Origin of the sequence: Enterobacter sp. Lyrl_3 (assembly GCF_051948675.1) — a bacterium.
GTDB lineage: Bacteria > Pseudomonadota > Gammaproteobacteria > Enterobacterales > Enterobacteriaceae > Enterobacter > Enterobacter cloacae.
Genome location: NZ_JAYJLI010000008.1, coordinates 1 through 115,343, shown reverse-complemented (window position 1 = coordinate 115,343; position 115,343 = coordinate 1). Strand labels below are relative to the sequence as shown.

Annotated in this window: 106 protein-coding genes and 3 tRNA genes (1 of these 109 running past the window's edge); 34 read left to right on the top strand and 75 right to left on the bottom strand. The window is 54.8% G+C overall.

What is annotated here, in order from left to right:
- The 3 genes in view from cysN to cysG are tightly spaced (at most 9 nt apart) and all read right to left on the bottom strand, a layout consistent with a single transcriptional unit that may run on beyond the window.
- Positions 1 to 1,312 carry the 5' portion of a sulfate adenylyltransferase subunit CysN gene (gene cysN, locus VF709_RS15805; RefSeq protein WP_440231887.1) on the bottom strand. 113 nt of this gene lie to the left of the window's left edge, so 1,312 of the gene's 1,425 nt are visible here — the first part of the coding sequence; the start codon lies at positions 1,310 to 1,312; the stop codon falls past the left edge of the window.
- Between the two features lie 9 nt (positions 1,313 to 1,321).
- Positions 1,322 to 2,230, bottom strand: coding sequence for a sulfate adenylyltransferase subunit CysD (gene cysD, locus VF709_RS15800; protein ID WP_008499613.1), 909 nt, complete (start codon positions 2,228 to 2,230; stop codon positions 1,322 to 1,324).
- Between the two features lie 9 nt (positions 2,231 to 2,239).
- Positions 2,240 to 3,589, bottom strand: coding sequence for a siroheme synthase CysG (gene cysG / locus VF709_RS15795; RefSeq protein WP_172645260.1), 1,350 nt, complete (start codon positions 3,587 to 3,589; stop codon positions 2,240 to 2,242).
- Between the two features lie 246 nt (positions 3,590 to 3,835).
- Between cysG and VF709_RS15790 the strand changes: the two genes are divergently transcribed.
- A complete protein-coding gene (locus VF709_RS15790; RefSeq protein WP_013098506.1) occupies positions 3,836 to 4,879 on the top strand; it encodes an aminopeptidase in 1,044 nt (347 codons plus the stop codon).
- Between the two features lie 71 nt (positions 4,880 to 4,950).
- On the opposite strand, the gene cysH is transcribed toward VF709_RS15790, so the two are convergent.
- The 3 genes from cysH to cysJ are packed head-to-tail and all read right to left on the bottom strand — an operon-like array spanning position 4,951 to position 9,218.
- The gene (cysH, locus tag VF709_RS15785) at positions 4,951 to 5,685 is read right to left on the bottom strand and encodes a phosphoadenosine phosphosulfate reductase (RefSeq protein ID WP_038420500.1); all 735 of its coding nucleotides are present in this window, start codon (positions 5,683 to 5,685) and stop codon (positions 4,951 to 4,953) included.
- Positions 5,686 to 5,700: 15 nt separating this feature from the next.
- The gene (cysI, locus tag VF709_RS15780; RefSeq protein WP_038420501.1) at positions 5,701 to 7,413 is read right to left on the bottom strand and encodes an assimilatory sulfite reductase (NADPH) hemoprotein subunit; all 1,713 of its coding nucleotides are present in this window, start codon (positions 7,411 to 7,413) and stop codon (positions 5,701 to 5,703) included.
- Complete coding sequence (gene cysJ, locus VF709_RS15775; protein ID WP_058681959.1) at positions 7,413 to 9,218, bottom strand: NADPH-dependent assimilatory sulfite reductase flavoprotein subunit; 1,806 nt, start codon at positions 9,216 to 9,218, stop codon at positions 7,413 to 7,415. Before cysJ ends, cysI begins: the two co-directional genes overlap by 1 nt.
- Positions 9,219 to 9,524: 306 nt before the next feature.
- Between cysJ and queD the strand changes: the two genes are divergently transcribed.
- Complete coding sequence (queD, locus tag VF709_RS15770; protein WP_010434567.1) at positions 9,525 to 9,887, top strand: 6-carboxytetrahydropterin synthase QueD; 363 nt, start codon at positions 9,525 to 9,527, stop codon at positions 9,885 to 9,887.
- Between the two features lie 88 nt (positions 9,888 to 9,975).
- Here the strand turns inward: queD and queE are convergent, their stop codons facing one another.
- The 3 genes from queE to VF709_RS15755 are packed head-to-tail and all read right to left on the bottom strand — an operon-like array spanning position 9,976 to position 12,968.
- Entirely contained in the window at positions 9,976 to 10,647 is a 672-nt protein-coding gene (gene queE, locus VF709_RS15765) for a 7-carboxy-7-deazaguanine synthase QueE (protein WP_149896907.1), read from the bottom strand.
- A gap of 54 nt (positions 10,648 to 10,701) precedes the next feature.
- Entirely contained in the window at positions 10,702 to 11,409 is a 708-nt protein-coding gene (locus tag VF709_RS15760) for an N-acetylmannosamine-6-phosphate 2-epimerase (RefSeq protein ID WP_149896908.1), read from the bottom strand.
- Complete coding sequence (locus VF709_RS15755; protein ID WP_013098512.1) at positions 11,409 to 12,968, bottom strand: maltose/glucose-specific PTS transporter subunit IIC; 1,560 nt, start codon at positions 12,966 to 12,968, stop codon at positions 11,409 to 11,411. Before VF709_RS15755 ends, VF709_RS15760 begins: the two co-directional genes overlap by 1 nt.
- Before the next feature lie 166 nt (positions 12,969 to 13,134).
- Here VF709_RS15755 and VF709_RS15750 point away from each other — a divergent pair, with 166 nt between their 5' ends.
- Both VF709_RS15750 and VF709_RS15745 read left to right on the top strand, forming a co-directional pair.
- Positions 13,135 to 13,959, top strand: a complete 825-nt coding sequence (locus VF709_RS15750) for a MurR/RpiR family transcriptional regulator (RefSeq protein ID WP_029883910.1) — start codon at positions 13,135 to 13,137, stop codon at positions 13,957 to 13,959.
- A 356-nt stretch (positions 13,960 to 14,315) separates the two neighbouring features.
- Complete coding sequence (locus VF709_RS15745; RefSeq protein ID WP_032618765.1) at positions 14,316 to 15,425, top strand: SDR family oxidoreductase; 1,110 nt, start codon at positions 14,316 to 14,318, stop codon at positions 15,423 to 15,425.
- 52 nt (positions 15,426 to 15,477) lie between these two features.
- Here the strand turns inward: VF709_RS15745 and eno are convergent, their stop codons facing one another.
- From eno to rlmD, 5 genes are all read right to left on the bottom strand, one after another.
- Positions 15,478 to 16,776 carry a phosphopyruvate hydratase gene (gene eno / locus VF709_RS15740; protein WP_013098515.1) on the bottom strand — a complete coding sequence of 433 codons (1,299 nt, stop codon included), beginning with the start codon at positions 16,774 to 16,776 and terminating at the stop codon, positions 15,478 to 15,480.
- Positions 16,777 to 16,857: 81 nt separating this feature from the next.
- Positions 16,858 to 18,495 carry a glutamine hydrolyzing CTP synthase gene (pyrG, locus tag VF709_RS15735; protein ID WP_013098516.1) on the bottom strand — a complete coding sequence of 546 codons (1,638 nt, stop codon included), beginning with the start codon at positions 18,493 to 18,495 and terminating at the stop codon, positions 16,858 to 16,860.
- A 223-nt stretch (positions 18,496 to 18,718) separates the two neighbouring features.
- On the bottom strand, positions 18,719 to 19,510 hold the full coding sequence (gene mazG / locus VF709_RS15730; RefSeq protein WP_058679587.1) for a nucleoside triphosphate pyrophosphohydrolase: 792 nt from the start codon (positions 19,508 to 19,510) through the stop codon (positions 18,719 to 18,721).
- 66 nt (positions 19,511 to 19,576) lie between these two features.
- Entirely contained in the window at positions 19,577 to 21,808 is a 2,232-nt protein-coding gene (gene relA / locus VF709_RS15725; protein ID WP_013098518.1) for a GTP diphosphokinase, read from the bottom strand.
- 51 nt (positions 21,809 to 21,859) lie between these two features.
- Positions 21,860 to 23,158, bottom strand: coding sequence for a 23S rRNA (uracil(1939)-C(5))-methyltransferase RlmD (rlmD, locus tag VF709_RS15720; protein WP_013098519.1), 1,299 nt, complete (start codon positions 23,156 to 23,158; stop codon positions 21,860 to 21,862).
- Positions 23,159 to 23,215: 57 nt separating this feature from the next.
- Between rlmD and barA the strand changes: the two genes are divergently transcribed.
- On the top strand, positions 23,216 to 25,975 hold the full coding sequence (barA, locus tag VF709_RS15715; protein WP_013098520.1) for a two-component sensor histidine kinase BarA: 2,760 nt from the start codon (positions 23,216 to 23,218) through the stop codon (positions 25,973 to 25,975).
- A 70-nt stretch (positions 25,976 to 26,045) separates the two neighbouring features.
- Here the strand turns inward: barA and VF709_RS15710 are convergent, their stop codons facing one another.
- The 8 genes from VF709_RS15710 to syd form a co-directional block, all read right to left on the bottom strand.
- Positions 26,046 to 27,185 (bottom strand): glycerate kinase, encoded by a 1,140-nt coding sequence (locus VF709_RS15710; protein ID WP_040021628.1) that lies wholly within the window; start codon positions 27,183 to 27,185, stop codon positions 26,046 to 26,048.
- Positions 27,186 to 27,262: 77 nt separating this feature from the next.
- Positions 27,263 to 28,600, bottom strand: a complete 1,338-nt coding sequence (gene gudD / locus VF709_RS15705) for a glucarate dehydratase (RefSeq protein ID WP_029882847.1) — start codon at positions 28,598 to 28,600, stop codon at positions 27,263 to 27,265.
- A gap of 15 nt (positions 28,601 to 28,615) precedes the next feature.
- On the bottom strand, positions 28,616 to 29,956 hold the full coding sequence (locus VF709_RS15700) for an enolase C-terminal domain-like protein (RefSeq protein ID WP_149896909.1): 1,341 nt from the start codon (positions 29,954 to 29,956) through the stop codon (positions 28,616 to 28,618).
- Positions 29,956 to 31,311 (bottom strand): galactarate/glucarate/glycerate transporter GudP, encoded by a 1,356-nt coding sequence (gene gudP / locus VF709_RS15695; RefSeq protein ID WP_013098524.1) that lies wholly within the window; start codon positions 31,309 to 31,311, stop codon positions 29,956 to 29,958. Before gudP ends, VF709_RS15700 begins: the two co-directional genes overlap by 1 nt.
- 334 nt (positions 31,312 to 31,645) lie before the next feature.
- A complete protein-coding gene (locus VF709_RS15690) occupies positions 31,646 to 32,092 on the bottom strand; it encodes a flavodoxin (protein ID WP_020689316.1) in 447 nt (148 codons plus the stop codon).
- A 15-nt stretch (positions 32,093 to 32,107) separates the two neighbouring features.
- Positions 32,108 to 32,893: a tRNA pseudouridine(65) synthase TruC gene (gene truC / locus VF709_RS15685; protein ID WP_013098526.1), complete on the bottom strand. Its 786-nt coding sequence runs from the start codon at positions 32,891 to 32,893 to the stop codon at positions 32,108 to 32,110.
- The gene (locus tag VF709_RS15680) at positions 32,890 to 33,219 is read right to left on the bottom strand and encodes a YqcC family protein (RefSeq protein ID WP_013098527.1); all 330 of its coding nucleotides are present in this window, start codon (positions 33,217 to 33,219) and stop codon (positions 32,890 to 32,892) included. Before VF709_RS15680 ends, truC begins: the two co-directional genes overlap by 4 nt.
- Positions 33,220 to 33,849: 630 nt before the next feature.
- Positions 33,850 to 34,395: a SecY-interacting protein gene (gene syd / locus VF709_RS15675; RefSeq protein ID WP_149896910.1), complete on the bottom strand. Its 546-nt coding sequence runs from the start codon at positions 34,393 to 34,395 to the stop codon at positions 33,850 to 33,852.
- A 68-nt stretch (positions 34,396 to 34,463) separates the two neighbouring features.
- On the opposite strand from syd, the gene queF reads away from it, so the two are divergent.
- The 5 genes from queF (at position 34,464) to xni (ending at position 40,895) form a co-directional block, all read left to right on the top strand.
- Positions 34,464 to 35,306, top strand: a complete 843-nt coding sequence (gene queF / locus VF709_RS15670) for an NADPH-dependent 7-cyano-7-deazaguanine reductase QueF (protein WP_149896911.1) — start codon at positions 34,464 to 34,466, stop codon at positions 35,304 to 35,306.
- A gap of 116 nt (positions 35,307 to 35,422) precedes the next feature.
- Positions 35,423 to 36,787: a nucleotide 5'-monophosphate nucleosidase PpnN gene (gene ppnN, locus VF709_RS15665; RefSeq protein WP_013098530.1), complete on the top strand. Its 1,365-nt coding sequence runs from the start codon at positions 35,423 to 35,425 to the stop codon at positions 36,785 to 36,787.
- 511 nt (positions 36,788 to 37,298) lie between these two features.
- A complete protein-coding gene (locus VF709_RS15660) occupies positions 37,299 to 38,594 on the top strand; it encodes an HAAAP family serine/threonine permease (protein WP_013098531.1) in 1,296 nt (431 codons plus the stop codon).
- A 65-nt stretch (positions 38,595 to 38,659) separates the two neighbouring features.
- Positions 38,660 to 40,027: an L-serine ammonia-lyase gene (locus VF709_RS15655; RefSeq protein ID WP_020689323.1), complete on the top strand. Its 1,368-nt coding sequence runs from the start codon at positions 38,660 to 38,662 to the stop codon at positions 40,025 to 40,027.
- A 112-nt stretch (positions 40,028 to 40,139) separates the two neighbouring features.
- On the top strand, positions 40,140 to 40,895 hold the full coding sequence (gene xni / locus VF709_RS15650; protein ID WP_149896912.1) for a flap endonuclease Xni: 756 nt from the start codon (positions 40,140 to 40,142) through the stop codon (positions 40,893 to 40,895).
- 42 nt (positions 40,896 to 40,937) lie between these two features.
- Here the strand turns inward: xni and rlmM are convergent, their stop codons facing one another.
- The 4 genes from rlmM to VF709_RS15630 form a co-directional block, all read right to left on the bottom strand.
- Positions 40,938 to 42,038, bottom strand: a complete 1,101-nt coding sequence (gene rlmM, locus VF709_RS15645) for a 23S rRNA (cytidine(2498)-2'-O)-methyltransferase RlmM (protein ID WP_013098534.1) — start codon at positions 42,036 to 42,038, stop codon at positions 40,938 to 40,940.
- Positions 42,031 to 42,426, bottom strand: a complete 396-nt coding sequence (locus VF709_RS15640; RefSeq protein WP_003862756.1) for a DUF423 domain-containing protein — start codon at positions 42,424 to 42,426, stop codon at positions 42,031 to 42,033. The genes rlmM and VF709_RS15640 overlap by 8 nt, the downstream gene beginning before the upstream one ends.
- A gap of 39 nt (positions 42,427 to 42,465) precedes the next feature.
- Positions 42,466 to 43,383, bottom strand: coding sequence for a glycine cleavage system transcriptional regulator GcvA (gene gcvA / locus VF709_RS15635; protein WP_149896913.1), 918 nt, complete (start codon positions 43,381 to 43,383; stop codon positions 42,466 to 42,468).
- Positions 43,384 to 43,732: 349 nt separating this feature from the next.
- Complete coding sequence (locus tag VF709_RS15630; protein ID WP_008499648.1) at positions 43,733 to 43,960, bottom strand: YgdI/YgdR family lipoprotein; 228 nt, start codon at positions 43,958 to 43,960, stop codon at positions 43,733 to 43,735.
- A gap of 192 nt (positions 43,961 to 44,152) precedes the next feature.
- Here VF709_RS15630 and csdA point away from each other — a divergent pair, with 192 nt between their 5' ends.
- Together csdA and csdE are read left to right on the top strand one after the other, a co-directional pair.
- Positions 44,153 to 45,358: a cysteine desulfurase CsdA gene (csdA, locus tag VF709_RS15625; RefSeq protein ID WP_020689325.1), complete on the top strand. Its 1,206-nt coding sequence runs from the start codon at positions 44,153 to 44,155 to the stop codon at positions 45,356 to 45,358.
- A complete protein-coding gene (csdE, locus tag VF709_RS15620) occupies positions 45,358 to 45,804 on the top strand; it encodes a cysteine desulfurase sulfur acceptor subunit CsdE (protein ID WP_023622033.1) in 447 nt (148 codons plus the stop codon). Before csdA ends, csdE begins: the two co-directional genes overlap by 1 nt.
- On the opposite strand, the gene tcdA is transcribed toward csdE, so the two are convergent.
- Entirely contained in the window at positions 45,795 to 46,601 is an 807-nt protein-coding gene (tcdA, locus tag VF709_RS15615) for a tRNA cyclic N6-threonylcarbamoyladenosine(37) synthase TcdA (RefSeq protein ID WP_014833111.1), read from the bottom strand. The genes csdE and tcdA overlap by 10 nt on opposite strands.
- Positions 46,602 to 46,677: 76 nt before the next feature.
- Positions 46,678 to 47,775, bottom strand: a complete 1,098-nt coding sequence (gene mltA, locus VF709_RS15610; RefSeq protein WP_020689328.1) for a murein transglycosylase A — start codon at positions 47,773 to 47,775, stop codon at positions 46,678 to 46,680.
- A gap of 209 nt (positions 47,776 to 47,984) precedes the next feature.
- Here mltA and VF709_RS15605 point away from each other — a divergent pair.
- From VF709_RS15605 to VF709_RS15595, 3 genes are all read left to right on the top strand, one after another.
- Positions 47,985 to 48,061, top strand: a tRNA-Met gene (locus VF709_RS15605).
- A gap of 34 nt (positions 48,062 to 48,095) precedes the next feature.
- Positions 48,096 to 48,172: transfer RNA gene (locus VF709_RS15600), tRNA-Met, on the top strand.
- Between the two features lie 33 nt (positions 48,173 to 48,205).
- Positions 48,206 to 48,282 (top strand) — tRNA-Met (locus VF709_RS15595).
- An 88-nt stretch (positions 48,283 to 48,370) separates the two neighbouring features.
- Here VF709_RS15595 and amiC read toward each other — a convergent pair.
- On the bottom strand, positions 48,371 to 49,624 hold the full coding sequence (gene amiC / locus VF709_RS15590) for an N-acetylmuramoyl-L-alanine amidase AmiC (protein WP_013098541.1): 1,254 nt from the start codon (positions 49,622 to 49,624) through the stop codon (positions 48,371 to 48,373).
- Between the two features lie 227 nt (positions 49,625 to 49,851).
- Here amiC and argA point away from each other — a divergent pair, with 227 nt between their 5' ends.
- Entirely contained in the window at positions 49,852 to 51,183 is a 1,332-nt protein-coding gene (gene argA / locus VF709_RS15585) for an amino-acid N-acetyltransferase (protein ID WP_149896961.1), read from the top strand.
- A 54-nt stretch (positions 51,184 to 51,237) separates the two neighbouring features.
- Here argA and recD read toward each other — a convergent pair whose 3' ends face one another.
- The 12 genes from recD to rppH form a co-directional block, all read right to left on the bottom strand.
- Positions 51,238 to 53,058 carry an exodeoxyribonuclease V subunit alpha gene (gene recD, locus VF709_RS15580; RefSeq protein ID WP_058679594.1) on the bottom strand — a complete coding sequence of 607 codons (1,821 nt, stop codon included), beginning with the start codon at positions 53,056 to 53,058 and terminating at the stop codon, positions 51,238 to 51,240.
- Complete coding sequence (recB, locus tag VF709_RS15575) at positions 53,055 to 56,597, bottom strand: exodeoxyribonuclease V subunit beta (RefSeq protein ID WP_149896962.1); 3,543 nt, start codon at positions 56,595 to 56,597, stop codon at positions 53,055 to 53,057. The genes recD and recB overlap by 4 nt, the downstream gene beginning before the upstream one ends.
- Positions 56,594 to 59,476 (bottom strand): pitrilysin, encoded by a 2,883-nt coding sequence (gene ptrA / locus VF709_RS15570; RefSeq protein WP_149896963.1) that lies wholly within the window; start codon positions 59,474 to 59,476, stop codon positions 56,594 to 56,596. The genes recB and ptrA overlap by 4 nt, the downstream gene beginning before the upstream one ends.
- A 140-nt stretch (positions 59,477 to 59,616) precedes the next feature.
- The gene (gene recC, locus VF709_RS15565) at positions 59,617 to 62,991 is read right to left on the bottom strand and encodes an exodeoxyribonuclease V subunit gamma (protein ID WP_038420516.1); all 3,375 of its coding nucleotides are present in this window, start codon (positions 62,989 to 62,991) and stop codon (positions 59,617 to 59,619) included.
- Positions 62,992 to 63,003: 12 nt separating this feature from the next.
- The gene (locus VF709_RS15560; protein ID WP_038420517.1) at positions 63,004 to 63,327 is read right to left on the bottom strand and encodes a prepilin-type N-terminal cleavage/methylation domain-containing protein; all 324 of its coding nucleotides are present in this window, start codon (positions 63,325 to 63,327) and stop codon (positions 63,004 to 63,006) included.
- Complete coding sequence (locus VF709_RS15555) at positions 63,312 to 63,713, bottom strand: DUF2509 family protein (protein ID WP_038420518.1); 402 nt, start codon at positions 63,711 to 63,713, stop codon at positions 63,312 to 63,314. Before VF709_RS15555 ends, VF709_RS15560 begins: the two co-directional genes overlap by 16 nt.
- Entirely contained in the window at positions 63,710 to 64,273 is a 564-nt protein-coding gene (locus tag VF709_RS15550) for a prepilin peptidase-dependent protein (RefSeq protein ID WP_038420519.1), read from the bottom strand. Before VF709_RS15550 ends, VF709_RS15555 begins: the two co-directional genes overlap by 4 nt.
- Positions 64,264 to 64,728 (bottom strand): prepilin peptidase-dependent protein, encoded by a 465-nt coding sequence (locus VF709_RS15545; protein WP_023620429.1) that lies wholly within the window; start codon positions 64,726 to 64,728, stop codon positions 64,264 to 64,266. The genes VF709_RS15550 and VF709_RS15545 overlap by 10 nt, the downstream gene beginning before the upstream one ends.
- Before the next feature lie 184 nt (positions 64,729 to 64,912).
- Positions 64,913 to 65,707 carry a thymidylate synthase gene (gene thyA, locus VF709_RS15540; protein WP_013098550.1) on the bottom strand — a complete coding sequence of 265 codons (795 nt, stop codon included), beginning with the start codon at positions 65,705 to 65,707 and terminating at the stop codon, positions 64,913 to 64,915.
- A gap of 6 nt (positions 65,708 to 65,713) precedes the next feature.
- Positions 65,714 to 66,589, bottom strand: coding sequence for a prolipoprotein diacylglyceryl transferase (gene lgt / locus VF709_RS15535; protein WP_013098551.1), 876 nt, complete (start codon positions 66,587 to 66,589; stop codon positions 65,714 to 65,716).
- 347 nt (positions 66,590 to 66,936) lie between these two features.
- A complete protein-coding gene (gene ptsP / locus VF709_RS15530; protein WP_020689338.1) occupies positions 66,937 to 69,183 on the bottom strand; it encodes a phosphoenolpyruvate--protein phosphotransferase in 2,247 nt (748 codons plus the stop codon).
- A gap of 12 nt (positions 69,184 to 69,195) precedes the next feature.
- Positions 69,196 to 69,726, bottom strand: a complete 531-nt coding sequence (rppH, locus tag VF709_RS15525; RefSeq protein WP_013098553.1) for an RNA pyrophosphohydrolase — start codon at positions 69,724 to 69,726, stop codon at positions 69,196 to 69,198.
- Between the two features lie 442 nt (positions 69,727 to 70,168).
- Here rppH and VF709_RS15520 point away from each other — a divergent pair, with 442 nt between their 5' ends.
- The 4 genes from VF709_RS15520 (at position 70,169) to VF709_RS15505 (ending at position 72,622) form a co-directional block, all read left to right on the top strand.
- A complete protein-coding gene (locus tag VF709_RS15520) occupies positions 70,169 to 70,315 on the top strand; it encodes a hypothetical protein (RefSeq protein WP_223232820.1) in 147 nt (48 codons plus the stop codon).
- Between the two features lie 94 nt (positions 70,316 to 70,409).
- Positions 70,410 to 71,102: a DNA mismatch repair endonuclease MutH gene (gene mutH, locus VF709_RS15515; RefSeq protein WP_013098554.1), complete on the top strand. Its 693-nt coding sequence runs from the start codon at positions 70,410 to 70,412 to the stop codon at positions 71,100 to 71,102.
- Positions 71,103 to 71,230: 128 nt separating this feature from the next.
- Complete coding sequence (locus VF709_RS15510; RefSeq protein WP_013098555.1) at positions 71,231 to 71,449, top strand: YgdI/YgdR family lipoprotein; 219 nt, start codon at positions 71,231 to 71,233, stop codon at positions 71,447 to 71,449.
- Positions 71,450 to 71,581: 132 nt separating this feature from the next.
- A complete protein-coding gene (locus VF709_RS15505) occupies positions 71,582 to 72,622 on the top strand; it encodes an NADP(H)-dependent aldo-keto reductase (protein WP_149896964.1) in 1,041 nt (346 codons plus the stop codon).
- A 90-nt stretch (positions 72,623 to 72,712) separates the two neighbouring features.
- Here VF709_RS15505 and lplT read toward each other — a convergent pair whose 3' ends face one another.
- Both lplT and aas read right to left on the bottom strand, forming a co-directional pair.
- On the bottom strand, positions 72,713 to 73,906 hold the full coding sequence (lplT, locus tag VF709_RS15500; protein ID WP_178327626.1) for a lysophospholipid transporter LplT: 1,194 nt from the start codon (positions 73,904 to 73,906) through the stop codon (positions 72,713 to 72,715).
- Positions 73,899 to 76,058: a bifunctional acyl-ACP--phospholipid O-acyltransferase/long-chain-fatty-acid--ACP ligase gene (aas, locus tag VF709_RS15495; RefSeq protein WP_038420521.1), complete on the bottom strand. Its 2,160-nt coding sequence runs from the start codon at positions 76,056 to 76,058 to the stop codon at positions 73,899 to 73,901. Before aas ends, lplT begins: the two co-directional genes overlap by 8 nt.
- Before the next feature lie 422 nt (positions 76,059 to 76,480).
- Between aas and galR the strand changes: the two genes are divergently transcribed.
- Positions 76,481 to 77,497, top strand: coding sequence for an HTH-type transcriptional regulator GalR (gene galR / locus VF709_RS15490; protein WP_013098559.1), 1,017 nt, complete (start codon positions 76,481 to 76,483; stop codon positions 77,495 to 77,497).
- On the opposite strand, the gene VF709_RS15485 is transcribed toward galR, so the two are convergent.
- The 4 genes from VF709_RS15485 to VF709_RS15470 all read right to left on the bottom strand — a co-directional run bounded on the left by VF709_RS15485 (position 77,458) and on the right by VF709_RS15470 (position 81,555).
- Entirely contained in the window at positions 77,458 to 77,934 is a 477-nt protein-coding gene (locus VF709_RS15485) for a GNAT family N-acetyltransferase (protein ID WP_038420522.1), read from the bottom strand. The two genes, galR and VF709_RS15485, sit on opposite strands and share 40 nt — an antisense overlap.
- Positions 77,931 to 78,704: a GntR family transcriptional regulator gene (locus tag VF709_RS15480; RefSeq protein WP_013098561.1), complete on the bottom strand. Its 774-nt coding sequence runs from the start codon at positions 78,702 to 78,704 to the stop codon at positions 77,931 to 77,933. Before VF709_RS15480 ends, VF709_RS15485 begins: the two co-directional genes overlap by 4 nt.
- 90 nt (positions 78,705 to 78,794) lie before the next feature.
- Positions 78,795 to 80,222, bottom strand: coding sequence for a glycoside hydrolase family 1 protein (locus VF709_RS15475; protein ID WP_038420523.1), 1,428 nt, complete (start codon positions 80,220 to 80,222; stop codon positions 78,795 to 78,797).
- A gap of 7 nt (positions 80,223 to 80,229) precedes the next feature.
- Positions 80,230 to 81,555: a PTS sugar transporter subunit IIC gene (locus tag VF709_RS15470; RefSeq protein WP_149896966.1), complete on the bottom strand. Its 1,326-nt coding sequence runs from the start codon at positions 81,553 to 81,555 to the stop codon at positions 80,230 to 80,232.
- 300 nt (positions 81,556 to 81,855) lie between these two features.
- Here VF709_RS15470 and VF709_RS15465 point away from each other — a divergent pair, with 300 nt between their 5' ends.
- Entirely contained in the window at positions 81,856 to 82,893 is a 1,038-nt protein-coding gene (locus VF709_RS15465) for a LacI family DNA-binding transcriptional regulator (protein ID WP_023620433.1), read from the top strand.
- Here the strand turns inward: VF709_RS15465 and lysA are convergent.
- Positions 82,863 to 84,125, bottom strand: coding sequence for a diaminopimelate decarboxylase (lysA, locus tag VF709_RS15460; protein ID WP_149896967.1), 1,263 nt, complete (start codon positions 84,123 to 84,125; stop codon positions 82,863 to 82,865). The genes VF709_RS15465 and lysA overlap by 31 nt on opposite strands.
- Before the next feature lie 122 nt (positions 84,126 to 84,247).
- Between lysA and VF709_RS15455 the strand changes: the two genes are divergently transcribed.
- Positions 84,248 to 85,174, top strand: coding sequence for a LysR family transcriptional regulator (locus VF709_RS15455; protein ID WP_149896968.1), 927 nt, complete (start codon positions 84,248 to 84,250; stop codon positions 85,172 to 85,174).
- Here the strand turns inward: VF709_RS15455 and VF709_RS15450 are convergent.
- Positions 85,169 to 85,861, bottom strand: a complete 693-nt coding sequence (locus VF709_RS15450) for an aspartate/glutamate racemase (protein WP_013098567.1) — start codon at positions 85,859 to 85,861, stop codon at positions 85,169 to 85,171. The genes VF709_RS15455 and VF709_RS15450 overlap by 6 nt on opposite strands.
- 135 nt (positions 85,862 to 85,996) lie before the next feature.
- Here VF709_RS15450 and VF709_RS15445 point away from each other — a divergent pair, with 135 nt between their 5' ends.
- Complete coding sequence (locus VF709_RS15445) at positions 85,997 to 86,320, top strand: cupin domain-containing protein (RefSeq protein WP_013098568.1); 324 nt, start codon at positions 85,997 to 85,999, stop codon at positions 86,318 to 86,320.
- A gap of 40 nt (positions 86,321 to 86,360) precedes the next feature.
- Here the strand turns inward: VF709_RS15445 and wzz(fepE) are convergent, their stop codons facing one another.
- Positions 86,361 to 87,485 carry an LPS O-antigen length regulator Wzz(fepE) gene (gene wzz(fepE) / locus VF709_RS15440; RefSeq protein ID WP_013098569.1) on the bottom strand — a complete coding sequence of 375 codons (1,125 nt, stop codon included), beginning with the start codon at positions 87,483 to 87,485 and terminating at the stop codon, positions 86,361 to 86,363.
- 408 nt (positions 87,486 to 87,893) lie between these two features.
- Here wzz(fepE) and VF709_RS15435 point away from each other — a divergent pair, with 408 nt between their 5' ends.
- From VF709_RS15435 to VF709_RS15420, 4 genes are read left to right on the top strand one after another with little or no spacing between them, the layout of a single operon-like run.
- On the top strand, positions 87,894 to 88,784 hold the full coding sequence (locus VF709_RS15435) for a carbohydrate ABC transporter permease (protein WP_013098570.1): 891 nt from the start codon (positions 87,894 to 87,896) through the stop codon (positions 88,782 to 88,784).
- Positions 88,777 to 89,679, top strand: a complete 903-nt coding sequence (locus VF709_RS15430; RefSeq protein ID WP_023620436.1) for a carbohydrate ABC transporter permease — start codon at positions 88,777 to 88,779, stop codon at positions 89,677 to 89,679. Before VF709_RS15435 ends, VF709_RS15430 begins: the two co-directional genes overlap by 8 nt.
- 12 nt (positions 89,680 to 89,691) lie before the next feature.
- Complete coding sequence (locus VF709_RS15425; RefSeq protein ID WP_058679598.1) at positions 89,692 to 90,816, top strand: ABC transporter ATP-binding protein; 1,125 nt, start codon at positions 89,692 to 89,694, stop codon at positions 90,814 to 90,816.
- A gap of 13 nt (positions 90,817 to 90,829) precedes the next feature.
- Positions 90,830 to 92,116 (top strand): ABC transporter substrate-binding protein, encoded by a 1,287-nt coding sequence (locus tag VF709_RS15420; RefSeq protein WP_029883169.1) that lies wholly within the window; start codon positions 90,830 to 90,832, stop codon positions 92,114 to 92,116.
- A gap of 69 nt (positions 92,117 to 92,185) precedes the next feature.
- Here the strand turns inward: VF709_RS15420 and araE are convergent, their stop codons facing one another.
- The 3 genes from araE to kduI form a co-directional block, all read right to left on the bottom strand.
- Positions 92,186 to 93,619, bottom strand: a complete 1,434-nt coding sequence (gene araE, locus VF709_RS15415; RefSeq protein WP_286012102.1) for an arabinose-proton symporter AraE — start codon at positions 93,617 to 93,619, stop codon at positions 92,186 to 92,188.
- 294 nt (positions 93,620 to 93,913) lie between these two features.
- Positions 93,914 to 94,675, bottom strand: coding sequence for a 2-dehydro-3-deoxy-D-gluconate 5-dehydrogenase KduD (gene kduD, locus VF709_RS15410; RefSeq protein WP_013098575.1), 762 nt, complete (start codon positions 94,673 to 94,675; stop codon positions 93,914 to 93,916).
- Between the two features lie 63 nt (positions 94,676 to 94,738).
- Positions 94,739 to 95,575 carry a 5-dehydro-4-deoxy-D-glucuronate isomerase gene (kduI, locus tag VF709_RS15405; protein ID WP_149896969.1) on the bottom strand — a complete coding sequence of 279 codons (837 nt, stop codon included), beginning with the start codon at positions 95,573 to 95,575 and terminating at the stop codon, positions 94,739 to 94,741.
- A gap of 300 nt (positions 95,576 to 95,875) precedes the next feature.
- On the opposite strand from kduI, the gene VF709_RS15400 reads away from it, so the two are divergent.
- Positions 95,876 to 97,051 (top strand): oligogalacturonate lyase family protein, encoded by a 1,176-nt coding sequence (locus VF709_RS15400; RefSeq protein WP_149896970.1) that lies wholly within the window; start codon positions 95,876 to 95,878, stop codon positions 97,049 to 97,051.
- 107 nt (positions 97,052 to 97,158) lie between these two features.
- Here the strand turns inward: VF709_RS15400 and VF709_RS15395 are convergent, their stop codons facing one another.
- The 3 genes from VF709_RS15395 to VF709_RS15385 all read right to left on the bottom strand — a co-directional run bounded on the left by VF709_RS15395 (position 97,159) and on the right by VF709_RS15385 (position 100,224).
- A complete protein-coding gene (locus VF709_RS15395) occupies positions 97,159 to 97,842 on the bottom strand; it encodes a porin (RefSeq protein WP_020687115.1) in 684 nt (227 codons plus the stop codon).
- 243 nt (positions 97,843 to 98,085) lie between these two features.
- Positions 98,086 to 99,264, bottom strand: coding sequence for an acetyl-CoA C-acetyltransferase (locus VF709_RS15390; RefSeq protein WP_023620438.1), 1,179 nt, complete (start codon positions 99,262 to 99,264; stop codon positions 98,086 to 98,088).
- A gap of 93 nt (positions 99,265 to 99,357) precedes the next feature.
- A complete protein-coding gene (locus VF709_RS15385) occupies positions 99,358 to 100,224 on the bottom strand; it encodes a LysR family transcriptional regulator (RefSeq protein ID WP_013098580.1) in 867 nt (288 codons plus the stop codon).
- 105 nt (positions 100,225 to 100,329) lie between these two features.
- Between VF709_RS15385 and VF709_RS15380 the strand changes: the two genes are divergently transcribed.
- Positions 100,330 to 100,791 (top strand): multidrug/biocide efflux PACE transporter, encoded by a 462-nt coding sequence (locus VF709_RS15380; RefSeq protein WP_020687112.1) that lies wholly within the window; start codon positions 100,330 to 100,332, stop codon positions 100,789 to 100,791.
- Positions 100,792 to 100,911: 120 nt separating this feature from the next.
- Entirely contained in the window at positions 100,912 to 102,141 is a 1,230-nt protein-coding gene (locus tag VF709_RS15375) for an amino acid permease (RefSeq protein WP_023620440.1), read from the top strand.
- A 39-nt stretch (positions 102,142 to 102,180) separates the two neighbouring features.
- Here the strand turns inward: VF709_RS15375 and VF709_RS15370 are convergent, their stop codons facing one another.
- Entirely contained in the window at positions 102,181 to 102,633 is a 453-nt protein-coding gene (locus VF709_RS15370) for an Lrp/AsnC family transcriptional regulator (RefSeq protein WP_102751613.1), read from the bottom strand.
- Between the two features lie 114 nt (positions 102,634 to 102,747).
- On the opposite strand from VF709_RS15370, the gene VF709_RS15365 reads away from it, so the two are divergent.
- Positions 102,748 to 103,359, top strand: a complete 612-nt coding sequence (locus VF709_RS15365) for a LysE family translocator (RefSeq protein ID WP_020687110.1) — start codon at positions 102,748 to 102,750, stop codon at positions 103,357 to 103,359.
- 26 nt (positions 103,360 to 103,385) lie between these two features.
- Here VF709_RS15365 and VF709_RS15360 read toward each other — a convergent pair whose 3' ends face one another.
- Together VF709_RS15360 and yjdI are read right to left on the bottom strand one after the other, a co-directional pair.
- Complete coding sequence (locus VF709_RS15360; RefSeq protein ID WP_013098585.1) at positions 103,386 to 103,658, bottom strand: GNAT family N-acetyltransferase; 273 nt, start codon at positions 103,656 to 103,658, stop codon at positions 103,386 to 103,388.
- A gap of 10 nt (positions 103,659 to 103,668) precedes the next feature.
- Positions 103,669 to 103,899, bottom strand: a complete 231-nt coding sequence (gene yjdI, locus VF709_RS15355) for a 4Fe-4S mono-cluster protein YjdI (protein WP_013098586.1) — start codon at positions 103,897 to 103,899, stop codon at positions 103,669 to 103,671.
- Between the two features lie 245 nt (positions 103,900 to 104,144).
- On the opposite strand from yjdI, the gene VF709_RS15350 reads away from it, so the two are divergent.
- Positions 104,145 to 104,543: a hypothetical protein gene (locus VF709_RS15350; protein WP_013098587.1), complete on the top strand. Its 399-nt coding sequence runs from the start codon at positions 104,145 to 104,147 to the stop codon at positions 104,541 to 104,543.
- A gap of 58 nt (positions 104,544 to 104,601) precedes the next feature.
- Here VF709_RS15350 and VF709_RS15345 read toward each other — a convergent pair whose 3' ends face one another.
- Complete coding sequence (locus tag VF709_RS15345) at positions 104,602 to 105,216, bottom strand: outer membrane beta-barrel protein (protein ID WP_013098588.1); 615 nt, start codon at positions 105,214 to 105,216, stop codon at positions 104,602 to 104,604.
- Positions 105,217 to 105,309: 93 nt separating this feature from the next.
- Positions 105,310 to 105,939, bottom strand: a complete 630-nt coding sequence (locus tag VF709_RS15340; RefSeq protein ID WP_013098589.1) for a helix-turn-helix domain-containing protein — start codon at positions 105,937 to 105,939, stop codon at positions 105,310 to 105,312.
- A 533-nt stretch (positions 105,940 to 106,472) separates the two neighbouring features.
- Here VF709_RS15340 and VF709_RS15335 point away from each other — a divergent pair.
- Entirely contained in the window at positions 106,473 to 107,285 is an 813-nt protein-coding gene (locus tag VF709_RS15335; RefSeq protein ID WP_223232819.1) for a LecA/PA-IL family lectin, read from the top strand.
- Between the two features lie 525 nt (positions 107,286 to 107,810).
- On the opposite strand, the gene VF709_RS15330 is transcribed toward VF709_RS15335, so the two are convergent.
- From VF709_RS15330 to VF709_RS15265, 14 genes are all read right to left on the bottom strand, one after another.
- On the bottom strand, positions 107,811 to 108,161 hold the full coding sequence (locus VF709_RS15330; protein WP_114519400.1) for a putative T6SS immunity periplasmic lipoprotein: 351 nt from the start codon (positions 108,159 to 108,161) through the stop codon (positions 107,811 to 107,813).
- A gap of 2 nt (positions 108,162 to 108,163) precedes the next feature.
- Positions 108,164 to 108,706 (bottom strand): hypothetical protein, encoded by a 543-nt coding sequence (locus VF709_RS15325; RefSeq protein WP_040021677.1) that lies wholly within the window; start codon positions 108,704 to 108,706, stop codon positions 108,164 to 108,166.
- Between the two features lie 869 nt (positions 108,707 to 109,575).
- Positions 109,576 to 110,418: a DUF4942 domain-containing protein gene (locus VF709_RS15320; RefSeq protein ID WP_440231901.1), complete on the bottom strand. Its 843-nt coding sequence runs from the start codon at positions 110,416 to 110,418 to the stop codon at positions 109,576 to 109,578.
- An 80-nt stretch (positions 110,419 to 110,498) separates the two neighbouring features.
- Positions 110,499 to 110,702 carry a hypothetical protein gene (locus VF709_RS15315; RefSeq protein WP_440231871.1) on the bottom strand — a complete coding sequence of 68 codons (204 nt, stop codon included), beginning with the start codon at positions 110,700 to 110,702 and terminating at the stop codon, positions 110,499 to 110,501.
- Between the two features lie 29 nt (positions 110,703 to 110,731).
- Positions 110,732 to 111,223: a DUF5983 family protein gene (locus VF709_RS15310; RefSeq protein WP_335265862.1), complete on the bottom strand. Its 492-nt coding sequence runs from the start codon at positions 111,221 to 111,223 to the stop codon at positions 110,732 to 110,734.
- A complete protein-coding gene (locus tag VF709_RS15305) occupies positions 111,220 to 111,597 on the bottom strand; it encodes a TA system toxin CbtA family protein (RefSeq protein ID WP_335265860.1) in 378 nt (125 codons plus the stop codon). The genes VF709_RS15310 and VF709_RS15305 overlap by 4 nt, the downstream gene beginning before the upstream one ends.
- A gap of 99 nt (positions 111,598 to 111,696) precedes the next feature.
- A complete protein-coding gene (locus tag VF709_RS15300; RefSeq protein WP_335265858.1) occupies positions 111,697 to 112,071 on the bottom strand; it encodes a TA system toxin CbtA family protein in 375 nt (124 codons plus the stop codon).
- Positions 112,072 to 112,129: 58 nt separating this feature from the next.
- Positions 112,130 to 112,360 (bottom strand): hypothetical protein, encoded by a 231-nt coding sequence (locus VF709_RS15295; protein ID WP_335265857.1) that lies wholly within the window; start codon positions 112,358 to 112,360, stop codon positions 112,130 to 112,132.
- Positions 112,361 to 112,365: 5 nt separating this feature from the next.
- Positions 112,366 to 112,734 carry a type IV toxin-antitoxin system YeeU family antitoxin gene (locus VF709_RS15290; protein ID WP_440231870.1) on the bottom strand — a complete coding sequence of 123 codons (369 nt, stop codon included), beginning with the start codon at positions 112,732 to 112,734 and terminating at the stop codon, positions 112,366 to 112,368.
- Positions 112,735 to 112,757: 23 nt separating this feature from the next.
- The gene (locus tag VF709_RS15285) at positions 112,758 to 112,979 is read right to left on the bottom strand and encodes a DUF987 domain-containing protein (RefSeq protein ID WP_335265855.1); all 222 of its coding nucleotides are present in this window, start codon (positions 112,977 to 112,979) and stop codon (positions 112,758 to 112,760) included.
- 14 nt (positions 112,980 to 112,993) lie between these two features.
- A complete protein-coding gene (radC, locus tag VF709_RS15280) occupies positions 112,994 to 113,473 on the bottom strand; it encodes a RadC family protein (protein ID WP_335265854.1) in 480 nt (159 codons plus the stop codon).
- A gap of 11 nt (positions 113,474 to 113,484) precedes the next feature.
- Positions 113,485 to 113,964, bottom strand: coding sequence for an antirestriction protein (locus VF709_RS15275; protein WP_335265853.1), 480 nt, complete (start codon positions 113,962 to 113,964; stop codon positions 113,485 to 113,487).
- An 81-nt stretch (positions 113,965 to 114,045) separates the two neighbouring features.
- Entirely contained in the window at positions 114,046 to 114,867 is an 822-nt protein-coding gene (locus tag VF709_RS15270; protein ID WP_335265852.1) for a DUF932 domain-containing protein, read from the bottom strand.
- A gap of 193 nt (positions 114,868 to 115,060) precedes the next feature.
- Positions 115,061 to 115,294, bottom strand: coding sequence for a DUF905 domain-containing protein (locus tag VF709_RS15265; RefSeq protein ID WP_262772063.1), 234 nt, complete (start codon positions 115,292 to 115,294; stop codon positions 115,061 to 115,063).
- Positions 115,295 to 115,343 lie beyond the last annotated feature (49 nt).

Below are 115,343 nucleotides of genomic sequence, written 5' to 3'. Positions count from 1 at the left end.
TAGGCTCGCGGACCATGCCTGCACCAACGGTAACGTTGGTCAGGCGATCGATAAAGATAAGTCCACCCGTTACCGGATTTTGCTGGTATTTGTCCAGCACCAGCGGCTCGTCAAAGGTGAGATCCACCAGGCCAATACCGTTCAGCGGCAGTTCGCTCACTTCACGCTGGGTCAGATTGTTGATGTCCACCTGGAACTGGATACCGTCCACGCGGGCGCGGGTTTTCTTACCGGCAATTTTGATGTCGTAGCTTTGGCCTGCGGTCAGCGGCTGTTCAGCCATCCACACCACATCCACGGCAGCACCCTGCACCGCCGCCAGCGTTTCCTGCGCATCCACCAGCAGATCGCCGCGGCTGATATCAATCTCATCTTTCAGCACCAGCGTCACTGCTTCACCGGCAGCCGCTTCCTGCAGATCGCCATCAAAGGTGACGATACGGGCAATGGACGACTCCACACCCGACGGCAGCACTTTGACGCGCTGCCCCACCGTGACGGTGCCCGAGGCGAGGGTGCCGGAGAAGCCGCGAAAATCGAGGTTCGGGCGGTTCACATACTGCACCGGGAAGCGCATTGGCTGGGTATCCACCACGCGCTGAATTTCAACCGTCTCCAGCACTTCCAGCAGCGTCGGGCCGCTGTACCACGGCATGTTGGCGCTCTGGGAGGCAACGTTATCCCCTTCCAGCGCCGAGAGCGGCACAAAGCGAATATCAAGGTTACCCGGCAACTGTTCAGCAAAGGTCAGGTAGCTCTGGCGGATCTCCTCGAAGGTCTCTTCGCTGAAGTTCACCAGATCCATTTTATTCACCGCCACCACCAGGTGTTTGATCCCCAGCAGCGTGGAGATGAAGCTGTGACGACGGGTTTGATCCAGCACGCCTTTACGGGCGTCGATCAGCAGGATCGCCAGCTCACAGGTTGATGCACCGGTGGCCATGTTGCGGGTGTACTGCTCATGCCCCGGCGTGTCGGCAATAATAAATTTGCGTTTCTCGGTGGAGAAATAGCGGTACGCAACATCAATAGTGATGCCCTGCTCGCGCTCCGCCTGCAGGCCGTCCACCAAAAGCGCCAGGTCGAGCTTTTCGCCCTGAGTACCATGACGTTTGCTGTCGTTATGCAGGGAAGAGAGCTGGTCTTCATAGATCTGACGCGTGTCGTGCAGCAGGCGACCAATCAGCGTGCTTTTACCGTCATCAACGCTACCGCAGGTCAGAAAGCGCAGCAGGCTCTTGTGTTGTTGCGCGTGCAGGTATGCTTCTACGCCGCCTTCGTTGGCAATTTGTTGGGCAATCGTGGTGTTCATGGCGGCTCCTTAGAAATAACCCTGACGTTTCTTCAGCTCCATCGAGCCTGCCTGGTCGCGGTCAATGACGCGCCCCTGTCGCTCGCTGGTGGTCGATACCAGCATCTCTTCGATGATTTCTGGCAGCGTTTGCGCGTTGGACTCCACCGCGCCGGTCAGCGGCCAGCAACCAAGAGTACGGAAACGCACCATCTGTTTTTTGATCACTTCGCCCGGCTGTAAATCAATGCGATCGTCGTCGATCATCATCAGCATGCCGTCGCGCTCCAGCACCGGGCGCTCAGCCGCCAGGTAAAGCGGAACGATCTCGATATTTTCCAGATAGATGTACTGCCAGATATCCAGCTCGGTCCAGTTGGAGAGCGGGAAGACGCGAATGCTTTCGCCTTTGTTGATCTGGCCGTTGTAGTTGTGCCACAGCTCAGGACGCTGGTTTTTCGGATCCCAGCGGTGGAAGCGGTCACGGAAGGAGTAAATACGCTCTTTGGCGCGGGATTTCTCCTCGTCACGGCGCGCACCACCGAAAGCGGCGTCAAAACCGTACTTGTTCAGCGCCTGCTTCAGCCCTTCGGTTTTCATGATGTCGGTGTGTTTGGCGCTGCCGTGAACAAACGGGTTAATGCCCATCGCCACCCCTTCCGGGTTTTTATGCACCAGCAGCTCACAGCCATAGGCTTTGGCGGTACGGTCGCGGAACTCATACATCTCACGGAATTTCCAGCCGGTATCCACGTGCAGCAGCGGGAACGGCAGCGTACCCGGATAAAACGCTTTACGCGCCAGATGCAGCATCACGCTGGAATCTTTGCCGATGGAGTACATCATCACCGGGTTAGAGAACTCGGCGGCCACTTCGCGGATAATATGGATACTTTCCGCTTCAAGCTGTCGCAGGTGAGTAAGTCGTTTTTGGTCCATAACCGTTCCTTAAGCCAGATTCACCACAGAGGAGCCAAACCCCTCTGAGTCTGTTGTATGTTGAAACCAGGCGAGCGTGCTGTGCAGCTGTACCACTTCGCCCACCACAATAAGCGCGGGCATCGGGGCGTCTTTCGCCAGGACTGCAAGGTCTTGTAGCGTACCGGTCACCACACGCTGATCGACGCGGGTACCGCGAGAAATCACGGCCACCGGCGTTGTCGCCTCGCGACCGTGCTGAATAAGTTGTTCACTGATGTCCGCCGCCTTCATGGTGCCCATATAGATGGCCAGCGTCTGTCGGCTCTGGGCGAGATGCGACCAGTCAAACGGCGTACTGTCGGCCTTATAATGACCAGTCACAAAGGTCACGCTCTGGGCGTAATCGCGGTGCGTAAGCGGAATACCTGCGTAGGCCGTTACCGCGGAGGCCGCCGTAATCCCCGGCACCACCTGGAACGGCACGCCCGCTTCGGCTGCCGCCTGCAGTTCTTCGCCACCGCGACCAAAGATGAACGGATCGCCCCCTTTAAGGCGCACCACGGTTTTGCCTGCTTTCGCTGCGGCAACCAGCATCTGATTGGTGTCGTGCTGCGGTACCGAGTGCTCGCCTGCGCGTTTACCCACGCAGATTTGCTCGGCATCGCGACGAATTAGCTCGCGCACACCGTCGGTGACCAGATGGTCATAGAACACCACGTCCGCGTCCTGCAGCACCTGCAGTCCGCGTAAGGTCAGTAACCCGGCATCACCCGGACCTGCCCCCACCAGAATGATCTCCCCGCCCGTGCAGCCCGGGTTATCCAGCTCGTCTTCGAGGATTTTTTGCGCAGCCGTTTCATTACCGGCGTGCATCAGGCTGGCAAAGCGGCCACGGAATACCCGCTCCCAGAAGCGACGGCGTTCCGTTACGCTGGTCAGGCGGGTTTTCAGATGGTTGCGCCAGTAGCTCGCTTTCTCTGCCATACGTCCGAGACTGGTTGGTAACAGCGCTTCAATCTTTTCCCGCAGCACGCGCGCCAGCACCGGTGCGGTACCGCCGGAGGAGATCGCCACCAGCAGCGGCGAGCGGTCGACAATCGACGGGAAGATAAACGAGCACAAAGGCTGGTCGTCGACCACGTTCACCAGGCGGTAACGCGCCTGAGCGGCGTCGGAAACGCGTCGGTTGAGTTCGCGATCCTCCGTCGCTGCAATCACCAGCACCACGCTGTCGATTTGTGACTCGTCGAACTCCGCTTCTGCGACAACCCGCACCTGCGCGCCTGCGCGCTGCAGAAACGCGATTTTGCGATCGGCAATTTCACCCGTACCCACAACCAGTACCGGTTTTTCTTTAATCGCAGCAAAAAGGGGCAGATAGTCCACAAGCAACAACTCACTAACAACGAGGAATAGAGGGACTATAGGGGGCGGCTTAGACCGAATGAAATTACGAATTGGAATGAGTAGTTACTCAATGGAATAACGCGATGAAAAAGCAAATATCAAAAAGTGCTTAACACGCGAAATTTCGGGCATTTAAGAGCAATTCAAATTGTGTATGGCCGATCACAGTTTCATACTAAGCGGGTTATAATTTTGCTCTGTTTTTAAGGACTCACTATGTTTTCCGCAATGCGCCACCGATACGTTGCCCTGGCGCTCGGCGTTTGCTTTATCCTTCCGGCTCAGGCAAAAAATCAACCGTATGGTGAAATCGCCAATATGCAGGCGCGGCATATTGCCACCGTTTTTCCCGGACGCATGACCGGCTCCCCTGCGGAAATGCTTTCCGCTGACTATCTTCGCCAGCAGTTTGCCGATATGGGCTACCAGAGCGATATCCGGTCGTTTCACAGCCGCTATATCTACACCTCACGAAATAAAACAAAAAACTGGCATAACGTGACCGGCAGTACCGTTATTGCGGCACATGAAGGTAGCGCGGCTGAGCAGATCATTATTATGGCGCACCTGGACACTTACGCGCCCATGAGCGACGCCGATACCGATAACAATCTGGGCGGGCTGACGCTGCAAGGGCTGGACGATAACGCGGCGGGTCTGGGCGTGATGCTTGAACTGGCCGAGCGAATGAAAAACATTCCGACAAAATACGGTATTCGCTTTGTGGCAACCAGCGGCGAAGAGGAAGGCAAACTCGGCGCGGAGAATTTCCTTAAGCGCATGAGCGCTGAGGAGAAGAAAAATACGCTGCTGGTGATTAACCTCGATAATTTAATCGTTGGCGATAAGCTCTATTTTAATAGCGGACAGAGTACGCCGGGTACCGTGCGTAAACTGACCCGTGACCGGGCACTGGCGATTGCGCGCAGCCATGGCGTGTATGCCACGACCAATCCTGGCGGCAATCCGGCTTATCCGCGCGGAACGGGCTGCTGTAACGACGGTGAAGTGTTCGATAAAGCGGGCATCCCGGTGCTGTACGTCGAAGCCACCAACTGGGCGTTAGGCAAGAAAGATGGCTATCAGCAGCGGGCTAAAACGAAAGCCTTCCCGGACGGGACGAGCTGGCATAACGTGATGCTGGATAATCAGCAGCATATTGATAGCGCACTGCCGCAGCGCATTGAGCACCGTAGCCGCGATGTGGTGAAAGTAATGCTGCCGCTGGTGAAGGAGCTGGCGAAAGCGGGGAAAGCCTGAGGTTTTTGAACGCTGTGCGGCCTGATGCCCTCACCCCAACCCTCTCCCACCGGGAGAGGGAGGAAAGATCATTACCCTTCGTGTAACCCGCACTCGCGCTTCAGCCCAAAGAATCGCGTCTCTTCTTCCGCCATTCCCGGCTCCCATTTGCGCGTGGTGTGGGTATCCCCCACGGACAGGTAGCCCTGATCCCACAGCGGATGGTATTTCAGCCCGTGTTTTTGCAGGTACTGGTACACCGTACGGTTATCCCAGTCGATGATCGGCAGCACTTTAAACACGCCGCGCTGCACCGCCAGCACCGGCAGCGTGGCTCGGCTGCCGGACTGCTCGCGGCGAAGACCGGCAAACCAGGTCTGCGCGTTCAGCTCTTTCAGCGCACGGTTCATCGGCTCGACCTTGTTGATCTCATTGTATTTCTCAATGCCCTCAACGCCCTGCTCCCAGAGTTTGCCGTAGCGCGCCTCCTGCCAGGCCGCGCTCTGCTCCGCGCGGTACACTTTCAGGTTCAGCTTAAGCTTGTCCGTCAGCTCATCGATAAACTGGTAGGTTTCCGGGAACAGATAGCCGGTATCGGTGAGGATCACCGGAATATCCGGGCGGATCTGATTCACCAGATGCAAACTGACCGCCGCCTGAATGCCAAAGCTTGACGACAGCACGTAGTTACCCGGCAGGTTTTCCAGCGCCCACACCACGCGCCCTTCGGCGTCCAGCTTTTCCAGTTGGGCGTTGGTTTCTGCGAGTGCCAGAATGCGTTCGACTTTTGGCAATGCGTTAAGCGCGTTTAGATCGAGTACGGACATAATTACCTCTCGTGGTTACTCCCAGAAATCCCTTGCGGGATCGAGCACCGGGCGAATAATGCCCGCACGCACCGTAAAGTCGCCGAAGCCTTCACCCGCTTCGCGCTCTTTCGCCCAGCGCCCGACAAGCTCATTGATGGAATCGAGAATTTCTGGCTCAGTGATATTCTCGCGGAACATACGCGGAATACGCGTGCCGATACGGTTACCGCCCAGGTGCAGGTTATAGCGACCCGGCGCTTTCCCCACCAGCCCAAGCTCGGCCAGCATCGCGCGGCCACAGCCGTTCGGACAGCCGGTAACGCGCATAACAATATGCTCGTCCGGAATACCGTGTTTTTCCAGAATCGCTTCCACTTTGTCCGTAAATGACGGCAGGAAACGTTCCGCTTCCGCCATCGCCAGCGGACAGGTCGGGAACGACACGCAGGCCATCGAGTTTTCGCGCTGCGGTTTGACCGCATTCATCAACCCATGGTCACGCGCCAGCGCCTCAATTTTCGCCTTTTCACTTTCCGGCACACCCGCAATAATCAGATTCTGGTTGGCGGTAATGCGGAACTCACCTTTGTGGATCTTCGCGATTTCCAGCAGGCCGGTTTTCAGCGGACGGCCCGGGTAATCCAGAATACGGCCGTTTTCGATAAACAGCGTCAGGTGCCATTTATTGTCGATGCCTTTTACCCAGCCGATGCGATCGCCGCGACCGGTGAATTCGTAAGGGCGGATCGGCTCAAATTTGATCCCCGCACGACGCTCCACTTCCTCTTTGAACGTCTCAACGCCCACGCGCTCCAGGGTGTATTTGGTTTTCGCATTTTTACGGTCGGTACGGTTACCCCAGTCGCGCTGGGTGGTGACCACCGCTTCCGCCACGGCCAGCGTATGCTCCAGCGGCAGGAAGCCGAACTCGCTCGCAGTGCGGGCATAGGTTTTCTTGTTACCGTGTTCAATGGACAGACCGCCGCCCACCAGCAGGTTAAAGCCCACCAGCTTGCCGTTTTCGGCAATTGCCACAAAGTTCATGTCGTTGGCGTGCAGATCGATGTCGTTCTGCGGCGGGATCACCACCGTGGTTTTGAACTTACGCGGCAGATAGGTCTGACCGAGGATCGGTTCTTCATCGGTGGTCGCAACTTTTTCCTGATCGAGCCAAATCTCCGCATAGGCGCGGGTACGCGGCAGCAGGTGCTCGGAGATCTTCTTCGCCCACTCATAGGCTTCAGCGTGCAGCTCGGACTCATACGGGTTCGAGGTGCAGAGCACGTTACGGTTCATGTCGTTGGCCGTCGCCAGCGCGTCCAGTCCGACGGAGTGCAGCATCTGGTGTACCGGCTTCACGTTCTTCTTCAGAATGCCGTGGAACTGGAAGGTCTGACGGTTGGTCAGACGAATGCTGCCGTAAATGGTGTTTTCACCGGCAAATTTATCAATCGCCTGCCACTGTGTCGTGGTGATCACTCCGCCCGGCAGACGGCAGCGCAACAGCATCGCGTGACGCGGCTCCAGCTTCTGTTCAGCACGCTCGGCGCGAATGTCGCGGTCGTCCTGTTGATACATGCCGTGGAAACGGATCAGCAGGAAGTTGTCGCCTTTGAAACCGCCGGTGAGACCGTCATTCAGATCTTCAGCAATGGTGCCACGCAGATAGTTGCTTTCCAGCTTCATGCGCTCGGCGTCTGACAGTTTACCTTCGACCACGAGGGGTCCTGGATGTTTTTCGCTCATTAGTAGACATCTCGCTGATAACGGCGCTCAACGCGCAGCTCACTTAAAAATTCATCCGCCGCTTCGGCATCCATACCGCCGAATTCGGCAATCACTTCCAGCAGTGCCTGCTCAACGTCTTTCGCCATGCGATTGGCGTCACCGCAGACATAAATGTGGGCACCGTCATTGATCCAGCGCCACAGCTCTGCGCCCTGTTCGCGCAGTTTGTCTTGTACGTATACTTTTTCTTTCTGATCGCGCGACCAGGCCAGATCGATACGGGTCAGCACCCCTTCTTTCACGTAGCGCTGCCACTCAACCTGATAGAGGAAATCTTCGGTAAAGTGCGGGTTGCCGAAGAACAGCCAGTTTTTACCCGGTGCCTCGTCCGCCGCACGCTGCTGCATAAAGGCACGGAACGGCGCAATGCCGGTACCAGGGCCAATCATGATTACCGGCGTTTCCGGGTTCGCCGGCAGACGGAAGTTGTCGTTGTGCTCGATAAAGACGCGCACTTCGCCCTCTTCCTCCACGCGATCGGCCAGGAAGCTGGAGGCACCGCCCGCGCGGGCACGGCCTTCGATGTCGTACCGCACCACGCCCACGGTGATGTGCACTTCGCTCTCGACTTCAGCCTGCGATGAGGCAATGGAGTACAGACGCGGCGTAAGCGGACGCAGCAGGCCGATCAGCGCCTCGGCATCCAGCTGTGCCGGAGAGAAACGCACCATATCGACAATCGGTGTGGTCGCCGCGTAATGCTGCAGCTTTGCCTTATCGCCCACTAACGGCAGCAGCGATTCGCTGCGCGTTAAGGTGGCATAGTTCTCAACGATATTGGCGGTATTTACCGTCAGCTCGAAGTGCCACTGCAGCGCTTCAGAGAGGGGCTGCGTTTTGCCTTCGACGGTGACAGGCTCGTCGCCTTTCAGCCACAGCAGTTCGACCAGCTCCTTGACCAGCGCTGGATCGTTTTGATACCAGACCCCCAGCGCATCGCCAGGCTGATAGCGCAGACCCGAGTCGCCCAGATCGATTTCGATATGGCGCACATCTTTTTCAGAGTCGCGACCGGTAATTTTTTGATTAACCGACAGGCTTGCCGACAGCGGCGCCTCTTTGGTGTACGGGCTGGTGTGAATGTCGTTGACCACGCCGGTCGCGGTGATCGCAGCCTGGGCTGGTGTCTCTTTCGGTACGCGTGCTTTCAGCACGTCAACAATGCGCGCACGCCACTCTGCAGCGGCAGCCTGGTATTCCACATCTGCATCAACGCGGTCCAGCAGGCGCTCTGCGCCCAGCTCCGCCAGCTTGCTGTCAAAATCTTTGCCGGACTGGCAGAAGAATTCATAAGAGGTATCGCCCAGGCCGAACACGGCAAACGCAGTGCCATCGAGTCTGGGCGCTTTTTTCGAGAACAGGAATTTATGCAGCGCGACCGCCTCTTCAGCGGGTTCACCCTCGCCCTGCGTTGAGGCCACAACCACCAGCAGTTTTTCTGACGCGATCTGTTTGAATTTATAATCCCCGGCGTTCACCAGGTTCACGTTCAGTTTGGCGGCCAGCAGGTCGTCACGCAGCGCTTCTGCCACGCGGCGGGCATTGCCCGTCTGCGAAGCGGAGATAAGCGTAATGGCAGGAATTTCTACCGCCGTTGCCGGAGCCGCAGCCACAGCGCCAGGCTGCTGGTTGAGCATTCCCCAGAAATAGCCAGAGACCCAGGCAAGCTGGGTGGGAGAAAAATCAGAGGTGGCAGCCTGAAGGCGCGCCAGTTGCTCCGGGTTCAGGGGAAGCAAATTTGAAGGTGGGGCCTGTGTTGTCATGCGTCGTTATGTTCCAGTAGCCAAGCGGACTTTAAGCGAATAAATCCAAACTGAAGATAAGGTTAACGGCGAGGATAATAACAATTAAAGAAGGGATGGAAATAATAAATAACCAAATGGACTAACCTGTTTTAGTTATCGTTCTTAACGGTAAAAGCGATAAACTAACCGACTGTAAAATAAGGATATAAATCACAAAGCGACGGCTTTTTTGCTGTAATGAAGGTAAAGGCCGTTTTAGTTAATGCTAAAAATTGTGCTTTCCGGTACTATGCGGCGGTTTTTTCCGCATTACTGAGAGCGATCATGTCCACCACACTGTTTAAAGATTTCACCTTCGAAGCCGCCCACCACCTTCCGCATGTTCCTGAAGGACATAAATGCGGCCGTCTGCACGGGCATTCGTTTATGGTGCGTCTTGAGATCACCGGTGAAGTTGATCCGCATACCGGTTGGATCATGGACTTTGCTGAGCTGAAGGCGGCATTTAAGCCGACTTACGATCGTCTGGATCACTATTACCTGAACGATATCCCGGGCCTTGAAAACCCGACCAGCGAAGTGCTGGCAAAATGGATTTGGGATCAGATGAAACCGCTGGTGCCGCTGCTGAGCGCAGTGATGATCAAAGAGACCTGTACGGCAGGCTGCGTGTATCGCGGCGAGTGATGCTTGCCGGGGGTCGGCTTCGCCTTACCCGGCCAACAAAAGCCTGGAACCGTAGGCCCGGTAAGCGCTAGCGCCACCGGGCTTTTTTTTAGGCAATATTCAGGTATTTGTGCGTCTGCATCGACAGGCGCCAGTTACGCGCGATACAGGTTTCAATGCACAGGCGCGTGGCGTCTTCTTTCTGACTGATAGGCTGCAGCGCAATCACGCGCTGTTTTTCGTCCGTCAGCGTCGCCAGCAGTTCATCCAGCGCTTCGATATCACGTACTCGCCCTACCGGGTGTTTAATCTCATCAGCACGTTCCAGCGCCTGAGACAGTACGTCGTACCCGCCGCGCATGTTTACTTTAGGCGATACCGTTACCCAGGTGGTGTGGAAGCAGCGCACTTCATGCGTGCCGCTGGTTTCAATCTGGCAACTGTAACCGTTCTTTTCGAGCAGTTCGGTCAGCGGCGTCAGATCGTGAATGCAGGGTTCGCCCCCGGTAATGACCACATGGCGCGCCGTCCAGCCCTGGCGGCCTATAATGGCCAGCAGATCTTCTGCGCTGCCAGCACCCCACTTATCGCTCTCTTTGGTTTTCGCCAGAACGCTAAACAGCGACACTTCCCGATCTGCGAGTTTATCCCACGTATGTTTGGTATCACACCAGGCACAGCCAACCGGGCATCCCTGTAAACGAATAAAAATTGCGGGAACGCCGGTAAAGTAACCCTCGCCTTGCAGGGTCTGGAACATCTCGTTAATCGGGTACTGCATAGTCATCTCAGTTAAGGGGATAAACGATAAGTATCGCAGATCCCCGTGAGATGGTCATGTTCGATCGGTGCTTTGCGCGTCAATTGCCGCCATAAAGCGTTCCGTAATCTGCTGCGGGCGGGTGATTGCCCCGCCCACCACCACCATATGCGCCCCCAGCGCAAGACATCTGGCGGCGCGTTCCGGGGTGTCCACGTTACCTTCGGCCACCACCGGTACCGTGACGGCTGCCAGTACCGCTTTCAGAAACTGACAGTCATCATCGGGTAAGGCGTGGCCGACGGTCTGCGCGGTATAGCCGTAAAGCGTGGTCCCGACACAATCAAACCCCAGCGCCTGCGCCATCACGGCCTCATCAACAGTGGCTATATCAGCCATAAGCAGCACCGAGGGGTAACGGGTACGAATGCGCGTAACCAGCGTTGCCAGAGATTCCCCACCAGGCCGCGCCCTGTCGGTCGCATCAAGCGCAATGATCGCCGGGGAGACGGTCATCAGTTCATCCACCTCTTTCATCGTCGCGGTGATAAACACCTCGCTGTCGGGATACTCCCGCTTGATGATGCCAATAACCGGCAGCGTAACCTGCTCTTTGATCGCCTCAATATCCACCACGCTGTTGGCACGGATGGCCGCGGCCCCTCCCTGACGCGCCGCCAGCGCCATCCGCGACATAATAAACGGGCTATGCAACGGTTCGTTCTCAAGCGCCTGACAGGAGACGACCAGTTTTCCCTTCAGGGTATCCAGTACAGTTTTCATTACGATAAGATCTCTTCCACTTCGTTTTTGATAATCGTGACATGCGGACCATAAATGACCTGAACGCCATTTCCGCGCACAATCACGCCGCGCGCACCGGTGGCTTTCAGCGCCGCGTCATTCACTTTGCTGCCGTCTTTAACCGTGACGCGAAGACGCGTGGCGCAGCAGTCCACCTCTTCCAGATTGTCTTTTCCGCCCAGTCCGGCGATCACCGCACTTGCGCGTTCGCTCTGGACTAAAGTCACGTCATTGGCCACCGCCTCCTTTTCCCGACCCGGCGTGGCAAAATCAAAGCGATTAATCAGATAGCGGAACGTGAAGTAATAGAGGAAGAACCACGGTACGCCCACCAGCGGCACTAACATCCAGTGGGTTTTGGCCTCCCCCTGCAAAATGCCGAACAGCACAAAGTCGATAAAACCGCCGGAGAAGGTCTGCCCAATGGTGATGTGTAAAATATGCGCGAGCATAAACGCCAGCCCGTCAAAAAATGCGTGAATGACGTACAGCACCGGCGCGATAAACAGGAAGGAGAACTCGATGGGCTCGGTGATCCCCGTCAGGAAGGAGGTTAGTGCCGCTGAAAGCAACAACCCCGCGACGCGTTTTTTGTTCTCCGGTTTAGCCGTGTGATACATCGCAAGGCAGGCCCCGAGCAAACCAAACATCATCGTGATAAAGCGCCCGGACATAAAGCGCGACGTCCCTTCATAAAACTGGCGCGTCGTGGGATCGGCCAGCTGAGCGAAGAAGATCCGCTGCGTACCTTCAACCAGTTGCCCGTTGACAATCTCGCTGCCGCCAAGCGCGGTGGTCCAGAATGGGAGGTAGAAGATGTGGTGTAAACCGAACGGGCCCAGCATGCGCAAAATGAAGCCATACAGCAGTGTTCCCAGATAACCGGTCGCATCCACCAGCCCGCCCAGACCAAAGATCAGCTTCTGGAAATGTGGCCAGACTACGGTCATTAAGGCTCCGACCAGGATCGCAGCCAGTGAGCTGATAATCGGCACAAAGCGTGACCCGCCAAAGAATCCCAGAAATTGTGGCAGCGCGATCTTATTAAACCGATGATGCAGCGCGCAGGTCACAAGACCAATGACCACCCCACCAAATACGCCGGTCTCCAGCGTCTGGATCCCCAGCGTCATGCCTTGCCCGACCGCCCCGGGATTCTCGTGCGCCAGTTTTCCGGTGAGGATCAGCAGTGCGTTAATGGTGGCATTCATGACCAGAAACGCGAGTAACGCCGCCAGCCCTGCCGTACCTTTATCATTTTTTGCCAGCCCGACGGCGACCCCAACGGCAAACAGCACCGACAGATTCGCGAACACAATCGAACCGGCGCTGCTCATGATGGTGAAAATAGCCTGTAACCAGTCCACATCTAAAAACGGATATGCCGTAAGCGTATTGGGATTCGATAACGCGCCGCCTATCCCCAGCAGCAGACCCGCCGCAGGCAGTACGGCGATGGGCAACATAAAGGATTTGCCAAAGCGCTGCGCTTTTTCAAACCATCCGCCGGACGAAGCACCACTGAACATTTGCATCATTTTTTCATCCCCTTAGTTAACGATGAAAATTTTTACCATAATTATATTTAATAGTGAAAATTACCATCAAAAACCAGGAGGACGATCATACTTTTTCGAAATGACTGGCATCCCTGCCCCGCTTTCCGCCACACTAGGACGCAGAGAAACGCATTAAGGATCTAGCATGTCAGACCATGAAAACCTGCTGCTGAAGCTGCGCCAGGAGGCTTCCGGGTACAGCCCCACGCAAAAAAAACTGGGAGAGTTTGTTCTCAACGATCCGGCCCGGGTGCTCTACCTGACGATCACCGAACTGGCACGGGAGAGCCACACCAGTGAAGCCAGCGTGACGCGTCTTTGCCGGACGCTCGGCTGCAAAGGCTATAACGAATTCAAGATGGCACTGGCGCTGGATATTCAGCAGGGTCAGCCCGCACGCGTAGCCGGGGACGAAATTGATAACGTCGTCGATGAGTCTGTTCAGGCGCTGCAGGATACCGCCAGACTGCTCGACAGAGCACTGCTGGAAAAGGCCGCTCAGGCACTGCATCAGGCGCAAGCCGTACAAATATATGGGGTGGCTGCCAGCGCGATCCTCGGTGAGTATTTACATTACAAACTGTTGCGACTCGGCAAACCTGCACAACTTTTTAGCGATATGCATCGTGCGGCCATGAATGCAGCAACGCTTTCAGAAGGGACGCTGGTGGTGGCCATTTCCAGTTCCGGTTCAACGCGGGATTTGCTCCACGTCGTAAAACTTGCACGCAAACGCGGCGTTAAGGTGTTATCCCTTAGCAATACGCCCCGCAGCCCGCTGGCTTCGCTTAGCGATATGCAGCTGGTCGCCGCAAAACCGGAAGGACCACTCAGCGCAGGCGCGCTCAATGCTAAAGTTGGCGTAATGTTACTGGTTGAATTGCTTACAACTTCCCTGATTGCGATTGATGGCCATTACGGTGAGGTTAGCCAGCAAACCGCGAGCGCAACGCTGCCTTTATTACTCTAAAACCCTTTGCAGGCTAAATAAAATAGCCTGCATGGCGTGATGTCGATGCCATTTAAGTGCTGATACGGTTATTTCCTGCGCGGCATAATGGTGTAACAAATTATTTTATTTATTACATATTCAATGAGTGTTAAAAGCAATAAAAGCGCACAAATAATAGAACAAAATCAGCATTTTAAAATTATTTGATTTATAAATTGAATTTTTCTCACTCCGCTAGTGTCCAATATTTCCACCTGAATTCCTTACCTTAAAATAAGCTTAAGACGCCGTCAGCTTTGCCATTTTTCTATTTAAATGCCGTTTACTTTTCCCTGCCTACAATCCGCCTCATCAATCATTATGAGACGGTATAGATTAATATGTTATTTATTACAGGCGTGACTGGTTTTCTGGGCGGTGCAGTACTTGAAAAAATACTGACCAGCAATAGTTCAGTAAAATTACTGCTGCTTGCGCGCGCCAGTGACCCGCAACAAGGGCTGGAACGCGTGCGGGACAACATGCGTAAATTCAAGGTTTCAGAGGAGACGCTGGCCGCGTTGAGTGAGGAGAATATCCTTATCGGCGATCTCAGCCAGCCGGAGGGATTCCTGAACGACCCGCGTCTGGAACAGGTGACGCATGTTCTTAACTGCGCGGCCGTCGCGTCATTTGGTAACAATCCGCTGATCTGGAAAGTGAATGTGGAAGGGACGCTGGCGCTCGCCAGACGCATGAATCAGGTTGTCGGTTTACAGCGCTTTCTGCATGTGGGAACAGCCATGTCGTGCACGCCGGAGCAGGATTCGCTGGTCGCCGAAAGCGCGGAGTTCAGAGAAAACGCCGAGCATCTGGTGGAATATACGTATTCGAAATCCACCATTGAACAACTGATGCGCCAGCACTGTCCCAACCTGCCGCTGCTCATCGCCCGTCCGTCCATCGTGGTCGGCCATACCCGTCATGGCTGTACGCCGTCGAGCAGTATTTTCTGGGTCTTCAGCATGGGGCTAATGCTGCAAAAATTCATGTGCTCAATGGAAGACAAAATAGATGTCGTCCCGGTGGATTACTGCGCCGATGCGCTGCTGATGCTGCTTAACAGCACTGCGCAGCCGGGAGAAGTGGTACATATTTCTGCCGGAGAAGAGAACAGCGTGCGCTTTGCGGATATTGATAATGCGATGGCACAGGCGCTGGAGAAAGCCCCGGTCGGTGATAAGTATGCCCAGGTAAGTTACGAAACGCTGGTCAGAATGCGCCGTGAGCTGAAGGATATTTTTGGCCCCTGCAACGAACGGCTGATGCTGAGAGCAATGCGCTTATACGGGGCCTTTGCCACGCTGAACGTACGTTTCAGCAACGACAAGCTGCTCAGTATGGGCATGCCTAAACCGCCGCGTTTTACGGACTATATTGCCCGCTGCGTACAAACTACCCGGGGGTTGAGCATCCCGGAGCAAATGGCGGTTGATTTCAAATAACCAAAAAAATGCCAGTCTTTCGACTGGCATTTTCATTTTAAGGCTTAAGCAATTATGCCTGGCCTTTGATCTCTTTACGACCGTTGTATGGTGCTTTTTCGCCCAGAGCTTCTTCGATACGAATCAGCTGGTTGTATTTAGCAACACGGTCAGAACGGCTCATAGAACCGGTTTTGATCTGGCCTGCAGCGGTACCAACAGCCAGGTCAGCGATGGTAGCGTCTTCAGTTTCGCCAGAACGGTGAGAGATAACAGCGGTGTAGCCAGCGTCTTTCGCCATTTTGATCGCAGCCAGAGTTTCGGTCAGAGAACCGATCTGGTTGAATTTGATCAGGATGGAGTTAACGATGCCTTTCTCGATGCCTTCTTTCAGGATCTTGGTGTTGGTTACGAACAGATCGTCACCAACCAGCTGGATTTTGTCGCCCAGTACTTTAGTCTGGTATGCGAAACCATCCCAGTCAGACTCGTCCAGACCGTCTTCGATAGAAACGATTGGGTACTGTTTGGTCAGGTCTTCCAGGAAGTGAGTGAACTCTTCAGAGGTGAACGCTTTGTTGCCTTCGCCAGCCAGAACGTATTTACCGTCTTTGTAGAATTCAGATGCTGCGCAGTCCATCGCCAGAGTGATGTCTTTGCCCAGCTCATAGCCAGCGGCTTTTACTGCTTCAGCGATAACAGCCAGTGCTTCTGCGTTAGAACCCAGGTTTGGCGCGTAGCCACCTTCGTCACCCACAGCCGTGTTCATACCTTTTGCTTTCAGAACTTTAGCCAGGTTGTGGAACACTTCAGAACCCATACGTACTGCTTCTTTCAGGGTTTTCGCGCCAACTGGCTGAATCATGAATTCCTGAATATCAACGTTGTTGTCTGCGTGCTCACCACCGTTGATGATATTCATCATTGGTACAGGCATGGAGTATTTGCCTGGGGTGCCGTTCAGTTCAGCGATATGCTCGAACAGTGGCATACCTTTCGCTGCCGCAGCGGCTTTGGCGTTCGCCAGGGAAACCGCCAGGATTGCGTTCGCACCGAAGTTAGATTTGTTTTCAGTACCGTCCAGATCGATCATGATCTTGTCGATGCCAGCCTGGTCTTTAGCGTCTTTGCCAATGATTGCCTGAGCAATAGGACCGTTTACAGCGCCAACAGCTTTCAGTACGCCTTTGCCCATGAAACGGGATTTGTCGCCATCGCGCAGTTCCAGCGCTTCGCGGGAACCAGTAGAAGCACCTGATGGAGCAGCTGCCATACCGACGAAACCACCTTCCAGATGAACTTCGGCTTCAACGGTCGGGTTACCACGGGAGTCGATGATTTCACGACCGATGACTTTAACGATTTTGGACATTAGATTTTCCTCAGTACAAGTTAAACTAAAACTCCAGACAAACAACGCGTACCGGGGGTACGCGTTGCCGTTCTAACTTTTTTACTTCGCCTGACGCTTCTGATACTCGCTGGCGGCTTTCACGAAACCTGCAAACAGCGGATGCCCGTCACGTGGCGTTGAAGTAAATTCCGGGTGGAATTGGCAGGCGACAAACCACGGGTGGTTTGGCACTTCGATGATCTCGACTAATTGATCATCCCCGGAGCGGCCCGCAACACGCAGACCCGCAGCTTCAATTTGTTTCAACAACATGTTGTTGACTTCATAGCGGTGACGATGACGCTCGGTGATGACCGGTTCGCCATACAGCTTACGAACCACGCTATCGTCAGACAACTGGCAGGCCTGTGCGCCAAGACGCATAGTGCCACCCAGATCGCTCTTCTCGGTACGGACTTCGACGTTACCGTCTTCGTCGCGCCATTCAGTGATAAGCGCCACTACAGGGTACTTACAGTCTGGCACAAATTCCGTAGAGTTCGCGTTTTCCATTCCCGCTACGTTGCGCGCAAATTCGATCAGCGCAACCTGCATACCCAGGCAGATGCCGAGGTATGGAATATTGTTTTCACGCGCATAGCGTGCAGTGGCGATCTTGCCTTCTACACCACGGTAGCCGAAGCCGCCAGGGATGAGAATCGCATCCAGATCTTTCAGAATTTCGACGCCACGTGTTTCAACATCCTGCGAATCAATCAGCTTGATGTTCACGGAGACGCGGTTCTTCAGACCACCGTGTTTCAGCGCTTCGATAACGGACTTATAGGCATCCGGCAGTTCGATGTACTTGCCGACCATACCGATAGTCACTTCACCAGCCGGATTGGCTTCTTCATAAATAACCTGTTCCCATTCAGACAGGTTAGCTTCCGGACAGTTCAAGCTGAATCGTTTACAAATATAATCGTCCAGGCCCTGTGATTTCAACAGGCCCGGGATTTTATAAATGGAATCGACATCTTTCATTGAAATAACGGCTTTTTCAGGCACGTTACAGAACAATGCAATTTTCGCACGTTCGTTCGCCGGAACCGCGCGATCGGAGCGGCAAACCAGAATGTCAGGCTGAATACCAATGGAGAGCAGCTCTTTCACGGAGTGCTGAGTCGGTTTGGTTTTCACTTCACCTGCGGCTGCCATGTAAGGCACCAGCGTCAGGTGCATGAACAGCGCGTGTTCACGACCGATATCAACCGCCAGCTGGCGAATCGCTTCCAGGAACGGCAGGGATTCGATATCCCCCACGGTACCGCCGATTTCAACCAGCACCACGTCGTGGCCTTCGCCACCCGCAATGATGCGTTCTTTGATAGCGTTAGTGATGTGCGGGATAACCTGAACGGTTGCACCCAGATAATCACCACGGCGCTCTTTACGCAGAACGTCGGAGTAGATACGACCAGTCGTGAAGTTATTACGACGGGTCATTTTGGTGCGAATGAAACGCTCGTAGTGGCCAAGATCCAGATCGGTTTCAGCGCCGTCTTCAGTAACGAACACTTCCCCGTGTTGGATTGGGCTCATGGTGCCAGGATCGACGTTGATGTACGGATCCAGTTTCATCATGGTCACATTGAGGCCACGGGCTTCAAGAATGGCTGCGAGGGAGGCTGCGGCAATGCCTTTACCCAGAGAGGATACGACCCCGCCGGTCACAAAAATATAGTTCGTTGTCATGCTGAACCTGAGAAGTTAGGGTGAAACGATGGAATAACCAGGACGGGAAAGTAGTATACCCGAACACGGCGAGCGCCACAAACTTTCATTCTCCGTCTCCATTCCAGGCCATGACAAACATAAGGAGTGAGAAAATAGCCCCTTTTGGGTAAATGTTTTTGACGCAAATCAAGCGCTTGTCATTTAAAAAATCACACAAATTGCGCTTGATCGCAAAATTCCGTTAGAGATCAGATTCCTGGCGTTTTACTTCCTGCCAGACTTCTTCCATCACATCGAGGTCAATTCCGGTCATTTCCAGGCCGCGCGAGGCCACAATGCGCTCGACTTCGCGAAAGCGTCGTTCGAACTTAAGGTTGGCTTTTTGCAGGGCCGTTTCCGCTTTTACACCCAGGTGGCGCGAAAGGTTGACGGTGGCAAACAGCAGATCGCCCATCTCTTCTTCAAGCTTTGCTTCATCCACCACGGCCTGCTGCGCTTCGTGCATCACTTCGTCGATTTCTTCATGGACTTTGTCCAGTACCGGGCCAAGCGAGTGCCAGTCAAACCCTACTGCCGAGCAGCGTTTTTGGATCTTATGGGCACGCATCAGGGCGGGCAGACTCAGCGGGATGTCATCCAGCGCGGAGTGTTGGGATTTTTCAGCCCTTTCGGCGCTTTTAATCTGCTCCCAGCGCGCCAGCACTTCCGCGCTGTTGCCCGCCGTGGCATCGCCAAAGATATGCGGATGGCGGCGCTCAAGCTTGTCGCTAATGGCGGCGCAGATATCGTTAAAATTAAAACGTCCCTCTTCCTGCGCCATCTGCGCATAGAACACCACCTGGAACAGCAGGTCACCGAGTTCGCCGCGCAGGTCGTCAAAGTCCTCACGTGAAATGGCGTCCAGTACTTCATAGGTCTCTTCGAGGGTGTACGGGGCGATAGTCGCGAAAGTCTGCTCTTTATCCCACGGGCAGCCGTTTTCCGGGTCGCGCAGGCGTTTCATGATGCCGAGCAGGCGGTCGATTTGAGTCATAGTACTGTCCTGATGAAAAAATGCCGGGTGGCGGCGTTGCCTTACCCGGCTTACAGAAGAGGATGTTTAACCGCCGTGGAGACGACGCGCGTCAATCACATCCGGGACCTGGTTCAGTTTGCCAAGCACGCGGCCCAGCACCTGCAGGTTGTAGATTTCGATGGTCATATCGATGGTGGCAAGCTGCTCGCGGGTATCGCTGCGGCTGGCAACGCCCAGCACGTTGACCTTCTCATTGGCAAGAATGGTCGTAATGTCGCGCAGCAGACCGCTGCGGTCGTTGGCGGTGACGCGCACCACCAGCGAGTAGCCGGCAGAGTAGCTTTCACCCCAGACGGCTTCAACGATGCGTTCCGGCGCATGCGACTGCAGCTCAGCAAGCTGGTCACAGTCTGAGCGGTGAATCGAAATCCCACGCCCCTGGGTGATAAAGCCGACGATGTCGTCCCCCGGGATAGGCTGGCAGCAGCGGGCGATGTGGTGCATCAGATTGCCGACGCCTTCCACCACCACGCGGCCATTGTCTTTGCTGCGCTGCTGCGGTGCGTAGGTTTTCTGCTGCAGCTGTTTCAGCGCCGCCGCATCCTGCTCTGCCGCACTTGGCTTGTTGAACTGCGCCTGCAGGAAATTCACCATCTGGTTGAGACGAATATCGCCGCCGCCAATGGCCGCTAACAGCTCATCGAGCTCATTAAAGTTGTAACGCGGCAGCAGGAACTTCTCCGCCTCTTTCAGGCTGATGCCTATATGCTCCAGCTCGTCATCCAGGATCTGGCGACCGGCAAGGATGTTCTTGTCACGATCCTGTTTACGGAACCAGGCGTGAATTTTGGAGCGTCCGCGGCTGGTGGTGACATACCCCAGGTTCGGGTTCAGCCAGTCACGGCTCGGGTTTGGCTGCTTCTGGGTGATGATTTCAATCTGATCGCCCATCTGCAGCTGGTAGGTAAACGGCACAATGCGCCCGCCGATTTTCGCACCAATGCAGCGGTGCCCGACATCGCTGTGGATGTGATAGGCAAAGTCGAGCGGCGTTGACCCGGCAGGCAGGTCGACAACGTCCCCTTTCGGCGTAAAGACGTACACCCGGTCGTCGAAGACCTGGCTGCGCACTTCGTCGAGCATCTCGCCGGAGTCGGCCATCTCTTCCTGCCACGCAATCAACTTACGCAGCCAGGCAATGCGGTCTTCGTGACCGGTGCGCGCTCCGCCCGAGGTGCCCTCTTTGTATTTCCAGTGCGCGGCGACACCCAGCTCGGCGTCTTCGTGCATCTGTTTGGTACGGATCTGAATTTCAACCGTTTTACCGCCGGGGCCCAGCACCACGGTATGAATAGACTGGTAGCCGTTAGGTTTCGGGTTGGCGACATAGTCATCGAACTCATCCGGCAGATGGCGGAAGTGCGTGTGCACGATCCCCAGTGCGGCGTAGCAGTCCTGCAGACGCTCCGCCACAATACGCACGGCACGCACGTCGAACAGCTCGTCAAAGGCGAGGTGTTTCTTCTGCATTTTGCGCCAGATGCTGTAGATATGCTTTGGCCGACCGTACACTTCGGCACGGACGTTCTCTTCCTTCATCGACTGGCGCAACCCGCTGACAAATTCTTCAATATAGTGTTCGCGGTCGATACGGCGTTCATGCAGCAGTTTCGCAATGCGCTTATATTCCGCCGGGTGCAGATAACGGAAGCAGTAGTCTTCCAGCTCCCATTTGAGCTGACCAATGCCTAAGCGGTTCGCCAGCGGCGCATAAATGTTTGTACACTCTTTGGCGGCGAGTACGCGCTCATCTTCCGGCGCGTCCTTCACTTCACGCAGGTGGGCGATACGCTCAGCAAGCTTGATGACCACGCAGCGGAAATCATCCACCATGGCCAGCAGCATCCGGCGAACGTTATCGACCTGTTCAGAGGAGACGGAATCGGTGTGCGCGGCTTTGAGCTGACGAATGGCCGCCATATCGCGGACACCGTGGATCAGCGCCACGACCGATTTTCCGACGCTTTCACGCAGCACGTCTTCCGTGACGACATCCGCATCGGCAAGCGGGAACAGAAGCGCGGCCTGCAGCGTTTCGATATCCATATTGAGCATGGATAAGATTTCGACCATCTCCACGCCGCGCCACAGCAGCAGCTCGGCGTCCGGATGCCCCAGCGTGGTGCGCTGACAATAGGCCCAGGTTTCGGTTAAGCGTTCACACGACTGCTGGCTGGAAATTCCCAGACTTGCGATCCATTTTTGAGGGTCAAACTCACCAGCTTTATTAAGATGTGCACTTCTTACCGCAACCATCGTCCTCTCCTTTAGGGACCAGGGCCTGTCGAAGTCGACAAGCCAAACTAATTAGATGTGCTCGAACAACACCATTGATTCCAGATGCCCAGTGTGCGGGAACATGTCCAGCATTGCCAGACGCTGAATCTGGTAACCCGCGCTGAGTAATGCCTCGCTATCCCGGGCAAGCGTTGCCGGGTTACAGGAAACGTAGACCACGCGTTTCGGGGCGAGTTTAATTATATGCTGCATCACGCCCGGTGCGCCTGCCCGTGCCGGGTCGAGCAGGATTTTGTCAAAGCCCTGTTTTGCCCAGGGCTGCTGCGTGACATCTTCCTCCAGATTTTGATGAAAGAATGTCACATTTTGCAAGCCGTTCTGTTGCGCATTCTCCTGGCCTTTCGCCACCAGCGCGTCGACGCCTTCTACCCCCACAACACTCGCCGCTTTACGGGCCAGCGGCAGCGTGAAATTGCCCATGCCGCAGAAGAGATCAAGCACGCGGTCGGTCGGCTGGACATCCAGCCACGTCAGCGCGGTTTCGATCATCTGCTGATTAACACCGTCATTAACCTGGATGAAATCCCGCGGACTGAACGTTAAGCGTAGTCCGTTTGACGCATACCAGGGCGCGTCACCTGTAACCTGCTCCAGTATCTCGCTTTGTGGGGCGAGAAAAAGCGCCAGCTCGTGGGAATGCGAAAAGCGTTCCAGTTTTTCGCGGTCTTTTTTGGACAGCGGCGCGGTATGGCGCAGCACCATCAGCGGACCATTGTTTGCCAGGACCAGTTCCACATGCCCGAGGTGGCGAACACTGTCCAGCCCGGACAGGCATGCGTGCACGTCCGGGAGCAATGCCTCAAGACGGGGCACCAAAATGGGGCACTGCCTGATATCGACGATATCGCTGGAGCCCGCTTTGCGAAACCCCATCTCCAGCCGCTCGTTTTTGGGCTGATAGCTTAGGCTCAGCCGCGCGCGACGACGATAGCCCCAGGGTTGGTCGGCAATGATGTCGTCAACGTCATGCCTGAGCAGGCGTGCCAGGGCATTACTCTTACTTTTTTGCTGTAAAACTACGCTGGCATGTTGTTGCTGGCAGCCTCCGCAGACGCCAAAATGCGGGCAGCGTGGCTCTGTGCGCTCCGGGCTGGTGGTCAGACGGCGCTTCACCTTCCCGCGTGCGTACTGGCGTTTATCTTCCGTCAGCGTAATTTCTGCTCGTTCTGTGGGCAGTAAACCTGTTATAAACAGTGTCTTACCATTGTGATGCGCGACGCCCTGACCAAAAGGGTCAAGGTCCGTGGCTTCGACAGTGATGATCTGACGCGTCGTCACGCGTCGCTTTGCAGAGTAGAATTGCGCCATCGCCGGGAATTTTCTCAAATATACATAATTATCTTAATTGTCCCATAACGGAACGCCATGACCAACTACAGCCTGCGCGCGCGCATGATGATTTTGATCCTCGCCCCCACCGTTCTCATCGGTTTGCTGCTGAGCATCTTCTTCGTTGTGCACCGCTATAACGACCTGCAGCGACAGCTGGAAGATGCCGGAGCCAGCATCATCGAACCCCTGGCCGTGTCCAGCGAATACGGGATGAACCTGCAAAACCGCGAATCGATTGGTCAGTTAATCAGTGTGCTGCATCGCCGCCACTCGGATATTGTGCGTGCGATCTCCGTCTATGACGAGCATAACCGGCTGTTCGTCACCTCTAATTTTCATCTTGATCCGGCAGCGTTAAAAATTCCCGACGGTTCGCCCTTCCCGCGCCATCTCACGGTGATGCGACGGGGCGATATTATGATCCTGCGCACACCGATTATTTCGGAAAGTTATTCCCCCGATGAGTCCGCGCAATCCGACGCCAAGTCCAGCAGCAATATGCTCGGATATGTGGCGCTGGAGCTGGACCTCAAGTCGGTGCGACTGCAGCAGTACAAAGAGATTTTTATCTCCGGCGTGATGATGCTGTTCTGTATCGGCATTGCACTTATCTTTGGCTGGCGACTGATGCGCGATGTGACCGGGCCCATCCGCAATATGGTCAACACCGTTGACCGCATTCGCCGTGGCCAGCTCGATAGCCGCGTGGAAGGGTTTATGCTGGGCGAACTGGACATGCTGAAAAACGGCATCAACTCGATGGCGATGTCGCTGGCGGCCTATCACGAAGAGATGCAGCATAACGTGGATCAGGCTACTTCGGATCTGCGCGAAACGCTGGAACAGATGGAGATCCAGAACGTCGAGCTGGATCTGGCGAAAAAGCGTGCCCAGGAGGCTGCCCGCATTAAATCGGAGTTCCTTGCCAATATGTCACACGAGCTGCGTACGCCGCTCAATGGCGTGATTGGCTTTACCCGCCTGACCCTGAAGAGCGAGCTTAACCCCACCCAGCGCGATCACCTGCACACCATTGAACGTTCGGCCAACAATCTGCTGGCGATCATTAATGACGTGCTGGACTTCTCCAAACTGGAGGCGGGCAAGCTGATTCTGGAGAGCATTCCGTTCCCGCTGCGCAGTACGCTTGATGAGGTGGTTACGCTGCTGGCGCATTCGTCGCACGACAAAGGGCTTGAGCTGACGCTGAACATTAAAAACGACGTGCCGGATAACGTCATCGGCGATCCGCTGCGCCTGCAGCAGGTCATTACCAATCTTGTCGGTAATGCCATCAAATTTACCGAAAGCGGCAACATCGACATTCTGGTGGAAAAACGTGCCATCAGTAATAACAAAGTACAGATTGAAGTTCAGATCCGCGATACCGGCATTGGCATTCCCGAACGGGATCAATCCCGTCTGTTCCAGGCGTTTCGTCAGGCGGATGCGAGTATTTCACGGCGTCACGGTGGTACGGGCCTGGGGCTGGTTATCACGCAAAAACTGGTTAAAGAGATGGGCGGCGATATCTCTTTCCACAGCCAGCCAAACCGGGGGTCGACGTTCTGGTTCCATATTAACCTGGATCTTAACCCGAACGTGCTGACTGACGGCCCGGTGACGGATTGCCTGAAAGGCAAGCGCCTCGCTTACGTGGAGCCGAACGCCGCCGCTGCCCAGTGCACGCTGGACATCTTAAGCACCACGCCGCTGGAGGTGGTCTACAGCCCGACCTTCTCTGCGCTTACCGTTGAGCATTACGACATCCTGCTGATGGGGATCCCGGTCACCTTCACCGGGGAGCTCACCATGCAGCAGGAACGGCTGGCGAAAGCCGCGTCGATGACCGACTACCTGCTGCTGGCGCTGCCGTGCCATGCGCAAATCAATGCCGAAGAGTTGAAAAACGACGGGGCGGCCGCCTGTCTGCTTAAACCGCTCACCGCCACACGCTTGTTGCCTGCTCTGACGGCCTACTGCCGCCTGAATGAGCATGCCGTGGCACTGATTAATGACGAGCAGAGGCTGCCGATGAGCGTGATGGCGGTGGATGATAACCCGGCAAACCTGAAGCTGATTGGCGTGCTGCTTGAGGATCAGGTTCAGCATGTTGAGCTCTGCACCAGCGGTGCTGAGGCGGTTGAACTGGCCAAACAGATGCAGTTCGATTTGATTCTGATGGATATTCAAATGCCGGGTATGGATGGCATTCGCGCCTGCGAGCTCATCCGCCAGCTACCTCATCAACAGCAAACGCCGGTCATTGCCGTGACCGCACATGCGATGGCCGGACAGAAAGAGAAGCTGCTCGGCGCCGGAATGAACGATTATCTGGCGAAACCTATCGACGAAGAGAAACTGCATAACCTGCTGCTGCGCTATAAGCCGGGGCATATCGGCGGTACGTATACCTTATCAGCAGAACCAGTTGAGATTAGCGTGAATCAGAACGCCACTTTTGACTGGCAGCTTGCGTTACGCCAGGCGGCGGGGAAACCTGATTTAGCCCGCGAGATGCTACAGATGCTGGTCGCGTTTCTGCCGGAAATTCGCAATAAGGTAGAAGAACAGCTGGTGGGCGAAAACCCGGAGGAGCTGCTGCAGGCTATCCACAAGCTGCACGGTAGCTGTGGTTACAGCGGCGTGCCCCGCCTGAAAAACCTCTGCCAGCTGCTGGAGCAGCAGCTACGCGCAGGGACACCAGAATCTGAACTGGAACCGGAGTTCCTTGAGCTGCTGGATGAGATGGATAACGTGACGCGGGAAGCGATGAAGGTGTTAGGAAATTGAGGTAAATGCCCGGTGGCGCGACGCTTACCGGGCCTACACCCTCACCCCTCTCCCACTGGGTAAGGGAGAACTACATCCCCTGCCCGAGTTTCAGTACCGCCGCGATATTTCTTGCGGCCATCCTGACGTTCTCGCTGGCATTTTCCAGCGCATCTTCCAGCGAGCAGATGGTGTAAATCACGCTAAACACCGCATCGATGCCGTGATCGTGCACGACGCCAACGTCCGCCGTCAGACTGCCTGCAATCCCGATAACCGGCTTGTTGAAGCGTTTGGCTACCTTCGCCACCCCAACCGGCACTTTGCCGTGGATCGTCTGGCTGTCGATGCGACCTTCACCCGTTATCACCAAATCCGCATCGGCAATCTGGTCAGCCAGATGTAGCGCATCGGTGACGATCTCAATGCCCTGGCGCAGTTGCGCACCGCAGAAGGCGTACAGCGCCGCCCCCATTCCACCTGCCGCACCGCCGCCCGCCAGGTTGAGCACATCCATATCAAGATCCCGGGCAATGATCCGCGCATAGTGCGCAAGCGCATTGTCCAGAGTAATGATCATCTCAGGTGTGGCCCCCTTTTGCGGGCCAAAAACCGCTGATGCGCCCAGCTTACCGGTAAGCGGATTCGTCACATCGCAGGCCACTTCTATGCGGCACTCGGCCAGACGTTTGTCCAGCCCGCTCAGGTCGATACGGGCAAGTTTGCCCAACTCGCCTCCGCCCTGCCCCAGCGGCTGTTCACGGTCGTCCAGCAGCCTGGCCCCCAGCGCCTGCACCATTCCTGCACCGCCATCATTGGTGGCGCTGCCCCCGATGCCGATGATGATATGCTTAACGCCCGCATCCAGCGCGTGACGGATAAGTTCACCCGTGCCCCAGGAGGTCGTTTTCAGAGGATCGCGCTGCGAAGGTGCAACCAGCTCAAGACCACTGGCCGCCGCCATTTCGATAAAGGCGCTCTTCTCGTCGCCGGATATCCCGTAAAACCCTTCCACGCGATGGCCCAGAGGGCCGGTCACCGGAACATGCACAATGCGTCCCTGCGTTGCCGCGATCATCGCTTCGACGGTGCCTTCACCGCCGTCCGCGACCGGCAGTTTGACGTAAACCGCCTCAGGAAAGATCTCGCGAAAACCCTGCTCTATCGCTGTCGCAACCTCAAGCGCACTCAAACTTTCCTTATACGAGTCCGGTGCGATAACAATTTTCATAAGCCATCCTTACGCATAGTCGTTACGTTAAGCATACACCACGTAAAGAACCGCCCATGGGAGCGGTCCCAATGCGTTTATCGTACCATGCACGGACGTTTATTGTCGAATGTCCACTCTGGGATCAGATACTGCATCGCCATCGCGTCATCGCGCGCACCCAGCCCATGTTTCTGGTACAGCTCATGGGCTTTCATCACCTGATCCATATCCAGTTCCACGCCCAGACCCGGTGTGGACGGGACCTGCACCATCCCCCCTTTGATTTCAAACGGCGCTTTCGTCAGGCGCTGATTGCCTTCCTGCCAGATCCAGTGGGTGTCGATCGCGGTAATCGTGCCCGGCGCGGCAGCGGCCACGTGGGTGAACATCGCCAGCGAGATATCGAAGTGGTTATTGGAGTGCGAGCCCCAGGTCAGACCGAACTCATGGCACATCTGCGCCACGCGTACCGAGCCCTGCATCGTCCAGAAATGCGGGTCCGCCAGCGGAATATCGACAGACTGCAGGGACAAGGTGTGCCCCATCTGACGCCAGTCGGTGGCGATCATGTTGGTCGCGGTAGGTAAACCCGTGGCGCGGCGGAACTCCGCCATCACTTCACGGCCAGAGAAACCTTGTTCTGCCCCGCACGGATCCTCCGCGTAGGCCAGCACGCCTTTCAGCTGCTTGCCGATGGCGATCGCTTCATCAAGCGACCAGGCCCCGTTCGGATCCAGCGTGACGCGCGCCTGCGGGAATCGTTTAGCCAGGGCTGAGATAGCTTCGGCCTCTTCTTCTCCGGCCAGCACGCCGCCCTTCAGTTTGAAATCATTAAAACCATATTTTTCGTACGCGGCCTCCGCCAGGCGCACCACCGCATCCGGCGTCATCGCTTCATCGTGGCGGAGTCGGTACCAGTCACATTGCTCGTCCGGCTGGCTCTGGTATGGCAACGGCGTCAGGTTGCGGTCGCCAACAAAGAACAGATAGCCCAACATCTCCACTTCGCTGCGTTGCTGCCCCTCACCCAGCAGGGAAGCAACGTTAACCCCCAGGTGTTGACCTAACAGATCCAGCATGGCGGCTTCGATACCGGTCACCACGTGGATGGTGGTGCGCAGATCAAACGTTTGCAGCCCACGGCCACCCGCATCGCGATCGGCAAAGGTATTCCGCACGGTATTTAAGACGTTTTTATATTCGCCCAGCGTTTTTCCCACCACCAGCGGGATGGCGTCTTCAAGCGTTTTGCGGATCTTCTCACCGCCCGGGATTTCCCCCACGCCGGTATGCCCGGCGTTATCTTTAATAATGACAATATTGCGGGTGAAAAACGGCGCATGTGCGCCGCTCAGGTTCATCAGCATGCTGTCATGGCCGGCAACCGGAATGATCTGCATGGAAGTAACAACAGGGGTGGTAAAAGTGCTCATGGTGCAATCCTTTTATCAGTGACGTCCAAAAACTGGGCGCTTACGGTCAAATGTCCAGCCAGGGATCAGGTACTGCATCGGCCCGGCGTCATTACGCGCGCCGCCCGGCAGTTTTTTATACGCTTCATGCGCCTTGTGGACCTGATCCCAGTCAATCTCCACGCCCAATCCCGGCGCATCCGGTACCGCGATGGTGCCGTTTTTAATTTCCAGCGGATTTTTCGTCAGACGGGCCTCACCCTCCTGCCATATCCAGTGTGTGTCGATAGCGGTTGGGTGACCCGGTGCCGCCGCGCCAACGTGGGTAAACATCGCCAGCGAAATATCGAAATGGTTATTGGAGTGACAACCCCAGGTGAGCCCCCAGTCATCACACAGCTGCGCCACACGCACGGCGCCTGAAAGCGTCCAGAAGTGCGGGTCCGCCAGCGGAATATCGATCGCATTCAGCATGACCGCATGGCCCATTTCACGCCAGTTGGTGGCGATCATGTTCGTAGCGACCGGTAGCCCGGTGGCACGTCGGAATTCCGCCATCACCTCGCGACCCGAGAAGCCTTGTTCAGCCCCAACCGGATCTTCCGCGTAGGTCAGGACATCCCCCAGCCCTTTGCACAGGGCGATAGCCTCATCCAGCAGCCAGGCACCGTTAGGGTCAACGGTAATGCGGGCATCCGGAAAACGTTTCTTGAGCGCACGCGCGGTTTCAATCTCCTGCTCGCCGGGTAATACCCCGCCTTTGAGTTTGAAGTCTTTAAAACCGTAGCGGTCCTGTGCCGCCTCGGCCAGCCGAACCACCGCGTCACTGGAGAGCGCCTCCTGGTGACGCAGGTGATACCACTCATGGTGGCCCGGCGAGTGCGCCAGATAAGGCAGATCGGTTTTTTGCCGATCGCCAACATAAAACAGATAGCCGAGTACCGTCACCGCGTCACGCTGTTTGCCCGGCCCCAGCAGTTCACAGACCGGAACGTTCAGCGCCTTACCGAGCAAATCGAGCAGGGCGGCCTCCAGCGCGGCGACAGCATTGACGCGCAGCTCAAACGTCCAGGCGCCTTTGCCGAAGGTGTCAAAGTCCGCCGACTGGTTGCCTTTGTGAACACGCTGGACCACTTTATTCAGACGGGCGACCTCCTGGCCGACCACCTGCGGAATGGCGTCTGACAGCGTCTGGAAAATTACCTCACCGCCCGGCGCTTCCCCAACGCCGGTGTTCCCTGAGCTGTCGGTCAGCACCACGATATTGCGGGTAAACCAGGCGTTATGCGCGCCGCCAATATTAAGCAGCATGCTGTCCTGGCCGGCCACCGGGATGACCTTCATGTCGGTAATAACCGGGCTCGATTGTGTTGTCATCAGCCACGCTCCGCTACAGGTTTGAGTTCAATGCGTTTGATATCACCCACCAGCACCAGATAGCTCAGGACCGCCACCAGGGCGTGCACACCCACATAAATCAGCGCACCGTTGAATGAGCCCGTGGTCCCGACGATGTAGCCAATGGCAATCGGGGTGACAATCCCGGAGATGTTGCCGAACATGTTAAACAGACCGCCGCTCAGGCCGCTGATCTCTTTTGGCGCGGTATCCGCCATCACTGCCCAGCCCAGCGCACCAATCCCTTTCCCGAAGAAAGCCATCGCCATAAAGCCGATGATCATCCACTCTGCGCTGACGTAGTTACAGAACACCATGGTCATTGAAAGCAACATGCCGAGCACAATTGGCGTTTTACGGGCGATGTTCAGCGAACCGGTACGACGCATCAGCCAGTCGGAAATCACCCCACCCAGTACGCCCCCCACAAAGCCGCAGATAGCCGGTACGGAGGCGACAAAGCCTGCTTTCAGAATCGACATACCGCGTGCCTGCACCAGATAGACCGGGAACCAGGTGATAAAGAAGTAGGTTAAGGCGTTAATGCAGTACTGCCCCAGGTAGATGCCAATCATCATACGCGAACCGACAAGCTGCTTGATCTGCGCCCATTTCTGGCTCAACGGAACTTTTGCTTTTTGGCTTTTCTGATCCATGTTGATCAGCGCCCCGCCTTCCGCAATGTACTCCAGCTCTTTCTTGTTCACGCCCGGATGTTGGTTCGGCTCGTGGATCACTTTCAGCCAGATAAAGCTGATGACGATCCCCAATCCGCCCATGAAGAAGAAGACATGTGACCAGCCCACTTCATGCGTCAGCCAGCCCATGATTGGCGCAAAGATCACCGTCGCGAAATACTGGGCAGAGTTAAAAATCGCCACCGCCGTTCCCCTCTCCTGCGCCGGGAACCAGGCGGCCACGATGCGGCTATTACCCGGGAAGGATGGCGCTTCTGCTAATCCCACCAGGAAGCGGAGAGTAAAGAGCGCGACGATAATACCGAAGCCGCTGAAGATATCGACGAAGCCCTGCAACAGGGTAAACATCGACCAGATAAAGATGGACCAGAAGTAGACGCGCTTGGATCCAAAACGATCGAGCAGCCAGCCACCCGGGATCTGTCCAATAACATAGGCCCATGAAAATGCGGAGAAAACATACCCCATGCCAACCGGATCAAGCCCAATGTCTTTTGCCATTTCAGAGCCGGCAATCGACAGCGTGGCGCGGTCACCATAGTTAAAGGACGTGACGATAAACAGCATCACCACTATCCAGTAGCGAGCGTTAGTGCGCTTCTCCGCACTGCTCGCCGCGTGGCTTAATGTACTCATTGTTGCACTCCTGAAACATAGCTTTCGCCTGGTTCACTCTGTACAGCACCGGTAGGGTAATCAGAATGAGATTTGTGTTTGTCGTTTTGGTACGGCCTGAAGCCGTTTTATTGTGACCGGGAAAGTATATGAAGGAGTGACACGTTCTCTCACCGTGCAAAAACACAACATTAAGGGGCATGAGAAAGGTTGTTTGTGGCAAAAGCCTAAAAGAATGGAAGATGGTTCACGGAATTGGCGTTTGGTGCGGAAGTTATCGCCGGGTGACGGCAACGCCTGACCCGGCCAGGAAAACCCACATGCCCGCGCAAGCGAAGCGCCGCCGGGCAGGATATTATTTAAGCAGTGTGGCCCAGTTCTCAACCCACGGGTTTGATTCGCTTTCGGGTTCCGGGTGTTCTCCGGCGTCAATCAGCAGCATGTCGCCCACTCGCTGGGCGCTCTGTTCCTGCAGGAGTGCGTCGAACTGCTTGCCGCCGCCGCAGAAATTGGCGTAAGAGCTGTCGCCCAGGGCGATGATGCCGTAGTGAACGTCCGGCTGGTAGCCAATATCTTTAATGCCCTGGAAAAGCGGCACGATGCTGTCCGGCAGATCGCCCTGCCCGGTGGTGGAGGTGACCACCAGAATGTATTTATCTTTATACTTTTCCCAGTCTGCCAGCTCCGGATCTTCATAAACCTTGGCTTTATGACCCTGGCTTGTGAGTATCGCTTCCGCCTCTTCCGCAACCAGCAGCGAGTTGCCGTACATTGTGCCGACAAAAATGCCTACTTCAGCCATGATATGTTTCCTAAATTATTGCGCTTGCCGTTCATCCTGAACGTTGCCCGGTACAAACTCAACCCTTTCATTTTTGGGGAGTTGCCCCAGCCAGCCAAACTGTGACAGCGCCTGCATCCAGACATCATCGAGACCCGCATGGATCGTCAGAGGTTTGCCGGTAAACGGATGCGTCAGGCTCAGTTCGCTTGCGTGCAGCATCAGACGATCGCAACCAAAATGTTCAGCCGCACTGCGGTTCTGGCGCAGATCGCCATGCTTGCTGTCACCGATAATCGGATGTCGCAAATGCTTCAGGTGTCGGCGGAGCTGGTGTTTACGCCCGGTTTTGGGCAAAAGCTCAACCAGGCTGTAGCGAGTGGTGGGAAATTTGCTGGTTGCCACCGGCATTTCAGTCGTCGCCATACCGCGATACTCGGTTACCGCAGGTTGCGGACCTTTGTCATCACGGGCAAATTTATCGGCGATTTTGTCCAGCTCTTCCACCAGAGGATAGTCAAGCGTCGCGGCTTCTGTCAGCCAGCCACGCACGATCGCGTGGTAGCGTTTCTGGATCTGATGCTGCTCAAACTGCTGCGCCAGCAGACGACCCGCTTCGCTGGACAGTCCCATTAGCAATACACCGGAGGTGGGTCTGTCCAGGCGATGGGCGGTAAACACATGCTGACCAATCTGGTCGCGCACGGTCTGCATCACAACCACCTTCTCGTCACGATCCAGCCAACTGCGGTGCACCAGCCATCCCGACGGTTTGTTCACTGCCACCAGCCACTCATCCTGATAGAGGATCTCAAGCGTCATGCGTCATCACCAGCAAACAGCGCATCCAGCTTTTCCAGCTCAGCCAGCATGACAGCACGCGCCGGGTGGGTGGCCTCCAGCGCCATTTCATAGTAAGGCGAGACCGCAAACGCCTGCGGCAGCGGATGACCACCCTCCAGCAGCGCATGCATACGGGGAATTAACACCCACTGGAGCCACTCAAACGGTGCCAGCGTATCCAGGCAGAACGGCTGGGTACTTGCGAACGCCTCTGGCTGCGGCGCGGTCTCCTGCCACAGCTGATGTTGGCGCAAAAGAGCTTCGATGGCGTGCAACCGGGCACGAACGCTATCGTGTTGCGTCATAGTAACCTCAACTGAAAAAATGAACGGCGCGCAGCATAGCATTGCAGGCAGCAGAAATAAAAAAAGGGAGCACTGTAAAAACAGTGCTCCCGGTTCGTTTCGCAGCATTCCAGCTACAATTTATGCTCCCTGCTCTTCCGTGACAACTTTTCCTGAAGCCCGAAGGCCTGTTCATCCGTAAACTGTTTGCATCCTGCACACATCGTCCTGATGTGTCTGTTTCATCCTGAAACGTCCTGGCCATCCTGACCCACCGATCATCCTGAGCGGCTCTCGTTCTCCTTCCTGGAGGTGTCCCTTACGCGTCCTGCGTGATCCTTTGCTTCATCCTGAAGCCTTCCTGCAGCGCCATCCTGACGTGTCCTGTGTGAGAAGCGCCATCATCCTGATGTTCGTTTCTCGTGTCGGCGTCCTGTCGACAGAGATAGAATCCGCTATTCCGCTTCGTCTTACAACCCACCCTGTAAGCGTTGTCAGCCTCCGAAAAGCGGGTTTGCTGCATCAGAATTTTATTAATCCTTTGATAATTATCATAATATTTTTCTTAATTACGTAAGGTAATACTGATCGTTGCGGCGATCTCTCACAAACCGTGTAAGAGATCTCTCACACGCGCTGTAGCATGATGGATTACAGAAGCGGCTCAAGTCGGGTAAGGAAATCCGCAAGTGAGGGGGCGAGCGTCTCGCGATTGCGGGTGCCGATTGTCTCTTTGATTACTTCACCAGACAGGTTGCAGACGGAAATAACATCCAGTTCACTGTCCAGCGTGGCAATAAAAAGTGTCGGAGAAAGCTTAAGGCGTTTTTGCGTGACCAGATGACCAATCAGGTTTTCCTGAACACGCTGCAGATCGTCTTCGCTCCAGGTCTGCAACAGCGTCAGCGTTACCTCACCAAAGCGGGCAGGCATATCCCCTGCAAACTGCGTGGTGTAGAACGCGTGAACCGCTGGTTGTACCACAATGTCCATTGCCCGTTCAACCGCATTTACATTCTCCTCGACAGACCAGGGCTGCGGCTGCCAGATAACGTAGTCGTCCACCGAAGAGATAATGCAGGGCGAAGGCACACCATAGAGATCAGCACTTTGCGGCCAGGTGCCCCGGATGTCATGCCATGCGTCGCAGTAACGGGTCGTGAAGGTCTTAAGGGCATTTGCAGTTTCGATATCCACCGATTTCTCTCTTCTGGTAAGACAGGATAAACTCAGCCCTAAGTGTACCTGTAAAGTGACTATGAAACATGTCTTACGAAAATCATCAGGCGTTAAGTGGCTTAACGCTGGGTAAATCGACCGATTACCGCGACACCTACGATGCCAGCCTGCTGCAGGGCGTTCCGCGCAGCCTTAACCGCGATCCTTTAGGGCTGCGTGCAGACGCGCTGCCGTTTGTCGGCGGTGATATCTGGACGCTGTATGAGCTCTCCTGGCTGAATGCTCGCGGTCTGCCGCAGGTGGCGGTAGGCCAGGTTGAGCTGGATCATGCCAGCCTCAACCTGGTGGAATCCAAAAGCTTCAAGCTGTATCTCAACAGTTTTAATCAGACCAAATTCACCAGCCTGGAAGAGGTTCAGCACACGCTGGAGCGTGATTTACGCGCCTGTGCCCAGGGCAACGTGACCGTTGCGCTGTATCGCCTGAATGAACTGGAAGGGCAACCTATCGCCCATTTTAACGGCACCTGCATCGACGATCAGGATATCGAGGTGGATAACTACGAGTTCAGCGCCGGGTACCTGGAAAATGCGGCAAGCGGGAAGATTGTGGAAGAGACGCTGGTCAGCCATCTGCTGAAGTCCAACTGCCTGATCACCCACCAGCCGGACTGGGGTTCTGTGCAAATCCAGTATCGCGGCCCCAAAATTGACCGGGAAAAGCTGCTGCGCTATCTGGTGTCGTTCCGCCATCACAACGAATTCCACGAGCAGTGCGTGGAGCGCATCTTCAGCGATATTCAGCGCTTCTGTCAGCCAGAAACGCTGAGCGTGTACGCGCGCTACACCCGTCGTGGCGGGCTGGACATTAACCCGTGGCGCACCAATACCGATTTTGTACCTGCAACGGGCCGACTGGTGCGTCAGTAATATAAATATTTTCACAATATGCGCGGGTAATGCAGCGCTTTAGGTTGTGAAACGTCACGCGGCAGGGCTATTGTAATCAGCAGGGAATGACGATAATCGTCCCATAAGGAGCTCACTTGATTACACATATTAGCCCGCTTGGCTCAATGGATATGTTGTCGCAGCTGGAAGTGGACATGCTTAAACGCACGGCCAGCAGCGATCTTTATCAACTGTTTCGTAACTGTTCACTTGCCGTACTGAACTCCGGAAGCCTGACAGACAACAGTAAAGAACTGTTATCCCGCTTCGAAAGCTTTGATATCAACGTGCTGCGCCGCGAGCGCGGCGTGAAACTTGAAGTGATCAACCCGCCGGAAGAGGCCTTCGTCGACGGGCGGATTATTCGTTCCCTGCAGGCCAACCTGTTTGCCGTGCTGCGTGACATCCTGTTTGTTAACGGGCAGATCCACAACGCGGGCCGCTTCCAGCATCTTGACCTGGAAAGCTCGGTTCATATCACCAACCTGGTGTTTTCTATTCTGCGTAACGCCCGTGCCCTGCACGTTGGCGAAGCACCGAATATGGTCGTCTGCTGGGGCGGTCACTCCATTAACGAAACCGAATACCTGTACGCCCGTCGGGTGGGTACCCAGCTCGGTCTGCGTGAGCTGAATATCTGCACCGGCTGTGGCCCAGGCGCGATGGAAGCGCCAATGAAAGGTGCCGCCGTGGGTCATGCCCAGCAGCGTTATAAAGAGGGGCGCTTTATCGGCATGACCGAGCCGTCGATCATCGCCGCTGAGCCACCTAACCCGCTGGTCAACGAGCTGATTATCATGCCGGATATCGAAAAGCGTCTGGAAGCGTTTGTCCGTATCGCTCACGGCATCATCATCTTCCCGGGCGGCGTGGGTACGGCAGAGGAGCTGCTCTATCTGCTGGGGATCCTGATGAACCCGGCCAACAAAGATCAGGTTCTGCCGCTGATCCTGACCGGGCCGAAAGAGAGTGCCGACTACTTCCGCGTGCTGGACGAGTTTATCGTGCATACGCTGGGTGAAGCCGCGCGTCGTCACTATCGCATTATCATTGACGATGCGGCAGAAGTGGCGCGTCAGATGAAAAAAGCGATGCCGCTGGTGAAAGAGAACCGTCGTGATACCGGTGATGCCTACAGCTTTAACTGGTCAATCCGTATTGCGCCGGATCTGCAGATCCCGTTCGAGCCTTCGCATGAGAATATGGCGAACCTGAAACTCTATCCTGACCAGCCGGTAGAAGTGCTGGCCGCCGACCTGCGACGCGCCTTCTCGGGCATTGTGGCGGGTAACGTGAAAGAGGTGGGGATCCGCGCCATTGAGCAGTTTGGCCCGTATAAGATCCACGGTGACCCGGAGATGATGCGCCGCATGGACGACATGCTGCAAGGCTTTGTCGCCCAACACCGTATGAAGCTGCCGGGCTCGGCTTATATTCCTTGCTACGAAATCTGCACATAACACGTTAATCGTTCTTCTGAGGGCTGGGGCGCGTTCTGTCGTTACCCGGCCTTTTTTTCGCATCAATTCATAGTCATTGCTTATAGAATTTATAAACTGCACGCCTACGCAAACGATTACCTGAATTTTAAAACCATAAATTATCAGCTTTAAAGCAAATTACTCATCAGAAAATCCTAAAACCCACCATCTTTACAGCGCAAGACACCTATCTTCGGGGGCGCTCTTTCCGGACATATGTTGTTAATGATAGCCTTCGCGCCCGTAAATTCTCTTTGATGTTTTTTTAACAGAGAAATGGTCTAAATATACCCACATCATGAGTGGATTATTGCATTTGGGATCGCGATCACTGATACATTCATAAGTAGAATGTATCTTTCCGCCCGCCAATAGTTACGGGTGAAAATTATTAAAAAACCGTCACTGAACGAATTTCATATTACCGTCAGGCATTTTTTCATCGGATTTGACTACAAACCTGACAATTTGCTTCCTCCAGGAGATACAGATGGAAACCACTCAAACCAGCACCGTTGCTTCGATTGAATCCCGAAGTGGTTGGCGCAAAACGGATACCATGTGGATGCTTGGCCTTTACGGCACAGCAATCGGCGCTGGTGTACTGTTCCTTCCTATCAACGCAGGCGTCGGCGGTCTGATCCCGCTGATCATTATGGCCATCATCGCGTTCCCGATGACCTTCTTCGCACACCGCGGTCTGACCCGCTTCGTTCTGTCCGGTAAAAACCCGGGCGAAGACATCACTGAAGTGGTTGAAGAGCATTTCGGCGTTGGCGCAGGGAAACTGATTACCCTGCTCTACTTCTTCGCCATTTACCCGATTCTGCTGGTTTACAGCGTGGCGATCACCAACACCGTTGAAAGCTTCATGACGCACCAGCTGCAGATGACGCCGCCACCGCGTGCCATTCTGTCCCTGATCCTGATCGTCGGTATGATGACCATCGTGCGCTTCGGCGAGCAGATGATCGTTAAAGCGATGAGCGTCCTGGTGTTCCCGTTTGTTGCCGCACTGATGGTGCTGGCCTGCTACCTGATCCCACAGTGGAACGGTGCGGCGCTGGAAACCCTCTCCCTGAGCAGCGCATCTGCAACCGGTAACGGCCTGATGATGACCCTGTGGCTGGCGATTCCGGTAATGGTCTTCTCCTTCAACCACTCCCCGATCATCTCTTCCTTCGCCGTGGCGAAGCGTGAAGAGTACGGCGCAGGCGCAGAGAAGAAGTGCTCCAGCATCCTGGCACGTGCACACATCATGATGGTGCTGACCGTAATGTTCTTCGTCTTCAGCTGCGTACTGAGCCTCTCCCCGGCGGACCTGGCAGCAGCGAAAGAGCAGAACATCTCCATTCTGTCTTACCTGGCGAACCACTTTAACGCACCGATTATTGCGTGGATGGCACCGATCATCGCCATTATCGCCATCACCAAATCCTTCCTCGGCCACTACCTGGGCGCACGTGAAGGTTTTAACGGTATGGTGATCAAATCTCTGCGCGGTAAAGGCAAGAGCATTGAAATCAGCAAGCTGAACAAAATCACTGCACTGTTCATGCTGCTTACCACCTGGGCCGTTGCTACGCTGAACCCAAGCATTCTGGGCATGATTGAAACCCTGGGCGGTCCGGTTATCGCGATGATTCTGTTCCTGATGCCGATGTACGCAATTCAGAAAGTCCCTGCTATGCGTAAGTACAGCGGTCATGTGAGCAACATCTTTGTGGTTATCATGGGGCTTATCGCTATCTCTGCGATCTTCTACTCCCTGTACACCATGTTCTGATTATCACCCGCGCCGTCCCCGGACGGCGCACTCCTTCCTCTCTGACTGAAAGCAATGGACGCATCATGATTAGCGTATTCGATATCTTCAAAATCGGTATTGGTCCTTCCAGCTCTCACACTGTCGGACCAATGAAAGCCGGTAAGCAGTTCACGGATGACTTGATTGCACGCGGCATCTTGCACGACATCACCCGCGTGGTTGTCGATGTGTACGGCTCGCTTTCCCTGACCGGAAAAGGCCACCATACCGATATCGCCATTATCATGGGCCTGGCGGGAAACCTGCCGGATACCGTTGATATTGATGCGATCCCTGGCTTCATCCAGGACGTAAACACCCACGGTCGCCTGCTGCTGGCAAACGGCGAACACGAAGTGGAATTCCCGGTTGACCATTGCATGAATTTCCATGCGGACAACCTGTCGCTGCACGAAAACGGCATGCGCATTACCGCGCTGGCCGGCGACACTGCGGTTTACAGCCAGACCTATTACTCTATCGGCGGCGGGTTTATCGTCGACGAAGACCACTTTGGTCAAACCAGCACCTCATCTGTCGACGTGCCGTATCCGTACAAAACTGCGGCCGATCTCCAGCGTCACTGTCAGGAGACGGGGCTTTCCCTCTCCGGTCTGATGATGAAAAACGAGCTGGCCCTGCACAGCAAAGCGGAGCTGGAACAGCACTTTGCTAACGTCTGGGAGGTGATGCGCGGCGGGATTGAACGCGGGATCACCACCGAAGGCGTTCTGCCCGGTAAGCTTCGCGTACCGCGTCGTGCGGCCGCGCTGCGCCGTATGCTGGTGAGCACCGACAAAACGACCACCGACCCAATGGCCGTCGTAGACTGGATCAACATGTTCGCCCTGGCGGTGAACGAAGAGAACGCCGCAGGGGGCCGCGTGGTCACGGCGCCAACCAACGGCGCCTGCGGTATCGTTCCGGCCGTACTGGCGTACTACGACAAGTTTATCCGTGAAGTGAACGCCAACTCGCTGGCGCGCTACCTGCTGGTCGCCAGTGCGATTGGTTCTCTGTATAAGATGAACGCCTCCATTTCCGGCGCGGAAGTGGGCTGTCAGGGTGAAGTGGGCGTGGCCTGTTCCATGGCCGCTGCGGGTCTGGCAGAGCTGTTAGGCGCAAGCCCGGCGCAGGTTTGCATCGCCGCCGAAATCGGCATGGAGCATAACCTGGGGCTGACCTGTGACCCGGTTGCCGGACAGGTTCAGGTGCCGTGTATCGAACGTAACGCGATCGCCTCCGTGAAGGCAGTGAACGCCGCACGAATGGCGCTGCGCCGCACCAGCGAGCCACGCGTCTGCCTCGATAAGGTTATCGAAACCATGTACGAAACCGGTAAAGATATGAACGCCAAATACCGTGAAACCTCTCGCGGTGGTCTGGCAATGAAGATCGTGACCTGCGATTAAGCCTCTCAGGAAGCCTCGTTTTGCGAGGCTTCTTCCTGTTTTCCCCGCCGCGCATAGTTTCATACCGCTGACAGTGTTACCCTTCCTTCATGAGATAGAAGGGAGATTATCTGTGGCTGTTCATTTGCTTATCGTCGACGCGCTCAACCTGATTCGCCGGATCCATGCAGTGCAAGGCACGCCCTGTAAGGACACCTGTCTGCACGCGCTGGAGCAACTTATTCGCCACAGCGAACCGACGCATGTCGTGGCCGTATTTGATGACGAGGCGCGTAATTCCGGCTGGCGACATCAGCGTTTGCCGGACTATAAAGCCGGACGCGCCCCCATGCCGGACGATTTGCATGCAGAAATGCCGATGATTCGCTCGGCATTCGAAAAGCGCGGCGTGCCCTGCTGGGGCGCCCAGGGCAATGAAGCGGACGATCTCGCGGCGACGCTTGCGGTCAAAGTGGCCAGCGCCGGGCATCAGGCAACCATTGTGTCGACGGATAAAGGCTACTGCCAGCTGCTCTCACCCACTATCCGCATTCGTGACTACTTCCAGAAACGCTGGCTCGACGCCCCGTTTATTGCCAGTGAATTTGGCGTCTCGCCTGAGCAACTTCCTGACTACTGGGGGCTGGCGGGGATCAGCAGCTCTAAAGTGCCGGGCGTTACCGGTATTGGGCCTAAAAGCGCCGCACAGCTGCTGACGGATTTTCAGAACCTGGAAGGGATCTACGCCCGGCTCAATGAAGTTCCGGAAAAATGGCGTAAGAAGCTGGAGGCCCATAAAGAAATGGCCTTTATCTGCCGGGATGTGGCGACGTTACAGACGGATTTACAGCTGGACGGGAATTTGCAGCAGTTGAGGTTAGAGCGTTAAGCGTCCCCTCTCCCCGTTGAGGAGAGGGTTAGGGTGAGGGGCCTATCGCTCGTCGCGACGCCCGCCCACGGCCGCCCACCAGCGACGAATATGCACCGTCACCTCTTCGCGATCGTGATACAGCTGACGCGCCTGGATCTCCACGTTAATGCCGTGTTCATCCAGTTGCTGCTGAATATAGGCAAGGTTCTGAGAGACCTCCTCATAGCGCTTTTTCATTGGCAGCTTGAGGTTAAAAATCGTCTCACGGCACCAGCCGTTCACCAGCCAGGAGGCCATCAGTGCCGCCACTTTCGCTGGTTTTTCCACCATATCGCATACCATCCAGGAGATGTTATTGCGGGTTGGACGATAGCGGAAACCGTCTTCCCGCAGCCAGGTGACCTGCCCGGTGTCCATCAGGCTTTGCGCCATCGGGCCGTTATCAACAGACGACACCCACATGTTGCGTTTCACCAGCTGATAGGTCCAGCCACCGGGACACGCACCGAGATCGACCGCGTACATGCCGTTGGCCAGACGCTCATCCCACTCATCCGCCGGAATAAAGACGTGAAACGCCTCCTCCAGCTTCAGGGTTGAACGGCTCGGCGCATCAGCCGGGAACTTCAGGCGTGGGATCCCCATAAAGAACGGAGAGTTGTTGTTGGTATAAGAGTAACCGGCGTAGCAGCAGCCCGGGGCAATAAAGAAGATATGCACGACCGGACGTTTTGGCGTTTCGTAGTTTGTCAGCACGCCGGCATCACGCAGCGCCGCGCGCAGCGGTACGGTGAACTTACGGCAGAACTTCATCAGCTCTTTGCTTTCGTTGGTGTCGGCCACTTCAACGCGCAAATCGCCCCCCTTCTCGACCACGCCCTGCAGCATGCCCACAATCGGGGTGATGCGATCTTCTGGCGGGAGATCTTTCAGCAGCTCACCCGCGACGAACATCTGGCGCGCAAAGATCAGTGAACTGAACGGCAGCTCGCGTGCCAGCTTATCCGCATCATCAGGCTGGTAGCATTCGAACACCACATAGCCCGCATTATCCTTAACGCGCGCAAAACCGAAGACTTCTCGCTTCGCCGCTTTATCCGTAATTTCCGCGGCGCACTCTTTCTCAAACCCCGGGCGACAATATAAAACAACCTTATTCATGAACAACGCCCTTGCGTTTCAGACGGATAGCTCCGATAAACATTAATACCCACCCTGCCAGGAAGCTGACGCCGCCGACAGGTGTAACAAACGCCCACAGGCGCAAATGCGAGAGCGCAAGGCAGTAAAGGCTGCCGCTGAACAGCACCGTACCCAGCGCCAGGAAAACGCTGCTCCAGTAAAACCAGATGCTGATGCGGCGCTGCATCGCTACCGCCAGCCCAAAAATAGCCAGCGTATGGAACGCCTGGTATTCAAGGCCGGTCTGGATCCAGCCCATCTCCACCACGCCCAAAGACTTGCTTAAGACATGTGCGCCAAACGCGCCCAGTGCAACAAAAATAAAGCCACTCACCGCGGCAAAAATCAGCATGAATCGGCTGGTCATGTTTCAGTCCTAAAGTAATGCGTGCCCGGCACACAAAAGTTATTGTTCATACCTGAAGCGGAATTTTTCTTGCTCGCTCGCCGCTTTCGCCAGTATCCACTGCCGGAAAGCGGCTATTTTACCCAGTTCTGCCTGACTGTCATGACAAACCAGATAAAACGCATTCTTGCTGACCAGTACATCATTAAAAGGGCAAACCAGACGGCCGGCCTCAATTTCGGACTGCGCCATGACGTTGTTCGCCAACGCAATGCCCTGTCCGTGAATGGCAGCCTGTAGCACCATCGCACTGTGGCTAAAGATGGGGCCCTGCTGCACGTTTATATGATTAAGACCTAATTGACGGGTATAAGTTTGCCAGTCGCGGCGAGAAGCATCGTGTAACAGCGTATGTTGTGCCAGATCGGTGGGCGTTTTTAACGCTTTATCGCCCGTCAAAAGCAGCGGTGAACAGACTGGCAGCAGATATTCTGCGTATAATTTCTCGACACGCAAGCCCGGCCAGTTACCACGCCCATAAAAAATGGCAACGTCCACATCGTCCGCCAGTTTGTCTTCCTGACGATCCACCGCCTGAATCCTGACATCAATTCCCGGATAAGCTGAGTTAAAGCTTGAGAGTCTGGGCACCAGCCACTGAATGGCAAAACTGGGCAATAAACTGACTGTCAGTGCGCCTTTTGCACTCCTGGCCTGCAGCTTGCGCGTGGCTTCCGTGAGCTGGGAAAAAATCTCTTTAATATCCTGAAAATAGCTCTGCCCCTCTTCCGTCAGCAACAGCGAACGGTTGCGTCGGCGAAACAGCTTGAGGCCCAGAAAATCCTCCAGGGACTTGATTTGGTGACTTACTGCGGCCTGTGTCACAAAAAGCTCATCTGCTGCGCGGGTGAAGCTTAGATGACGTGCTGCTGCATCAAAAACACGTAATGCATTTAGGGGTGGCAATCGCTTGGACATGGTTATCTGGCTTAGATGTTAACGAGATTTAACAAACAGGAAACAACGTTTAACCTATTAGTTTTTTTTATCTGAGCCATTATAATTTGTCCGTTGAGGAACTACCAGCAAATACCTATAGTGGCGGCACTTCCTGAGCCGGAACGAGAAGCTTTTTTTGGAATGCGTGTTCTGAAGAGCTTTTGGCTTACGGTTGTGATGTTGTGTTGTTGTGTTTGCAATTGGTCTGCGATTCAGACCACGGTAGCAACGCTACCAATTTTTCACTTCCTGTACATTTACCCTGTCTGTCCATAGTGATTAATGTAGCACCGCCAATTTGCGGTGCTTTTTTTTGCTTAGCGATCTGTTAATGCTCGATCTCTTTCATTTCTTTCACGTCCGTGCGGTTGATCTGCTGCTTGTTCCCGTTAGCATCTTTGTATGAAATCATCCCGGTATCGTTATCGGTTGTCGGTTTCCCTTCCGAAACAATGGAACGACCATCGTTAGTGTGCATGACGTAGTTGTTACCAGAACAGGCGCTCAGGGCAAAAGTAAACGCACAGGCAGAAATGATTGCAGCTGTCTTATTCATGATTCTTCTCCTTTAGCAATTAATGCTATTCAAACCTCGATTTATAACAGGCTAAAACATCCGCCTAACACTATTTAGCATAACCTGCTTTTTCAGGGGCGTTGGGATAAGCAGACAATTCTGATAGATATCAACCTCCTTGCCCTGCCGCTGAAATTGCGCGACGATCTCAGTAATGCAATGAGGAATTCCATGAACGCTTTCAGCCCCGCGCAGTTTCGCGCACAGTTTCCGGCGCTGGCCGATGCCGGTATTTATCTCGATAGCGCTGCCACAGCCTTAAAGCCGCAGGCGGTTATTGAGGCAACGCAGCAGTTTTATAGTCTGAGCGCAGGCAATGTGCATCGTAGCCAGTTTGCCGAGGCCCAGCGCTTAACCGCACGCTACGAAGCGGCACGCGATCAGGTTGCTCGTCTGCTCAATGCCGAAAGCGGGAAAAATATCGTCTGGACGCGGGGTACCACCGAAGCCATAAACATGGTGGCCCAGTGTTATGCCCGCCCACTGCTTCAGCCCGGAGACGAGATCATTGTCAGTGAAGCGGAACATCACGCCAACCTGGTCCCATGGCTGATGGTGGCAGAGCAAACAGGGGCACGGGTGGTAAAGCTCCCGCTGGGGACAGATTACCTGCCGGATGTAGCACAGTTACCGGAGCTGATTACACCGCGCAGCCGCATTCTGGCGCTTGGACAGATGTCCAACGTCACCGGTGGCTGCCCGGATTTGGCGCAGGCTATCCGCATCGCGCATGCCAACGGCATTATAGTGATGGTTGACGGCGCGCAGGGCGTGGTCCATTTCCCGGCCGATGTGCAAAAACTGGATATCGATTTTTATGCCTTCTCAGGGCATAAGCTCTACGGACCAACCGGTATCGGGGCGCTGTACGGTAAGCCTGAGCTGCTGGCACAAATGACGCCGTGGCTCGGTGGCGGCAAGATGATCGCGGAAGTCTCTTTCGAGGGCTTTAAAACCCAGGACGTCCCTTACCGTCTGGAAGCGGGTACGCCAAACGTGGCGGGCGTCATTGGCCTGAGCGCCGCGCTCGAATGGCTCGCCGAAACGGACATTGTCCAGGCGGAAAGCTGGAGCCGGGGTCTGGCGACGCTGGCTGAAGAGGAGCTTAAAAAACGCCCTGGCTTCCGTTCGTTCCGCGTGCAGGATTCAAGCCTGTTAGCCTTTGATTTTGCGGGCGTACACCATAGCGACATGGTGACCCTGCTGGCAGGATATGGCATTGCGCTGCGTGCCGGGCAGCACTGTGCCCAGCCGCTGCTGGCAGCGCTTGGCGTGAGTGGTACACTGCGCGCCTCGTTTGCACCTTACAATACCCAAAGCGATGTCGACGCGCTGATTTCCGCGGTTGACCGCGCCCTTGAACTCCTGGTGGATTAATGACTAGCTCAGCTTTAGCCGGACATCCGTTTGGCACAGTGATCACAGAAGAAACGTTAAAACAGACCTTCGCGCCGCTCACACAATGGGAAGATAAATATCGTCAACTGATCCTGCTGGGTAAGCAGCTTCCGGCCCTTTCTGACGATCTCAAAGCGCAGGCAAAAGAGATCGCGGGCTGTGAAAACCGCGTCTGGCTTGGGTTCAGCGTATCCGGTGAGAAACTGCATTTCTTTGGCGACAGCGAAGGACGTATCGTTCGCGGTCTGCTGGCGGTGCTGTTAACCGCCATCGAAGGGAAAAGCGCGGCGACGCTACTGGCGCACTCACCGCTGGCTCTGTTCGATGAGTTAGGGCTGCGCGCGCAGCTAAGCGCCTCGCGCGGTCAGGGCCTGGTCGCCCTTAGCGAAGCGGTGCAGGACGCCGCCCGTCAGGCTCAGGCCTGACGTTCCGCCTTCGCCATCATCTTTTTCAGTGCGTGAGACACCGCCACAAAGCCAAAAGAGGCGGTCACCATAGTGGCCGCGCCAAATCCTGAGGCGCAATCCATCCTTTTTGGCCCTTCCGCCGTGCTTTTCATTGCACACACCGAGCCGTCCGCCTGCGGATACACCAGCGCTTCGGTCGAGAAAACACAGTCGACGCCCAGCTTGCCCTTGCTGTTTTTCACCACGTTAAAATCGCTTTTCAGACGTTCACGCAGCTTGGCCGCCAGCGGATCCTGAATGGTTTTGGCCAGATCGGCCACCTGGATCTGTGTGGGATCAATTTGTCCGCCTGCGCCACCGGTGGTCACCAGTGGCACCTTGTAACGACGACAGTACGCAATAAGCGCCGCTTTTGGACGCACGCTATCGATCGCGTCAATTACGTAGCTGTAGCCTTTACTCATATAGTCTGCGACATTATCCGCCGTCACAAAATCATCGATCACCGTGACCCGACATTCCGGGTTGATCAGGCGGATACGCTCTGCCATGACCTCAGATTTTGCCAGGCCGACGTTGTCACGCAGGGCATGGATTTGACGGTTGGTATTGGTGACGCACACGTCATCCATATCAATCAGCGTGATTGCGCCAATACCGGTTCTGGCCAGCGCTTCTGCCGCCCACGAGCCCACACCACCAATGCCCACGACGCAGACATGCGCATCCGCAAACAGCTGCAGGGCTTTTTCACCATAGAGACGTGCCGTACCGCCAAAACGCTGGCGCCAGGCGTCGCTGATTACCACAGACATAAAACCTCAGATGTAAAAAGGGTGAGGTTTTTCCTCACCCTGAACAGTAATCCGTATTCCGCTCAGAATACCACAATCAGCCGCTGAATACGTTTCCGGTGCCAGGCGCTGTCTTCAGTACCCATACGCGGCCATAGTGGTTATACCAGCCCGCCCGGTGACCGGCATCCGGACCAATTCCCTGATAAATATCGAAGTGCTGGCCTTTAATCGCGCCACCAACGTCCAGTGCCACCATCAGACGTAGCTCGTACTGGCCGTTAAATTTACCGTTATTATCCAGCAGCGGCACTTCTGCCAGCAGCGTGGTGCCCGCAGGAATGATGGAACGATCCGATGCTACCGACGCACGGCCAATCAGCGGCACGGCGCTCGCCCCTTTCACCGGCGCAAAGTTTTGCGGTTTGAAGAAGACGAACGACGGGTTCTGCTCCAGCAGCTCGCGTACCTCGGCTTCACTGTGTTTTTCGCCCCACTCGCGGATCGCCTGCATCGACATATCTTCTTTTTTCACTTCGCCACGGTCGATCAGCACTTTACCAATGCTGCGATAGGCATGGCCGTTTTTACCAGCGTAGCTAAAGAAGTTCAGCGGAGAACCGTCACCAAAATCGATGTAGCCGCTGCCCTGAACGTCCATGATGAAGTTATCCATCAGGGAGTTACTGTAAGCCAGGACGTAGTTTTCGCTAAGCGCACCGGCGTAGATCTCTGCGCGGGACGGCAGGCGACCACGTTTTGGCGGCATACGATAAATAGGATACTGGAATTCGCCCTGACGCGTATGTCGCGCCTGGATAACCGGGGTATAATAGCCGGTAAACTGCACGTTGCCGTAGTTGTCCGCCCCTTCCATCTGCCAGGCGTCGATACCAAACTGGCGCATATTGCGCGTATCGCCGCCCGCGCGCAGCCAGTCCTGCACCGCGTTATAGACGCTACTCTGGGCACCATACAGGCGCGGCGACGCATTGCGGATCTGGTAAACCTGCTCGGAGAAATCACCGGCGTTGATCGGTGCGCCGACAGCATCCGGCTGGTTAACTAAAGAGAAAGGCTGGGATAACTTCCCGTCTTTATACTGTTGACCGCGATCGGTCGGTTTAGAAGAACAGGCCGCAAGAATGGCTACCATTGCGCCCGTGATCAGATACTTTGCCCAACGTCCTTTCATTATATCTCGTCTTTAAGTTGCCCATTTCCGCGTGATGAAGATAACAAACCCACTGTTCTAATGAAACGGAATCACATGCCCTTTGGCAAATTCTGAGCAAAAAATAGTCCAAAGGTTTCAATGTCGTTCAATTTACATACAAAATTAATGAATTATGTGAAAAAGGGGTTGCATCACAAACCTAACCGAGTATAGTGCGCTTCCACGGACGCGGGGTGGAGCAGCCTGGTAGCTCGTCGGGCTCATAACCCGAAGGTCGTCGGTTCAAATCCGGCCCCCGCAACCAATTAAAATTTGATGAAGTATAAGCAGTACGGTGACGCGGGGTGGAGCAGCCTGGTAGCTCGTCGGGCTCATAACCCGAAGGTCGTCGGTTCAAATCCGGCCCCCGCAACCAATCAAATTTGATGAAGTAAAAGCAGTACGGTGCCGCGGGGTGGAGCAGCCTGGTAGCTCGTCGGGCTCATAACCCGAAGGTCGTCGGTTCAAATCCGGCCCCCGCAACCAATACTTCTAAAAACAATAAACACCCTTAAGGGTGTTTTTTTGTATCTGTCGTTTGTGAATTTGCCGGGGGTTAACCCGGCGTTCAGCATTATCCACGTCGTGCCAGCGTCGCCCCGTCAGAGAAATACGCCCGGATCCCTGCCAGAATCGACTCAGCCACTTCCTGCTGGAATTTGGCCGTCTTGAGCTTACGCTCCTCTTCCACGTTACTGATAAACGCCGTTTCAACCAGGATAGACGGAATATCCGGTGCCTTCAGCACCGCAAACCCGGCCTGCTCGACGCTGTTTTTGTGCAGCTTATTGACCCGCCCCAGCTTGCCCAGTACCGCTTTACCAAACTTCAGGCTATCGGTAATGGTCAGCGATTGCACCATGTCGAACATGGTGTGATCGACGTAGCGGTCTCCGCTTTTGCTCACACCACCGATGAGATCCGAGGCGTTCTGCGTGTCCGCGAGGTAACGCGCCGCGGTACTGGTTGCCCCTTTGGTTGAGAGCGCAAATACTGACGATCCACTCGGCTGACGGCTGGTAAAAGCATCAGCATGGATAGAGACGAAGAGATCCGCCCGCTGCTTCTGGGCTTTTGCCACGCGGACTTTCAACGGAATAAAGACGTCTTCATTACGCGTCATGTAGGCGCGCATGTTGCCCTCTCTATCGATTAACGCCTTCAGACGGCGGGCAATCTGCAACACCACATCTTTTTCCCGCGTCCGGTATTTGCCTACCGCACCCGAGTCTTCTCCGCCGTGGCCAGGATCGAGCATGATCACAATCGGGCGATCGCGCCCTGCTTTTCCGGGCTGCGGACCACTTTGCGCAGGCGGAACCTGTTTCTCCAGATTGCCCTGGTTGTAGTCTTCCAGTAACGCCAGGAGCGGATCCTGAATGTCCGTTGCATTCGCCGGATAGAGATCCATCACCAGACGCTCTTTGAACGATGCCACAGGCGCAAGGGCGAACAGCTGCGGTTTCACGTTCTGCTTGAGTTCAAACACCATGCGCACGGTTTGCGGATCAAACTGCCCAACGCGCGCCGATTTGATAAACGGATCGTCACCACGGATCTGCGCCGCCATCCCCTTCAGAACGGAGTTCAGGTTAACGCCTTCGAGATCCACCACCACACGCTCAGGGTTGCTCAGGGCAAATTGCTTATATTTCAGCACCCGATTGGATTCCACCGTCACACGCGTATAGGTTGACGACGGCCAGACGCGCACCGCCACCACCTGACTTGTGGCGGCAAGACCCACCTGGCTGACGCTGAGCAGCCACATCGCCCCTGCCCCTTTTAACAAACGGCGGCGGCTTATTGCTGAATTGGATCCCGACATGCTTCTCCCGAGCAAGAAATCTGATTGACAGACAAAACATCAAAATTGACCGAAAACTTTAACGAATGACGCATAAACTGTCATCTATAAAAGGGTAAACAATCATACGTTAACGCACGGATTACTTATTATTTTCTGTGGGTCGCAGAAAATTTAGGCTTGCACATGCGGCCACAATCGAATAAAAATACACAAATTACGAATAAACATTCATTAAGGGTTGTGCCATGGTGAAGGAACGTAGAACCGAACTGGTCCAGGGATTCCGCCATTCTGTTCCCTATATCAACGCCCATCGGGGAAAAACGTTTGTCATCATGCTCGGCGGCGAAGCCATTGAGCATGAAAACTTTTCCAGCATCGTCAATGACATTGGCCTGCTGCACAGCCTCGGCATCCTCCTGGTGGTGGTGTATGGTGCGCGTCCGCAGATCGATGCGAACCTGGCCGCACACCATCACGAGCCGATTTATCACAAGCATACCCGCGTTACGGATGCCAAAACCCTTGAGCTGGTGAAACAGGCAGCGGGTCTGCTGCAGCTTGATATCACCGCGCGTCTGTCCATGAGCCTGAACAACACGCCGCTTCAGGGGGCGCATATCAACGTCGTCAGCGGTAACTTCATCATCGCTCAGCCTCTTGGCGTGGACGACGGGGTAGACTATTGCCACAGCGGACGCATTCGTCGTATTGATGAGGAAGCCATTCATCGTCAACTGGACAGCGGTGCCATTGTGCTGATGGGGCCGGTGGCCGTTTCCGTAACCGGCGAGAGCTTTAACCTCACTTCAGAAGAGATTGCCACCCAGCTGGCGATCAAACTGAAGGCGGAGAAAATGATTGGGTTTTGCTCCTCTCAGGGCGTCGTGAACGAAGAAGGGGTGATCGTGCCAGAGCTCTTCCCGAATGAGGCCCAGGCCCGCGTGGAAGCGCTGGAAGCCGAGGGAGATTACTACTCTGGTACCGTCCGGTTCCTGCGCGGTGCTGTGAAAGCCTGCCGCAGCGGCGTGCGTCGCAGCCACCTGATCAGCTATCAGGAAGACGGTGCTCTTCTGCAGGAGCTGTTCTCCCGCGACGGTATCGGCACCCAGATTGTAATGGAGAGTGCGGAGCAGATCCGCCGCGCCACCATTAACGATATCGGCGGTATTCTGGAGTTAATTCGCCCACTGGAGCAGCAAGGGATCCTGGTACGCCGTTCCCGCGAACAGCTGGAAATGGAGATCGATAAATTTACGATTATCCAGCGCGATAATCTGACCATCGCCTGCGCCGCGCTCTATCCGTTCCCGGAGGAGAAGATCGGCGAAATGGCCTGCGTTGCCGTCCATCCAGACTACCGCAGCTCTTCACGCGGCGAGATGCTGCTTGAGCGCGTGGCGGCTCAGGCGCGCCAGATGGGCCTGAGCAAGCTGTTCGTTTTGACCACGCGCAGTATTCACTGGTTCCAGGAGCGCGGATTTACGCCTGTGGATATTGATTTGCTGCCTGAAAGTAAAAAAGAGATGTACAACTATCAACGCCGCTCAAAGGTGCTGATGGCCGACCTGGGATAACAGATCCTTCGCCGGGTGGCGTTGCGCCGACCCGGCCTCTCTTTCTCACCTCGTTCAGAGGGACTCAAATATCGCGCTCAGGCCGCTTCGCCGTTCTGTACGGGTGGCAATCGCCTGCACCAGCACACGCTCGTCGGTATAGAGCGACAAGCGCTGACGCGCGCGGGTGATGGCGGTGTAGATGAGCTCGCGGGTAATCACGGGTGAAAGCTGGGTGGGCAGGATCAACGCCGCATGGTTGAACTCCGAGCCCTGGGACTTGTGTACCGTCATCGCCCATGCTGTTTCATGTTCAGGCAAGCGACTGGGCTGCACAGACTTCACGCTTCCGTCCGGCATCAGGAACCAGACGCGTAGACCCTGTCCACGGTCAAGCGCAATGCCAATATCGCCGTTAAACAACCCCAGCGCGCTATCGTTACGGGAGATCATCACTGGCCGACCTTCGTACCAGCGTGAATGCGGCGTGCGGGTGATTTTGCGCTTTTGCGCAAGCAGTTGCTCAAGCCTGTCGTTGAGGCCGCTGACGCCAAAAGGCCCCTCTCTCAGCGCACACAGCAGCTGATATTCGCCAAACGCGGCAATGACCTGCGCAGGCGTATGTTGCTGCTGCACGCTCGTCAGGAAGTGCTGATAGCCCAGCAGGGCATCATCCAGCATCGCCTGATACTCTTCCCCGGTTTGCAGCGATTTCTTCTCAATATCACTGAAGCTGCCGTCAAAAACGGCACTGGTCGCATGCCGATCCCCTCTGTTCACGGCCGCCGCCAGTTGGCCAATGCCGGAATCACTCCCGAACCGGTAGCTTTTTTGCAGCAAACAGAGGCTGTCTCGCAGCGCCGCCGCGAGAGACTGACTTTCGGCTGCGAGCGAACATCCGGTGAGGCGGGCTAACTCCTCAGCACGTTCCGCGGTATACCCAAGACTCGCATAGGTGCAGATATCGCCCAGTACGGCCCCGGCTTCCACCGAGGCAAGCTGGTCACGATCGCCCAGGAAAATTACGCGCGCGTGGGGAGGTAAGGCGTCAATCAGCCGCGACATCATCGTCAGGTCGATCATCGACGCTTCATCCACCACCAGCACGTCAAGATGCAGCGGGTTTCCGGCGTGGTAACGCAGGCGCTGGCTGCCCGGCTGGGCGCCCAGTAGCCGGTGCAGGGTGCTGGCTTCATTGGGGAAAAGCGCAAGCTGTTCCTGCGTGAGCGGCAGTTTTTGCAGCGCGCCACCTAACGACTCCGTCAGCCTGGCCGCCGCTTTGCCGGTGGGCGCCGCCAGGCGAATACGGCATTTTTGCTCACCCGACAGCTGAATCAGCGCGGCAAGCAGTTTTGCCACGGTGGTGGTTTTACCCGTGCCCGGTCCGCCCGAGATCACCGAGATCCGCCGCGTTAAGGCGACGGCCGCCGCCACTTTCTGCCAGTCTGTCGCCTCATCTGAGGTAAACAGGGCATCCAGCGTTTGCCGGAGCCGCGCTTCTTCACAGGGAAGCGGCGCATTTGTCTCGCTGAAAAAGCGCGCTACCGTCAGTTCATTACGCCACAGCCGGTTAAGGTACAACCGGTCGCCGATGAGGATCATGGGCGTCTGGGTATCGGCTCTGCTGACAGCAGGAGAGCTTAGCAAAACGCTCTGCCAGTCTACCGACTCGCCCAGCAGGGCAAAACAGGACTGAAGAGCCGAAGGCATTTTCTCATCAATGGTCAGGCGCGAAAGCGGCAGGCAGACATGCCCTTCCCCCGCGTCGTTGCTCAGGATAGCGGCAGCCAGCATTACGGCCGGCTGCTCGCCAGCCACCATGATGGCGAACTGCACATCAAGATGGCGCAGTAAACGCTGTTCTACGGCTTCCAGCAGTAATTCCTGCATCGTCATGCCAACTCCTCCGTGCCTGCGGCAAATAAACTGTCCATTTTCTCAATCAGTGCCGCGTCCGGGCGCGTACTAAAAATACCAGACTGCGGATCGTCGGCATCCACCCCGCGCAGGAAGAGGTAAATCACCCCGCCAAAATGGTCTTCGTAGCGGTAATTTGCAATGCGATGACGCAGATAGCGATGCAGCGCAAGGGTATACAGCTGGTACTGCAGATCGTAACGATGCATCTGCATGGCAGAGGCCATCGCCTGTTGGGTATAGGCTTCGCTGTTTTCACCCAACCAGTTCGATTTGTAATCCAACAGGTAGTAACGCCCTTCATGGCGGAACACCAGATCGATAAAGCCCTTCAGCATCCCCTGAACCTGACGGAAGTTAAGTGGCGGGCAACCGGCGGATAGCGGGTCGTGCTCGCGGATCAGCGCATCCAGTGCCTCGGCTCTTAGCGGGCTGGCGATGGGGAGATAAAACTCCATCTCCACCTGCTTATCTCTGGCGGTCAGCTGGCTGAGCGAAATACCCTGTGCCGTGAGCGGGGCGTGAAGGATAGCGGTGATCCATTCGCTGAGCACCGGCTGCCATTGCGCGTCGTAGCCGCCGCTTTGCAACATTTTCAGCACCCACTCCTCAGAGACAGGTTGCGTGAAATCCAGCTCTTCAAACAGGCTGTGTAAAAACGTGCCCGGTGACGCGCCGCGCGGAAATTGATGAGGGGTCAGCACCGGTTCATCCGGCACACTGCCGGTACCTGCGGCATCCACGTCAAGCTTAGGCATCAGATCCTGCGCAATGCTCTGCCCGTGCTGCTGTAAACCGGAATAGCTGGTCACGCGCCAGTCGTCTGCAACGGTTCGCGTAATCTGCCGGGCCTGCAGGTCGGTTGTCTGCTGTTCTGGCAGCTGCCAGCGACTGTTATCGGGTTGCGACGGGATATGCAGGGCAATATGTTCCCCGCACAGTGTTTCAATACACTGACGCAGCCCGGCAGCATCTTTTGGCTCACCAAGCTGAATCAGCCTTCCCAGCGCGCTCAGATGAAAATCGGTCTCGCCTGCCTTTTCGCCACGGCGGCGGAATAGCGGAGCGATACCCAGACTGCAGTGCCAGACCGAGCGGGTCAGGGCCACATAGAGCAAGCGTAAATCTTCCGCCAGGCGCTCGGCCTCGGCCAGTTCTACGCTGGACTCTGCTTTGCTGAGATCGAGCACCGCTTCGAACGACTCGCGATCGTGATAAAAAGCCTGATCCTGCACCCGATAATTGGCGATAAAAGGCAGCCAGACCAGCGGATACTCCAGGCCTTTCGACTTGTGAATGGTGACGATTTGCACCAGGTGCTTATCACTCTCAAGACGCATCTGCTGGCTCGACGAGTTACTGTTCGGATCGGCAATTTGCTGCGCCAGCCAGCGCACCAGGGCATGCTCGCTCTCCAGCTGCGTGCCCGCCTCCTGCAACAGTTCGCTGATATGCAAAATATCGGTCAGACGGCGCTCGCCGCCCACTGTGGCGAGCATATTCTCGGCAATGTGACGCTGCCTCATCAGTTCACGCAGCATCGCCATCACGCCGCGTTTTTGCCAGCGCTCGCGGTACTGCACAAACTCTTCGACCACCGCATCCCAGGCGGCTTCGTCGCAATTTAGCGCATCAATATCGCGCGCGTTCAGTCCCAGCATGCTGCTTGCCAGCGCGCTGCGAAGGGTGCTTTCCCGCTCCGGCGCCATCACGGCCTGCAGCAGCCACAGCATCTCCTGCGCTTCCAGCGTTTCAAAGACGCTATCGCGGTTAGAGAGATACACGGACGGGATGTTCAGTGACGTCAGGGCATCACGGATAAGCGCCGCCTCCTGACGGCTGCGCACCAGCACCGTAATATCGGATGCTTTTACCGGGGCTGATGTGTCCCCCTTCCACAGCAACGCCTCACCGCGCGTACCTGCGCTGAGCCAGTCCCGGATCTGCGCGGCGCAGTGCTGAGCCATGGCATGTTGATAGTCCGTAACACCGCACCCCTCGCCGTCCAGCAGCCAGAAATTCATGGCGGGCTGGTTCACGCCGTTGAATTCAAAGCGCAACGAAGCATTTCTGGCGGCGAACTTTACCGGCTGGAAGGGAATCTCCCTGAACATAAACGCCGAATCCATGCGGCTGAAGAGCGCATTGACGCTCTCCACCATCCCCGGCGAGGAGCGCCAGTTGGTGTCCAGGGTGTAGTGCGCTTCAACCTCGCTGCGGGCTTTCATGTAAGTGAAAATATCCGCGCCACGGAAGGCATAAATGGCCTGTTTGGGATCGCCAATGAGCAACAGTGCCGTGTTAGGCTGCTGTCGCCAGATGCGGCGGAAAATGCGGTACTGCTGGGGATCGGTATCCTGAAATTCGTCAATCATCGCCACCGGAAAGCGCGTGCGGATGGCGGCGGCAAGCGCCTCGCCATTTTCACTGCACAACGCCGCGTCCAGGCGACTTAGCATATCGTCAAAGCCCAGCTCACCCCGGCGGCGTTTCTCACGCGACACCGCTTCACGGATCTCCGCCATGGCGCGGGTGATCATCAGGTCGTTAAGGGTTAATGGCTCTGCCAGCAGGGTTTCGATCTCAACAAACAGCGGGTGCTCCGGAACAATGCCATCGGCTTTGGTTCGCTCAATCAGAAAACGCCGGGAAAATTTTTCCAGCGCATCCGGGAGCTGGTAACCGCGCGTCTCTTCCTGCGCCCAGGCAGTGATCTTGTCGATCCATTTCCCCTGATTACCACGGTTAAACTTGCGCCTGTCGATCCCGGAGTTTTCGATAATGGCGTCGATCTCGCCGACAGACTCAATCCATTTTTGCTTAACGGCTGCAATCTTCGCGACGATTTTTTCATGGCGCGAGGCCAGCGTTTCATCCGCAGGCGGTGGAGATTTAATGACCGGGGCCTCCCCCTGCAGATAGCGCTCAATGGCGCGCAGAAGCTCCTCAGGGCCTTTCCACAACGCATGTACCGCTTCGGCGATCTCCCGCTGTAACGGGTAGCAGTGGCGACGCCAGAAATCAGCACAGGCCTGGTAGCGAAGCTCAGACTCATCTTCAATAAGCTGCAGTTCAAACAGCATGCCGGATTCAAACGCATTCAGGCTCAGCATGCGCTGGCAAAAACCGTGGATGGTGAAGACAGAGGCCTCGTCCATTTGCCGTTCAGCCAGAAGCAGCCACTGTGCGGCCTGCTGTTTATCGGCAATCTCTGCCAGCAGGCTCGCGTAGAGAGGGTTATCCGTGCTTTCGCGCAGACAGGCGATACGCAGTTCATGAATATTGGCACGGATACGGCCGCGCAGCTCAGCGGTGGCGGCCTCGGTGAAGGTCACCACCAGCAGCTCCTCCACGCTTAACGGACGCGGAAAAGCGGCCTGGCCGCCAAGCCCCAGCAACAGACGCAGATAAAGCGCGGCAATGGTGAAGGTTTTTCCCGTTCCCGCTGAGGCTTCAATCAATCGTTCACCCTGCAGAGGTAAACGTAAGGGATCAAGGGACTCAGCGGTGTCGGTCATTCTTTCTTACTCCAGGGCATAGATTGCTGCAGGGCGCTGACGCTCTTCCAGATTTTCCAGCCTTTCGGGTTAACGTAGTCCGTTTTTCCGTTCTGGCTACCAGAAACCTGAGACAGAATGGCTATTCCCTGCGGTTTAACCACCGCCTGATGGAAGAAGTCGGCAACCTTCTGAGGCGTCAGCTGTTTTATCTCGGCCACTACTTTATCACGCGAATCAAATTTCAGATTACCGCGATCGAAATCTTTGCTCAGTTGGGATGCTTCTTCACCCAGCGTCTGAGGCGGCTGCATCACCTGCGCGATGACGGCCTGCTGGATTTGGGCAAACTCATCCGGCTTCATGGCTCGCAGTTTAGCTTCCGCTTGCGGGAAGAAAGCCTGGTAACGCTGCCAGAGATAAGCGGGCTGTTTATCGCTGCTCTGCAGCAGGAAACCCAGCCCCCACTGGCGGCCAACGTTCATGGAGAAGGCAAAGACCGCGTAGCCAAGCTGCTCTTCTGTGCGCAGCTGATTGTAGAACCACGGCTGTATAATTTGTCCCAGAACGGCACTCTGCGCAGAGCTGGCAAATTCATCATAGCCCGTAGGAACAAACACGGCGGCCAGCGCGGAATCCGTGCTGTTACCTGCTTTTTCAAAAATCACATTCTGTTTTTTCTCAACCAGCACGTCCTGGTTACGGCACCACTCGTCGCCTTTTGAACCGAGCTGCTGACGTACGTTCTCCGCCAGCGTTTTGGCCTGGTCCTCGCTCATGTTGCCGACGATAAGAAACTCCGGACGTGTGTTAGTTTTCAGCGCGTCGCGGTAGGCCAACACCTCTTTTAATGTGATGGATGGCAGCAGCGCCCGGCGATCTTCACGCTGGAAATAAGGGATTTGCGACAGCATCTGCGCCGGCATAATCGCCTGATCGTACGCCTTGCCTTTCTCAGCGGAATCCATCATCTGCGCATACCAGGACTTCGCCTGCTCAAACTGCTCTTCCGTTGGCGTGTAGCTGAAATAGCCCTCCAGCAACGCCTGGAACAGCTGAGGCAGACGCTGGGTATAGCCGTTTGCATTGACCATCAGTCCGTTATTGGCGTTGGTAGAGAAGCTGATTCCACCCACCGCGGCCTGGTTGCTGAGCTGGTCAAGCGCGATACCGGCCAGATAGTCATTGAGCGCAAACATCACCTGATTTTTGGCGCTATCCATCGCTTTCGGGTTGCGAAGAACAACGCTGACATCGGCTTTTGGCTCGCTGGCGAAGTAGTGGCTTGGGGTATACACCACGCGCAACGTCGGCTCATCAACAATAAGCTGCGGGTGTGGGTACGCTTTCGCGGTTTTAATCAGGGAGAAATCATCCGGGATGTAGGGATTCAGTTCCGGCAGCTTCAACGCGATCTCGCTGGCCTTTTTCTGCCAGTTTGCGAACGTTTGCTCACTGATTTTATCCACCTGGTAAGGGGCATTCACGAAATAGGCCGTTTTGTTATGCGGCTCGTTCGGGCTGATGTACCAGATACGGGCATTCTGTGGGGTCATCATTGCCAGGCGCGCTTTTATCGCCTCAGCGTCGTACTGGTCGGCAATGTTGACCGCGTCCAGGGTATGTTCAACCGGCACGCGGATCATGGTATCCGCCAGCCACTCAACATAGTCCATGTCGCGGGTAATGGACGGATAGCGGAAATCGAGATCCAGCACGTGTGCCAGTTCGTCAAAGTAGCGTTTATCGACGCCTTTATCGCGCAGCAACGAGAGATAGCTGAAGATAGCCGCGACCACCTCATCACGGTGCGCCAGCCCTTTGTCGGTCAGGGTGGCGGAAATCGCCAGCACACCGCTGTTGCCGTTAACCACTGGATCGGAGTCGGCACGGATCCCTTCCACCAGCCCCTGCTTTTGCAGCCAGTCAGAAAGCGTTCCCGGGCTACGGTTACCAATAAGATAGGTGACCAGTTCATCCGTTTTACTGCGGAACTGTGCGGTGTTGTTATCAATGCGGAACTCAACGCGTAACACCTTGCGCGGCAGTGCGGGCACGTAGTGGATCACGATCCCTTTCTGCGCGTCGGTGACAACCGGTACGTTTATCTGCGGCAGGTCGATGTTTTTATTTGGTACCCGTCCAAAGGTCTGCGCCGCCATGGCAGCCAGTTCTGGCAACGGTTTGTTGCTGTAGATAACCGCTTTCATCAGGTTTGCGGAGTAGTATTTGTCGCGAAACGCGTGCAGTGCATCAAGCACCGGGCTGTTTGGTTTGTCACTCAGCGTCTCGAGGTTCCCCCCGGAAAAACGGGATCCAGGGTGCGCCGGGTTGATGGTTTCGGCGCTCACCTGCGCCATGCGCATACCGTCTCGCGTGCGGGCCAGGGTCAATTCAGCATTGACGGCATTACGTTCACGGTCAGCGTATTTTTTATCCAGCAGCGGTGCGGCAATGGCATCGGCGAGACGATCCACCGCCCCTTCCAGCGCATCATTTTCGACTTCCAGATAAAACGCCGTCCGATACGGTGCCGTACTGGCGTTGTGGCTGCCGCCATGCATTTTCAGAAATTCGGAGAGGCTATCCGGCTGGGGGTATTTTTTGGACCCCATCAGCGTCATATGTTCCAGATAGTGCGCAAGACCCGGGTGCGCTTCGGGATCTTCCAGCGACCCAACGGGTACCACAAGCGCCGAGAGGGATTTCACCGCCTGCGGATCGGAAACCAGCAGCACGGTCATCCCGTTATCAAGGCGGACAGCCTGATACTGACGGGTATCTTTTTCGCTCTTCCGGATAGTTTCCTGAACGGGTTGCCAACCGGAGTCTGCCTGAGTGACGGGAGCCCAAAGGGCGACAAACAAAACAAACGCTTTGAACAAGGTGCTGCCTGGCATTAACGACCTCTTTATCACGGCTACATCATTAACAAACTTCGTGCTGGACACGCCAGCATCTCTTTCTTTCTGTACATCAGTCCGTGATAGCAGGTGCATCATAAATGAACACCCATTGCTGCGCAATTTTTATACAGCGCTCAGGACTGATTAAATTTGAACAACGGTAACAGGTAACGTTGTGCCTCTTCCGTGATGGTCTCAAAGTATTCTGGCTCAAGCGTTCGCCATAACCGTTGATACCAGACATCATCGCCTTCACCACGGACCATCATGTTACCTTCCCAGGCCTGAACAAATTTACTCCGCGCTTTCTGCAGTGAAGCGTCATCCGTTAACATCGCATCATTCTGCGCGTCATAACAGGCTTTTATCCACGCCCCGCCACTTTCAGGCAGTAACAGCAGCGGCTTGTTCATCCCCTGACGGTAACCTTCAATGTACAAGGACAAGTAATGTAATGCCTGCTCCGGCTCCATTGGCGGGAAACGCCACTCGCCCTCCTTGCGTACAAACATCCGGCTTTCACCCTGGTTACCGCCAGCACTGTAGACAAGATGTTCGAGCCAGAGTTGCAAACCCTGCGAAACGCTCAGCATGGAAGGCCGCCAGCGCAGCAGCCCGTCCGGTTGAACCTGCGTCAGCCAGCCCGTCAGCTGGATACCGTTGCAGTTGAGGTCGATTTCGAGGCTTGTTCCCGGCTGTCGGCATTCGATAACACGCTCGGCAAGCGCCTTCATCTCTGTGCACTGCGCCTCCCAGACGATCTCCCCAAACGCACCATACGGTAATTGCCCCGCAGCGCGATAGCGGCGGAACAGTTTGTCAGCATCTTCCTGCTCCACCAGCGCATTCAGCAGCTGGAGGTTTAACTGATAACGTTCCAGCCCTTCCAGCGTAAACGGTTCTGCGTCAGGAATTTCGCTCTCTTCCGAGCGGAAATTTACCTGCAACCGCTGCTGGAAGAAGGCGCGTACCGGATGCGCCCAAAACCGCTGCAGCTGTTCGAAGGTCAGGGTTTCAATGGGCCGCGCGTCGAGCTCCTGAATGAAATCGCTGTGCGCCCTCCCCTCTTTCTTCGCCGCGGGCAGCCACTCCTGGGCATAGCTCTGCAATTCGCTGGCGACGTAGTTCATCGGGTCAAACGGCATACGGCTGTGACAACAGATGATATGCGCTTTCACCCGCTGGTCGCTCTCATCGCAGTTACGTTCTTCATCCCCCGGCAGGTAGTGGCTCTGTCCGATATAGTCCACCAGTTCCTGCACCAGAACAGAGGGAAAACGCTCGCTGTTGTCCTGAATCGACCGACCGATATAACTGATGTAAAGCTTGTTCTGCGCGGAAATAAGCGCCTCAAGGAAGAGGTAGCGGTCATCATCACGACGGCTACGGTCGCCCCGCTTTGGTGCCGGGCTCATGAGATCAAAGCCCAGCGGCGGCAGGGCTCGCGGATAAACACCGTCATTCATACCAAGCAGACACACCACTTTGAAGGGAATGGAACGCATGGGCATCAGCGTGCAGATATTGATCGGCCCGGCAAGGAAGCGCTGGCTGATACGCTCCTGATCGAGGCGCAGGGTCAATTCGTCCCGCAGAAGCGAAAGCGGGATCGCTTCGTTATAGTGGGAGTTCACCCCCTCATCGACTATCGCCTGCCACTGTGTTTCAATCAGCGCCATTGCGGCTTCCGTGTCACTGTCCGGCAGGAAGAAATCATTGAGCAGTTCCCGGCAAACCGGCAGCCACTCCTCCAGCGGACGCGGCTGCATTAGCGCACGTCGCCAGCGGTTAAGCTGCATCAGCAGTGAGGCTAAATGCCCGACAAGCTCCGCGATGAGCCCGCTGGACTCATCATAAGGCAGGACCTCGTTCCACTCGCCCTGGCTGCTTTCCATGGCATACCCCAGCAGCATACGCGTCAGACCAAACTGCCAGGTGTGCTGTCCGGTAGGGGGAAGCTCAAACTCCTGTACGTTGTCGTCATCGATCCCCCAACGTACGCCAGACTCGTTTACCCACTGACGAAGGTAGCGCAACCCCTCTTCGTTAATGTTGAAACGAGCGGCCAGCACGGGGACATCGAGCAATGCCAGGACATCTTCGGAAATGAAGCGGCTGTCGGGCAGTGACAGCAGGGTAACGAATGCCTGCAAGGCCGGGTGAGACTGGCGAGCCCGACGGTCAGAGATGGCATAAGGCAGGTAGCGCTCTCCCGTCGCACTGCCGAAAACGGCCTGAATAAAGGGGCTGTAGCTGTCGATATCCGCCACCATCACCACGATATCACGCGGTGTCAGGTCAGGATCGTCCTGCAGCATGGCGAGCAACTGATCGTGCAGGACTTCGACTTCACGCTGCGCACTGTGGCAAACATGCACCGTGATACTGCGATCGTCGGGATCCAGTCTCCGTTTCGTGTCGCTGCGTTCAAATTCTTCGGCCGTCACGCCCATCACCGCGCGATTTTCCAGATCCAGAATATCGGACTGGATATTGTGCAGCAGGCTGTCCGGCGTGATTTCAACAAACGCATCCACGTCGCCTTCGCCTGACGAGGTGATATCAGAGAGCATATGAATATAGTCCCGGCCCAGCTTGCCCCAAGAGGCAAGCAGCGGGTTTGGCAGGTTCTGAATGCCCTGCTCATCAAAAAGCTGCGCGGCAGAGGCACAGTCTTTAAACAAGGGCACCGTGCGTTCTTCAAAGAGACGTCGCCGCTGGCGCGTCACAAGCCGCGAAAGCCACCGGTCATCCTGAATGTCGCCCCAGTAATGGCGGCAGGGGTTAGTAAAGAGAATATGGATGTCGGTGTGTTTTCCGAGCGCTTTCAGCGCATCCAGATAGACGGGTGGCAAGGCGGAAATACCGCAGATAAATACGCGGGAGGGCAGCCGGGCCGGTCGGTCAGTGCTATTTTCCAGTATGGAGATGAACCGTTGGTAGAGGTTCGCACGGTGCCACTTGGGTTGACCCAGCTTTTCGGTATGCGCCACCAGCGCTTTCCACAGCGGCGCCTGCCAGACCTGCGCCTCCGGCAGACCTTCCACCAGCTCACCCACCTCCCAGCGAGTCAGCCATTCCGGACGATACACTAAATACTGGTCATAGAGATCCGCGGTACGTGATGCCAGCTGGAACAGCTTGCGTTTGTCGGTATCGTCATGCAGGTAGTGGCGCAGCATGGCAAACTCATCATGCGTGAGCATATCTGGCAAAAGCGCCATCAGCTTCCAGCTCATGCTCTGTTTGTTAAACGCGCTCTGCTCCGGGATGTCAGGCAACACGCGGACAAACATCTCCCAGATAAAGCTCGCGGGAAGCGGAAAATCGATATTCGCCGCGATGCCAAATTTACGGGAAAGCGACATCTGCAGCCATTGTGCCATACCGGTGCTCTGCACCAGCACCATTTCAGGCTCAAACGGATCGTCGAGCCGCTCGCGCTCAACGATAAATTCCATCAGCGCTTCCAGCACATCCAGACGATTTGAGTGGTAGACCCTTAACATAGACGCTCCCGACTACTGGCTAACCGGGCAATGCAGACGCGTCATCTCACCGCGTCGACCCAGAGGAGAAATAAGTGTAACCGTGATGCTGACACATCCAGACTGCGTTGTCTGCATCCGGTTTATCTGCCAGCCTGCTGGCAGAGCACCAGCATCCATCTGCGACTGCGTCCAGGCGATGTGCCAGAGCTGACGATACTGGCTAAACAGGGCAAAGCGGGAAGCCAGCGCCCGGTGATAGCCGGACAGCGCCGTTACGATCGCCACCAGCAGCAGCATCGCCAGCAACACATCGACCATGCTGAACCCCTTTTCATTCTTTACGGCAACCGACATAACGCACGCTCCTTTAGCGGGCAAAAATCACTCCAGCCATGAGGTAAAAAGCGTATGTGCCCGTTGACAATCTCCCCGCCACGCCAGAGCAACAGCTCTCCATCTCCAGCGATGAGTAACACCTGCGACTCATTCAGTACACGCATACAAACACGTTGCGTTTGTCTCTGTTTGCACTGTACATCAGGCTGCAACGACCAGTGCTGAACGCGCCCCCACTCCAGCGCAGACTGCGTGACTGCCTGCTGCTGGATGGCGCGGCTCTCGTCGCCAACCAGCATGGTAAATGTTATGAGTTGCTGGTTAAGGCCGGTCAGGATCAGTGTGCCTAACACCAGTAACAGCAGAACCAGCGTCAGTGAGGCAATCCCATGCTGGCGGCTCACAAGTTAAACCCCGTAACGCCATAGCGAGCCTGGTAAGGGGCAGTGTGCTTATCATTCACCCCGCTGGCGGACAGCTCGAGATATAACGCTGGCGCAAATCCCGGATGCTCATGTTTACGTACCACAAATGTGTGGATCATAAGCCGGGCTGGGTCGGTAAGCTTCTCCCATCCTTTTCCTTCACACCCCGTCGCGCCACGCAGGGTTTCCAGCGCGCCTGATTCCAGACGAAACCCCGTACTTTCGTTATCCGATGCTGAGGTGTCCCAGGTGCCGTTACTGTTTGCATCCCACCGGACAATCACACAGCGTCCCTCCCTGCCGATGGTCAGGCTCTGCCCCTGACAATTACCCGCGCAATACCCCGCGCGCTGTAACTGCTTGCCAATCGCGAACAGGCGTTGCCAGATCTCTTCTTCACGCTCCTGCGCCCTGGATTGCAGCAAAACTGCCCGTTGCAGCTCCGGTAAAAAACGCGACGTGCTGAGTAACAGAATGCTGCTGATCGCCATTGCAACCAGCACCTCTGTAAGTGAGAAGCCGTGCTGGTTCATCGGCATGCATTTTCCCCTGTAACAGTGCACATCCTGATACGCCCTCCGTTTGAGACGACAATCATCCATTCTCCTGCCCTGCTCTGTACCCGTATCCGCCCTGCCCACGCCGTGTCCCTTAATCCGTAGAATCCTAATGAAGGCGTAACCTCCCTTAGCACGACGTCAGGCCACAACGGTCTGAGCACATACGGGCTATTGTTCTCACAGCCCTGCACTGCAGAGCTCATCAAACAGGCGCCTCTGTCGTCCTGCTGAAGCGTGATCAGGTGGTCACGGTTGTGACGATTGGCATCGTTTCGCAGAAACACCAGATAGTCGCGGACCTGACAGGCGACCTGCCACAACCTCTGCCGCTGTTGCCAGTTGTCCCAGCCGGCGAGCCCTGTCGCGCTGAGGATAATAACCAGCGAAATGGCAACCAGAGTTTCGATAAGCGTAAAGCCGTGCTCTTTTTTCATGCCGGGAGTGTGGCGAAACGCCGTGAACATGACGAGCCGCAATTCGGGGTTTTACGAGGCGTTATCCAGAGAATGTTATCCGTTGCAGCGCGTTGCACGCCGACTGGATAACGCCTCGGGGAACAGAGTACAGACGAAAAAAAACCGGCGCGTAAATGCGCCGGTTATGTAACGATTTGCTGTATCAGATTGCGACAGGCGCTTTGATGCCCGGATGCGGGTCGTATCCCTCAATCTCGAAGTCGTCAAAGCGGTAATCGAAGATCGATTCCGGTTTACGTTTGATAATCAGCTTCGGCAGTGCACGCGGCTCACGGGTCAGTTGGAGATGCGTCTGTTCCATGTGGTTGCTGTACAGGTGCGTATCCCCACCGGTCCAGACAAAATCGCCCACTTCCAGATCGCACTGCTGGGCCATCATATGTACTAACAGCGCATAGCTGGCGATGTTAAACGGCAGGCCGAGGAAGACATCGCAAGAGCGCTGGTAAAGCTGGCAGGAGAGTTTGCCATCAGCCACATAGAACTGGAAGAACGCATGGCACGGTGCCAGCGCCATTTTATCCAGCTCACCCACGTTCCAGGCAGAAACGATAATACGGCGCGAGTCCGGGTCGTTTTTCAGCTGGTTCATCACGGTGGTGATCTGGTCAATATGGCGGCCATCAGGCGTTGGCCACGCACGCCACTGCTTGCCGTACACCGGGCCCAGATTGCCGTTTTCATCTGCCCATTCATCCCAGATGGAGACGTTGTTTTCGTGCAGATAGGCAACGTTGGTATCGCCTTGCAGGAACCAGAGCAGTTCATGAATGATCGAGCGCAGGTGGCAGCGCTTTGTCGTCACCAGGGGGAAGCCTTCTTGCAGGTTGAAGCGCATCTGGTGGCCAAAAATGGAGAGCGTCCCGGTTCCGGTACGGTCATTTTTCGGCGTGCCCTCGTCGAGCACTTTTTTCATCAATTCAAGATACTGTTTCATGGTTCCTCAGGAAAGTTGTTGCTGTGGACGACGACGATACGCCCAAATCATCATAATGGCACCCGCGACGATCATCGGAATGGAGAGGATTTGCCCCATGCTGATGTACTGTACCCACTCGCCGGTGAACTGCGCATCCGGCTGGCGGAAGAACTCAACGATGATACGGAACGCACCGTAGCCAATCAGGAACAGGCCGGAGACAGCCCCCATCGGGCGCGGTTTGCGGATAAACAGATTCAGGATGATAAACAGCACCACGCCTTCCAGCGCCAGTTCATAGAGCTGAGACATGTGACGCGGCAGAACGCCGTACGTATCAAAAATGGATTGCCATTCAGGATGAGACGGCAGCAGCGCCAGGTCTTCTGCGCGCGAGCCCGGGAACAGCATAGTAAAGGAAACGCTCGGGTCGACACGTCCCCACAGCTCGCCGTTAATGAAGTTGCCCAGACGACCAGCCCCCAGACCAAAGGGAATCAATGGCGCGATAAAATCCGATACCTGGAAGAAGTTGCGTTTGGTGCGTTTGGCAAAAATCACCATCACCAGAATCACACCAATCAGGCCGCCATGGAAGGACATCCCCCCGTCCCAGACGCGGAACAGATAGAGCGGATCGTTGAGGAATACCGGGAGGTTATAGAACAGGACATAGCCAATACGCCCACCAAGGAACACACCGAGGAAGCCCGCGTAAAGCAGGTTTTCGACTTCGTTTTTGGTCCAGCCGCTGCCAGGACGACTGGCGCGACGGCCAGCCAGCCACATAGCAAAAATGAAGCCCACCAGGTACATCAGACCGTACCAGTGAAGCGAAACGGGTCCTACTGAGAAAATGACCGGATCAAATTCCGGAAAATGCAGATAACCACTGTTCATCTGTCACCACAAGATGTTGTTATTCCGCTGAAAGTGGACAGCGGTAGAGATGCGCCCCGGCGGTCAGCAGAGGCTCCAAAGTTGCGAATCATAGCACAAGGCGGACGCGGAGGATGCGCCAGAGATGTAAAAGATGTGTATAGAGGATGGTGTGGGATGTTGCCCTCTTCCACGGGGCTGAGGGATCCCCACAGAAAAAGTGCGCACGTACGGCTTCCTCTCCTCCTGGGAGAGGGCTGGGGTGAGGGGGAACATACAGCGCTGGTGGTCATTCTGAGAGCAGCGTTATTGCTTCTGTTTATGAATCATTGTGGCCCCCTCAGCCTACAGGTAGAGAGATAAAAACTTCAGCGGCCACCGCGGATCAGGCCGCCCATGCCACGTCGCTCCATAAACGCGGCGACCTGATGACGCACTTCTGTTGCCAGCTGTGCTTCAAGACTGCGCTCGGCCAGCTCGCGGGCATCCTCGATGTCAATATGGCGCAGCAGGTACTTCACACGTGCGACAGCGCGGCCGTTCATCGACAGATGGCGATACCCCAGGCCGATGAGGATCGCAACGCACATTGAATCCCCGGCCATTTCGCCACACAGCCGCAAATCGATACCGTATTGTTCCGCTTCGCGGGCAATCATCGCCAGCGCCCTAATGATAGCCGGATGCAGGCTGTCATAAATACTGGCAACACGCGTGTTGTTACGATCGACAGCCAGAATATACTGCGTCAGATCGTTGGTCCCGACAGAGATAAAGTCGACCCGGTTCGCCAGCTGCGGCAGCATGAAGACCATGGAAGGCACTTCGAGCATCACCCCGATCCGCGGTTTGGGGATCGCGTAACCGATCATCTCTTCGACTTCACGGCCTGCACGTTCGATCAACCGTCGCGCTTCGTCGATCTCATCAATGCTGGTGACCATAGGCAGTAAAATGCTGAGGTTCCCGGTCGCCGCATTCGCGCGCAGCATGGCGCGCACCTGGATCAGGAAGATCTCAGGCTGATCCAGCGTAATGCGGATCCCACGCCAGCCCAGGCACGGGTTTTCTTCACTGATTGGCATATACGGCAGCTGTTTATCCGCCCCAACGTCCAGGGTACGCAGGGTAACCGGCTTGTCGTTAAACATCTGCAACATGCCCTGATACTGTGCGACCTGCTCCTCTTCTGAGGGAAAGCCGCTTTGCAGCATGAACGGGATTTCAGTGCGATATAAGCCGATGCCATCAATGCGGCTGCCGAGCTTCTCTTCATGCTCGGGGCTTAACCCTGCGTTGAGCATAACTTTGATGCGCTCGCCGCTTTTGAGCTGTGCAGGCAGGTCGACGTCATCTTCCGCCAGCTTGCTTAATTCATTCTCTTCACTGATAAGGCGCTGGTATTCCTGGAGCAGGACCGGCTCAGGATCGACCAGGAGCTCACCGCGATAGCCATCCACCACCAGCGTGCGTCGGTGCAGCACCGAGGGCTGAATATCGGCCCCCATAACGGTGGGGATACCCAGGGCACGAACCATAATAGCCGCATGGGAGTTAGCTGCGCCATCGCGCACCACCACACCTGCTAGCCTGTCCTGCGGCAGCTCCGCCAGCGTGGTCGCGGACAGTTCATCGGCAACCAGCACAAAGCGTTTTGGCCAGGCATTCGGCCCCTGGATCGTGTCATCAAGGTGGAACAGCAGACGCTGACCGAGTGTACGTAAATCTCCCGCACGCTCTTTCAGGTAACCGTCTGTCAGTGCGGCAAATTGCTCAGCAAATTTTTCGATGACCTTTTTAACGGCCCATTCCGCTACGGCACCTTTATCAACCTCGGCAAAAAGCTCACGGCGCAGACGTGCATCGGAGAGCAGGTGGGAATAGAGGTCAAAAATGGCCGCCGTCTCTTTTTGCGCCCCGGCGGCAAAGCGTTTGCTGTAACGCCGAAATTCGTTGGCTGCCTCTTCCAGCGCCGCGGTGAGGCGCTCGCGCTCAAGCGCTTCATCCAGCGTTGAGGCTTCGTACACCTGTTCCATCAGCGGCAGGGTGGCGTCCATCCAGCCTTCAGCAATCGCCACGCCAGGCGAGGCCGGCAGCGCACGAATACGCGTGTGGCGGTACTGCCCAAACAGGGCGGCAAGCTGAGACTGAGAGAGGATCGCAGCCATCTGCGTGGCTAGCGTCACGAGGAAAGACTCTTCGCTTTCGTCATACTGACGCAGTTCGCGCTGCTGAACGACCAGTACGCCAAGCAGTTGACGACGCTGGATGATCGGTACGCCCAGGAAGGCGCGGAAACGCTCTTCTTTTACGGAGGGAATGTATTTAAAGCTGGGGTGCTTTTGCGCGTCGGCAAGGTTGATGGGTTCAGCCAGTCGCCCCACCAGGCCTACGATACCTTCATCAAAGGCGAGCGTAACGGTACGACCACGTGGTTTTTTTAAACCACGGGTCGCCATCAGGTAGTAGCAACGTCGGTCATGATCGGCCAGATACACCGAACAGACTTCAGTTTCCATCGCAAGACAGATGTCAGTGACCAGAATATTCAGCGCCTCGTTCAGACGAGGCGCACTGGCCACTTTCTCGACTATTTCTCGCAAGCGGGTGAGCATGATTTGCGTAGCTTAACCTCTTTTACGTCGCCAGGCAGGTGCGCTCTGCGGCTTAGGCGGGATCTCCTGAAGCTGCATGACAACACTTGCGAACTCTTTCATCACCCTACGGTAAACATCGCGTTTAAATGACACGACCTGACGAACAGGATACCAGTAACTCACCCAGCGCCAGCCATCAAACTCCGGCGTACTGCTGGTTTGCATATTGATATCTGAATCGTTGCCCACCAATTGCAACAGAAACCACTTCTGTTTCTGGCCGATACAAACCGGCTTTGTGTCCCAACGCACCAAACGTTTCGGTAACTTGTAACGCAACCAGTTGCGGGTCGAAGCCAGGATGCGAACATCTTTTCGGCTTAAACCGACCTCTTCAAACAGCTCCCGGTACATCGCTTGTTCTGGGGACTCCCCTGGGTTGATCCCGCCTTGCGGAAACTGCCAGGAGTGCTGACCATATCGCCGGGCCCACATCACCTGGCCCTGACGATTACAAATTACTATTCCTACGTTCGGGCGGTAGCCATCGTCATCAATCACCGGACTACCCCAAACTAAATCTGATATATGAATGATTGTTTCACACTACAGGGAGGCGGTAAACCACTCTCTTACAGGCCTGCAACCTAATAACATTTGAATAACTCACAAATATGCGCAGAGTTATAAACAGATTAGCGGCAACAAGGGCAATTTTATTCACCTTTTCTGTGGATATAGTTGTGAAGAAGTGTGGAATTACCGATGAACAACCTGACGAGCCCCTCGCTACACCGTGTCACCCGCTGAAAACATTCCTATAATTTTCATTTAATTAGCTCTGTTTTTAGCGCCCCAGGAAGGAATTACGTGACGATCATCACACCTGGGATCGTTATGCTGATGAAAGATCGAACAGCGTCGGTTTTATCCACAGATTGTGCCAATAAGTTAGGCACAATTTGTGTGAAAATTCGATTTTCGTCGCACGTCAAGGCTGTAAATTGAAACAGTAGTCAGGGTTATTCCCAGTTATCCCACTTTTCTGTGGATAACATGGTGTAAGATCCTGTTTATTGTCAGTGACCAGAATTGGACAACCCGTTTTTCGTTTCATAAAGAACGGTCTGGCATGACTAAAAAAACCTAAAAATCATGCACATGGCATATTCGTACAGAAAAAGTTAAACTCTATCCACAGGGGATAGTTTCTTAGTTTATTTTTTAATCAAAAGGTTGCCGTCATGCTTGCGCTCTCACCCATGCTTTCTCCGCCAACAAGCGAAGCCCAGCTGCTTGGGCAGGCCCAGCGTCTGGCGGGCTTTTCGCTTGGCGAACTGGCAGCGATGGCAGGGTTGCCGATCCCAAAGGATCTGAAACGGGATAAGGGCTGGATCGGCATGTTGCTTGAGCTGTGGCTGGGGGCAAGTGCGGGGAGTAAACCCGAGCAGGATTTTGCGGCTCTGGGCGTTGAGCTAAAAACCATTCCCATAGACCGTCTGGGAAAGCCCCTTGAAACCACCTTTGTCTGCGTGGCGCCGTTAACCGGGAATACCGGCGTGACGTGGGAAACCAGCCATGTTCGCCATAAACTCAAGCGCGTACTCTGGGTTCCGGTTGAGGGTGAACGCCAGATCCCGCTGGCTGAACGCCGGGTAGGCGCACCGCTGCTCTGGAGTCCCGATGAAGATGAAGAGCGGCAGCTAAGGCTGGACTGGGAAGAGCTGATGGATATGATCGTCCTTGGGCAGGTAGAGCGCATCACGGCCCGACACGGAGAAGTTTTACAGTTGCGTCCGAAAGCGGCCAACAGCAAAGCCCTCACCGAGGCTATTGGCGCCAAGGGCGAACCGATACTCACGTTGCCGCGCGGCTTTTATCTCAAAAAGAACTTCACAGGTGCGCTGCTGGCTCGCCATTTCTTACTGAAAACATAGTTTTTTACTCATTTTGCGAACTATCAAACATAATCGACGGGGATTTAAGATTTTCCCCCTTTCTCCTTTCGATATATCAGGTTAATACTACACTATGATTTGATACGAGCCAGGTGAGGACGATAACGATGAAAAAATGGGCAGTGTTGATTTCAGCAGTGGGTTTAGCGTTTGCGGTATCGGGCTGTAGCAGCGATTACGTTATGGCGACGAAAGATGGCCGGATGATCCTGACCGACGGTAAACCTGAAGTCGACGATGATACTGGCCTGGTCAGCTACCATGACCAGCAGGGTAATAAAATGCAGATCAATCGCGACGAAGTTTCGCAGATTATCGAGCGATAAACAGATAAAGGTCAGTGGCTTGCTGGCCTTTTTGATTTTTTTCTTCCCCTTTTGCTTCCCCTCTGCCATGTTTATATTCCTTTGTCGGGAGGTTCCTGACGTGGTCTGTATTTCTAATGAAGGAAGCCGGCTATGCATTATCACCGTATCCCCCACAGCGCTCTGGAAATAAGCCAACTGGGGTTGGGCACGATGACATTTGGTGAACAAAACAGCGAAGCCGATGCCCATGCACAACTCGATTATGCCGTCAGCCAGGGCATTAACCTGATTGATGTTGCAGAGATGTACCCTGTACCGCCTCGTCCGGAAACGCAGGGGCTTACCGAAACCTACGTCGGCAACTGGCTCGCCAAACGCGGGAATCGCGAAAAGCTGGTTGTTGCGTCAAAAGTCAGCGGCCCCGCACGCAACAACGATGCCGGGATCCGTCCAAACCAGATCCTCGATCGCAAAAATATCCGCGCCGCGCTGGATGCCAGCCTGAAGCGCCTGCAAACCGACTATCTCGATCTCTATCAGGTTCACTGGCCGCAGCGCCCCACCAACTGCTTTGGAAAGCTGGGCTATAGCTGGAATGCGAGCGCCCCGGCCGTTACGCTACTGGAAACGCTGGAAGCCCTGGCCGAATGCCAGCGAGCGGGAAAAATCCGCTACATCGGTGTCTCTAACGAAACGGCCTTTGGCGTGATGCGCTATCTGCACCTGGCGGACAAACATGACCTGCCCCGCATCGTCACCATCCAGAACCCATACAGCCTGCTCAACCGCAGCTATGAAGTGGGTCTGGCCGAAGTGACACAATACGAAGAGGTGGAATTGCTCGCCTATTCATGTCTGGGCTTTGGTACGTTGACAGGGAAATACCTTAACGGCGCGAAACCTGCCGGAGCGCGTAACACCTTGTTCAGCCGCTTTACCCGATACAGCGGTGAGCAGACACAAAAAGCCGTGGCGGCCTATGTGGATATCGCGAAACGTCACGGCCTTGATCCGGCTCAGATGGCCCTGGCCTTCGTGCGTCGTCAGCCGTTTGTTGCCAGCACTCTGCTGGGCGCAACGACCATGGAACAGCTGAAAACGAATATCGAGAGTTTCCATCTGAATCTGAGCGAAGAGGTATTAGCAGAGATTGAAGCGGTGCATCAGGTATACACCTACCCGGCACCGTAATAAAAGCAAACGGCAACCTGGTTGCCGTTTTTAATGTTTGCCCCCTCTCCCATGGGAGAGGGCCGTGGTGAGGGCGTCAGGCCGCTCTTATCAACGGCGACGCTGCCAGATCCATAATCCGGCAATCGCCAGCGCAAACAGCGCGCCGAATCCTACGCCAATCCCCACCACCGGCACACCGACTTTAACGGCCAGCGAATAGAGCCCCAGCATTAACAGCATCGCCAGGTTTTCACCGAGGTTTTGCACCGCAATGGCATTTCCTGCGCCGACGGTCTGCTTGCCGCGCTCCTGCAACAGCGCATTGAGCGGCACAACGAAAAAGCCCCCCAGAATACCAATCAGGACAAGCAGCGCGTAGGCGGGTAGCAAGGCGTGCTGCAGCGAGAAGATAAGCACCACCACGCCAATCAGGATCCCCGCAGGCATGCAGCGTGCAACGGTCTCAAGCGTCACCAGCTTCGCCGCCGCGCCAGCCCCAACGACAATCCCAATCGCCACCATTGCGTTAAGATAAGTCGGTGTCGCATTGTCAGTAATCCCCAGCGCCACCGGCACCCACAGCACCAGCAGAAAACGCAGCGTGACGCCTGCGCCCCAGAACATGCTGGTGCCCATCAGGGAGAAGCGCGTTTCACCGTTACGCCACAGTACGCGGCAGGCGTTGAAGAAACTGCCTGTCATAGGCGTAAAGCGCCAGGATTGCCCCGGGCGAGCCACCGGCAATTTTGGAATAAACAGGTTGGCTATCACCGCCCCGCCATACACCACGGCACACACGCTCAGCGCCGCCAGCACATGCCAGTCCGCCAGCACGCCCCCTGCGACAGAGCCGAGCAGGATCGCCGCAATGGTAGAGGACTCCATCAGCCCGTTGGCTTTTACCAGCTTATCGCCGGTCGTGAGTTCCCCCAGGATGCCATACTTCGCCGGGGAGTACGCCGCTGCGCCAATGCCCACCAGCGTGTAGCCGATAAACGGGTTGATACCAAAACAAATACTGGCGGCGCCCAGCAGTTTAAGGCCGTTCGCAAACATCATCACCCGGCCTTTCGGGAAGCTGTCCGCCACCTGTCCGACAAACGGAGCGAAAATAATGTAAGCACCCACAAACACCATCTGCAGGATGGGCTGGCTCCAGTCTGGATAAAACTCGGCCTTCAGCAATGCCAGGGTGGCAAACAGTAACGCATTGTCACCGAAGGCAGAGAGAAACTGGGCGGCAATGACCGCCATCATGCCCTTCGACCAGAGGGAAGTGTTAGTGTGTACTGACTCACGCATTTTGCTGTTCCGCCTCGTCAACCATGCCCTTCAGGGTCACGAAATCAGGCTTCCCGCTGCCCAGCACCGGAAGCTGCTTCAGGTAACGAATATCGCGCGGTACCGCCAGCTCAGGAATGCCATGTTCACGCGCATGCTGTAGCAACCGGTCGCGTTTCAGTTCGCTGTCGGTGGTGAACAACACCAGCGCTTCGCCTTTGCTGGCATCGCTCTTCACAACCGTAGCATGCAGCTTGTCAGCGGATACCGCTGTCGCCAGTTGCTCAACCATCTCCAGCGAGACCATCTCACCCGCAATTTTGGCGAAGCGTTTAGCCCGGCCCTGGATCTGCACGAAGCCCTGTTCATCGAAACGGACAATATCTCCGGTGTCATACCAGCCCGTCTCACTCTCGCCATTGACGTTTTCCGCCGTCGGCACTTCCAGCACGCCCGGATTTTCCACTCGCAGATAACCGTTCATCACGTTTGGCCCCTTGAGTTGCAGACGGCCACCGTCCTCAATGCCAGGTACCGCCAGCAGACGCGCATCCATTCCCGGCAGAATACGGCCCACCGTCCCCGGCTTCGCCGCCATCGGCACGTTGATCGAGACCACCGGCGCGCATTCGGTAACGCCATAACCTTCAAGAATGCGCAGACCAAACTTGTCCTGCCAAATCTGGCGCGTGCTCTCCTGCAGTTTTTCCGCCCCGGCCACCACATAGCGCACGCGGTAAAAGTCATACGGATTGGCAAAGCGCGCGTAATTACCGAGGAAGGTTGAGGTGCCAAACAGCACGGTGCAGTTACGGTCATACACCAGCTCCGGCACAATGCGATAATGGAGCGGGCTTGGGTAAAGGAACACTTCGGCACCGGTCAACAGCGGGGTAAAAAGCCCCACCGTCAGGCCAAAGGAGTGGAACAACGGCAGCGCCGACATGAACCGGTCATTGGCGGTAAAGTCAGCAATACTTTTAATCTGCTCCACGTTTGCCAGAATGCTCTTGTGACTGTGAACCACCCCTTTCGGGTTCCCCTCTGAGCCAGAGGTAAAGAGGATAATGGCGTCATCTTCCGGCTGCTGTTTGACCTGGGCCAGACGCGGCATCAGCAGGTGAGCGAAAATCCACAGCTTGTCACCCGTCGTCACGTCTGCTTTCAGATCTTCCAGGAAGACCCAGCGTACCTGCGTCAGCTGCTCCGGCAGGTGCCACAGCTTGCCTTTGTCGAGGAACTGGCGCGAGGTGAAAACGGTATTGATTTGAGCCGCGGTGATGGCGCTGGTCAGCCCTTTTACGCCCGCCGTGTAGTTCATCATCGCCGGGATACGGCCCCGGGAAACCGCGCCAAAAATCACCGCCGCGCTGATCCCGGCGTTAGGCAGCATCAGGCCAATCTTCTCGCCTTTCTGGCTGTATTTCTCAAGTATACGTCCCACGAACAGGGTTTTGGTCAGCAGCTTGCGATAGGTGTCCGGGGTGAAGTTAATGTCTTCAATGCAGTTTTTCTTCGCGCCATAGCGGTACTGCGCCGACAGCAGAGATTCATAGAGCGTTTCGCGCGGGCGGACGGCCATCCGCGCTTCCATCATGATCTGGTGCAGCATTTCACCGGCGATTTTACGGCGGTCACGCGCACGCGGCGCGTCGGGCATCGGTAATGAGGTTGGCGGCAGAATATGCAGGGTAATTTTCGGGAACAGGCGCTGCTTCACTAACCCTTTCAGACGGCTGAAATGGGTGAGCTCCGCCCCTTCAATACGCAGTGGCACAACGGTCGCTTTTGACTTCGCCGCCACAAACCCTGCCCCGTCGTAGATTTTCATCAGCGAGCCGGTGACCGAGATCCGCCCTTCCGGGAAAATCACCACCGGACGTCCCTGCTCAACCAGACGTACCAGATGTTTAATCATCATCGGTTTTGTCGGGTCGAGCGGCACAAAATCAATCAGCGGGGTGAGCCAGCGCATGTACCACTGCTGACTAATAGAGGTATAGACCGCAAACACCGGGCGCACAGGCAGAAACAGCGCCAGCAGGATGCCGTCGATAAAGGAAACATGGTTTGGTGTGATAAGTACACGCTCGCCGCGGAGCGCCGTTGCATCGCCCGTTAAACGGACGCGAAAGAGGATACGGAACAGTGTGCGAAAGAACCCAAAAAGCATCTCAACTCCCTTTGCCAGCCAGTGTGAAGGGTAAGTAAATGGTGGCAGATTACACGAGAAGTGGTACAGGAGCGACAGCAAAAATAGAGGCGAAAAAAAACCTGCGCATCCGCGCAGGTTGGTGCAAGAGATGAGTACGAAACCGTACTAAGAAATCTCACCAATCAATACCTCTGGGATCTCAACTTTATCAATGTCGTCTTCTTTCCCGCTATCGGACAATCGCAACAGCCTGAGGCAAAGTGTAACTAAAGGTTCAGATTGACATTATTCCGACATGTCTGGCCGTGTAACGATTACACCGCCGGGGTTGTGCTGCGTCACGTTTGTGGAGAGGGACAGCGCGCCCCCCTTGAATGCACGGCGCTTTTCCGCAACACTTATTGGCGTGTAAACGCTTACCCCCACTAAGAAGGTAATGAATGGCGACAATAAAGGATGTGGCCCGTCTGGCAGGTGTTTCCGTCGCGACCGTGTCGCGCGTGATCAACGACTCCCCAAAAGCCAGTGACGCATCACGCCAGGCGGTGCAAAACGCCATGGAATCTCTGAACTACCATCCTAATGCTAACGCCCGTGCGCTCGCTCAACAGTCAACCGAAACCATCGGGCTGGTTGTGGGTGATGTCTCTGACCCCTTTTTCGGCGCCATGGTGAAAGCGGTTGAGCAGGTTTCTTATCAGACCGGGAATTTTTTGCTGATCGGCAATGGCTATCACAATGAACAAAAAGAACGCCAGGCTATCGAGCAACTGATCCGCCACCGCTGCGCGGCGCTGGTTGTCCATGCCAAAATGATCCCCGACGCCGAACTCATTCATCTGATGAAGCAGATCCCCGGCATGGTGATCATCAACCGGATTATTCCCGGGTTTGAGAAACGCTGCGTGGCGCTCGACGACCGCTACGGTGCCTGGCTTGCCACCCGCCATCTGATTCAACAGGGTCACACCCGCATTGGTTATCTCTGCTCAAACCACCCCATTTCCGATGCAGAAGATCGCCTGCAGGGGTATTACGATGCCCTGCGCGAAAACGGTCTGCCGTGCAATGACCGGCTGGTGGCTTACGGTGAACCCGACGAGAGCGGCGGCGAACAGGCAATGACAGAGCTGTTAGGACGTGGAAGGAACTTCACCGCTGTCGCCAGCTATAACGACTCAATGGCAGCCGGAGCTATGGGGGTGTTAAATGACAACGGGATTGAGGTGCCGGGAGAAATTTCCCTTATTGGCTTCGATGATGTGCTGGTCTCCCGCTACGTGCGCCCTCGCCTGACCACCGTCCGCTACCCCATTATCACCATGGCCACGCAGGCGGCCGAGCTGGCGTTAGCACTCGCCGAGCAGCGTCAGCCACCGGAAATCACCCACCTGTTTAGTCCAACGTTAGTGCGCCGTCACTCTGTTGGGGCACCCGCCGAAGCCCCGGACGAATAGCGATAGAGATGTACCGTTTTATCCGGGTACTCCAGCGCATCGCCGATATACTGCCAGCCGTAACGTTCGTAGAAGTCACGGCAGACAGACCAGAGATGCAACGTGTCATACCCGGCCTGTGCGGCATAGTGGATAACATGCTTTTGCAGCAGCCCCGCCAGCCCCTTGCCTCGCGCCGCGTCATCCACGTACAGGGCTGCCAGCCAGGGGCAAAGATCCTGTCGGGTGATCAGATCGCAGCGCCAGAGCCCCACGGTGCCCACAAGCTGTTCGTTCTCTATGGCAATAAAGGTCAGCGGTAATGCGCCCGGCGTCTGACTGTGCTCAACAATACTGTGGAAAAACGCCCGGGGCAGGCCGTCGCCAAAGGCCTGCCAGATCCAGTCGGTCACCTGCTCCGCATACTGCGGTGCGGCGTAGAGCGGCAGAATAGTCATACCAGCTTCCCCTGGAAAATAGGCACAGATTCAAAGAGATAGCCGTCAAAATCCGGCGCGTCTTCGTCTGAGAGTTCAAGTAAGCTTTTTTTCACGTTTTCCAGATGCTGGAACATTGCCTGCCAGGCGCCCATGACGTCACGGCGGCGCAGCGCGGCCAGGATGGTTTGCCGGTCACCCAGCCATTTCAGGCGGTACGCGCGGCTGGCGATGTGGCCATTAAACTGCTGCCACAGCGGACTGCTGTCCATGTGATGCCAGATACTCTCCACCGTCGCCAGCAGCATCTGATTTTGCGTCGCGCCCGCCAGGACCAGATGGAACATCTTATTGTTGTCCTGACTATTATCGTCGGCGGCAATCGCGCGTTGCTCCTGCTCGATAATACGGCGCAGATTGTCGATGTCTGCACGGGTCGCCATTTTGGCGGCAAACGCGGCAATATTGCTTTCGAGGAGCTGACGGGCCTGTAAAATCTCAAACGGCCCCACGTCGCTATTGAGAAAACGCTCTTCTTCGTTTTCATGCTCTTCGGGGATGCGCATCACATAAACACCGGAGCCCTGGCGAATATCCACCGTGCCCTGCAACTCCAGCATCAGTAAGGCCTCGCGCACGATGGTGCGGCTTACGCCGTACTTCTCGGCAATATTGCGCTCAGGAGGAAGACGCGAACCAACGGGATAGTGCCCCTGGATAATCTGCGCCCGTAAATCCTCGCCAATTTCCTGGTACTGTTTTTTTTCCGGCAGGATGACAGCCTTATCCACGTTTTCACCTGTTTTTTCAGTTAATGCGCAGACCGGGCGTCCTCCCGGCCAGTTTGTGCGCTATTTTACCAGAACCGGCATGCTTTTCGCCTACTTCCATTCATCATCAACCTGAAGCGTGAGCCTCCGCGTATCGCGTAGCTGCCGGAACCAGGAGGCTGATTTTTTTGCTCGTCTGGCACGCTGGTTATCCAGATCGATCTCAATCAACCCGTAGCGGTTTTTAAACGCGTTCATCGGCGAGACGTTGTCGGTAAATGCCCACAGCATATAGCCATGGCAGTTCGCCCCCTCCTCCCTCGCCAGCAGCGTGTAGTAGAGGTGTTCGCTGATGAAATCGATGCGGTAAGTGTCGTCGATAATCCCATCGCGATTGCGAAATTGCGCTTCGTTTTCCACTCCCATTCCGCTTTCCGCCACGAACCAGTCGATATTGCGATAGTCTTTTTTAATCCGCATCGCCATGTCGTAAATAATGCGCGGGTAGATCTCCCAGCCGCGGGAGCGGTTCATGCGCCGCCCCGGCAGTTCAAACGGCTCGTAGTAGTATGCCGGGTGGAATGGCGTGTCCGGATGCCAGGCGCGGGAAGGTGCCTTCACACGGTGCGGGTAGTAGAGGTTAATCCCCAGTTCGTCGACGGTGTTATCCGCAATCAGCGCCAGTTCGTTCGCGGTGTACTCCCACTCAACCTGATGCTGCTCCAGCAGGGTAAAAAGCTCTGCGGGATAGCGCCCGTGCACCAGGGGGTCGAGGAAGAGACGGTTGTAGAACAGGTCATACATCTCAGCGGCCCGCAGGTCATGCGGGCCGCGGGAGCGGGGATAGGTCACCTCCGGGTTGAGAATACAGCCCACAGAACCGCGATAGCCTTTCTCGCGAAACAGCTTCACCACCTTTGCCGTCGCCAGCACCTTATGGTGATTCCACTGCATCCACGTGCTGGTGTTCTGCTCATATGGCCAACGCAGCGCGTCCAGATAGACGCGGGTCTGGACGACAATCGGCTCGTTGAAGGTAAACCAGCGGGTCACTTTACCGTGGTAGCGTGCAAAGACCTTTTCCGCATAGCGGACAAACAGCTCAACCACATGCTTTGACGCCCAGCCGCCGTAGGTATCCAGCAGCACGCCCGGCAGTTCGTAATGTTCGAGGCAGATCATCGGCTCAATGCCCTGACGGTGCATCTCATCGAACAGCGCGTCGTAGTAGGCAGCGTACTCTTCATCCACCGTCGCGTTTTCGTAGTCGGTTAAAAAGCGTGACCAGTTGATCGAGGTGCGGTAGTGCGTCAGCCCCGCCTGCTTCATCAGGGCCACATCCTCGCGAAAACGGTTGATAAAATCGGTCGCCACCGCCGGGCCATAGCCGTTGTGCCAGACGTGACGGTCATTCTTGTACCAGAGATCGATCCATGAATCCTGCCCCGGCTTTTTACCGCTCCAGCCTTCGGTCTGCCAGGCCGATGCGGCCGCGCCGAGAATAAAATCCTGCGGTATGGCTATCTGTTTTGTGCTCATCGCATCCTCACGGGTTGTCAGTGGCCTGCTGCAGCGCGGCCTGCTCTGCGCGGCGTGAAGCGATTTTCACAAACGGCAGATAGATAATCGCCGCCGTCACAATGCAGATTAGCTGGGTGATCACCGCCCCCATCGAACCTGCCGTAGAGAGCCATGCGTTGATCAGCGGCGGCGTCGTCCACGGCACCATCACCACCGCTTTACCGGCAAACCCGGTCACGGTGGCGAAGTAGCCGATGGAGCCCGTCACCAGTGGAGTGATAATGAAGGGAATGGCGAGGATCGGGTTAAGCATGATTGGCATACCGAAGATCACCGGCTCGTTGATATTAAAAATCCCCGGGCCGATGGAAAGCTTGGCGATCTCTTTCATCTCCTTGCGTTTGGTGGCAATCATCACCGCGATCAGCAGGCCGATAGTCAGGCCCGAACCGCCGATGCTCATATATACATCCCAGAACGGCATGGTGATGATGTTCGGCACCTCTTTACCCTGCTCAAACGCACTCATGTTGACGGTGATCGCCCCCAGCAGCAGCGGCTCGCGGATCGGCTTGATCATCTGGTTGCCGTGGATACCAATCACCCAGAAAAGCTGTGCAACGAACATCAGCAGCAGGATCCCAGGCAGACTTTGCACCACCCGCTCCAGCGGCTGTTGCACCACCTGATACACCGCGTCGTAGAGATACATCCCGGTGATCTGATGAAACACAAACCCCAGCGTGGCAATGGCAGTGGTGGTAATAATCGCCGGGATCAGCGCGGAGAACGACGCGGCCACGTTAGGCGGCACGGTGTCCGGCATTCGGATCTTCAGCCCCGGGCGGTTCTCCAGCCAGCAGTAGATTTCAACGGACAGAATGGCGATAAACATGCCGAGGAACAGGCTGCGGGTATCTGAGAACTGGCGCAACAGCACATCTTTAACCACGTGCATTTCGCCATCCACCAGCATCTCCACGGTGGTGGGCGTCACGCAAATAAAGCAGATCACCGCCAGCAGCCCCGGGAAAAGGGATTTGATACCGTTGATGCGCCCCAGCTCAATGCCAATCAGGAATACCGCGCCAATGTTGAGGAAGTTCAGCGTGGCGTAATTCAGCGCGCTGGTGATCGGCTTTAGCGCGGCGAGGAACGACAGCGACGAGAAGCTCGCCAGGCCGTTTTTCGGATCCAGCACCATATTGGAGATCAGCACAGAGAACGCCCCAACGATGATGACCGGCATTAATGTAATGAAGGCTGACTTGATCGCCATGATATAGCGATAACTGTTGAATTTAGTGGCGAAACTGCCCAGAGCGTCGATCAGTTTTTCCTGCAATGCCATAGGGTATTACCTCAGTAAAAGGGCTTTTATTGAATAAGGTGTACAGCCGGATACTATTGGCATACCAAAAATAGCTTTATGAGGGTAATGGTTCTGTGATTAAGCTCTCAACACCACCAGCGGTATTCCAGATCGTGATTTATGACCATTTTGGTATACCAATTGCAGCAATTTCTTCGGTTATGTTGGATCGTTACTGAAAAGCGTGATCGTGATGGGCGTTTTGCCCTTCCCGCGTCGCTTATGCGCCGGATGGTCTGTGTTAAACTGCAGATCGTTACGTGGAATCAGGAATGTCTAATGGCAACAATGCTGGATGTCTCACTGCGCGCAGGTGTATCAAAAGCCACGGTATCGCGCGTGCTGAACGGCACAGGTCAGGTCAAAGAGAGCACGCGTCAGCAGGTGTTCGCGGCAATGGAAGAGCTGGGGTATCGCCCGAATTTTCTCGCACGTTCGCTGGCTAACCAGACCAGCAACAGCATTGGTCTGGTGGTCTCGACCTTCGATGGCTTTTACTTTGGCCGCCTCCTTCAGCAGGCCTCCCGGCAGACCGAAACGCACGGGAAGCAGCTGATCGTCACCGATGGTCATGACGCGCCGGAACAGGAAGAACAGGCGGTACAGATGCTGGCCGATCGCAAGTGTGACGCCATTGTGCTCTACACGCGCTACATGAGCGAAAAAGCGATCATGAAGTTGATCCACTCCGTGCAAACCCCGCTGGTGGTCATCAACCGGGAAGTCAGCCAGGCTCCCGATCGCTGCGTCTTCTTCGAACAGCAGGATGCCGCCTTTAAGGCCGTGGATTACCTGATAAACCAGGGCCACCGGGAGATCGCCTGTATTACCGTCCCTATCCACACCCCTACCGGTAAAGCCCGCCTGATGGGCTACCGTAAAGCGCTGGAAAAGCACGGCATTCGTCTGGATGAGCGGCGGATTAAGTACGGCGATGCGGGCATGACGCGGGGGTATGAACTGTGCAGGGAGTTGATTGCCGACGGTGTGCCGTTTAGCGCCCTGTTTGCCTGTAACGATGATATGGCGCTGGGAGCCTCCAAAGCCTTGCACCAGGCAGGGCTGAAGATCCCGCAGGATATTTCACTGTTTGGCTTTGACGATGCGCCCAGCGCAAAATGGCTGGAGCCTGCGCTCTCATCGGTCTATCTGCCGATAGATAATATGATTGTCACGGCCATCGACCAGGCGATCCGGCTGGCAAAAAACCAGCCGGTAGAAGCGATCCCGCCGTTTACCGGTACGCTGGTACTACGCGACTCGGTAACCACGGGGCCATATTTTACTCAGACGAGTTCCAGCGCCAGCAGCTCCTGAATGGTCTGGCGGCGACGGATCAGCCGCGCCTTGCCGTTATCAAACAGCACTTCCGGCAGCAGCGGGCGGCTATTGTAGTTAGAAGACATCGACGCCCCATAAGCGCCGGTATCGTGCAGCACCAGATAATCCCCGGGTTTCACCTCCGGCAGCGCGCGGGTTTCTACTTTACCCCCTTCCTGCTGGGTAAAGACATCGCCCGATTCACACAGCGGGCCTGCGACAACCGTATTAATACGTGGGGCGTCGGTTAAATCGCGGCCATCGGCGGCGAGCGCTGAAATATGGTGGTAGCTGCCATACATGGACGGACGCATCAGGTCATTAAAGCCCGCATCAATCAGCACGAAGTGGCGCGATCCCATCTCTTTCACGCTACGCACCTGAGCAACCAGCACGCCAGATTCCGCCACCAGGAAACGACCCGGTTCAATTTCGAGCTTCACCGGATGCCCCACATGCGCGGCAACTTTGTCGCGGGCGGCGCTCCACAGGCCGTAATAGTGATCGGTATCGATCGCCTCTTCCCCTTCACGATAAGGAATCGAGAGGCCACCACCGGCGGAAATCGCCTCCAGATCCTGCCCAAAGTCGATAACCTGACGCACCATCGCGCCGCACACCTGTTCCAGGTGACCGTAATCCACGCCCGAACCAATGTGCATATGAATGCCCACCAGCTTCAGGTTGTAACGCTGTAATACCTCCAGGGCGGCGGGCATATCGGCATACCAGATGCCGTGTTTACTGTTTTCACCGCCAGTGTTGGTTTTCTGGCTGTGACCATGGCCAAAACCGGGGTTCACACGTAGCCAGACGCAGTGGCCGGGGGAAACCTGTCCAAGCTGTTCCAGCATATCCACAGACCCGGCATTAACCGGGATCTGCAGTTCATGCACGCGGGCAAGCGTCGCGTCGTCGATCAGATCCGCAGTAAAGACAATTGCGTCAGGATCGGTTTTAGGATCGAAGCCAGCCGCCAGCGCGCGCTCGATTTCCCCCAGCGACACGGAGTCAACCTTCACGCCCTGCTCGCGCATCAGGCGCAGGATATGGATATTGGAGCACGCCTTCTGGGCAAAACGCACCACGTCAAACTGATGCAGCGCAGCAATCTTCTCGCGAACGATTTGCGCATCGTAGACCCATACCGGGCAGCCAAACTCGGCAGGCAGGCGCAGCAGGTTATCGGCATTTAAATCGGTGTCAGTCTGGTTAAGCGGGCGTGGCATGGTCTTCTCCGGGTGGTCATCTTTTTTATGATTACGCCACAGCAGAAAGAGAATAAAAAATATCGTTTTATCGCGAGTCTATGCAAAAATGATATGGACAGTCCTTCGCTTTCAGGTGCCCTATGCCCGCCGTCAACTTACGCCATATTGAGATTTTTCACGCCGTGATGACCGCCGGCAACCTCACCGAAGCCGCGCAGATGCTGCGCACCTCGCAGCCTACGGTAAGCCGCGAGCTGGCACGGTTCGAGAAAGTGCTGGGACTGAAACTGTTTGAACGCACCCGGGGCCGGCTGCACCCAACGGTACAAGGGCTGCGTCTGTTCGAGGAAGTGCAGCGCTCGTGGTATGGGCTGGACAGAATTGTCAGTGCGGCGGAAAGCCTGCGCGAGTTTCGTCAGGGCGAACTGTCGATTGTCTGCCTGCCCGTCTTTTCACAATCCTTTTTACCGACGCTGCTGCAGCCTTTTCTGGCCCGCTATCCGGAGGTCAGTCTCACTATCGTGCCGCAGGAATCTCCGCTGCTGGAAGAGTGGCTTTCAGCGCAGCGTCACGACCTGGGGTTAACCGAAACCCTCACCACCCCTGCAGGTACGGAGCGCACGGAACTGCTCACGCTGGATGAGGTTTGCGTGCTTCCTGCCGGGCACCGGCTTGCCAGTAAAGCAATGCTGACCCCCGCTGATTTCCACGGGGAAAATTACATTAGCCTGTCGCAGACCGACAGCTATCGACAACTGCTGGACACGCTGTTTGCCGAACATCAGGTAAAACGCCGGATGGTGGTGGAAACGCACAGCGCGGCCTCAATATGCGCGATGGTACGTGCCGGGGTAGGCGTAGCCGTGGTTAACCCGCTTACGGCACTGGACTATGCCGGGAGCGAGATTGTGATTCGCCCGTTTAGCCTCTCCGTCCCGTTTACCGTCAGCCTGATCCGCCCCCTGCATCGCCCGGCGTCGGCACTGGTAGATGCCTTTACCGGGCATTTGATTGAGCATGCGCGTGAGGTGGCGCTTCGCTTACCTGCTCTGCAAAATCCGTTATGACAGCATAAACTCCACCGCATCAGCGGCGTGAATGGCGGCAGTGTCGAATACCGGGATCGGGCTTCGCTCAGCCGGTACCAGCAGGCCGATCTCGGTACAGCCGAAGATCACCCCTTCTGCCCCCTGCCGGGCAAGTTGTTCAATCACGCTGACGTAATACGCCCGGGAAGACTCACTGAAGGTGCCGAGGCAAAGCTCATCAAAAATAATCTGATTAATGCGCGCCCGGTCGGCGTCATCCGGGATCAGGCTTTCGATACCGAACTCACTGCTCAACCGGCCACGGTAAAAATCCTGCTCCATGGTGTAGCGCGTTCCCAGCAGCGCCACGCGACGCATCCCCGCCGCGCCAATCGCGCGCCCGGTCGCATCCGCAATATGCAAAAACGGCAGCGGGCAACGCGCTTCAATGTGCGAAGCGACTTTATGCATCGTGTTGGTACAGAGCAAAATCCCTTCGGCACCGGCACGCTGAAGCCCGAGTGCCGCCTGCGCCAGTATCTCTCCGGCTTTGTCCCATTCACCGCTCGACTGGCACGCTTCAATCTCATGGAAGTCCACGCTGTGCAGCAGCAGACTGGCAGAATGCAGTCCCCCGAGGCGCTGCTTCACCCCTTCATTAATTAAACGATAGTAGGGAATGGTCGATTCCCAGCTCATGCCACCCAGCAGGCCGATTGTTTTCATTATCCCTCCTTCTTTGTTTATCTCAGTGAAGCAAACTTGTGATCGCGTTTCCAGTTCTTTGTCGCGCCGTTTCTTTTTAAAAGAAGGTGATATAAATTAAATGAAACAATATTTCATTTTATGACGAGGGAAAGCATGTTTATTTTCCACAACGAGACCACGCTTGACGATCTGGGTAACGGCGTAACCCGTCGGATCCTGGCCCATAGCGGTAAGATGATGGCGGTTGAAGTGAATTTCGCCCAGGGCGCGATTGGCCCGATGCATAGCCATCCGCATGAACAGCTAACCTATGTGCTGTCCGGTGAGTTCGAATTCACCATTGGTGAAGAGAAGCATATCGTCAGGGCCGGCGATACGCTCTACAAAGCGCCACACGTCATGCACGGCTGCGTGTGTCTTCAACCCGGCACCCTGCTGGATACCTTTACCCCCGTACGGGAAGATTTTCTACAATAAAAAAGGGCGCTGATTTCAGCGCCCTTTTTCTCTGCGTCAGTTATTCCGCTACCGGCTCTGGCAGCGGGTTACGGCTAAGCATTGCTTCACGAAGCAATACGCTACCGCAGGCGAACAGCCCACCCAGAATCCCCGCCAGCATGACAATCAGCGCTTTCCCCGGGCCATCTTTTTTCACCGGCATGGAAGGCGAAAGCTGATATTTGAAGGGTTCCAGTTTAACGTCTTCAACGGAGAGTTTTTTCAGCTGCGCCAGATAATATTCACGGTTCTGGAAGTCTGCATTCAGCTCAGACACATCCTTAAGATTTTTCTCGATCTGCAATTTCTGCGCGATACCGTCAGCGCCGAGGGCAACGGAGTAATCCGGATCGTCTTTTACGGCCTGTCCGTTGCTGTAGACAGGTTTCTTAATGCCCGCCGCGTTAGCCACTTCCAGCGAATAGTTAAGACGCTGCAGATTGGTGTTGTGAATATTGGTCAGACGCACCCGATCCAGGTCCAGCTGCTGCTCTACCACCTTCGTTTTGAGGGCGAGCTGGTTACGGATATTCAGCATGATCTCTTGCTCGACAATCGCGGCAATATACTTGATATACCCTTCCAGAACGGTTTGCGCATCTCCCGCCGTGGGGGCGGTGAAGCTGAGCGTCCAGGAGACGTAAGGCGCTTTATCCGCGTCTTTTACCTGAGTGTTATCAATCGCTTTCATCTTCTCAGAGATATTGACCACCGCACGATGCAGCTCCAGCGGATCCACGTTTGTCCCCTCAAGCTGTGACATAACGTAAGGGGAGGATTTCATATACTCTTCAAGCAATGACTGCGACTGAAACTTTTTGATAAACAGTCCAAACACTTCATCACGGGACACTTTTACGTCCACATCCAGAACCTGGAGTGCCACCATCATCTGGCGCAGCGGGTTCCACTGCGTCTGTTCGGCAGGCGTGATCACCGCTTTACTGGTCCATTTCTGCGGCAGTAAAAAGGCAATCGCCAGTCCGGCCAGCGCAAACGCGAACGCAATTGCGATGATGCGTTTTTTGGCGGCAAGCAGGATGTCTAACAGCCCCAAAAGGTCGATTTCTTTAGTGCTGACAGCCGGGGTGGCATAAGAAGGAAAATCGAGGTCCGTGTTTTTTTTGAAATCCATCGCTGACATAGACGTTCTTCTGTTAAGAGTGCAGGTAATTTCTGCCTCGTGAGTTCAAGTGGTCCGATGATACAAGAAAGTAAGAATAATCTGAACGCGATATTGATCTATCTGTGTACTGGCTATCAAAGTTGGTAGTTAGTACCTTTCCGGTATTATTGTTATTAATCATCCGCTTTTCTTTCTGCTTACATGCAAGACCTGCCTTGATCGCCAGAAATAGCGGCAAAATGCCACCCTCCTCACTTTATTGAAACAGCGTTTCGATGCTGATCACATTTCCATCATTAAGCGAATGACGCGGGAAAAAATAGCCATAATATAAAATAAAACACTGTTTTATTATTCGAAAACTACGGTTCGGATGTCCTGAAACTCATACCGTCATTTCACCCACTGATTGCCAGGTAGGTCTGTATGAATGAAAACAAGCTGCTGGGGCTCGCATGGATATCACCCTACATTATTGGGTTGATACTCTTTACGGCTTTCCCCTTCGTCTCATCGTTTTTCCTCAGTTTTACGGATTACGATTTGATGAGCCCACCGGTGTTTAACGGCATCGAAAACTATCGCTATATGTTTACCGAAGACACGCTCTTCTGGACATCAATGGGTGTCACGTTCGCGTATGTATTTTTGACCATTCCGCTGAAGCTCGCGTTTGCATTAGGGATTGCGTTTGTTCTCAACTTCAAATTACGCGGGATCGGCTTTTTCCGTACCGCTTACTATATTCCGTCGATCCTCGGCAGTTCCGTGGCGATTGCTGTGTTGTGGCGCGCCTTATTTGCGATAGATGGTCTGCTGAACAGCTTTATTGGCGTATTTGGCTTCGACCCGGTGAACTGGCTGGGTGAGCCCTCTCTGGCGCTGATGTCCGTGACCCTGCTGCGCGTCTGGCAGTTCGGCTCCGCGATGGTCATCTTCCTGGCGGCGCTGCAAAACGTTCCGCAGTCACAGTATGAAGCGGCAATGATCGACGGCGCGTCCAGATGGCAAATGTTCATGAAAGTGACCGTGCCGCTGATTACGCCGGTGATTTTCTTCAACTTCATCATGCAAACCACTCAGGCATTCCAGGAATTTACCGGGCCGTACGTCATTACCGGCGGCGGGCCAACCTACTCGACCTATCTGTTCTCGCTCTACATCTACGACACGGCGTTCAAATATTTCGATATGGGTTATGGCGCGGCGCTGGCGTGGATCCTGTTCCTGGTGGTGGCCGTCTTTGCCGGTATCGCCTTTAAGTCGTCGAAATACTGGGTGTTCTACTCCGCCGATAAAGGAGGCAAAAATGGCTGATATTCAACACCTTTCCGCGGCAAGAAGCGTCGCCGAACGCGAGGTTGCCCGTACGCAGCGCAGAGAGAAAATCAACGCCACCGTTCGCTATACGATCCTGCTGTTTGTCGGCCTGCTGATGCTCTACCCGCTGGTGTGGATGTTCTCGGCGTCGTTCAAGCCGAACCACGAGATCTTCACTACCCTGAGCCTGTGGCCGGCACATGCCACCTGGGACGGGTTTATCAACGGCTGGAAGACCGGGACCGAGTACACCTTCGGCCATTACATGCTGAACACCTTTAAGTACGTGATCCCCAAAGTGATCCTGACCATTATCTCCTCCACCATTGTGGCGTATGGTTTTGCCCGCTTTGAGATCCCGTGGAAAAAATTCTGGTTCGCCACGCTCATCACCACCATGCTGCTGCCCAGCACCGTGCTGTTGATTCCGCAGTACCTGATGTTCCGTGAAATGGGCATGTTGAACAGCTACATGCCACTGTACCTGCCGCTGGCCTTCGCCACGCAGGGGTTCTTCGTCTTTATGCTGATCCAGTTCCTGCGCGGCGTGCCGCGTGACATGGAAGAGGCGGCGCAAATCGACGGCTGTAACTCCCTTCAGGTGCTGTGGTACGTGGTGGTGCCGATCCTGAAACCGGCCATTATCTCCGTCGCCCTGTTCCAGTTCATGTGGTCAATGAATGACTTTATCGGGCCGCTGATTTATGTCTACAGCGTGGATAAATACCCGATTGCACTGGCGCTGAAAATGTCCATCGACGTTACCGAAGGTGCGCCGTGGAACGAAATTCTGGCAATGGCGAGCATCTCCATTCTGCCATCCATCATTGTGTTCTTCCTGGCCCAACGCTACTTCGTGCAGGGCGTCTCCAGCAGCGGAATTAAAGGTTAAGAGGGAAATATCATGGCTGAAGTTGTCTTCAATAAACTGGAAAAGGTTTACTCCAACGGCTTCAAAGCCGTACATGCTATCGACCTGAAGATCGCCGAGGGGGAGTTTATGGTGATCGTCGGTCCATCCGGCTGTGCCAAGTCCACCACCCTTCGCATGCTGGCGGGGCTGGAAACCATCAGCGGCGGTGAAGTGCGGATCGGCGATAAGATCGTGAACAACCTCGCACCGAAGGAGCGCGGCATTGCGATGGTGTTCCAGAACTACGCGCTCTACCCGCACATGACGGTGCGCGAAAATCTGGCCTTTGGTCTTAAGCTGAGCAAACTGCCGAAAGAGCAAATTGAGTCGCAGGTAAACGAAGCGGCCAAAATCCTGGAGCTGGAGTCGCTGCTTGACCGCCTGCCGCGTCAGCTTTCCGGTGGACAGGCCCAGCGCGTCGCGGTTGGCCGCGCGATTGTGAAAAAGCCGGACGTGTTTCTCTTTGACGAACCGCTGTCAAACCTTGATGCCAAGCTCCGTGCCTCGATGCGTATTCGTATTTCAGATCTGCATAAGCAGCTGAAGCAGTCCGGTAAACCGGCCACCACCGTCTACGTCACGCATGACCAGACCGAAGCGATGACCATGGGCGACCGTATCTGTGTAATGAAGCTGGGCCACATCATGCAGGTCGATACCCCAGATAATCTTTACCACAAGCCCAACAACATGTTCGTCGCAGGCTTCATCGGTGCACCGGAGATGAACATTCGTAAAAGCCAGTTGGTGGAAAAAGCCGGGCAACTGCACATCACCCTCGGCAATGAAACCATGCCGCTCAATGCGCAAACGCAGGAAAAAGTCGCTGCTTACGCCGGTCAGGACGTGTTCTACGGCGTGCGTCCGGAATTTGTGTCGATCTCCGACTCGCCTTTCCCGGATGGGTGCAGCGGCGAAATGGTGCGCGTGGAGAACATGGGCCACGAATTCTTTGTGTACCTGAAGGTTGCGGACAACGAACTGACCGCCAGAATCCCTTCGGAAGAGGCTAAGCCGATGATTGCTAAAGGGCTTAACCGCAAAGTCTATTTCCGCTTCGACATGAATAAGTGCCATATTTTTGACGCAAAAACTGAACTGAACCTCTCTCTCTGATGGAGCAAGAAAAATGAAAAATGTGCTTTTAAGCGCAGCAATCTCCGCGACCCTGGGCCTTACTGCTTTGCCATCGATGGCGCAAACTACCGATTTACGTATGTCCTGGTGGGGCGGTAATGGCCGTCACCAGGTGACGCTGAAAGCGTTAGAAGAGTTCCATAAACAGAACCCGGACATTAACGTTAAGGCGGAATACACCGGCTGGGACGGCCATCTTTCCCGTCTGACCACCCAGATTGCAGGCGGCACAGAGCCGGATGTGATGCAAACCAACTGGAACTGGCTGCCGATCTTCTCGAAAACCGGCGACGGCTTTTACGATCTGAACAAAATGAAAGACGTGATAGATCTAAGCCAGTTTGATGCCAAAGAGCTCCAGTCCACAACGGTCAACGGCAAGCTGAACGGGATCCCAATTTCCGTGACCGCGCGCGTCTTCTACTTTAACGACGAAACGTGGAAAAAAGCGGGCATCGACTACCCAAAAACCTGGGACGAACTGATGGCCGCCGGTAAAACCTTCGAAAGCAAGCTCGGCAAGCAGTATTACCCTGTCATACTGGAACACCAGGACACGCTGGCGTTGCTAAATTCTTACATGGTTCAGAAATACAACATCCCTGCCGTGGACGAGAAAACCAAAAAATTCACCTACAGCAAGGCGCAATGGGTGGAGTTCTTCCAGACCTACAAAAAACTGATTGATAGCCATGTGATGCCGGACACCAAATACTATGCGTCGTTTGGCAAGAGCAACATGTATGAGATGAAGCCGTGGATCCAGGGGGAATGGGGCGGCACCTATATGTGGAACTCCACCATCAATAAATACTCCGATAACCTCAAGCCACCGGCAAAACTGGTGCTGGGCAGTTACCCGATGCTGCCGGGTGCCACGGATGCGGGCCTGTTCTTCAAACCGGCACAGATGCTGTCGATCGGTAAATCGACCAAAAACCCGGAAGCGGCGGCAAAGCTGATTAACTTCCTGCTGAACAGTAAAGAGGGCGTGGAGACGCTGGGCCTGGAGCGTGGCGTACCGCTGAGCAAAGTGGCGGTTCAGTACCTGACTGAAGCCGGTACCATTAAAGAAAACGACCCGTCGGTTGCAGGCCTGCGTCTGGCGCAGTCGCTGCCTGCAAAACTCAGCGTGTCCCCTTACTTTGACGATCCGCAGATTGTGGCGCAGTTCGGCACCTCGCTGCAGTATATCGACTATGGTCAGAAATCGGTGGAAGAGACCGCTGCAGATTTCCAGCGTCAGGCTGAGCGTATTCTGAAGCGGGCGATGCGTTAAAAGTCGACGCCTTACCGGGCCGACAAGGTATTGTAGGCCCGGTAAGCGAAGCGCCACCGGGCAATAACATTACACGCCAATATTACGTAATTTCTCCCCGCTCATCAGCTTGCGTTCAATATGCTCCAGCGTCACGCCTTTGGTTTCAGGAATCAGCCAGAAGGTCACCCCGATAAACACCACGTTCAGTACCGTGTAGAGCCAGAACGTTCCTGCTGCACCAATGGCATCCAGCAGCGTCAGGAAGGTTGCGCCGATGATCATGTTCGACACCCAGTTGGTGGTGGTGGAACAGGTGATGCCAAAGTCGCGGCACTTCAGCGGCTGAATTTCAGAGCACAGGATCCACACCACCGGTGCGGCGCTCATGGCATATCCGGCGATACACATCATGGTCATCCCGACAGAGAGCCAGGAGAGACCGCTCGAGGCGGTGCCATTATCAAACTGCATCAGACAGTAACCGAGGATCAGCGTACCGAGCGCCATTACGCTAAAGCCAATCTTCAGCGCCGGTTTACGACCGGCTTTATCCACGGTAAATACCGCGATAAACGTGGCAAACATAAAGGTCAGCCCGACCACCAGCGTTGCAATCATCTGCTGTTCAGTGGTGGTGAATCCGGCCATTTTGAAGATACGCGGCGCGTAATACATGATGATGTTCATCCCGGTGAACTGCTGCATCGCCTGCAGCAGCATGCCAAGGAACACCGCGCGACGCACGTTGCGGTTGGCTTTAAACAGCGACCAGCCGCCCTGCTTCAGCTTCAGGCTTTCGCGGATCTCGTTCAGCTCTTCACGCGCTTTCTCTGAGGTATCACGCAGCATGCGCAGCACCTCTTCCGCTTCCACGTGACGACCTTTCTGCGCCAGCCAGCGCGGGCTGTTCGGCAGGAAAATCACCAGTACAATCAGCAACAGCGCCGGCAGCGCCAGCACGCCCAGCATGGCGCGCCAGTTACCGCTGTAGCTGAAGTAAGTATCTGACAGAAACGCCAGTACGATACCCAACGTGACCATCAGCTGGTACATACTGATCATCTTGCCGCGCACGTTCTCGCTCGCCATCTCCGAGAGATACAGCGGCGCAGTGTAGGAGGCAATCCCGACCGCCACGCCCAGCAGGACGCGGGAGAGCAGCAGCACTTCCACGTTGGTGGCGAACGCAGAGCCAATGGAACCTGCCACAAACAGGATCGCCCCAACCATCAGGCTATATTTGCGCCCGAGACGGAACGAGAGCCAGCCGTTGAATAGCGCGCCGATGGCCGCGCCGAGCATCATGCTGCTCACCACCCACTCCTGCAGGCGACTGCTCAGCGTAAAGTGATCGGTAATAAACGGTAATGCGCCAGCAATGACGCCGATATCCAGTCCAAATAACAAGCCAGCCACTGCCGCCGCAATGGAGACAAACTGGTTCATGCGGCGAGTATCGCGCAGCGCCGCGGGCATGAGGGTAGAGTCATTTATAGATGTCATAGTTTCCTGCCTGAACAGAGAAATTCGTTAAGTGAAATTACGAGATAGGGAAGAAAAGTGTCAGGCCGGAATTCGCGAAGATATGGATTATTTCGCTATGGCATGGCGATCTGTGATGGACATTACAATTTCAACTCGCGGTGAAATATCGCCATATTTTACTAATTGATTAATATTTAAGTAATAAAACTGTGATGCGTGTCATTTATGATTTTTTAGTATGGATTTTTCATCTTTGTCGATATGGATAATGACAATTTTTGAGCAAAAAAAACCTCCACCCGCAGGCAGAGGCTCTTTCGTCAGCGCGAATTAACGCGCCAGCCAGCCGCCATCAACCGCTACGGTATAACCGTTGATGTAGTCCGACGCCTTCGATGCCAGGAACACCACAGGCCCTTTCAGATCGTCCGGCAGCCCCCAACGCCCTGCCGGGATTCGGTCAAGGATTTCCGCGCTACGCTGCTCGTCCGCACGCAGCTGCTGGGTGTTGTTGGTCGCCATGTAGCCCGGGGCAATGGCGTTAACGTTGATATTGTGCTTCGCCCATTCGTTCGCCAGCAGACGGGTGACCCCCATCACTGCGCTTTTTGACGCGGTGTAAGACGGCACCCGGATGCCCCCCTGGAAGGAGAGCATGGAGGCGATATTGATAATCTTGCCGCCATTCCCCTGAGCGATGAAGTGTTTCGCCGCCGCCTGAGACATAAAGAACACGCTTTTGATATTCAGGTTCATCACGTCGTCCCAGTCGCGCTCGCTGAAGTTAATGGCGTCTTCACGGCGGATCAACCCAGCATTATTGACCAGAATATCGATATGACCGAATTCCGCCACGGCGCGATCCAGCAGGTCAGGAATGGCGTCGATTTTACGCAGATCCGCGGTCAGGCTCAGGAAACGGCGGCCCAGCGCGGTCACGCGCTCGATGGTTTCCGTAGGCTCGACGATGTTGATGCCCACGATATCGCAGCCCGCTTCTGCCAGCCCCAACGCCATGCCCTGGCCCAGACCGGTGTCACAACCGGAAACCACAGCCACTTTACCTTGCAGAGAGAATGCATCCAGAATCATGTTTGTTCCTTACTCTTTCGATGCCTGTCAGCAACAGGCAGATTTATGCTTAACTGCCCGCGACTAGCGCAGATCTTTTACCGCGACGTGGTCCATGTCATCAAAGACCTGGTTTTCACCGACCATTCCCCAGATGAAGGTATACGCCTTCGTCCCAACACCGGAGTGAATTGACCAGCTCGGAGAGATAACCGCCTGCTCGTTATGCATCACGATATGGCGTGTTTCCTGCGGTTGACCCATCATGTGGAATACGCAGGCATCCTCATCCATGTTGAAGTAGAAATAGACCTCCATACGGCGCTCGTGGGTATGGCACGGCATGGTGTTCCACAGGTTGCCCGGCGCAAGCTCGGTCAGCCCCATGCTGAGCTGGCAGGTCTCCAGCACATCCGGAACGAAGTATTTGTTGATGGTGCGACGGTTGCTGGTGAGGTTATCGCCCAGCGTCACCGGGGCTACGTCTGCCGGGGTAACTTTTTTGGTAGGACAGGTGGTGTGAGCCGGGGCGCAGTTGTAGTAAAACTTCGCTGGCGTGCTGCCGTCGACGCTGGCAAAAACCACCTCTTTCGCGCCCTTGCCGACATACAGCGCGTCGCGGTGACCAATTTCGTAGCACTGGCCGTCAACCGTAATGGTGCCCGGCCCGCCAATGTTAATCACGCCCAGTTCACGCCGTTCCAGGAAATAGCTCACGCCGAGCTGCTTACCCACTTCCCCACCCACGGAGACAGTTTTGGTCACCGGCATAATTCCACCCACAATAATGCGGTCAATGTGGCTGTAGACCATGGTGTAGCGATCGGCTTCGAACACCTGCTCAACTAAAAATTCATTGCGCAGCCCCTGCGTGTCGAGGGTTTTGGCGTGCGCGCTGTGGATGCTTTGTCTGACGTCCACGATAACCTCCAGAATGGATCGTGCCCGAAGGCAGAAAATTAACGAAACGACGTTCCGTTTTAAGGATAAGCACAGTGTAAACGCCCATAATGGGGTTTTCAATTACATTTAAAACATCGTTTCATTTTTTGTGGTTCTTTATACCAGAAATCGTGTTCCGATCACGGAAGCGTCAGGATTCGCCGCTTCATCTCCCTCAAACTGACAAACTGCGCGATAAGTCACACTAAATAAAACAGTGTTTTGATAATTTAATACCTACTTTTTAATCTTATTTTTTATTGCCGAAAGGAGCGCATTATGGCTAAAGGTATGCGGGTCAAGCTGAACTACGAGATCGGCCGGGATCCGGATACAGGCGTCGAAGTCACACGTCTGACCCCGCCTGAAGTAACCTGTCATCGCAACTACTTTTACCAGAAGTGCTTCTTTAATGACGGCAGTCATCTGCTGTTCGCCGGAGCGTTCGATGGTCACTGGAACTATTACCTGCTGGATCTGCAGAACGCCGAAGCCGTACAGCTGACGGAGGGCGCAGGCGATAACACCTTTGGCGGATTTCTCTCCCCGGACGATCGCGCCTTCTACTATGTGAAGAACGATCGCACGCTTCTGGAGGTGGATCTTGAGACACGGGCAGAGCGTGAAGTGTACCGCGTCCCGGATGACTGGGTCGGTTACGGCACCTGGGTGGCGAACAGCGACTGCACCAGCCTTGTGGGCATTGAAATTGCGAAACGCGACTGGACGCCGCTGAACGACTGGCAAATTTTCCACGACTTCTTCCATAAAGGGCCACACTGCCGGCTGCTGCGCGTGGATCTGAAAACCGGCGAGAGCTCAATCATTCATGAAGAGAAGAAGTGGCTGGGGCATCCTATCTATCGTCCGTTTGATGACCATACGGTGGCGTTTTGTCACGAGGGACCACACGATCTGGTCGATGCCCGGATGTGGCTGGTCAACGAAGATGGCACCGACATACGTAAAGTCAAAACGCATGCACAAGGTGAAAGCTGTACCCACGAATTCTGGGTCCCGGATGGCTCCGCGCTGGTATACGTCTCGTATCTGAAAGGCCAGCAGGGTCGTTCCATCTGCCGCTTCAATCCACAAACCGGCGTAAATGAGACGATAATGCAGATGCCATCCTGTTCACATTTGATGAGTAATTTCGACGGCACGTTACTGGTAGGCGACGGTTCCGGCACACCGGTGGATGTGAAAGACACCCACGGTTACACCATCGATAACGATCCCTATCTCTACGCCTTTGACGTGGCCAAAAAGCGCTACTATCGCATCGCTCGTCATGACACCTCCTGGGCGACGGTAGAAAATAGCCGCCAGGTCACCCATCCGCATCCCTCCTTTACACCGGACGAGAAAGCGGTGCTATTCAGTTCCGATAAAGACGGTAAACCTGCCCTCTATATTGCGAAACTCCCCGCGCAACCGGATATGTTGTCTGCATGATTTAAAAATGTGTTTCTGTAACTGGCCTTGCCCTCCTTACGGAGGGCTTTTTTTGCTCTGAACGTTTTGCCCGGTGACGCTGCGCTCACCGGGCCTGGAGGGAAATATCAGAAGGAATACGCCACGCCTAAACGGAAGCGGGTCTGACGTTCATCGCTCTCTTTCACACCCACGTTACCCACCTCAACATACGGCGCCCAGTTTTTATCCCATTTATACGCCAGCTTCGCGTTATATTCGGTGGAATAATCTTTATTATTATTACGGACCATCCCTTCCGTACTTTTTGCATAAACATAATTCAGTTCGGTACGCCAGTCTCCCATGACCCAGCCGACCCAGGCATCACCACGGTTAACTTTGTCATCGTCTTTATTAGAGCTCGACGGATAACGGGTATATTCATAACGGTAACGCGCGGCCACGTAAAAGCCATTATCGAAACTGTATTGCAGGTGCAGGTTCGGTTTATAAATGGTACGACTGTCGTTACTCTCAAGCGTGAACGCGGGAGTCAGCGCAATATTCTCTGTCGCTTTCCAGCGCCAGCTAATTTGATCTTCATGACCGTTACCCACCACATCCGCAAACGGCTGGTCGGCCTTATCGCCACCCGATTTCCATTTCGCTTCTACAGAAAAACCGACGCCATTCGCAAAGCGATGCGAGACTGAAACACGGTCTGCATTTGCGCCGTTGTCGATGTATTCATGACGCAGATCGACGGTCACCGCCTGCGCGGCGAAAGAAGTACCAATAAGAGAAGCTACAACCAGAGATTTGTTAAACATGACAAAAACCCTCAATTAAAATAACGTTTCATTTTTATGAAATGGCAGTTTATTTTTTAATAAATGCTATTTTAGTGAGCAAGATCGTAATTATTTGTTTCATTTTTTTCGGTACAAATCGGCGTGATACACGTCAACAAACAAGTGGGATTTAGGCGAAATTAATGGAGGGAGATCACGTCAGGCAGGAATAACGCGCATAAAAAAACCTCCCATCGGGAGGTTTTTTTATGAAGGAAGGGATTAACGTTCGATAGCCAGCGCTACTCCTTGCCCACCGCCGATACAGAGCGTGGCAATGCCTTTACGGGCGTTACGCTTTTTCATCTCGTGAACCAGCGATACCAGAATGCGGCAGCCGGAAGCACCGATGGGATGACCGAGCGCAATCGCACCGCCGTTGACATTCACCCGCAGCGGATCCCACTCCAGCATTTTGCCCACTGAGATCGCCTGCGCGGCAAAGGCCTCGTTGACTTCAATCAGATCCACATCGGAAAGCTGCCAGCCCGCGCGATCCAGGCAGCGGCGGGTCGCATACACCGGCGCGATCCCCATTAATGCCGGATCAACCCCCACGCTGGCAAACGCCTTAATCCGGGCCAGCACGGGGAGATCCAGTTCCTGCGCTTTGCTTTCGCTCATCATCATCACCGCTGCCGCACCGTCGTTAATCGAAGAGGCATTTCCCGCCGTGACCGACCCTTGCGTTTCAAAAGCAGGATTGAGCATGGCCAGCCCTTCTGCGCTGGCATCGGTTCGCGGCTGCTCATCGGTGTCGACGACAATCGTCTGACCGTTCTGACGCTGGGTGCACACCGGGACAATTTCATCGCGAAAACGCCCGGAATCAATCGCGGCACGCGCTTTCTGCTGCGAGCTCAACGCGTAAGCATCCTGCAGCTCACGGCTTATACCGTACTCACGCGCCAGGTTTTCCGCCGTCACGCCCATATGATAATCATTAAACGCGTCCCACAGCCCGTCATGCACCAGGCTGTCGAGCAGCTGGCTGTTACCCAGCTGCGCGCCGGTGCGGCTGTCGGTGAGGACATGCGGCGCGCGGCTCATGTTCTCCTGCCCACCGGCAATGACCACATCCGCTTCGCCACACTGGATGGCCTGCGTGGCAAGATGCAGCGCCTTTAACCCTGAGCCACAGACGTCGTTGATGGTGATTGCCGAGACGGTGTTGGGCAGGCCGCCTTTTAGCGCCGCCTGACGGGCAGGGTTTTGCCCGGCGCCGGCCGTCAGGACCTGTCCGAGGATCACCTCATCGACTTCATGTGCCGGGATCCCGCTGCGCTCCACCAGCGCTTTCACCACCACGCTACCCAGTTCAACAGCCGAGTGACGCGCCAGCGCTCCCTGAAAACAGCCGATAGCTGTACGCAACGCACCCACTATAACGACATCTTTCATCACCACCTCTGCGTTAAAGGACATGACGATAGTAGAGGATTGTTACTGGCATTTATCTTAATTGTTTAAAAATAGTGAGTTTAATCACAAGGATCAGCGTGCGTCCTGCAGATACTGCCGCAGCCAGCTTCCGGCGACGCCGGGAGGGGATCGTTTATTCCATAGCAAATCAATACCGATCGCGCGAGGCCAGCCAGGGACATTCAACTGCACCAGCGATTTCGCGGCGGCAAATTCTTCCACCAGCGCACACGGCAACACGCACCAGCCAAATCCCTGCACCGCCATACTCAGCAGTAACAGGTAATTCGGTGCCGACCAGACCGGCCCCCGGGCGAGCGTTGCCTCGCGCTCAAGGTAGGTGCTGAGCCGCAGTTCCCGCCAGCCGTGCAGCTCATCGGCCTGCACTTCATGTTGCCCGGCCAGAGGATGCGTGGTCGCGACATAAATCGCCATCCGGGTTTGCATCGGCAGCCGGGTGACGCCGATATCGGTCGGGTAAGCGTCACGCGCCTCCGTCAGGCCAACCTGCGCCCTCTCCTTTTGCAGCAGATCGATGACGTCCTCTTCCTCGCCAATCAGGCACTCAAATTCCGTATGGGGAAAACGCTGGTCAAACTGGTTCATCAGATCTTCCAGCACGTCCGGGTTAAGCGTATCAGAGAGGACAAACGTCAGGCGCGCCTCCGTTTGCGCGGTCAACGATACCGCCAGTTCGTCCAGCCGCGTGCTGGCGGCGAGGATCGCCTGGACATAGCCCAGCACCTGCTCTCCCTGAGCGGTTAACACCGGCTGGCGCGCCGAACGGTCGAACAGATCAAAACCGAGGTCAGCTTCAAGATTGGCAATCGAGGTGCTGATTGTTGACTGGCTTTTACGCAGCCGCCGTGCGGCAGCAGAGAAAGAGCCCGCTGCCACGGTTTCAACAAACGCGGTAAGGGCTTCAGGTGAGTAGCGCATAACCTATCTACTTTATCGATGGATACCATCTTTAATATATCACCTTTAGCGATAAAAATAGGCGCCATCAACGCCCATACCGGCGAATTAACGAGGTCGAAAGCTATGCAACATCAGGATGCACTCCAACGTAAACTGCCGGAGCGGATCTTCCACGCGGTCTGCTTTGAGGGGATTGCCACGGCGATCCTCGCCCCAACGGCAGCGTGGCTGATGCAGCGTTCCGTGGTGGAGATGGGTGGGTTGACCATTATCCTCGCCACTACGGCCATGCTCTGGAACATTATCTATAACTTCGGTTTCGACCGTTTCTGGCCTGTCCAGCGTGTAAAACGCACGGCAAAAGTCCGCGCGCTGCATGCCCTGGGGTTCGAATGTGGGTTTATCGTGATTGGCGTGTCGATTGTCGCCGCGGTTCTGGGCGTCACGCTGCTACAGGCATTCACGCTGGAAATAGGTTTCTTCTTGTTCTTCCTGCCCTACACCATGTTCTACAACTGGGCGTATGACACGTTACGTGAGAAATTCCTGAAGCGCCGTCAGCAGCGACGCGCCCTGGCGGGCTAACTCCCCTCTGGCCGGACGACTGGTCCGGCCAAACTCCGTCGAAGCAACTGCGCTCTCAACGCATAACTATGGTAAATTGCACTCCATTCTGAATGGTTTGCTAGTTGATACGTTGCTCTAATGTCGAAAATTTGGTCAAAAGATGAGACTCTGTGGAGTTTCGCTCTCTATGGCACGGCCGTGGGCGCAGGAACGCTGTTCTTGCCCATCCAGCTGGGCTCCGCAGGCGCTATTGTCCTGTTCATTACCGCCCTTGTGGCCTACCCATTAACCTACTGGCCGCATAAAGCGCTGGCGCAATTTATCCTGTCGTCAAAAACGAAAGGCAATGAAGGGATCACCGGCGCGGTCTCCCACTACTACGGCAGGAAAATCGGGAATCTGATCACCACGCTCTATTTCATCGCCTTCTTCGTGGTGGTGCAGATTTACGCCGTGGCCATCACCAATTCATTAACCGAGCAACTGGCAAAAAGGATGACGGTGGATACCGCCACTCGCGTGCTGGTCAGTTTTGGCGTGGTACTGGTATTGAATCTTATCTTCCTGATGGGGCGACATATCACGATCAAAGTGATGGGCTTCCTGGTGTTTCCGCTGATCGCCTATTTCCTGTTTGTCTCCCTGTACCTGACCGGCAGCTGGCAACCCTCACTGCTCACCAGCCAGATGGCGTTTGATCGCCACACTTTGCATCAGGTGTGGATCTCAATCCCGGTGATGGTGTTCGCGTTTAGCCATACGCCGATTATCTCCACCTTTGCCGTCGATCGCCGCGAGAAGTTCGGTGACGCAGCCATGGACAAATGCAAGAAAATCATGAAGGTGGCGTATCTGATCATCTGCCTGAGCGTGCTGTTCTTTGTGTTCAGCTGCCTGCTCTCGATTCCTCCGTCCTATATTGTGACCGCAAAAGAGCAAGGGGTGACGATCCTGTCAGCGCTGTCGATGATGCCCTCTTCTCCGGCCTGGCTCGGCATTTCCGGCATTATTGTGGCGATTATTGCCATGTCGAAATCGTTCCTGGGCACCTATTTTGGGGTGATTGAAGGGGCGACGGAAATCGTGAAGTCGTCGCTGAATCAGGTCGGCGTGAAGAAGAGCCGCGCCTTTAACCGTGCGATTTCTATTCTGGGCGTGTCGCTGATCACCTTTGCGGTCTGCTGCATTAACCCGAACGCCATTTCGATGATTTACGCCATCAGCGGTCCGCTTATCGCCATGATCCTGTTTATCATGCCGACGCTGTCGACCTACCTGATCCCCGCCCTGAAGCCGTATCGCTCCATTGGCAGCCTGCTCACGCTGATTGTTGGCGTGCTGTGCGTGTCGGTGATGTTTGTCGGTTAACCCTCGCGTGCCCGGCCTTCTGCCGGGCGCGTCTGATTTTTACAGTGGAAACGGTCTGTCCTGCACGACCGTTTTCATCACCAGCGTAGAGCGAAGATGCTGTACGCCTGGCATGGCAGAAAGTTTCTCGTCATACAGTTTCTGAAAAGCCGACAGATCGCGGGAGACAACATGCATCAGGTAGTCGGGATCACCAAATAATCGCTGGGCCAGCACGATTTGCGGGATCTCTTCCACCGCCTCTTCGAACGCGCTGACCGCTTTCTTATCACCCTCTTTCAGGGTGGCAAACACAATCGCCAGGAAATTAAACCCCATTTTGGCGGGATCGAGATTGGCGCGATACCCCGTAATGGCTCCGCTCTGCTCCAGCGCACGTACGCGTCGGTGACACGGAGAGAGACTCAGGTTCACCCGCTCCGCCAGCTCCGTAAGAGATAAACGGCCATCAGCCTGCAGTTCAGCAAGAATTTTTCGATCAATGCTATCCATATGGAAGATTTTCTCAATTTTAGCGTTTTATGAGCATAACATTGAAAACTCATTTCGTACCGATACCGATATTCTTTCTCTCCGGGTAATTCAGGTACAGGAGTTTCACAGACGATGGAAATGAGTATTGTGGCCGGTTTTTGGGTGGTGTCCTTCCTGCTCATCATGACACCGGGTGCAGACTGGGCCTATGCGATCAGCGCCGGGATCAACGGGCGGCGCGTAGTGCCGGCTGTGATGGGGCTGATGTCCGGGCATCTGCTCGCCACGCTGGTCGTAGTGGCGGGCGTGGGTGTGTTGATTGCTCAACATCCACTGGCATTATCAGGGCTGACAATTGCGGGGGCGGTTTATCTGCTGTGGCTCGGCATCACGCTGTTACGCCATCCTGCTGCGCCGGAAAGCACCGTGCAGCATGCAGGAAACTGGAAACAGTGGGCGGTGAAGGGATTATGTATCAGCGGGCTCAACCCAAAAGTCTTCTTACTGTTTCTGGCGTTGCTTCCGCAGTTTACCGATCCAAAGGGAAGCTGGTCGATTGCCACGCAGATGTCAGCCCTGGGTGTGATGCATCTTATCACCTGCACACTGGTCTATTTGCTGGTGGGGTATGGTTCGAAAGCAGTGCTGGCGACCCGTCCGCAGGCGGCACGTGCGGTGAGCATGGCCTCAGGGGGGATTATGGTGGCGATCGCGCTGGGATTGCTGCTGGAGCAGGTGAGATAAAAAACACCGGCCATCGCCGGTGTGTTTTACGCCCGAATATCGTCATATTCCCGCGTGTTATCAAACTCATGCTTTGCAAACGGGCACAGCGGGATAATTTTGCGATTCTCACCGCGCATTTTCTCCACCACCTTCGCCACCAGCTGCTTACCAACCCCTTGCCCCTTCAGGCTCGGATCGACATCGGTGTGCTCAATAATGCTCAGATGCTCACCTGTGGGTACGAAGACAATCTCTGCAACCTGATTGCCGTTCGCATCGTTCACATAAAACTTGTTATGGCCTTCCAGAATATCCATGGTTCCTCGCTTATTTTTGGCGATACTGCAGCGCACCGCTCGGGCAGGTATCAATCACGCGTACAACGGTTTCCACGTCCACTTCATCAGGAATGATCCACGGTTTACGTTTCAGATTAAACAGCTTTGCGCTGCCGCGAACGCAGTTACCGGAGTGTTTGCAGATCCCGGTATTGAAGTAGACGTCAATTTTCTCCCCGGTATAGGCCCGGTAACCCGCATCCAGTAGTTCTTTATCCATGACATTGCCTCTGTAATTATTATCGTGCTGAATGAAGCATAGCCTTACGGGATCCTGATGGCTATAACGTATAGCGTTTTCTTGCCGGATTGTTTCCCCTGCGTGCATGACTGACGCAGACGGGGTGGCTGCGTCAGCCTGGCTGATTATTCCCGCCGGGATATTTAAAATTAAACAAGTTTAATCTGAAGATGTATCGGTTGTTTACGATAATGTCCGCTCTGCTTATTTAACACGAGTACCCCATGAAGAAACGGTCATTATTACTGACTCTGCTCAGCCTCAGTTTATTAACCGCCTGCAGCGCTTCTGCGCCTGATAAGGTTGAACAAATCCATCATCTGCAGATCCCATTAGTTTTACCCGGAGAAAAACCGCCAGAAATTCCGGCATCGCATATCGCTGCGCTGTATCAGGAAAATAAAGTTCAGATCGACCGTTTAACAGCGCAGTTGAAATCAGATTATTTACAACAGACTACCGCGAAAGATATTTTTACCGAAGATAGCCCTGTTCAGCCGGTCTTCGCCTCGCTGACTAAACTTGAGCAGCTGGAAATGGTTAATCAGCAGTACCTGAAAGATAAAAACGTCACGGGACTGCAAAAGATTAACATTGTCCTTCAACCTTTAGTCACCGGTTAAATGCCAAAAGCCCAACTGCTGAACAGTCGGGCTTTTGTAACGGAAAGGATGGCAAAGATTAATCGTGCTGTCCAAATCGCCATGTCAGACCTGCAGTCACAGAGCTTACGTCGCTGCTGACGCCAATCTGGTTGGCATTACCCACGTTGCTTACCCATTGATATTCCAGACGGCCCGCTAAATTTTTGTTAAACGCATACTCCGTCCCGACTGCGGCAAGCGGGCGAACGCCTGTTTCAAAACGATTGTGACCACTTACATCAGATTCAGCACGATAGGCCATCGCTCCGGCACGACCATAGATATCCCAGCTGTCGGTCACGGCATAGCTGGCTTTTAAGGACATCTGTAGCCCCTGGCTTTTCATTTGTGCCCCCGCGCTATGTTTGCCTTTAATCTGCATATTGCCTAAATAATCGTACCCGCCTTCCAGTGCCAGCCACGGAGTCATCTGATAACCCGCGTATACCCCACCACCGACATTATCATGATCGATATTATACTGGTTCGAGCCATTATTATTATCGCTCGCTTTCGAGCCGGTGTTGGCGTCAAAATAGTGTGACCAGCCGAATTTAGCACCGCTATACCAGGTGCCTGTATCTGCCGCTGCAAATGCAGACGTTGCGGTAAAAGCGTTAGCCAGAATTAATGCAACAAGTGTCTTTTTCATAGAAATCCCGTTTACTCTGTTGAATATTTCAGTGAGCAAACGATATCGACAAACACGACGATCGCGAAATCATTTTCTGTTTATTTTTAAATTTTAAAATGACTCTGGCAAATGCCCTACCTCCAGTAAATATCCGCCACGTTTGAACGCGATATATTTACCTTGCTTAAGTGCAGATAATACATTGAGAATACTGCTGCGGGAAAGAAGCGTACGATCCTGAATATATTCCAGAATAGTTGTTCGCATACGCACCTCATCGGGCAGTAATATCATCTCCTGCAGATAGCTGCGAATCACGGAATAGGTGCGCTGCTGCACAACCTGGGCATCACGATAAATGAGATAGGCCGTATGGTACGACAGCAAGGCTGCCACATCCTCCCAGACGCCCTGTTCACGAAATCGCGCGGCGGCTTCATCTGCATCAGCACGCAAAATCAGAGATTCCCGTTCTGCGCGTAGTATATGTCCTTGAGTCGGCTGGATCATTTCAGCAATGCCGAACAGATGTGGCTCAAAAACGCTGACTAACAGCAACCCGTCAGATGCCCGCAACAAAGAAAGCTCTCCTTCCTGAAAAAGATACATTTGCTGGCGGCCTTTATGTTTCCAGGTAATCCGCTTGCGCGGCGCGAGCTTCACTTTTTCCGCAATGGGTTCAAGTACCGCCGTCAGACGTTCAATGGAATGTTCAGGGCGAACAGGAGGCAATATATGCATGACACCACCTTTGGGTATTCGATAATGGCCAGTATAGACCACAGCGGCCATCACTCAGACTGGTATGAGGGAATGAAGGTATATCAGAGGGTATGGCATACGTAAAAAGATAATTTGTTTATTTTTGAACTTTACCCGCGTGACACGTGATAAGTATGCCCGATTTCCTGAAGTGCTTACATGATTATCAACGTAAACAATGGGGAGAATAAACGATTAAAAATCCCTGCACTCACCCTCTTATTACTTAAGATTATTCCTAATTCAGCGATAATTATTTTATTATTTTTAATTGATTACAAAATCGCAACCCTTAATAAAGCTTTTAGCGTTTTGAATTGTATATACCACCTGACTATTCTCATTCCTGCCGATAACAACCGGGTAATGATGATGAGAAGTCTGTGCTTCTCAGGATATTATTTACTCTAATTATCAGTCAGTTAGCAGAACTGAGCGACTAAAATCACGCATTTAGTAAGGACTATCTTTCAATGGCGAAATTCTTCGCCACGCTGTCACAGGAGTCAGACATGAGCGAAAATTTAATCTGGTCAGGAAAAGTTGACGCAAAAAATGCCGAAGGGACAAATACAGGAGTTGCCCTCAAAGCGGGAGAGATAATTACTATTCTGGCCAGTGGTTGGGCCAGGAATGGAAGTGAAAATTTTGCGCTTACCGCACCACAGGGGCGTATTCCCAGAGAGGGTGAAACGCTAACGTTACGCAATCCTTCGCTTCAGGCACGCCTTGGTAACGAAAATTATCCGGTTGGTAATCATAAATACCGCTGGTCGGTTCCAGCTGAAGGGATGTTGACGCTGTTTTTTGCCGATGGCAAAGACCAGTACAAAGACAACGCCGGTGAATTCAGCGTTGAAGTGTATCGCGAGGCAGATATTTCCGCCGCGGCGGCAGCTCCGTTTGAAGATTTAACCAACTTTGAGCGCGATAACTGGAATAACTGGCAGGCCGGACCTGCCGGGCACGATCTTTACCTGGTTGACGCCAACACCCGTGCCGTCGAGTTTATTACCAGACCTAATAAAAACCATGCCGGTGAGATCCTCAAAAAGACGCTGACAGGTCTGACTGCCGGGCATGAATATACCTGGACGGTGAAAATTGCGCGCATCATAGGAAAATATGAAGCGCCAAAGGTTTCGCTGCGTGCTGATGGCAAAGACATTACCGCCCCTCTGGAAGTGAAGCAGGCAAATGAATGGGTAACCCTGAGTGGAAAATTCAAAGCCACGGGCAGTCAGGCTGAACTCGCGGTAGTCAGCCATGTGTCAGCCAGTATGGGAAATGATTTCCGCATCAAGGAACTGAAAATAAAGGGTTAACGTCAAAAAAGTCGGACTGCTATTTAGCGAGAATGCTGGATGGCAGTTTGATGTTCAAAATTGTGTAGCGCACATGTTCAACATATGCGCTTCACCAACAGGTAATAAACACACGGCATTACTCTTTGTTATGTTGCATATCCTCTCAGTATCGGCAGCGATTTGAAACAAGACGCGTCTCGATTAACGTACCTGAGCGGAAGTAACATACTCACTTCATGCCAAATAAACACCAGTGGGCACGGTTATTGTACGGCGGATATATCGCTAAACGATACAAGACCTGTCTGGTTAATTAAGGTTGGCGCGAGGCGAGATTACAGGCCGGACGGCTGTCTGTAAGCTTCGCTCATCGGCATACAAGCGAGCCGACCAGAGGGCACTGAATATCGTGAGGTCAGGAATTGTCTACGGGAATGGGGTCAGTCCATCAACCAATCTAAGAAAGATATACGTGCATTAAACGGTTGCTTGATCACGTACGTGCGTTGAAATGAATATAAGGGGGCAGTCTGCCCCCTATTCTTAAGGATAAGAAAGTTCGGCAGTGACTAAATGTGATTCTGACTTATCAGATTGGACATCATACGCGAAGTTATACCGCTTCGCAGGTGTAAACTTAAATCCGAAAACAGGAAGACACTCACCCTTCGGAACATAAACAGGCTTGTCATCGAAAATCTTATGAAGAGAGTCGCTTGTATCACTGTTGATTTGAATAGCAGTAATCCGTTCCTGCGGCTCCAGTGGTGACACCACACAAACTTGATTATCTTTAATAAATGCCGTTGTAGATTCACGATCTACCATTCGATCACCAGGCCCAGGGCATCCCGTCAAGATGAATACAACACCCAACAACATTTTGTTCTTCATGTTTAACGCCCCTTCCCTGTTACGATTTTCTGGTAAAGCGAAGGTACATCCTGCAACAAATCTACGCCCCTGTACATCCCCATGCGCCCTGGTCTCTGATAGTAAGACCACTTACTGATCCCATAAACCAGCAGTAACCAGTAATCAGCTAAAATCGAGGCTTGCTGTTCAAGAGAGTAATCAGTGAGCTTTTTTTTATCCAGCCTGTAGGTATATTCAGCAGCCCAGCTAAAAGCTCCCCGCATTCTCACCCATTGCCCGTGTTGGTGTTGCCAGACATGCCCCAGTTCATGGATGAAAACATATTTATCTTCTATGAAAACCGAGTTTGCTGAAAAGTCTGCCCTGTACATCGACTTTCTGTACCATAACTCCCCGTTTGGAGTCATCGCGTAATTTTGTTTTTGTAGTCCGAATGGTAAATAACTGTCGCAATGAATCCAGACACGGCTATACACTATCGAATCACCGAACACCCTACGAGCCATTGCTATCTCGCCTAACGTCATCCGGCGTAATGTTCCTTCTTCTGCCTGTGCGCTCATAAACCCCCTCCTTGTATGATTTATCTACATCGTAAAATCATGAGTCGAAATAGTCTATACACGAGCATCAGCCATTCATCAAATGCAGTGACGGTGCAAGCGCTCAAACTTTTCCTCAGGTGATTCAACTTGAATCTGTCTGTCCCCGATAGCCATGCTCGCCCTTGAGTGGTTAGGATTAATCGCACGTTATCAAGAGTACATAAAATGAGTAGCCAATAGATTTTGGACAATAGCAACCATAAAGCCCCGTTAGTGGACAGCAACAAGCGGAGCGACTTATTCAGACTGTCAGTGGGATCACACATTATCAAGGTGCTCGTTAACCGTTAGGAGCGTGAGCGAAACCCAGATAGAGCCTACATGTCGTTTGTAGGTACAGTTATCACCATAAACCTGTTTACGTAGCTCATAAGGCCGCACTTCAGGCTTTAATGCATGTGATCAATCTGTCGATGACATAACGATGTCTGAATGGGCTTTTTCTTCACGTTTTACTAGCGCGGTGTGACGATGCAACTACCGCCAACGCTGAGTTAAACTGCCATCTCACCATGTAACGTAGCGTGACAGTGACCAAAGGCGGCTCACAACGGTAGACCCAACAGGCAACTTAAATAGGTAACTATTTAACGTGCTGACAGAGAAGGTTTTTAAGGATTTTCCACAAGGGGAGAGATCTGGAGCGGGCGAAGGGAATAGAATATAGCTAAATAATCCAAACAATTTCAATACGTTAAAAAACAACAAAACAAACCCTATACACATTGTTATACAAAATTCGCTTCGCTTCATTTCAGCGGCAAACCACACAAGTTGGATGACCAAATCAGGAAGCCAACTACCGACCTTCTTATTCTACATCAAGTTTAGGATGGTAGTGCCCCCGGATAGTGCCGGACGATGATGTCATTCAGTTTATCAACCAGCTCTGGCCTCTTAAAGGTGATATGGGCTGTTCCCTTCTGAAAGTATTTGATCGCAAACATCTCGTCCTCGTAACGATTGCTGTGCCGGTTTTCATGGATATGGTCGCCCAGACGACGGGTAACGTCAGCGCGGTTGTCAGGAACAGGTTTTCCATCCAGAAGCATCAGCATGCGTTCAAGGTCTGCCAGTCGGTCACGCTGCCAGCCCCAGTTAAGACCAAATCCCCACCGGTCACATTTGACCAGTCCCGTCACGATGATTTTTCCGCCAAACTTGCAGGGCGAGTTCGTTTTAAAGTCCCAGCTCAGTCCTTTGAACACATTTATAACTCCGCGCTCAAATACCTCTCCTTTATTCAGATGCAGTTGCTCAAACGTGCTCAGGATATTCGCTTCACAGACCGCCGGAATATCTTCCTTTTCCAGACTGTTGTACCACTGCTCACGAGCAGCAGCATCCATCAGGCTAAACATTCCAGAGCGTTGCATCAAATCCCGCCATATCCCGCGATCGAGATTGCGGGTAATAGCTTTCATCGCCGCTTCTCTTTTTTCCATCAGCCAGCAACCACAGCGGAAATCCTGCTTCATGGCCCAGTCCAGCGCGGTTTTACCGCCGATGCTGCGGGTCAACGTCGAAATATCGTCAAGCTGCTGTATCAACGTTTCAATCTGTGCCAGCGCGGCATTACGTCCGGTGACGATGCGTTCAATGCTGGTGGAACAAATCACGTCGGTGTGGCCGGTGAAAACCTCGGGTTCGGTGAGAGTAAGGTCTGACATCATTTCTTTCCTTATAAAAAGCAAAGCGCCAGCCGGTGAGGGCTGGCGCTTATGCTTGTGTGGTGAGTACGGTTCGGTGCCTAATCATTTCTGGCATGTTGCAAAAGCTGCAGACGGCGGAGGTCGCGAACGTCCTGTAATGCCTGTTCAATCCAGGGCAACAGTGTTGCTGAGTCGGTGTTGTCTTCGTCGTTGTCGAAGATGATCTCCGTACCGCAATTGATATTGTCCTGCAGCCAGCCAGTCAGAATGTTGAGAGCGGATTCAGTGGTTAATTCTGGCATGGGGACGCCTTGTGGTGATTGAGGCTGGGTTACCAGTCAAAAGTGGCAAAGTCGGGTAGCAGTTCACCAAAGGCATCCAGATGAATAATACCAACGGCGTAGCGACACATAAGCGTCACGACTAACCGGCGGCAGGCTTTTGACAGTCCGAGACGTTTTAACCGCAATACCGGAAACGACCACGCCTCCAGTCGAAGCAGATAGCCGGAGCCCGAATAATGGATCCATTCAGACTCGCCAAAATCCAGATCCTGATGTGACAGTGCATACAGCAGCGAGTTGTCTTCCACCGTGATGTGCGCGGTGCTGCAGCAGATCCCCGGTAATGACGTACAGGGGGGCAGTGGTGATTCAACGATTGCCTTACCCGGTTCATCTGCGATCCGCAGCGTGCAGCCATTCTGGTTTACTGCGGCGATCAATTCAGATAATTCAATGCCATCAATATCAACGACGATCCGGCCCATGTTGAGGGCCAGAACGTTGATGGCGTCGGCTTCCACGTTAACGGACAGCTTCACTGGACCTCCCCGCTGTATTTGCCGCTGGTGATGTCGGTGACGGCTTTATACCCGCTGCGGGTCATCAGCCCGGTAGCCTTACGTGCGCGAAGAATATCGATACTGCTGATAAGCGGTGACTGCTCTTCCGCACTGAAGCCGCGACGGTCAGTTCGCACCAGGTCGTATTTCTCCACGATAAAGTTCACCGCGTCGCACAGTGAGATCCCGGCGTTGATGTGGTCCTGGATCACGCCGTCGTTGCCAAACGGCGTGTCGTTCAGCGTCAGGCCATAGTGACGATCCAGCAGGTGGCTCAGGAGGCGCTGCCAGATCTCCACGGGTGACGGACGCGGATAAGCCTCCCGCGTTGAGGATAGTGCCTGAGTTTGCATTGGGTTTACTCCATTAATAAGGTTGCGCCAGCCGTTACGACAATGGGGACTGCCGCTGGTGGTATCGCCTGCACCAGACGACGGTGTGATGGCGGGGAGTCAGCTTCTGGCTGACGACTGTCCGCTGATAATCAGGGTGTTGTTGCTGCCTTCCAGACCCATCGCGTTTTGGGCATTCCGGATATCTGCTGGCGTGAGCAGTGGCGAGACGAACAGGAGTGATTTTCCCCGGTTATCAGTGCGCTCCAGGCCGCAGTCTTCAACGACCTCGTTAAGGGCGTCAACCAGCGAATCACCGGCGTCAATGCATTCCTGAATGGCATCGTCATCGCCAAATGGCGTGTCGTTGAGGGTAAGACCGTAGTGACGCTCCAGCAGATATGTCAGGAGGCGCTGCCACACGTAAATCGGTGATTTATGGGTTAACCGCTCAATCTCAGCGGCCCGTTTTGCGGAGACAGGATAAATTCTCATCGTTGGATCTCTGTGAATAAAGAAAGGAGTTAATGGCGGAAGGATTTAACGCGGTACGTCACTGACGGATGGTATCCAGCGCGGCTGCCAGCGTGCCCCAGTTAATGCCCTGTTCCGCGTCGTGGTGTCGGGCGGCATGGCGTAATGCCGCCCGAGCTTCTTCATCTGTGGCAGATGCATCCACGTTGCGCACATCGTCTTCGTACCAGAGCGAACATAATACGAAATCATCGTGTTGATGCTGTTGCAACAGTTCAATGACCTCGCTGATTTTACAGGCGTGTGGCATGACTATTAGCCTCCAGGTTGTGCTTCAGGTGGCGTCGGGTAAATCGCCATGTACACGTATCCATGCGAGCCGAGGCTGTCGGCGTCGCATGTCAGCCCTTTCGCGTAAAGCGTGACGCCGTGCGGGCGGCGGGGGTCAAGTTCACCGAGGGTCAGCTTCAGCTCAAGCTGTTTAAGCAACAAAGGAAACGCCTGGTCGAGATGGCGTAAATCCGCGTCACTGAAGGTGCCGGTGATGCTGGCGCGGTCAGCCAGATAATGCAGCCTGTTGCCCTCCTGCACCAGGCGAGCACCAAAACAGGGAGTGATACAGCGTTTAAGCCCCCACCAGGGCTCTGTAATATCGTGGTTTACTGTCGGTATTTTATTCGACATTTTTAATCTTCCTTAAACTTGTGTTAATTCAGCGTGACGCTGCGTAATACGACATACGGGCCATCACGGTCCTGACGGCGCTCTGCAAACACCGCCAGCACACCGCTGATATCCTGCACCTCCCGACCGGCATAGTGGCAGATACTGCCGGACCACTGGTATTTACCCCTGCAGAAGCGAAACAGCCGGGACTGCGGATGCTGGCGGTATATCGCCATCGCCTGACGTTTACTGATGATTTTCATCGCTATTTCTCTCCTTAAAGCCAGCCTCTCTCAGAAAACGAGACGATCTCCATACCGCCGACGACCAGGTGATCCAGCAGGCGGATATCAACCAGCTCCAGCGCCTGTTGCAGACGCGTTGTCATCTGCCTGTCGGCACTGCTGGGTTCGGCATAACCTGACGGGTGATTGTGAGCGAGCACAGCGGCTGCCGCGTTGTGTTTCAGACCGGCCTTTACGACCTCACGGGGGTACACGGCCATACTGTTGATGGTGCCCCGGAAGAGCGTTTCGTGGGCTATCAGGCGATGCTGGTTATCGAGGAAGAGGACGGTAAACTCTTCCCGCTCCAGTGCTGCGAGCTGCAGACGCATCCAGTCCCGGACGGCATGGCTGGAGGTAAACGACGCGCCGGGTTCGCGTAACTGGCATTCCAGCAGAGTTAACGCTTCCCGGATGGTCTGCTGTGCCGATGCCGGTAATGCGGTGGCAAACAGCGGTAACTGTTGTTCTATTGCGGCATCCCTCAGTCGATGATGTGCATGATGGCGTTACATTCCGGGTGATTGAGCGCGTAGTCCCGCAGGCGGTAATAGTGTTCCGTCATCGCATCGCATTCGGTGCGCATGGCGTGGTGGCTGTATGCTATCAGACAGACTGCAATCCCGGCGGCTTCGGCACTGAGTTCACCGCCATTGCCGTTCATACTGTTGAACAGCGACCAGAGCTCATTGTTCTCCGCCTCCGGTGCCATAAACGCACCGCCGTTACTCAGTGTGTAAAAATGCCAGATGCCACCACTGTAGTCTGCGCAGAAGCGGTCCATCCATGCGAAAACCGTCGGTTCAAGGATGATCCACTGCGGTATGTTGCCGAAGTGCTGCGGCCAGAAGTCGATGCGCTGCTCATCAGGTACGAGCGTGGCGGTCAGTGCTGGTGCAGAGCTGGCACCGGCAGATTGTGGTTGTAACGGGAGAGTGTCGTTAAGGTTAATAATGTCAGTCATTTTAATTTTTCCTTGTGCATGAATGGGTTGAAGGGTGATGAAGGGGGCGGGCGATGGATTCTGTTGACGGGGTGCGGATGGTTATTTGCCGAGTAAATCCATCATGTTCTCGGCCATCACCCATAACGCGCGGTTTAACTTTACGTCGCCGTCGATGCCGTTAATGGCACGGGTGTGGCTGCGTTTGCCCTTCGCGGTATGTCCGGGCAGACCGCCTTTCAGCAGGTTTTCCTGAAGCCTCTGGTAGGTCGTCCACAGGTCATCCTTGCGATCTTCATACCGTCGGGGCGTCAGTATCTGCGATGCCGTGACTGGCTGGTGTTCTTCGCCAAAACGGTATGTCAGCGCCGCTTCGGCCAGGGCGTGTTGTGCTGGTGGGGGTAACAACAGTGACTGCATGGCGTCGCGCTTCTCTTCCACCCGGTCAAAGACGCCGAGGACTTCATACGCACCTTCAATCACTTTCCCGACGATATCGCCCCGGTGCGGCACTCTGATTTCGCCAAACGACTGTCCGCAGACGAGCGAATTTGTGCATACGCTTCGGAATATTCCTGGAAGTAACTGAAAACTCGACGCGCCATCGTGGCTGTTTAAAATAATGATTTCAGGCACCTGCTGACCGTTTATCTGACCCGCCCGACGAAGACGCAGAAGGTGTTTGGTGTGTTCCCGGCGATCCTGGTCGCGAACGCGTGACTGGCAGGCAAAGAACGGCTGGAATCCTTCTCGTTGCAGGTTCTCCAGCAGAGTGATGGTGGGGATGTAAGCATAGCGGTCTGAGCGTGACACGTGCTTGTCTTCCCCAAAGACGCTGGGAACGACCTGCATCAGTTCTTCGCGGGTTAACGGGCGGTCACGGCGTATCTGGTTTGTTCGCCCGAAGCGGCTTGCTAATCGCATAGTGGATCCCTTGTAAATGGCATAAAAAAAGCGCCACGGGCAGTAAGCCCGGACGCCGTTGTTCTGTTCGTGTGGTATTGATGATTTCTGTCGCGGGTTGGCTGCAGATGCTTTATATTGCGACGCACCCGGCCTCAGATCGGGGCAAGCTGTGTGTCATATCGCCGCCGGTGACCTCCGTACCGGCATTTTTTTACCCCTTTCTGACTCCCTGGCTGGCGATGTAGCGGTTAAGCCATTCCCCGGCACTGGCTTCAAAATTCCACGCCCGCCAGATCAACTGCCCCTCGCTGTCGCGAATGACCAGCCGAAAGTGCGTACCCTGGTCGTCTTCAATGGCGATATTGCGGTAAAGCGCCACCACGGCCTCCGCCTGTTCACGGGGGAATGGACCGGGTGGTAACGGCGTATTGTCAGTGTCCTGCATGGTGAATTCCTCTGATACCTGGCACAAAAACAAACGCCCCGCTCAGTGA

Bases quoted from the DNA above. Each gene is read 5' to 3' on its own strand.
- VF709_RS15325 (WP_040021677.1), bottom strand. From the start codon at position 108,706: ATGAGCGCACAGGCAGAAGAAGGAACATTACGCCGGATGACGTTAGGC.
- VF709_RS15340 (WP_013098589.1), bottom strand. From the start codon at position 105,939: ATGCATATATTGCCTCCTGTTCGCCCTGAACATTCCATTGAACGTCTG.
- VF709_RS15510 (WP_013098555.1), top strand. From the start codon at position 71,231: ATGAAAAAATGGGCAGTGTTGATTTCAGCAGTGGGTTTAGCGTTTGCG.
- VF709_RS15390 (WP_023620438.1), bottom strand. From the start codon at position 99,264: ATGAAAGATGTCGTTATAGTGGGTGCGTTGCGTACAGCTATCGGCTGT.
- VF709_RS15710 (WP_040021628.1), bottom strand. From the start codon at position 27,185: ATGAAAATTGTTATCGCACCGGACTCGTATAAGGAAAGTTTGAGTGCG.
- VF709_RS15345 (WP_013098588.1), bottom strand. From the start codon at position 105,216: ATGAAAAAGACACTTGTTGCATTAATTCTGGCTAACGCTTTTACCGCA.
- VF709_RS15475 (WP_038420523.1), bottom strand. From the start codon at position 80,222: ATGAGCACAAAACAGATAGCCATACCGCAGGATTTTATTCTCGGCGCG.
- gudD (WP_029882847.1), bottom strand. From the start codon at position 28,600: ATGAGCACTTTTACCACCCCTGTTGTTACTTCCATGCAGATCATTCCG.
- VF709_RS15275 (WP_335265853.1), bottom strand. From the start codon at position 113,964: ATGACTGACATTATTAACCTTAACGACACTCTCCCGTTACAACCACAA.
- VF709_RS15640 (WP_003862756.1), bottom strand. From the start codon at position 42,426: ATGACCAGCCGATTCATGCTGATTTTTGCCGCGGTGAGTGGCTTTATT.
- VF709_RS15505 (WP_149896964.1), top strand. From the start codon at position 71,582: ATGCATTATCACCGTATCCCCCACAGCGCTCTGGAAATAAGCCAACTG.
- VF709_RS15335 (WP_223232819.1), top strand. From the start codon at position 106,473: ATGAGCGAAAATTTAATCTGGTCAGGAAAAGTTGACGCAAAAAATGCC.
- VF709_RS15380 (WP_020687112.1), top strand. From the start codon at position 100,330: ATGCAACATCAGGATGCACTCCAACGTAAACTGCCGGAGCGGATCTTC.
- csdA (WP_020689325.1), top strand. From the start codon at position 44,153: ATGAACGCTTTCAGCCCCGCGCAGTTTCGCGCACAGTTTCCGGCGCTG.
- csdE (WP_023622033.1), top strand. From the start codon at position 45,358: ATGACTAGCTCAGCTTTAGCCGGACATCCGTTTGGCACAGTGATCACA.
- tcdA (WP_014833111.1), bottom strand. From the start codon at position 46,601: ATGTCTGTGGTAATCAGCGACGCCTGGCGCCAGCGTTTTGGCGGTACG.
- eno (WP_013098515.1), bottom strand. From the start codon at position 16,776: ATGTCCAAAATCGTTAAAGTCATCGGTCGTGAAATCATCGACTCCCGT.
- ptsP (WP_020689338.1), bottom strand. From the start codon at position 69,183: ATGCTCACCCGCTTGCGAGAAATAGTCGAGAAAGTGGCCAGTGCGCCT.
- gcvA (WP_149896913.1), bottom strand. From the start codon at position 43,383: ATGTCCAAGCGATTGCCACCCCTAAATGCATTACGTGTTTTTGATGCA.
- mutH (WP_013098554.1), top strand. From the start codon at position 70,410: ATGCTTGCGCTCTCACCCATGCTTTCTCCGCCAACAAGCGAAGCCCAG.
- VF709_RS15295 (WP_335265857.1), bottom strand. From the start codon at position 112,360: ATGCCACACGCCTGTAAAATCAGCGAGGTCATTGAACTGTTGCAACAG.
- VF709_RS15300 (WP_335265858.1), bottom strand. From the start codon at position 112,071: ATGAGAATTTATCCTGTCTCCGCAAAACGGGCCGCTGAGATTGAGCGG.
- barA (WP_013098520.1), top strand. From the start codon at position 23,216: ATGACCAACTACAGCCTGCGCGCGCGCATGATGATTTTGATCCTCGCC.
- VF709_RS15470 (WP_149896966.1), bottom strand. From the start codon at position 81,555: ATGGCATTGCAGGAAAAACTGATCGACGCTCTGGGCAGTTTCGCCACT.
- VF709_RS15385 (WP_013098580.1), bottom strand. From the start codon at position 100,224: ATGCGCTACTCACCTGAAGCCCTTACCGCGTTTGTTGAAACCGTGGCA.
- VF709_RS15550 (WP_038420519.1), bottom strand. From the start codon at position 64,273: ATGCCGATGAACCAGCACGGCTTCTCACTTACAGAGGTGCTGGTTGCA.
- lgt (WP_013098551.1), bottom strand. From the start codon at position 66,589: ATGAACAGTGGTTATCTGCATTTTCCGGAATTTGATCCGGTCATTTTC.
- gudP (WP_013098524.1), bottom strand. From the start codon at position 31,311: ATGAGTACATTAAGCCACGCGGCGAGCAGTGCGGAGAAGCGCACTAAC.
- VF709_RS15700 (WP_149896909.1), bottom strand. From the start codon at position 29,956: ATGACAACACAATCGAGCCCGGTTATTACCGACATGAAGGTCATCCCG.
- recD (WP_058679594.1), bottom strand. From the start codon at position 53,058: ATGACGATGCAGGAATTACTGCTGGAAGCCGTAGAACAGCGTTTACTG.
- VF709_RS15360 (WP_013098585.1), bottom strand. From the start codon at position 103,658: ATGGATATTCTGGAAGGCCATAACAAGTTTTATGTGAACGATGCGAAC.
- lysA (WP_149896967.1), bottom strand. From the start codon at position 84,125: ATGCCACGCCCGCTTAACCAGACTGACACCGATTTAAATGCCGATAAC.
- VF709_RS15350 (WP_013098587.1), top strand. From the start codon at position 104,145: ATGAAGAAACGGTCATTATTACTGACTCTGCTCAGCCTCAGTTTATTA.
- cysJ (WP_058681959.1), bottom strand. From the start codon at position 9,218: ATGACAACACAGGCCCCACCTTCAAATTTGCTTCCCCTGAACCCGGAG.
- VF709_RS15450 (WP_013098567.1), bottom strand. From the start codon at position 85,861: ATGAAAACAATCGGCCTGCTGGGTGGCATGAGCTGGGAATCGACCATT.
- VF709_RS15690 (WP_020689316.1), bottom strand. From the start codon at position 32,092: ATGGCTGAAGTAGGCATTTTTGTCGGCACAATGTACGGCAACTCGCTG.
- VF709_RS15790 (WP_013098506.1), top strand. From the start codon at position 3,836: ATGTTTTCCGCAATGCGCCACCGATACGTTGCCCTGGCGCTCGGCGTT.
- VF709_RS15425 (WP_058679598.1), top strand. From the start codon at position 89,692: ATGGCTGAAGTTGTCTTCAATAAACTGGAAAAGGTTTACTCCAACGGC.
- truC (WP_013098526.1), bottom strand. From the start codon at position 32,893: ATGACGCTTGAGATCCTCTATCAGGATGAGTGGCTGGTGGCAGTGAAC.
- VF709_RS15375 (WP_023620440.1), top strand. From the start codon at position 100,912: ATGTCGAAAATTTGGTCAAAAGATGAGACTCTGTGGAGTTTCGCTCTC.
- VF709_RS15400 (WP_149896970.1), top strand. From the start codon at position 95,876: ATGGCTAAAGGTATGCGGGTCAAGCTGAACTACGAGATCGGCCGGGAT.
- VF709_RS15630 (WP_008499648.1), bottom strand. From the start codon at position 43,960: ATGAATAAGACAGCTGCAATCATTTCTGCCTGTGCGTTTACTTTTGCC.
- queD (WP_010434567.1), top strand. From the start codon at position 9,525: ATGTCCACCACACTGTTTAAAGATTTCACCTTCGAAGCCGCCCACCAC.
- relA (WP_013098518.1), bottom strand. From the start codon at position 21,808: ATGGTTGCGGTAAGAAGTGCACATCTTAATAAAGCTGGTGAGTTTGAC.
- recC (WP_038420516.1), bottom strand. From the start codon at position 62,991: ATGTTAAGGGTCTACCACTCAAATCGTCTGGATGTGCTGGAAGCGCTG.
- VF709_RS15545 (WP_023620429.1), bottom strand. From the start codon at position 64,728: ATGAAAAAAGAGCACGGCTTTACGCTTATCGAAACTCTGGTTGCCATT.
- VF709_RS15430 (WP_023620436.1), top strand. From the start codon at position 88,777: ATGGCTGATATTCAACACCTTTCCGCGGCAAGAAGCGTCGCCGAACGC.
- VF709_RS15750 (WP_029883910.1), top strand. From the start codon at position 13,135: ATGTCAGACCATGAAAACCTGCTGCTGAAGCTGCGCCAGGAGGCTTCC.
- VF709_RS15315 (WP_440231871.1), bottom strand. From the start codon at position 110,702: ATGCCAGAATTAACCACTGAATCCGCTCTCAACATTCTGACTGGCTGG.
- VF709_RS15420 (WP_029883169.1), top strand. From the start codon at position 90,830: ATGAAAAATGTGCTTTTAAGCGCAGCAATCTCCGCGACCCTGGGCCTT.
- rlmM (WP_013098534.1), bottom strand. From the start codon at position 42,038: ATGAATAAGGTTGTTTTATATTGTCGCCCGGGGTTTGAGAAAGAGTGC.
- rlmD (WP_013098519.1), bottom strand. From the start codon at position 23,158: ATGGCGCAATTCTACTCTGCAAAGCGACGCGTGACGACGCGTCAGATC.
- mazG (WP_058679587.1), bottom strand. From the start codon at position 19,510: ATGACTCAAATCGACCGCCTGCTCGGCATCATGAAACGCCTGCGCGAC.
- VF709_RS15290 (WP_440231870.1), bottom strand. From the start codon at position 112,734: ATGTCGAATAAAATACCGACAGTAAACCACGATATTACAGAGCCCTGG.
- VF709_RS15435 (WP_013098570.1), top strand. From the start codon at position 87,894: ATGAATGAAAACAAGCTGCTGGGGCTCGCATGGATATCACCCTACATT.
- argA (WP_149896961.1), top strand. From the start codon at position 49,852: ATGGTGAAGGAACGTAGAACCGAACTGGTCCAGGGATTCCGCCATTCT.
- VF709_RS15370 (WP_102751613.1), bottom strand. From the start codon at position 102,633: ATGGATAGCATTGATCGAAAAATTCTTGCTGAACTGCAGGCTGATGGC.
- mltA (WP_020689328.1), bottom strand. From the start codon at position 47,775: ATGAAAGGACGTTGGGCAAAGTATCTGATCACGGGCGCAATGGTAGCC.
- VF709_RS15330 (WP_114519400.1), bottom strand. From the start codon at position 108,161: ATGAAGAACAAAATGTTGTTGGGTGTTGTATTCATCTTGACGGGATGC.
- queE (WP_149896907.1), bottom strand. From the start codon at position 10,647: ATGCAGTACCCGATTAACGAGATGTTCCAGACCCTGCAAGGCGAGGGT.
- aas (WP_038420521.1), bottom strand. From the start codon at position 76,058: ATGCTTTTTGGGTTCTTTCGCACACTGTTCCGTATCCTCTTTCGCGTC.
- lplT (WP_178327626.1), bottom strand. From the start codon at position 73,906: ATGCGTGAGTCAGTACACACTAACACTTCCCTCTGGTCGAAGGGCATG.
- VF709_RS15270 (WP_335265852.1), bottom strand. From the start codon at position 114,867: ATGCGATTAGCAAGCCGCTTCGGGCGAACAAACCAGATACGCCGTGAC.
- VF709_RS15655 (WP_020689323.1), top strand. From the start codon at position 38,660: ATGATTAGCGTATTCGATATCTTCAAAATCGGTATTGGTCCTTCCAGC.
- amiC (WP_013098541.1), bottom strand. From the start codon at position 49,624: ATGTCGGGATCCAATTCAGCAATAAGCCGCCGCCGTTTGTTAAAAGGG.
- cysI (WP_038420501.1), bottom strand. From the start codon at position 7,413: ATGAGCGAAAAACATCCAGGACCCCTCGTGGTCGAAGGTAAACTGTCA.
- cysH (WP_038420500.1), bottom strand. From the start codon at position 5,685: ATGTCCGTACTCGATCTAAACGCGCTTAACGCATTGCCAAAAGTCGAA.
- VF709_RS15680 (WP_013098527.1), bottom strand. From the start codon at position 33,219: ATGACGCAACACGATAGCGTTCGTGCCCGGTTGCACGCCATCGAAGCT.
- VF709_RS15320 (WP_440231901.1), bottom strand. From the start codon at position 110,418: ATGTCAGACCTTACTCTCACCGAACCCGAGGTTTTCACCGGCCACACC.
- recB (WP_149896962.1), bottom strand. From the start codon at position 56,597: ATGACCGACACCGCTGAGTCCCTTGATCCCTTACGTTTACCTCTGCAG.
- pyrG (WP_013098516.1), bottom strand. From the start codon at position 18,495: ATGACAACGAACTATATTTTTGTGACCGGCGGGGTCGTATCCTCTCTG.
- VF709_RS15445 (WP_013098568.1), top strand. From the start codon at position 85,997: ATGTTTATTTTCCACAACGAGACCACGCTTGACGATCTGGGTAACGGC.
- VF709_RS15285 (WP_335265855.1), bottom strand. From the start codon at position 112,979: ATGAAAATCATCAGTAAACGTCAGGCGATGGCGATATACCGCCAGCAT.
- VF709_RS15305 (WP_335265860.1), bottom strand. From the start codon at position 111,597: ATGCAAACTCAGGCACTATCCTCAACGCGGGAGGCTTATCCGCGTCCG.
- VF709_RS15465 (WP_023620433.1), top strand. From the start codon at position 81,856: ATGGCAACAATGCTGGATGTCTCACTGCGCGCAGGTGTATCAAAAGCC.
- VF709_RS15455 (WP_149896968.1), top strand. From the start codon at position 84,248: ATGCCCGCCGTCAACTTACGCCATATTGAGATTTTTCACGCCGTGATG.
- VF709_RS15365 (WP_020687110.1), top strand. From the start codon at position 102,748: ATGGAAATGAGTATTGTGGCCGGTTTTTGGGTGGTGTCCTTCCTGCTC.
- VF709_RS15265 (WP_262772063.1), bottom strand. From the start codon at position 115,294: ATGCAGGACACTGACAATACGCCGTTACCACCCGGTCCATTCCCCCGT.
- thyA (WP_013098550.1), bottom strand. From the start codon at position 65,707: ATGAAACAGTATCTTGAATTGATGAAAAAAGTGCTCGACGAGGGCACG.
- VF709_RS15660 (WP_013098531.1), top strand. From the start codon at position 37,299: ATGGAAACCACTCAAACCAGCACCGTTGCTTCGATTGAATCCCGAAGT.
- VF709_RS15560 (WP_038420517.1), bottom strand. From the start codon at position 63,327: ATGTCGGTTGCCGTAAAGAATGAAAAGGGGTTCAGCATGGTCGATGTG.
- kduD (WP_013098575.1), bottom strand. From the start codon at position 94,675: ATGATTCTGGATGCATTCTCTCTGCAAGGTAAAGTGGCTGTGGTTTCC.
- galR (WP_013098559.1), top strand. From the start codon at position 76,481: ATGGCGACAATAAAGGATGTGGCCCGTCTGGCAGGTGTTTCCGTCGCG.
- VF709_RS15755 (WP_013098512.1), bottom strand. From the start codon at position 12,968: ATGATGCAAATGTTCAGTGGTGCTTCGTCCGGCGGATGGTTTGAAAAA.
- queF (WP_149896911.1), top strand. From the start codon at position 34,464: ATGTCTTACGAAAATCATCAGGCGTTAAGTGGCTTAACGCTGGGTAAA.
- VF709_RS15395 (WP_020687115.1), bottom strand. From the start codon at position 97,842: ATGTTTAACAAATCTCTGGTTGTAGCTTCTCTTATTGGTACTTCTTTC.
- VF709_RS15485 (WP_038420522.1), bottom strand. From the start codon at position 77,934: ATGACTATTCTGCCGCTCTACGCCGCACCGCAGTATGCGGAGCAGGTG.
- ptrA (WP_149896963.1), bottom strand. From the start codon at position 59,476: ATGCCAGGCAGCACCTTGTTCAAAGCGTTTGTTTTGTTTGTCGCCCTT.
- VF709_RS15760 (WP_149896908.1), bottom strand. From the start codon at position 11,409: ATGAAAACTGTACTGGATACCCTGAAGGGAAAACTGGTCGTCTCCTGT.
- cysD (WP_008499613.1), bottom strand. From the start codon at position 2,230: ATGGACCAAAAACGACTTACTCACCTGCGACAGCTTGAAGCGGAAAGT.
- yjdI (WP_013098586.1), bottom strand. From the start codon at position 103,899: ATGGATAAAGAACTACTGGATGCGGGTTACCGGGCCTATACCGGGGAG.